This is a genomic window from Syntrophales bacterium, assembly GCA_035363115.1.
Lineage (GTDB): Bacteria > Desulfobacterota > Syntrophia > Syntrophales > PHBD01 > PHBD01.
The window spans coordinates 1-115,343 of record DAOSEM010000004.1; the positions used below are offsets into that span (position 1 = coordinate 1).

A 115,343-nucleotide genomic window follows, 5' to 3' on the forward strand; every position below is an offset into this window, starting at 1 on the left:
AAGGCGTCCGTCGCCTGAATCATTCCCTTTTTCATGATTCGCCTCCTCCCTTCTGGTTCTGATCCTCATCCGGCGACTTCGGCCCGTGGATGAGGTAGTGCAGGAACGACCCGGCGATCACGCCGCCCGCCGCCAAGAGCGACAGCGGCTTCAGGAAGTCTTTCCATACGATGATGGACGCCGGGACCGTAGGCTTCTCCGGCAGCTTGTCGTAGACGGCGGGCTTGTGCTCCAGGACGTAGATCACGTGGGTCCCGTCGACGAACTTGTCGCCGTAGACGTTGGCGTCCCCGCCCAGGACAGCGGCCCGTTTGTAGGCTGCCTTGATCATGGCGTTCTTGTCGCCGATCTGGAGCGCCCCCGTCGGGCAGGACAGGACGCAGGATGGCTTCTGGTCCGCCAGGAGGCGGGTGTAGCAGAGATCGCACTTGGTGATCCGGTCCGTCGCCGGATTCCACCGCGGAATATCGAAGGGGCAGGCGGCGATGCACTCCTTGCAGCCGATGCACTTCTCGGAATGGACCCCCACGGTCCCGTATTCCGTGCGGAACAGGGCGCCGCTGGGGCAGACCTTCATGCAGGCCGCGTCGGTGCAGTGCATGCAGCCGTCCTTCCGGAACAGCCACTGGAAGTTCCCCTTGCCGTCCTCGTACTCCTGGAACCGGATGAGGGTCCAGGTGTTCCACTGGAGATCGGGAGGATTCTGGTAGCTGCCCCGGTTTTTCGTTCGGAAGGCCGGCATTTCGTTCCACTGCTTGCAGGCCACCTGGCAGCCCCGACAGGCCGTGCATCGACTGGTATCGATCATTTTGACGACTTCAATCCCTTTCATGGCCTATCTCCTTATATCTTCGCGACGTTGACCATGAACGCCTTGTACTCGGGGCAGAAGGTGTTCGCGTCACCGACGGTGGGGGTCAGGAAGTTCGTGCTGTCTCCGCCGTCCTTGGGGAACAGCCACCCGTAGTTGAAGGGCATGCCCACCTGGTGGACCTCCTTCCCTTCCACCTGGAACGGACGGAAGCGCTTGGTCACCATGGCCACGCACTCCACCTGGCCGCGGACCGACGACACCCGGACCCGCTCCCCGTTCCGGATGCCCTTCTGCTTGGCCAGCTTGTCGCCGATCTCGACGTAGAGCTCCGGCTGCATCTCCAGGAGCCAGAGCTGCCAGCGCGTCAGGGCGCCGGAGCACCAGTGCTCCGTGCAGGAGTAGGTGGTGCAGACGTAGGGGAACTTCTCATCCGCGTTGGCGACCTTGTCCAGGTCGCTCTTGAAGATCTGGATGGCCGGGTTGATCAACTGTCCCGACAGGGGGTTCTTCGAGAGTGGTCCTTCCAGCGGCTCGTAATGCTCCGGAAAGGGCCCCTCGACCATGCCGGGTCCGAAAAGAGCGCCCAGGCCGTCCTGCTTCATGATGAAGGGGTACTTTCCCTTCTCCTTGTTGGCCATGGGCGGCCAGGGACCGTCCGGGACGTCGCCGACCCACTTCTCCCCCGTCCAGGCCAGGATCTTGCGCTTGGGATTGTAGGGGGTCCCGTTGACGTCGCAGGAGGCGCGGTTGTAGAGAATGCGCCGGTTGACGGGCCAGGCGAAGGACCAGTTCGGGTAGAGGCCGAGACCCGTCGGGTCGTCCTTGCCCCGCTTGGCCATCTTGTTCTCGCCGTCGGTAGAGAAGCTGCCGGCCATGATCCAGTTGCCGCCGGAGGTCGATCCGTCGGCCTTCAGCATCCCGAAGGTCGGGACCAGCTGGCCCTTCTTGAAGACGGTGCTGGTCTTCTTTTCCTTGTCCTCGATGACGGTGTCCTTCAGGAAATAGCCGTTGATCTGCTTCGAGATCTTCAGGGCGTCGTAACGTCCCTTCCGGTCCGTGTAGTCCCACTTGAGACCCAGGATCGGCTCGGGAAACTTGCCGCCCTCCTTCTTATAGAGGGCCCGGACGGCGTCCATCATCTTGATCCAGATCTCGCCGACGGGGATGGCGTCCTCCGGCGGCTCCGCGGCTTTGTACTTCCAGGTCACCCAGCGGCCGCTGTTGCTCTGGCTGCCTTCCTTCTCCATGGTGGCGGAGGCGGGGAGGAGGAAGCACTCCGTCTTGACCTTCTTCGGATCGACACCGGGGCCCTTCCAGAAGGAGCAGGTCTCGTTGTCGAAGATGTTGGCGCTCACCAGCCAGTCCAGCTTCTCCAGGGCCTTGCGGACCTTGGCCGTGTTGGGAGAGCTGACCGCGGGGTCCGTGCCGACGGAGAAGAGACCCTTCACCTTCCCCTCGTACATCTTGTCGAAGAGGTGCATGAGGGAGTAGGCCTGACCGTCGTCCATCTTCGGCAGCCAGGAGTAGCAGAACTCGTTTTCCTTCGTTGCCCTCTCATCATAGTAGGATTTGAGCAGGCTGACGAAGAAGTTCGGATAATTCTGGTAGTAATTGGCCGACTGGGGATCCTTGGATTCCGGCGTGCATTTATGAAGGTATTTCTCCAGGGTATCGAGTGATGCCACGGGCATCTTCAGGTAGCCCGGGAGGTTGCCGTAGAGGATGCAGTGGTCCGTGGATCCCTGGACGTTGGGCTCACCCCGGAGGGCGTTGATGCCGCCGCCGGCGATGCCCATGTTGCCCAGGAGGAGCTGGATGATGGACATGGTCCGGATGATCTGGCTCCCCGTCGTGTGGTGGGTCCAGCCCAGGGCGTAGCATTCCGTTCCGGCCTTGTCCTTCACACCGGTGGCGCTGTACTCCTCGTACACCTTGAGCAGATTCTCCTTGGTCACGCCCGTGATGCTGGAGACCTTGTCGATGGTGTAGCGGGAATAGTGCTTTTTCAGGAGCTGATAGACACAGCGGGGATTCTGGAGGGTCATGTCCCGCATCGGGACGCCCCGGCCGTCCTTGTCGAAGACCCATGTGTCCTTGCTGTATTTCCGCTTTCCCGCGTCATAGCCGGAGAACAGGCCGTCCTTGAAATTGAAATCGGCGCTGACGATGAAGGACGCGTTTGTATAGTTGGTGACGTACTCTCTGAAATCCTTGTTGTTGCTCAGGATGTAGTGGATCATTCCTCCCAGGAAGGCGATGTCCGTGCCGGACCGCAGCGGCACGTGGTAGTCGCAGCGGGCGGACGTCCTGGTGTAGCGGGGATCGACATGGATGATCCGGGCCCCGTTCTGCTCCTTGGCCCGCAGGATCCACTTGAAAGCGATGGGGTGGTGCTCGGCGGCGTTGCTCCCCATGATGAGGATGACGTCGCTGTTCTTCAGGTCGATATAGTGGTTCGTCATGGAACCACGGCCGAACGACTCTCCCAGAGCCGCAACGGATGGACTGTGTCAGACCCGGGCCTGGTGGTCGATGTACACCAGGCCTAATGCCCTTGCCGTCACGCTCATGAGCCAGCACTCCTCGTTGTCCACGTTGGAGCTTCCGAGGTGGCCGATGGTCTCACAGCGGTTGACGACTTCTCCCTTGGCGTTTTTCAGGACGAATTCCTTGTCCCGCGTGTCCTTCACCAGGCGGGCGATCCTTTCCATCGCCCAGTCCCAGTCCTTGTCTTCCCACTTGTCGCTGTACGGGGCCCGGTACTGGACCTTGCGGAGGCGGTACTTGTTCGCTTCCGTCAGGTCGAAGAATCCCGCCCCCTTGGCGCAGAGGGAACCTTCGTTGATGGGGTGTTCCGGATCTCCCTCGATGTTGAAGATCTTTCCGGTCTTCCGGTCGACGCTGCAGATGAGGCCGCAGCCGACGGAGCAGTAGCAGCAGGTCGTGATGACCTGCTTCGCCGTCCGGACGCGGTTCATCTTGTTCAGTTCGTCCGCATACGCCTTCGCCGGGGCCAGGTCGAGGCCCAGGGATGACAGGGCGATCCCTGAGCCGACGGCTCCCGAAAGGGTAAGGAACCTTCTGCGAGTAATGTTCATAATGCCTCCCGTGCCTGTGTCATGATTGGCATAAGCCAGCAGTGGCACAGGTAGGGGATTTCGCCCGCTTTGTCAATCTGTTACATAAAGCATAGGTGGGAGAGCGAAGAAGGATTCAGGAAGGTGGAAGAGGCGTTTCCCGTCCTGATCCCCGGGGGGTCATTCGATGCAGAGCCATCCCGAGGGATCGAGGGGCTGGTAGCCCTTCTGCTGCATGATCAGGTCAAGGTGGATCAGGCTCAGGGCCGTCACGTCCAGGTCGGGGTCGCCGATGTCGCTGGCGCGGTACAGTGTCACCAGGTATCGCTTGCACTCCTCGCATGTGAAGGCGGACTCGACGGTCTTCCCTTCGAGGAAGAAGTAGTTCATCTCCTGGGGGGATTCGTGTTCGCAGTAGGGGCAGCGGACCCGGTTGAAGCGCCAGTCCCACCCGCAATGGAGGCAGTGGAGCCAGCGCTGGGTGATCTTGTCGTGGACGCGGGCGATCCCGGCGAAGGATCCGCAGAAGGGGCAGTATCCCTTGTCCCATTCGGCGTCCCGGAGGACCGGGGCGGCCTCCGCCGATCGGAGTTCCAGGACGGTCCGCGCGGCGGCCGCCAGCAACAGCCGGCTCACGGCGGCGGGAATGTCCCGGACGCAGTCCCACGAGGCGGGAAGCGTTTCGTCCGGCGGTGGATAGGAATGGAAATAGTCGTGGAAGGGCACGGTACCGGAACCGACGCATGCTTCCCAGGCATCCAGGCCTTCCCGAAGCTGCGGGAAGCCCCGCCGGGCGGCATCGATCAGGGGAAGGAGGACGTTCTGCCAGGGATCTTGCTGGAAAAACAGCCGGATCTGACGGATCACGGGAACGCCGGCCTTCAGTTTGTTCCCGTCGATGCCGGATGGATCGATCCGTCTCCAGTCCAGGTTCCCGATGAGCCGCCGCTGCTCGATCATCAGGGGCCCGAACGCCTCGAGGATCCCCCGGCTGTGGGGGTTCTTCTCCTCCGCTTCCCGGAGGTTCGCGTCCAGTCTCTCGAGGGCCGCATCCCGATCGTTCATCCTCCACCTTCCTTTCAGGAAGCCCCGACAGGCTGACTCCCCTTGAAATTCGTGAGCGGCAGAGGAGTTATGCCGAAAACGACACAATGTCAAGGTCCGATTATCTCTGCGGTTTTGCGGTATGTCATAAATGACATAAGTAGTCGTAATTACTGATAAAAATATTGACACCAAAGGGGAGAAAATATATAGGGGATCGGCAATTTCAGACCCTCAGGCCATCCATGGACAGCGCTCTGTTCATCCCATTTTTCCAAGTGCGAGATTCCGTGGATGAGGGACTGCCTGCCCAGTTGCTATTGCTTTCTCGCTTCCCGGGGAGGGGACGGGACAGCCGATGGATAGAATCCGCAATCATAGAGAAAGGAGCGCTTTATGGAAGTCACCAGAAGAGGTTTCTTGAAGCTCTCCAGCGCCGTGGCGGCCGCGGGCGGACTTGGGTTGAGTCTCAAGCCCGTATCGGCCTATGCCCAACCGCTGAAGATCCAGTACGCCAAAGAAACCACCACCATTTGCCCATACTGCTCGGTGGGCTGCAGCATCATCGTCTCCGTCCGCAGGGGCGTGGTGGTCAACACGGAGGGCGATCCCGACAGTCCCATCAACCGCGGGTCCCTCTGCAGCAAGGGCGGATCCATCTACCAGATGGCCGTCAACGAGAACCGTCTCGGCAAGCCGCTCTACCGCGCTCCTTTCGCAACGGAGTGGAAAGAGGTGGACTGGGAGTGGGCCCTCGAGAAGATCGCCCACAACGTCAAGGAGAGCCGGGACAAGAGTTTCAAGACCAAGAATGACAAGGGCGAAACGGTAAACCGCACGGAAGGGATCGCTTCCGTCGGCAGTGCCGCCATGGACCTGGAAGAGTGCTTCACGTACCAAAAATTCCTGAGGGGGTTGGGTCTGGTGTACATCGAACACCAGGCCCGGATCTGACACAGCCCAACTGTACCGGCTCTGGCAGAGTCGTTCGGGCGTGGCGCAATGACGAATCACTGGGTCGATTTCAAAAACAGTGATGTCCTCCTCATCATGGGCAGCAACCCTGCCTCCAACCATCCCGTCTCCTTCAAGTGGATCCAGGCGGCGGTCGACAAGGGCGCAAAGATCATCTGCGTGGACCCGCGGTTTACGCAATCGGCGGCGAAGGCCCACCTGTATGCCCCTCTCCGCTCGGGAACGGACATCGCCTTCCTCGGCGGGATGATCAAGTACATCCTCGAGAACAACCTCTATTTAGAGGAGTACGTCAAGCATTACACCAACGCCTCCTTCCTGGTGAACCCGGCGTTCAAGCTGCCGGGCGACAACAAGGGCGTTTTCTCGGGGCTGGAAGGGGCAAAATACAACAAGGACACCTGGTCCTACCAGACAGAAGCCGGCGGGCGCATCAAGAAGGACATGAGCCTCAAGGATCCGAACTGCGTTTTCCAGCTCCTGAAGAAGCAGTACTCCCGTTACACCCCGGAGATCGTCTCCAAGATCTGCGGAACGCCGGTTGACAAGCTCCTGGAGGTCTACAAGCTGTACGCCTCGACGGGCAAGCCCGATAAGGCGGGCGTCGAGCTCTACGCCATGGGCTGGACCCAGCACACCGTCGGCGTCCAGAACATCCGGTCGATGTGCATCATCCAGTTGCTCCTGGGCAACATGGGCATCGCCGGCGGCGGTGTCGCGGCCATGCGCGGCGAGTCTAACGTCCAGGGCTCCACGGACCACGGCCTGCTGTTCCACATCTGGCCGGGCTACCTGGGAACCCCCACGGCCTCCCTGGCGACCCTGAAGGCCTTCAACGAGAAGCGGACCCCCACCACGAAAGAGCCCGACAGCCTCAACTGGTGGAAGAATTTCCCGAAATACTCCGCCAGTTTCCTGCGGTCCACATACGGGAAGAACGCATCCCTGGAAGAGGCCTACGAGCTGATGCCCAAGCTGGACGACGGGGCCAACTACTCCTGGCTCACAATCTTCGACCAGATGTACAAGGGCAAGTTCACCGGCTTCTTCGCCTGGGGCATGAATCCCGCCTGCAGCGGGGCCCACTCCAACAAGGTCCGGCAGGCCCTGGGCAAGCTGGACTGGATGGTGAATGTCAACCTCTTCGACAACGAGACGGGCTCCTTCTGGCGCGGCCCCGGCATGGATCCGGCGAAGATCAAGACGGAAGTCTTCATGCTGCCCTGCGCCTCCTCGATCGAGAAGGAGGGGAGCCTCGCCAACAGCGGCCGGCTCCAGCAGTGGCGCTACAAGGCCGTCAATCCCCCCGGCATAGCCCTGCCCGACGGGGACATCATGAGCGAGATTTACTTCAAGGTGAAGGAGCTCTACGAGAAGAACGGCGGACCGCTGAAGGAAGCGATCACGAAGCTCTCCTGGCCCTACGGCAAGTTCGTCGGCTCCCACTACCATTATGATCCCCACGCGGTGGCCAAGGAGATCAACGGCTTCTTCCTGGAGGACAAGAAGGTCGAGAACCCCACCAAGAAGGGCGAATTCAAGGAGTTCAAGAAGGGCGATCCCGTCCCGACCTTTGCCTGGCTGCAGGACGACGGCTCCACCTCTTCGGGGTGCTGGATCTACTGCGGCTCCTACCCGGGGACCAACATGGCGGCACGGCGTGGCCAGAAAGACCCCACCGGCATCGGCCTGTACCCGGAGTGGGCCTGGTCCTGGCCGGTGAACCGCCGGATCATCTACAACGGCGCGTCGGTGGATCTGAACGGAAAACCCTGGAATCCCAAGAAGCCGGTCATCACGTGGAATGGCGAAAAATGGGTGGGCGACGTGCCCGACGGCGCCGGCAACCCCGGCTCCGGACGGCCGCCGTTCATCATGAAACCCGACGGCGTGGCCAGCATCTTCGGACCCGGCCTGGCCGACGGTCCCTTCCCGGAGCACTACGAGCCTCTCGAGTGCCCCGTGGAGAAGAACCTGATGTCGCCGCAGAAGCACAATCCCGCCATCAAGCGGTTCGACAAGGCCGGCGTCGGCTCCGACATGGACGTCTACGCCAGCGTGGCCAGCTGTGACCCGAAGTTCCCTTTCATCTGCTCGACGTACCGGATCAGCGAGCACTGGCAGACGGGCGTTCTCACCCGCTGGTGCCCCTGGCTGGCGGAGATGCAGCCCGGGATGTGGTGCGAGATCGGCCTCGAGCTGGCGAAGGAAAAGGGCATTGCCAACGGAGAGAAGGTCATTGTCGAGTCCGCCCGCGGCAAGGTGGAGTGCACGGCCATTGTAACACCCCGCTTCAAGCCCTTCATCATCGACGGCAACACGATCCACGAGGTCGGCATTCCCTGGCACTTCGGCTGGATCACCACGAAGGACCGGACGTACAAGCCCGGCGACAAGAAGCCCGAGGTCTACACGGAAGGGGACGCGGCCAATCTGCTGACTCCGACCATCGGGGACGCCAACACGATGATTCCCGAAAGCAAGGCCTTCATGGTCAACGTCAGGAAAAGGGGGTGAGAGACCATGGCCGAATACATTAAACTGATTGACGTTTCGAAGTGCACGGGCTGCCGGGGCTGCCAGCTGGCCTGTAAGCAGTGGAACCAGATGCCGGCAAGGCAGACGAAGAACAACGGCTCCTACCAGAATCCCCCGGATCTGCAGTGGAATACCTGGACCCTCATCCGGTTCCAGGAAGTGTCCGACAAGGACGGCCTCAAGTGGCTGTTCCGGAAGGACGGCTGCATGCACTGCACCGACGCGGCCTGCGTGAAGGTCTGCCCCAGCGGCGCCCTGTATCACACGGAGTACGGCACGGTGGGCCTGAACCAGGAGAAGTGCATCGGCTGCAAGGAGTGCATCGCCGCCTGCCCCTTCGACATTCCGCGGTGGAACCGGGCCACGGACCGCATCTACAAGTGCGACCTGTGCCTCTCCCGGATCCAGGCGGATCTGAACCCTGCCTGCGTGAAGGCCTGCCCGACGGGAGCACTCACCTTCGGGGAGAAGAAGGCCATGATCAAGGCGGCCTACAAGCGGGCGGAGGAGCTGGGAGAAAAGGCCTCCGTCTACGGCGACAAGTTCGTCGACGGAACCCATGTGCTCTATGTGTTGCCGGAGAAGGTGGATGTGTACGAGAAGCTGCCGAAGAAGCCGAGCGTCCCGGCATCGATCATTGTCTGGAAGGACTTCCTGAAGCCGCTGTCGCTCTTGGCGGCGGGCGGCGTGGTCGCCGGGTCGTTCCTGCACTACCTCATCCACGGGCCGAAGTCGCCCGATGAGGACCAGAATCAGAAGGGAGGAGGCGAATCATGAAAAAGGGAATGATTCAGGCGACGGACGCCTTTGAGAGAATCGTCCACTGGAGCCTGGCCATTTCGTGCCTGCTCCTGTGCATTTCGGGCCTGGGGATGATGTTCCATTCCCTCAACTGGATCGGGGAGATCTTCGGAGGTCTCCGGTCGCTGAAGTACATTCACAATTTCACGGGGATCTGGTTCGGGGCGTCCCTGGCCTTCGCCATCGGGATGTGGTGGAAGGAGGCGGGGGTGTTCACGATGCCGGAGGACCTGGACTGGATGATGTGCGGCGGCGGGTACCTGTGGCATGTGGACAAGGTTCCCGAAGTCGGGAAGTACAACCCGGGGCAGAAGGCGTTCTTCCTGGCGGTGGCGGGCTGCGGGGTCCTGATGTTCGTAACGGGACTGATCATGTGGTTTCCGCTGAGCTTCCCGTCCGGACTGGTGCGGTGGATGTTCGTGCTGCACGCCCTGGGGTTCGTGACGATCTTCGCGTTTTTCTTCGTGCACCTGTACCTGGGGACGGTGGGCTCACCGGGTTCCCTGCCGGCGATGACGACGGGGTGGGTGACCCGTGCGTGGCTGAAAAAGCAGCACCCGAAGTGGCTCAAGGAGATGGAGCACGAGGGGAAACTGGTGGTCTACGGCGAGGAGAAGGCCGGCGGAAGCCACTGAGGCCCGGCATTTCCAGTCGGAGGGATGCGAATCCCGCCGGCCATCCAGTGATAATGATCGAACAAAAGGCTTGCCCTTCGGGGCGGGCCTTTTTCTTTCCCCGGGGCGCGACGGCTGTCACGGGGCATGCCGCCGTCGCGGACGTTTTTCCACGCGGGCCGTTCAAAAATACCCGTCTGCGGCGTTTCCCTCATCCTTCGCCATTCGATGTACCGAAAGGGTACGACTCATGGCTAAGGATTTCGGGGGCCTTGCATCCGGGCATTTTTGAACAGCCCGTCCCATGCTTCCGGCAGAGGCGTCCTTCTGATTGCTCCTCTGGGAACCCCCGGCCGCGCCCCCGCGGTTGGCTGGCCGTTCGGGGCGCGGGGGCTGTCACGGATATTTCTTCCGCTTTTTTTAGGACTTGGTGACAATTGCATTTGCCTTCCCCCCCGCCGCCGTGCCGTGATATAAAGGCTCACAACCCGTAAGGAGGCTGATGACGATGAGAGGAAGGATCGGTTCGCGAACAGGTGCGGTGCTGGTTTGCCTGATCATGCTGCTCGGATGGGGCGGAACGGCCCTGGCCCAGCCGCCCGTAGGAGGGACACTCCCCGAATTCACCCTCTCCGCGCCGAAGGACAGCGGCGAGAAAAGCTACCTGGGCCTTTCGTGGCTCGGCGGCTCCTTCCGGATTCCCGAGCTGAAGACCCGGGTCGTGATCATCGAGGTTTTCAGCATGTACTGCCCGTACTGCCAGGCGGAGGCACCCAAGGTCAACCGGCTCTACGGGCTGATCGAGGGCAATCCGGCCCTGAAGGGGAAAATCAAGCTGATCGGCATCGGGGCGGGAAACTCACCCTATGAGGTCGGAGTATTCAAGAAAAAGTACGGCGTGCCCTTTCCCCTCTTTCCGGATGGGGATTTCAAGATTCACAAACTCCTGGGCGAGGTGCGGACGCCCTACTTCATCGGGGTGAAGATCAATCCCGACGGTTCGCACACTGTTTTCTTCTCGAAGCTGGGGGCCTTCGAGAGCCCCGAATCCTTCCTGAACTCCATGATCCGTCTTTCGGGACTCCAGTAACAGGAGGTGGGAGCCATGTCGCGCAGGAGCACATTCCGGATCTGGATGGCCGTTGCCGTGTTGCTTTTCGCTGCCGGGGAGGCGATGGCTCTTTCGGACGCCTACAAGGGCAATATCTACAACACCGGGGTCCTGAAGCCCACGGACAGCAGCCTCAAGGTAAAGGTCGGCGAGGCCGCCCCGGATTTCACCCTGCCCTCGGTGGCGGGGGAGCGGGTGTCCCTGGGCTCCTACCGGGGAAAGAAGAACGTGGTCCTCTCCTTCGTCCCCGCCGCCTGGACGCCCGTCTGCTCCGACCAGTGGCCGGGGTACAACATCGTGAAGGATCTCTTCGAAGCCCACGATGCCGTCCTGCTGGGCATCACGGTGGACAACATCCCCACCCTGTTTTCCTGGACAATCCAGATGGGAAAGCTCTGGTTTCCCGTCCTGTCGGACTTCTGGCCCCACGGGGCCGTGGCGGACCGCTACGGCATCCTGCGTTCCGACGGAACCGCGGAGCGGGCCCTGTTCGTCATCGACAAAAAAGGGATCATCCGCTACATCGACGTCCATGACATCAACCAGCGGCCGTCCCTGGAGAGCTTGATGAAGGCGCTGGAAAACCTGCGCTGAAATCGGGACGGGACCCGACGGCCGGGAGGCCTCAGGACCGTCCGCAGGAAGGGAGGATGGAGGATCCCATGGGGGGTGAAAAGGTGACCCGCCGGCAGAAGGATGTCTCGCGGCTTCTGCGGGAAAAGAAAAAGATCCAGCGGGACAAAATCACAAAGACGAAAAAGAAATAGGGTTGTCATGGCGAAGGATTTCTGGTCGGAGGCGGACCTGCGCCAGATGGCGGAGGCCCGCCTTTCCGTGGAAAAGGCGGAAGAACAACTGGAACGGTTCCACACCGGCGTTCAGCCGCTCCGGCTGGACAGGCCCTGCACCGCCGGGGACGGGATCCTGGCCCTTCCGGCCCCGGAGAGGGAGCGGTGCGAGCGGATCTTCGAGGAGCTTGTCAAGACGGGACGCGTGATGAAGTTCGTCCCGGCCTCCGGGGCGGCCAGTCGCATGTTCCGGGACTGGCACCGGGCCTGTTCGGTGAGGGCCTTCGATTCCGCCCCGGAAGAGGAAAACTTCCTGAAATCCCTGCCGGATTACGCGTTTTATCAAGACCTTCGATCCCGCGTGTCCGCCGCCGGCTGTTCTCTGGAAGAGTGGATTTCACGGGGCAACTGTCCTGAGATCCTCGATTTCATTCTGAAACCCGAGGGACTGGACTACGGTTCCCTACCCAAGGCCCTTCTGAAGTTTCATGGTTACGCCGACGGCGGCCGCACGGCCCTGGAGGAGCACCTTGCGGAGGCGGCGCTCTATGTGCGGGATGCCGATTTCGTCTGCCGGATTCACTTCACCGTCTCGCCGGAACATCGCACCCTCGTGGAAGCGCACCTGAATGAGGCCGTTCCGGCCTGTGAGCGCCGGTTCGGCGTGCGCCTTCAGGTGGGGCTGTCGGTGCAGGATCCCTCCACGGACACCATCGCCGCGGCTCCGGATAACCGGCCGTTCCGGGGAGAGGACGGCCTCCTCGTCTTCCGGCCGGGAGGCCACGGAGCCCTCCTCAACAACCTGGACTCCCTCGACGGAGACATCGTCTTCCTGAAGAATATCGACAATGTGGTGCCCGATCGCCTCAAGGAGCCCACGATCCTCTGGAAAAAGATCCTGGGCGGGTTTCTGGCGGATCTCGAACAGGATCTGCACCGCCGCCTCCGCCGCATCGAGGAGGGGGTCCTGGGGCCGGCGGAAATCGAGGACATGATCCGCTTCTGCCGGGAGAGGCTCCAGGCGCGGATGCCCGACGACGTGGCGGCCGCTCCTCCGGAGATCATGGAGGCCTGGCTGTTCGCGAGGATGAACCGCCCGCTCCGGATCTGCGGAATGGTCAGGAATGAAGGCGAGCCGGGCGGAGGGCCGTTCTGGGTCTCCGGCGCCGGCGGCGTCTCCTCCCTGCAGATCGTCGAGGAATTCCAGGTGGATCGCACAGACCCGGGACAGCGAGGAATCTGGGAGTCCTCCACCCATTTCAACCCGGTGGACCTGGTGCTGGCCCTGCGGAACTTCCGGGGGGAACGGTTCGACCTGAACCGGTTCGTGGATCCCGCGGCCGTTTCGATCACCCGAAAGTCGGAGAAGGGAAGGGACCTGCAGGCCCTGGAGCTGCCGGGGCTCTGGAATGGTGCCATGGCCTTCTGGAACACGGTCTTCGTGGAGGTGCCCCTGGAGACCTTCAATCCCGTCAAGGTGGTGGAGGATCTCCTGCGGCCGCCGCACCGCCGGATCTGAATGTTTTTTAACTTGATCTTCATCGGGTTATTTGCCATGTTTTCGCCGGTTTCGCGGGGATGGGGCTTCCGCGCAGCATCAGGCGAAGAAGCGGGGCACCGATCCGGCGCCCGTGTCCTCCCGCCATGCGCACCATCCGTGGCGGGTTCCGATTCATGAAACGAATAAACCATAAAAATTATCGAAGTATGCCGGGTCCGGACGGCCGTTGCGGGCGGCTTCTTCGCACGGAGAGGATGGAGGCATGATGGCCGAACAGGCGGGTGGAAAGATCCGGGTGGGAATTGTCATGGGGGGTGTCTCCTCCGAGAAGGAGGTGTCCCTGGAGAGCGGCCGCAACATGTTCAGCAAGATCGACCGGAAAAAATACGACCCCACGGCCGTTTTCATGGACAGCGAGGCCCGCTTCTGGGAGATCCCGGTCAAGCTGATCATGCGCAACAGTACGAAGGACATCGAGGAGGACCTCACCGCGGAGGCCTCCCCGATTCCCTACGAGGCGCTGCGGGAGCGTTTTGACATCCTGTGCATCGGCCTCCATGGAAAGTACGGGGAGGACGGGTGCCTCCAGGGGCTCCTGGAACTGCTCCAGGTGCCTTACACAGGATCTGGCGTCCTGGCGTCCGCCCTGGGAATGGACAAGGGCGTCTGCCGGAGGGTCCTTGCAGCCGCCGGGATCGACGTTCCCCGGACCGTTTCCGTCTCGGCGGTGCGCTGGGCATCGGACTCGGACGCGATCCTGAAGGAGATCGGCGAGACCGCGGGATTTCCCTGCGTCGTCAAGCCCACCCGGGAAGGGTGCAGCACCGCCGTGAAAAAGGTGGTCTCAGCCGCGGGGATTCCCGATGCCCTCGCGGAAGCCTTCTCCTGGGACAACACGGCCCTGGTGGAGGAATTCCTTTCCGGCACCGAGGTGACCTGCGGCGTCCTGGGGTCGGAGACACCCGAGGCTCTGGTGCCGTCCGAGACGATTCCCACGACGGAAATCCTCTCCCTGGAGGATAAGTTTCTTTACGGTCAGGGAGAAAACAAGACGCCTGCCCGGGTTCCCGACGATGTCCTCCAGCGGATCCGGGAAACGGCGGTCGCGGCCTTCCGGGCTCTGGACCTGAAAGGATACGCCAGGATCGACATGTTCGTCCGTCCCGACGGCCGGGTGGCCGTTCTGGAACCCAACACCCTGCCGGGAATGACGCCCTCCACGGTCTTTTTCCACCAGGCGGCGGCGGCCGGGATCACCCAGGCCGGCGTCATCGACCGGATCATCCAGTCCGCCCTTCTGGACCACGCGGCCAAGCGAGGGCCCCTGTGAATGAACGGCCCGACAGCCACCGTTGAGCGCATCGGCCGGATCGTCCTGGAGAACGTCGAGGAGCTGGGGAGGATTCTTCTTCTCTTCCTGTCGGCCCTGTCCTGGATGGTCCGCCCTCCCCTGAAAGCGCGCCAGATTTTCAAGCAGATGGAGTTCGTGGGGGTCAAGTCGATCTTCGTGGTGGTCCTGACGGGGACCTTCACGGGGATGGTCATGGCGCTCCAGGGATATCACGGATTCCGGATGTTTGCCGCGGAGAGCCTTGTCGGGTCCACCGTTGCTCTCGGGATGACCCGAGAACTGGGGCCGGTCCTGACGTCGCTCATGGTGACCGCCCGGGCCGGCTCGGCCATGGCGGCGGAACTGGGGACCATGCGCGTCACGGAGCAGATCGACGCCCTGGCGGTCATGGCCGCGAACCCGGTGAAGCACCTGATTGTACCCCGGCTCATCGCGGGCGTCCTGATGGTTCCGCTTTTGACCGTCGTGTCCGACTTCATGGGCATTCTCGGAGGATACTTCGTCGGCGTCCACATCCTGAACATCAACTCCGGTGCCTTCATGAAAAACATCTTCAAATACGTAACCTTGAATGATATTTACAGCGGCCTGGTGAAGGCCGCCTGTTTCGGCCTCCTCATGGCCCTGATCGGCTGCTACAAGGGTTTCAACACACGGGGCGGAGCGGAGGGGGTCGGCCGGGCAACGACGGAGGCCGTGGTCCTGGCGTCCATTTCGATCCTGGTGAGCGACTATATCCTGACGGCGATGATGTTCTGAGATGATACGACTGGTCGACATTCACAAGTCCTTTGGAAAGCAGAAGGTTCTCGACGGACTCAACCTCACCGTCGAGAAAGGGAAGACGACGGTCATCATCGGCCGCAGCGGCGGCGGCAAGAGCGTCCTCCTGAAGCACATCATCGGCCTGATCCGCCCGGACAGAGGGCAGGTGATCGTGGAAGGGGAGGACATCACGGTCCTGAACGACAAGGACCTCAACGAGGTCCGCAAGAAGTTCGGCATGCTCTTCCAGGAAGCGGCCCTCTTCGATTCCATGAACGTGGCGGAAAACGTAGCGTTCCCCCTTCGGGAGCACACGAACATGTCCAGTGAGGAAATCATGGACAGTGTCCGCGACCGCCTTGCGGCGGTGGGTCTCTCGGGGGTGGAGGAGAAGATGCCCTCGGAGTTGAGCGGAGGCATGAGGAAGCGCGTCGGCCTGGCCCGGGCGCTGGCGATGCGGCCGCAAATCGTTCTGTTCGATGAGCCCACGACGGGATTGGACCCGGTCATGACGGAGGCCATCAACCAGCTCATCGTGGAGACCCAGCGGGCCTTCAACCTGACCTGCGTCGTCATCAGCCACGACATCCAGTCGGTCTTCGAGATCGGCCACCGCGTCGCCATGCTCTATGAAGGGCGCATCATTGAATACGGAACCCCGGAGGAGGTCCGGGCGTCCCGGAACCCCGTGATGGTCCAGTTCCTCACGGGCAGCACCGAAGGGCCCATTCAGATTCTGTAAGGGAGCGCCGGGGGGGACATCCGCGCGCGGGAGGTTTGCATGACATCCATCAGCACGGAAGCGAAAGTGGGGCTTTTCGTCCTCGCGGGCATCATCATCCTGGCCTTCATGTCCTTCCAGGTTTCCCAGCCGGGATTCGGCCTGAAACGGGGCTACAGGATCCAGGTGGTCTTCGAGAACGCGGCGGGTCTCGACAAGGACGCCTCCGTACAGGTTGCCGGCGTCGAGGTCGGGCGGGTCGACTCCATTGCCCTTCAGGACGGAATGGCCCTCATCACCCTGCGGATCAAGCCGGACGTTGAGCTCGCAAAGGACGTGACGGCCTCCATCCGGACCCACGGGCTCCTGGGCGACAAATACATCGAGCTCTCCCCGGGGACCAAGGGGAACGGCAATCTCGAGGAGGGAGAGCGGATCGCCAACGTGGAGCGACAGGCCGACGTGGACAAGCTGATCCATCAGATCTCCGGGATTTCCGAGGACATCCGGGGTGTTACGACGACCCTGAACAAGGTCTTGGGCGGCCAGGCCGGCCAGGAGGCCGTCGGGGACATCGTCACCAGCATCCGGCAGCTTGCCGTCAATCTCAATGCCGTCGTGAAGAACAACGAGCGGACGCTCCACGCCATGCTGGAAAACGGCCGCATGCTGAGCGAAAACCTCAACAAGGTGGTGACCCAGAACGACCAGAAGATCGCCCAGGTGGTGGATAACCTCCAGAGCGCCTCCAAGGAAATGGAGAAGACGTTTGCCTCCCTGAGCGAAGTCACCGAGGGGATCCGGAAAGGGGAGGGAACCGTCGGGAAGCTTGTCAAAGACGATGAGATGGCAGACCGGCTCAACAAGACCGTCGCGTCCCTGCAGGACGTCTCGGACAAGCTCAGCCAGGGGAAGGGAACCCTCGGCAAGCTGATCAACGAGGACGAGACGGTAAACAATCTCAACGCCGGCCTCGCGGGCATCAACCGCTACCTGGCCAAGCAGGAGCAGTACCGGACCCACCTGGGCTACCGGGGCGAGTATCTCATCGAGCACAACAACTGGAAGAGTTACGTGAATCTCCGGATCCAGCCCCGGGAGGACTATTTCTACATCCTGGGTCTCGTTGCCGATCCCCGGGGCCGAAAGTACATACGGGATTACACGGTGGGCGGCGTGACAAGCCGGGTGGAGGAGTGGGACAAGAACGGGCTCCTCTTCAACGCCCAGGTGGCCAAGCGCTACCGGGACCTCGTCCTCCGGGGCGGCATCTTCGAATCGACGGGGGGCGCAGGCCTGGATTACCTGGCCTTCAACGACCGGCTCCAGCTGACCTTCGAGGCCTTCGACTTCACGGACGACAACAGGCGGGCCCACCTGAAGGGATACGGGGAGTGGCGCCTCCTCAAGTACCTGTACCTGACCGCCGGCTGGGACGACTTCATCAACAAGGACAACCGCTCCCCCTTCGTGGGATTTTCGATCCGGTTCGAGGACGACGACCTGAAGTACCTCATGACCTCGGCGCCGATTCCGAAATAACGGACGGTGATGCGGCAGGAAGGAGGAGCTTGTCCCGGGGCGCGCAGAAGGCCGCGCATTCATCCATGCTTTCGAAGTATATAAAAAGACGGATGTTTCGGCGCGCCCGAAAGGTCCGGCAAAATGGATCAAACTGCTTGACACGAATCGAGAAAGCACTATATTTAGCCCGCTTTTGAAAACCTCATCGAGGTCCGGGGTAACGATGATGGGCCGGTTCTTCACTCCCGCACAGGTTCAGATCGCCGGTAGTGCTTTTACACAGGCGGAAAACCTGGTGGGAAGGCACTTCCGGATGACCGGGGAAGACATGAAGGCCCACCGGTACGACGTGAAAACCCTGGCTTTCCTCGAAGATCACGAGGTGCGGGACGAGGCCTTCGCCCACCTGTGCAAGTACCAGTCGGGACGGGAGAAGGCGGGGTTGGGGCAGGCTCCGGGGATGCACTTCTACAGGGTGTGCCTCCAGGACAACCGGATTCTCGACGCCGTGGAGCGGGGCACCTCTTTCATCCGGCTCAATCCGCTGCTGCTGTACATCGCCGCTCACGAACTGGTGCATATCATCCGATTCGACCGGGGGGAAATCGACTTTGATGCCCCGGAGTCGGACAAGACAAGGGAAGAGGAGAAGGTCCACGGAATCACCCGGACCATCCTCCAGGGCCTGCGGCAACCGGAAGTGGGGATCGTGGCCGAATGCTTCGACAGCCGGTATCGGCTGGGAGACTGGGTGAATTAAGATTTGGATGGAGGTTTGAGGAGATGCCGATCTACGAATACAAATGCCGGAAATGTGGAAAGGTTTTCGAGATGTTCCAGCGGATCACGGATGATCCTGCAACGTCCTGCCAGTTCTGCAAGGGGCCGGTGAATAAGCTCATGTCCCAGACGACGTTCCACCTGAAGGGGGCGGGCTGGTACGTAACCGATTACGGCGGAAAAAAGGCCCCCAAGACCGAGGCTCACGAGACGAAGGAATCTTCATCCTCTTCGGAGACGACCTCAGGCGACGCTGCAAAACCCGAATCTTCCTCCTCCGACGCATAAGAACGAAAAGATAGAGGGGCAGGTTTAAACCGACCCTCCAGAGATGGCTCAGAAAAGGGGACAGGTTTCCGAACCTTCCCCTTTTATTATTTGCTATGAGTACAAACGCAAGCATGCCTCCGTTCTCTTCTTACGCGAAATCATGAATACCCCCAAGCCTGTCGCAATGTCCACCGGCTCCCTGGAGATGATCGCGGCCACGCCCGACCATCTTGCCGCCGAGAACGAATCCCCCGAATGCCTGGCATCCCTTCTGAATGCGCGGGTGGAACCGGGGTGGCCGCCGGGTGAATACGACCGGGACGCCCGGGAGTATTTTCGGGAACGCCTGGAGGAAGGCGGCGCGGACGTTGCCGGATGGTACGTCTGGTATGCGCTTCGGAAGGGAGAATCAGGCGGGCCTTCGGTTCTGGCGGGCGCCGGTGGATACTTCGGACCCCCCGACAACGACGGCACCGTCGAGATCGGCTTTTCTGTCATGCCCGGCTGGCGGGGACTGGGATGCGCGACGGAAATGGCCGGCATGCTTGTCCGGCGTGCCTTTGCCGACGGGCGGGTGCAGAAAGTCGTCGCCCATGCCGCGCCCGCAAACCCGATGTCCCGCCGTGTACTCGAAAAATGCGGGTTTTTCTTCGTTTCCAGGGACGAGACGTCCGGCGACAATCGTTTCGAAGTTTTTATACCACCCGGATCCGGCCCGGGTTTTCCGCGGTCACCTCGCCGATGATCGCGGCGCTTTCGACGCCGGCATTCCGGATCCGGCGGAGGAGTTCTTCCGCTTCCCCGGCGTCCACGGAGACAAAGAGGCCGCCCGATGACTGGGGGTCGTAGAGGATGTCCGCCAGCCATTCCGGGCAGGAGGACTCGACCGTAACCATCCCCTTTCGGAAGGCCCGGTTCCGGTGGAGGCCTCCCGGAAGGATTCCCGTCTCGGCCAGGTCCCGGATGCCCTTGAAATAGGGGACCTCCGACGAGCGGATCAGCAGTCCCGCCTGCATTCCCTCGATCATCTCGCAGGCGTGGCCCAGGAGGCCGAAACCCGTGATGTCCGTGCAGGCGTGGATTCCGGGGGTTTTCTCGATTTCCGCGGCCGCCGCGGCATTGAGGGCGGCCATGGAGCGGACCGCCTCCTCCGCCAGTTCCGGGCCCGCCATTCCCGCCTTGATGGCCGTACCGGCGATGCCGGTCCCCAGGGGCTTCGTGAGGATCAGCCGGTCCCCCGGCCGGGCGCCGCGATTCAGGAGAACCCGGTCGGGATGGACAATCCCCAGGACGGACAGGCCGTATTTCGGCTCGTCATCCTCGACGCTGTGACCGCCTACAAGGAGAACACCCGCTTCCCGCATCTTGTCCAGCCCCCCCCGGAGGATCTCCCGGAGGATCGTCTTGTCCATCCTGGCGATGGGAAAGCACACGATGTTCAGGGCCGTCACGGGCCGACCGCCCATGGCGTAGACGTCGCTCAGGGCGTTGGCCGCGGCGATCTGCCCGAAGGCGTACGGATCGTCGACGATGGGCGTGAAGAAGTCCACCGTCTGGATGACCGCCAGGTCCTCCCGGAGTTGGTACACCCCCGCGTCCTCGCCGTGCTCCATGCCCACGATCAGGCTCGGGTGCGAGGCGAGCGGGAGGTCTTTCAGGACTTCGTGCAGGTCGCCCGGACCGATCTTGCAGGCTCAGCCGGCCCCGCGGACCGTCTCGGTCAGGCGGACATTCTCCTCGGTCATTCGTTTCTCCGGAAGCAAATATAACAACTCATGTTTTACCGCTGCTGATCTCTTCCAGCGCCTCCAGGGCCGCCGTTACGTCCGTGGCATCGTTGAAGAGGCTGAACGAGAAGCGGACGGCTCCGTCGGGGAAGGTCTTCAGGGTCCGGTGGGCAGCCGGGGCGCAGTGCAGTCCGGGGCGGGTCAGGATTCCGAAGCGCTCGTCCAGGACCAGGGACACCTCCGCGGGCGATAGGTCCCCCACGTTCAGGGAAACGACGGGGATGCGCCGCGCCGACTCCGAGGGGCCGTAGACGGTCACACCCCGGAGGGTGTGGAGTCCATCCAGGAAGGCCGCCGTCAGGATTTCCTCGTGGCGACGCACGCTCTCCACGCCCACTTCCAGGATCGTCGCCGTCCCGGCGGCCAGGCCCGCCAGGCCCACCGTGTTGGGCGTTCCCGACTCGAACATGTCGGGCAGGAAGTCCGGCTGCTCCTCGAACTCGGAACGGCTCCCCGTGCCGCCCCGGAGGAGGGGGCGGAGCCGCCGCTCCATGCCGGGACCGATGCAGAGGCCCCCGGTCCCCTGGGGCCCGAAGAGGGATTTGTGGCCCGTGAAGGCCAGCAGGTCGATCTTTGCCTGCTCCATCGACAGCGGTACGGCTCCGGCGGTCTGGGCGGCGTCGACGCCCAGGACGATCCCCCGCTCCCGGGTGATGGTCCCGATCTCCTTCACGGGCAGAATCGTTCCCGCCACGTTGGAGGCGTGGGTCATGAAAACGGCCCTGGTGTTCGGCCGGATCGCGGCGGCCACGTCCGCCGGGTCAAGGGCGCCCTCCCGCGAGCAGCGGACCGCCGTGACCTCCACGCCGTTCGATTCCAGGAAACGGAGGGGGCGCATGACGGAGTTGTGCTCGACGGAAGACGTGACTACGTGGTCCCCCGGGGAAAGGAGGCCCAGGATGGCCAGGTTCAGGGCCTCCGTGGCGTTTTTCGTGAAGACGACCCGCATGGGATCGGAGACCCCGAGCAGGCGGGCTGCGTTTTCCCGCGCCTCCAGGATGACCCGGGCCGCGGCGACGGAGAGGCGGTGGGCCGAGCGGCCCGGGCTGCCTCCAATCTCTCGGCTGAACCGGTCCATGGCCCGGTAGACCGCCTCCGGCTTGGGCCAGGAGGTGGCGGCGTTGTCGAGGTAGCGGATCGGATTGTGTTCGGAGTTCAAGGCGTCGATAACCCCTTCCCGCCCGGGAAACCCCGCTGCCTGCCGTTCGGCGGGCGTTTCCCGCGGCTCTGCTATCTTACGGAAAGGACATCGATTTGCAAGAGAATTCCATTTGACGGGACAGGCCTTTGTGGTATGGGACGCCCGGAACTGCTAGTACAGGGAGACCGGAAATACGATTTCATGAGTCTGAATTCTTCTTTCCCCTTGCGGGACGTATTCGATTTTGCGGGTTTTTTTGCTGGACGCCTCTTGCTCCGGCGGAAGACCCCCCTCCTGGCAAGCTTCAAGATCACCTGGCGGTGCAACCTGGCCTGCAAAGGATGCCCGTTCCACCGGCGGGCGAAACAGCCCGGGAGTTCCATGGAATGGGACACGGTCCGGCGCTCTCTCGATGCGCTGGCGGAGATGGGCACCCGGATCGTTGTCTTCGAGGGCGGCGAGCCCTTCCTCTGGGAGGACCGCGGGCGCACCCTGGACGACGCCGTCAGTTATGCGAAAGGCCTCTTCACCCGGGTCGCCGTGACCACGAACGGGACGTTTCCCCTCCGTGGCCCGGCGGACATCCTCTGGGCGAGCCTCGACGGCCGGAAGGATACCCACGACCGGCTCCGGAGCGGCTCCTTCGACCGGGTCATGAAGAGCCTGCGGGAAACCTGTCACGCCCGGGTGCTCGTTCACGTCACCGTCCACCGGGAGAACCGCCGGGATCTGGAGCCGCTGCTTGCGATGCTCCGGGACATTCCCTCCGTCCGAGGCGTCACGCTCCAGTTCTTCTACCCCTACGGCCAGGGGGAGGCGCCTCTGTCCATGACCCGGGCGGAGCGTCGGGAGACGGTTGAGGAGATTATCCGCCTGAAGGAGCGGGGTTTCCCCATCCTCAACGACGCAGGCCGCCTTCGTGCCATGGCGGCGGGTTTGTGGCGCTGCCATGACGACATCCTGGTCAACGTGGATCCGGACAGTACGATCACGCAGGGATGCTATGTGAAGAGCCGCGGCGAGGTCCGCTGCCGGGACTGCGGCTTCACCCCCGTGGCGGAGGCGTCGGGAGGCGTGGATCTGCTTCCCGGATCCCTCCGGGCGGGCTGGTCCGTCTTTCTCTCCCGGTCATAGGGGAGTCCCGATCCGGCGTCATCGCCGAGCCTTCCCGAACCCGGTCCACTGGGGAGAACATTTGCCCGGGAGGGAAGGGATGCCTATCTTTTCCCGTAGGCGCAGAAGATTCCTTCGGCACGCGGCCGGAGAAATCCTCGAAACCGGCGCCGCCCGGAGGAGACGATGAACGATTTCTGGATTGTCCTGCTTGTTATCGGGGTGTGGTTCTTTCTTCAGGCCTACCTGCTGCCCAGGCTGGGGGTCAGCACGTGAATGCGCCCCGCCTGCAAGGATGCAGGCAAAGAGGAAGGACCGGTTTCGGAGGAGGACTCCTCGGCCGGGTCCCGCTGAGCGTCTGAATGAACGGCGGCATGCTTCCGGCCGCCGTTCGCCTTGTTGAAGCCCACGTCCAGCAACCGTTCCGTCTCGCTCGCGCGTAGTTTCGGCGTCCGGGCTCCCAGGACCACCGCCATCATCCGGATATTGTCGCGTTTCGCCGTGGCGATGATGTTGTAGCCCGAGGCGCAGACGAACCCCGTCTTGATTCCGTCCGCTCCGGGGTAATGGGCCAGGAGCCGGTTCCGGTTGCGCAGGATCTTGTTGTGATAGGTGTATTCGCGCATGGAATGGACGGTGAGGGATTCTGGGAAGTGGTCCAGGTAGGAACGGGACAGCGTCATCATGTCCCGGGCCGTCGTAACCTGCCCCTTGGCCGGGAGACCGTGGGGATTCACGAAGCGGGTGCGGGTCATCCCCAGCTCCCGTGCCTTTCCGTTCATCCGGGCCACAAAGTTCACCGCGTTTCCTCCGCCCAGGTGCTCCGCCACGGCCTGGGCCGCGTCGTTGGCCGAGGCCACGGAGATCCCCTTGATCAGCTCGATGAGAGGCACCTTTTCCCCTTTTTCGAGAAACATCGTGGTGCCCTTCGTGGCGTATGCCTTCCCGCTGACGGCCACCAGGTCGTTCACGCGGACCCTGCCCTGCTGGAGATCTTCGAAGACCAGGTAGAGGGTCATGATCTTCGTCAGCGATGCCGGTGGAATCATCTGGTCCGGATTCTCGGCGAAGAGCATATCGCCGGTGTTGTGGTTCACGACAACGGCCGATTTGAGAATGGGCGCCGGCGGTGCCTTGCTGGCCTTGCCCCGGGCCTTCTTCGCTTTGGCCAGGGCGGCCGACGGGACAAGAAGGAACAGAAGAATGAGAACGACGGCGATGACTCTGCGATATTGCATGGGGCGATTCCCTCTGGGTTTGTAAGATTCGGGGGCCGCCGAGGTGCGGCTGCATGGAAACATACGGGATTGGGCGGCGCAACGCAAGGAAAAATCGGGTTCCGGAGGAGAGGGGAGGCGCCGGATCCCCGGAAACAAAGGGCTCACGCTTCTGTGCCGAAACGCTCCAGATAGGCTCCCATGTCAAACTTGCGCTTGAGCCCCGCGGCATTCATGTATCGGACGTTCCCGAAAATGGTCCGCTCCCCCCAGGGCCGGTCGTGCTTTCCGAGGCACCAGGCCACCCCGGCAAATCCGTTGGGGTCCCGGCCGTCCAGCTCCCAGCGGTTGTTCAGCGCGAGCATCGTCCGAAAGGCATCCGCCGGGGAAGCGCTCCATTCGAGGATCTTCTTCCCCCAGTACATCCGCATGTAGTTGTGCATCTTCCCCGTCCGGACCATCTCCCGCTGGGCCGCGTTCCAGAAGGGATCGTGGGTCCGGGCCTCCTCGAGGTCCTGGAGGCCGTACACGTACTCCCGGGGATCACGGGCATGGTCTTCCAGAGTCCTCCGGGCCCAGGCCGGGACGGCCCCTTCGTACGCGTCGTAGGATGGGTTGTAGTGGACGAAATTCACGGCCAGCTCCCGCCGGACGATCAACTCCTCCAGGAAGGCATCCTTCGCGGCGGGGTTTCCCCGCCGGGATGCCCGGACGGCCAGGGCGATCTCCAGGGGGGAGATATGGCCGAAGTGCAGGTATGGGCTCAGGTCCGATACAGCATCGGAGCCGGGGATGTTCCGCTCCGTTGCGTAACGGTCCAGGCCGTCGTCAAGAAAGCGCTCCAGGCGTTTTCCCGCCTCGCCGGGGCCGCCCCGGAAGGAATCGACGGGCGGCACGCTCCGATCCAGGGAAAGGGTACGCAGGACGGCCTCCGCGTCGTCCAGGGAGAGACCGGGCAGCCGAAGCCCCAGGGAATCGCGCTCTACCGGCGTCTCTTCCAGGGGATGCAGGAAATCCGTCAGGCGCGTCCGGATCTTCGGCCGCAGTGTGGCGGCGCTGAACTCCTCCTTCGGTGAGGCCGACTCCACGGGGACGATCACGTCCGATTCGACCTGGATGAGCGGGCAGAGGGCATCCCGGGCGGCGGCCTCCCGCCATGCCTTCTGGATCCGCAGGTAGCCGCGGTCCGTCACGGCCAGGGCGGCGTCCCGGCACAGCTCCAGGGCGCCCTTTTCCGGAGAGACGATCCGGACAACCAGGGCGACCCCCCGTTTTTCCAGGTTATTCCGAACCTCCCGCAGACCCTCCAGGAGAAACCGGTAGTGCCGCAGGTTCGCCTCGGGGAAGTCCGGCGTGAGTCCGAAGAAGGCCACGACGGGAAGAGCCGGCCCGTTGGCCTCCCGGATGGCGAACTCCAGGGCGTGGTTCCAGGACGCCCGCTGGGACGCCTGCATCCAGTAAAGGATCCAGCGGCCCCTCCGGGGGGACTTGCGGTTCAGGGGAGTGATGCGCTCTGGATGGATCATGGATGTTCGATTCTCCCGGCCTGAGATACCCGGGATTGTCACGTCCGGCCCCTGAAATGTCAACAGGAAAGGAGACTTACGCCTTGACAGGCCCCGGGGTGTTTCCTATAGTGGCAAGCCACCGCCGGAAACGGCGGATTCTGCAGCATCCCGTGCAGGGTATGCGGATCCCGGCAGGGCCATCCTGCATCGGTTCATTCCTGGATATGCGGAGGATCTCATGACAGCCAAGGACATCATCGCAGCGGAGGCGGCCCCGAAGGCTATCGGCACCTACTCCCAGGCTGTCCGGGCGGGGGCATTCGTGTTCCTTTCCGGGCAGATCGGTTTGGACCCGGCGACGATGGCGCTGGAGGAGGGGATCGAAAGGCAGATCCACCGGGTCTTCTCCAACCTGAAGGCCGTGGCGGAGGCCGCCGGGCTGGCCCTGGACGATGCGGTCAAGCTGACCATCTTCCTCACCGACTTAGGGCATTTCCCCAAGGTGAACGAGATCATGGCACAATATTTCAAGGAACCTTATCCCGCCCGGGCCACCGTGGGTGTGGCGGCCCTTCCGCGCCAGGCCCTGGTGGAGGTGGAAGCGATCCTGGCGGCGGGAAACGGAGGATGAACGTGGCTGAGCGGATCCTGTACTACAGCACCAACCGGAACCTGGACCAGGCGCCGGGGATCGTCCCCTTCAAGGGAAAGGTGTCCTTCCGGGAGGCCCTCCTCCAGGGCCAGGCCCCCGACGAGGGGCTCTTCATGCCCGACCGGATCCCGGCCCTGAAGCCCGAAGAGATCCGGGCCCTGAAGGGCAGACCCTATACGGAGGCCGCCCTGCTCGTGGGCTGGGCATTCCTGCGGGACGAGATCGGGAAGGACGAACTCCGGCGGATTGTCAAAGACGCCTATGACTACGAGGTCCCGCTGGAGCCGATAACCGACCGCAAGTACGTGATGCGCCTCGACCGGGGCCCCACCGCCTCGTTCAAGGACTTCGCCGCCCGCATGATGGCCCGCCTCATGAGCCACTTCCGGGATCCCGGCAGCCGCCTGAACATCCTGGTGGCCACCTCGGGCGACACGGGAAGCGCCGTGGGCGACGCCTACCGGGGCGTCCCGGGCATCGCCGTGACGATCCTCTATCCCCGGGGCGAGGTAAGCGGGCGCCAGAAGAAGCAGCTCGACACCATCGGGCAGAACGTCCAGGCGGTCTCAGTGGAGGGCAAGTTCGACGACTGCCAGGACCTGGTGAAGCAGGCCTTTGCCGATCCCGGGCTCATGGGGATGAACCTGACCTCGGCCAACTCCATCAACTTCGGCCGCATCCTGCCGCAGATCGTCTATTACGTATATGCCTGCGCCCAGTTGGCGGAGCCGGGCGAAGAGATCGTCTATTCCGTTCCCTCGGGCAACTTCGGAGACGCCCTGGGGTGCGAGTACGCCCGCCGGATGGGCCTGCCCGTCCGCGCCCTGGTCATGCCCACCAACGAGAACGACGAGTTCCCGCGTTTCCTTGAAACCGGCGTCTACGCGAAGATTTCGCCGTCCCGGGCCTGCCTGTCCAACGCCATGAACGTGGGGCATCCGAGCAACCTGGCGCGCTTCTTCGACCTCTACGGCGGTACCGTCGACCGGGGCGGCCGCGTATGGAAGCGGCCCGACCGGGACGAGATGCAGCGGCGAATCTTTTCCGTGTCCGTCTCCGACGACGAAACCCGCCGGACCATCCGCCGGGTCTACGACACCTTCAGGGTCGTCCTGGAGCCCCACGGAGCCGTGGGCTGGAAGGGACTGGAGACTTGGCTGGAGCGGCACGGCGACTTCCCCCTCTGCGTCTCCCTGGAGACCGCCCACCCCGCCAAGTTCCCCGAAGAGGTAAGGGCAATCCTGGGCATCGACCCGGAGCTGCCCCCGAGCATGCGGGACCTGGATTCACGGACGGGTGAGCCTCATGAAATGAGCGGGCGATATGAGGATTTCAGCGAGTACCTGAGAAAGCGCCTGCGGGGAAAGGACTGACGACGGACGCTTTCCGTCCGTCCGTCGATCCGCTCTTCCGCTGAGGCGGCGTGCGGCTGTTCCGATTCCGGCGGGGGTGTTCCGCCGAAAACGGCGGCAACGGGATCATTGGAAGGCACAGGCAGGGGAGGAAATCGGGAGGCCTATGGATCGACTCGATCAGAAACTGGTTCAGCTGGAGCGCAAGCTGTTCGACCTGTCCAGCCTCCTGCAGGCGGGCAAGGCCTTCGACAACCTGCTGGGCGCACGGGAGCTCTACAACGTATTTGTCAGCATCGTGCAGGAGCGCTTCGGTCTTTCGACCTATGCCCTGTTCATCATGAACGATGAGGGGACCCGGTTCGAAATGGTACAGGGCTTCGGCCTGGCGGCGGATCTGGCGGCGGATTTCTCGTTTCCGGCGGATGAGGGGCTGCTCTGGCAGGCGCTTCGGCAGGGGCAGCCCTTTGCCACGGTCGACAGCCTGGGGGAGCCCCGCTTCGCGGTTCCGTTCGAAAAATATCGGCTGTCGGGACTCTCGAGCCGGTATTTCGTTCCCCTGGTCCACCGCGGAAAGGTGGTGGGGCTGCTCAGCGTCGGCACGAAGAGGTATACCGGTTCCTACACGGACGACGACCTCGAGTTCCTGAACATCCTGGCCGAGCAGGCCGCGGTCAGCATCATCACCGCCAGGCTCTATGAGAAGAGCGAAGCGAGCATGGTCGAGCTGAACAAGACGGTCAAGAACCTGTCCATCCTGTACAACATCGGCCGGGCCATGAACCACATCGGCGACCTGAAGAACCTGCTGAAGTTCATCCTGCAGCAGGCCATCGAGACCACCGAGGCCCAGAAGGGATCGCTGATGCTCTTCGATCAGCAGACCCGGCGGCTGGTGATCCATGTCGTCAATGGACTCCCAGACAAGAAAACGGAGGAGGCCATCAATTCGGGCCTGATGAGCTGCCGGACCTTCGCCGTCGGCGAGGGCATCGCCGGCAAGGTCTTCGAGACGAGGGAAGCGATCATCGTCAACGCGGCGGACAAAGACGAGCGATACCTGGAAAACCGGGAATCCAACGTCGAATCGATCCTGTGCATCCCGCTGGTCGTCGCGGACGAGGCCATCGGGGTCATCAACATCACCAACAAGCGAAGCGAGGGGATCTTCACGGCGGAAGACCTGGAGCTGCTCAACGCCCTCGGCAACCAGGCGGCCGTGGCGATCAACAACACCTCCCTCTACGAGATGGCGATCACCGACGAGCTGACGGGGCTCTACATCCGGCGCTACTTCAACGTGAAGCTGGATTCGGAATTCCGGCGCGCCAGGCGGTACGGCCACCGCCTCACGCTGGCCATGTGCGACCTGGATCACTTCAAGAGCGTGAACGACACGTACGGCCACCAGATGGGCGACAAGGTTCTGCAGGCCGTGGCGGCCCTGCTCAAGGCTCACGCCCGGGAAAGCGATATCCCGGCCCGGTTCGGCGGGGAGGAGTTCGTCGTCATCCTCCCGGAGACCGGCGGGGAGGGCGGAATGGTTTTCGGGGAGCGAATCCGTACCGCCGTGGCGGGAAGCAAGGTGGAGGGGTATCCGGATCCGTTCACCATCAGCATCGGCCTGGCGACCTTCCCGGACGACGCCGACTCGATCCAGTCCCTGATCCGTGCCGCCGATTCCGCCCTGTACGAGGCCAAGGAGAGCGGGCGGAACCGGGTTCAACGCTTCGTCCCGCCTCCGGCGGCGAACTGACCGGAAGCGCTCCGGCAAAGCCGCCGCCGGGTTCCGGGCAGGCCGGCCTCAGTCCAGGGCCGCCCGGACCTTGGCGGAGAGCTGCTCGATGCGGAAAGGCTTCTGCAGGAACCCGCTGCAGCCGCGGTCCATGATATCCTGGGCCTGGCCGTTGATGCTGTATCCGCTGGAAAGGATGACCCGGACCGCCGGATTGATCTCCCGGAGGCGGTCGAAGGTCTCTCCCCCCGAGATCCCCGGCATGACCATGTCGAGGATCACCAGGTCGATCTTCTCCTTCTTTACCATGTACACGGCAATGGCGTCCTGGCCGCTTCCGGCCACGTAGACCCGGTATCCCAGGGAAACGAGAAGCTCCCGGGTGACCTCGGCCACCGTCTGCTCGTCGTCGACCAGCAGGATCGTTTCATGGCCTCCGATGATCGTTTCGCTTTCCTCCCGGCTCCGGACGACCGCTTTTTCCGTCGCCGGCAGATAGATGGTGAATGTCGATCCCCGGCCGGGCCGGCTGTCCACCTGGATGATGCCCCCATGCCCCTTCACGATGCCGTACACCATGGCCAGTCCAAGTCCCGTACCCCGCCCGATGGCCTTCGTCGTGAAGAAGGGGTCGAAGATCCGCTCGAGGATCTTCCGGTCCATTCCGATCCCCGTGTCGGAGACGCGGATCTTCACGTATCGGCCCGGTCTGGCGTCGTAGGGCGCCGTATCCTCCTCGCCCAGGACGACATTCGCCGTCTCCAGGTCGATGTCCCCGCCCGCAGGCATGGCCTGCCAGGCGTTCACGTAGAGGTTCATGAACACCTGCTCCATCTGTCCCCGGTCGACCTCCACGGCCCGGAGATCCTCGGCGAGGTTCCGGTAAATGGAGATTTCCTTTTTCGTCCTCCCGAAGAGGGAAGACGTTCCGGCGAGGATTTCGTTCATGTCGGAGGGCTTCACTTCATATTTCCCGCCCCGGGCGAGGCCGAGGAGCTGCTTCGTCAGGTCCGTCCCGCTCTTCACCTGTTCCTCGATCCGCTTGAGCCGGTCGTAATGTGGATGCGACGGCTCCAGGTCCAGCAGGGTCAGGGAAGCATATCCCTGGATGCCCATGAGCAGATTGTTGAAATCGTGGGCGATGCCGCCGGCCAGGGTCCCGATGGCCTCCATCTTCTGGGCCTGGCCGAGCTTCTTCTCCATGTCCAGCAGTTCCGTGACGTCCTTCATCATACCCACGACGCCGATGACGCGTCCATCCGCATCGCGAAGAAAGCTGCTGTTCATGTTGAAGATACGCTCCATCCCGTCCCGGGTCAGCATGGCGCCGATGTGGTTGCTGACGACCCTGTTTTTATCCCGGATCCCCCGGAACAGCTTCCGGTACGTTCGCCGGTCGTCCTCCCGTGCGAAATCCGTGAAGTATCGACCCTGCAGCTCCTGGACATCGTGTCCCAGGATTCGCTTCCAGGCGGGATTGGCGTATGTGACGGCCCCCGTCATGTCCAGGGTGTAGATGATGTCCGGGGCGTTCTCGCTCAAGTCGCGAAAGCGCGCCTCGCTTTCCCGGAGCGCCTCCTCCGCATGCTTGCGGTCGGTGATGTCGAACATGGACCCCATGATCGTCGGCCTGTCAGACAGGTCGATGGACGCGGCGGACAGCTCGATCCACTTCTCCCGCCCATCCTTCCGGATGATCTTGAATTCATACCGTTCCGACGGCTCTTTGCCCTCCAGGCGCCGGGTGCCCCGGCCCCGAACCATTTCCCGGAAATCCGGGTGGATGAATTGCCAGAAGGGGAGGCCCTCCAGTTCGGTCAACGTGTAGCCGGTGATGGCCTCGAAGGCCTGGTTGACATAGATAAAAGCGTTGCCCTGGATGAGATAGATGCCCGCGGAGGTGCTTTCCATCAGGGCCCGGTATCTTTGCTCGCTCTCCTTCAGCGCCTTTTCCGCCTGCCTGCGCTCCGTGATGTCCAGAAGCGAGGCAATGGTCTGGGTCGTGCCGGGGATCAGATCTGCTTTCAGGGCGATGTCCCGGACGCGGCCGAACGCGTCGGAGAAGCGGAATTCGTAATATTTCGATGCGTTTTCGGCATCTTCCCGGCGCAGGCGGTGCTGCTCGATCATTCTCTCCCGGTCCTCCGGCACGACGAATTCCGTCCAGTTCCTCTTCCCTTCCGTTTCGCCCTTCGGACAGCCGGACAGCTTTTCGAACTCCGTATTGGCGAGGCTGATGGTCGTGTCATCCTCCACCACGATGATCGCCGTTCCCGAGTTTTCGAACAGCATCCGGAACCGGGATTCCGACTGCCGGAGCGCTTCTTCCGCCTGCCTGCGCTCCGTGATGTCGTTAATCAGGTACAGAATTGCCGTGCGGTCCCCCCGGCGCATCAGGACGGTCGCCGAAAGGGAGACCCAGGTGAGCCGGCCGCCGGCACCGACAATCCGGAACTCGTACGAGTCGGGAACCGGCTCCCTCCTCAACCGTTTCCCGTAGTTCGTTACGATGAGCTCTCGGTCCACGGGCCAGACAAAGTCCGGAAAGGACCCGCCTTCCAGCTTCTCCGCGGGAACTCCCAGGAGACCGGCCAGCTTTTGATTGACGAAGACGAAGCGGCTGTCCTGAAGGATGAAAACCGCCTCGTTGGCCCGGTCGATGGTGCTTCTGTATTGCTGGAACAGCTCTATACGAAACTCCTGCACCGTGTTCCCGGTCGAAAGCGCCTTATCACTGACGGCCGTCTCCTGCGGGCACGGATCCTTTCTTTCGTCGATGGTCTGTCCTCCGTTTTTTTTTCCCTCACCCATAACCATCCTCAATCTGTTTGGAATCGCGATGAAAATAAAAAACCCCACCATCAGGAAGGCAGGGTTATTTGAGCATGTCGTTTCGATCCATGTGAAGATTTACCCAACCGGTTGTTTTCGGGTCGGCATGCTGGCCCAGATGAGCCGGGATGTCAAGAGGCAGAACAGGGCGGAATATTCGTCTGTTGCATGTTTGTTGTTGGGGAGTATGGATCTGTCCAGATGCGGAACTGGGTGCCGCTCTTTGAATTGACGCGGTAGCCGACGGAAATGACGGCATCGAGGTTGTAGAATGTGCTCTCGTAAGTTTTGCCGTCTCTGGCAGTATGTGCAAAAAATGCACATACTGAATCTTTCAATAATTCACGTGATATGAATATATTGCCCAGGTGCTTTGTGATAACGCTACGCTCTGTTTGAAACAGCTCGGACATCTGTCTCTGTGTGAGCCAAATTGTTTCCCGCTCCAGTTTCACGTCCACACGGACGCCCTCGGGAGATTCATAGATCATGACGACCTGCCCGTAATCCGCCGGGGGCTCGCGCAGGATGTTTCGCCCGAGGTTCTTTTGTCTCATGTCATTCCCTTCAAGATTGGTTCGCGGCACCGGTCAGCGTTCCGCCGGTTCCGATTCCTGTCCCAGGGCTCTCTTCACGGCCCGGGCGAGGTCGCCCAGGGAGACGGGCTTCATCAGGAAATCCCGGCAGCCGAGTTTCTGCGCCGCCTCCTTGTCCATCCGCTCGCTGAATCCGGTGGTCAGGATGATCGGGAGATCGGGCCGGATCTTCAGCATCTCCTCGGCCAGGCGTGCGCCGGTCATGTTGGGCATCGTCATGTCCGTGATCACCAGGTCGTAGTCCCGAGGGTTTGCACGGAACGCCTCCAGGGCGTCGATGCTGCTCAGTCGGATGGCCACGTCATAGCCGAGGGACGTGAGCATCTCCCGCCCCAGGGAGGCGATGGGCTCCTCGTCGTCGACATACAGAATGTGCCCGCTCCCCTCGGGAATCAGGGCCATCTCCGGCCCTTCCCATTCCGTCGCGGCATCGAGCAGGGGCAGGTGAATCGTAAAAGTGGTTCCTTTCCCGGGCTCGCTTTCCACGTGGATCATCCCACCGTGGTCCTTGATGATGCCGTACACGACGGACAATCCCAGCCCTGTCCCTTCGCCGGACGCCTTGGTTGTGAAGAAAGGATCGAAAATCTTGTCCCGGACAGACGGATCGATCCCTTCCCCGGTGTCGCTCACCACCATCTTCAGATAGGGACCTTCTTTCAATCCCGGATCGAAAACCGGGCTTTGCGCGGTGAGTAGCTGCCGGCCGAGTCGCACCTCCAGGACACCCTCCCTGTCCCGCATGGCGTGCACGGCATTGGTACAGAGGTTCATCAGCACCTGGTGGATCTGGGTGGGATCGGCCAGGACGGTGTCGTGGTGAGTTTCGAATGACGTGCGGATTTCGACGGTCGAGGGAATGGACGACCGAAGCAGCTGCAGGACTTCCTTGACGACAGGGGTGACGACCATCGGCTTCATCTCCTGCTCCCGCCGGCGGCTGAAGGTCAGGATCTGCTTGACCAGGTCCCGGGAGCGGTCGCAGGCCTTCAGGATCTGTTCGAGATAGGGCTGGATCTGCGGGTCCGTCGTCCTGAACCGCGCCAGTTCCGCATAGCCTATCATCGCCGAGAGGATATTGTTGAAATCATGCGCGATGCCCCCGGCCAGTGTGCCGATGGCCTCCATCTTCTGGGCCTGCCGGAGCATCGTCTCGAGTTTGACCGCCTCGGTGATATCCCGGTTGAGGGAAATGTAGCCCGTCAGTACCCCCGCGGAGGTCACCAGCGGACTGATGGTCGAATCCGCCTGGATCAGTTTCCCGTCCTTCCGCCGGTTCGTCATGCGTCCGCTCCAGATCATGCCGCCCTTGAGGGTCTTCCAGAGATTCTCGTAAAAGGAATGATCCTGGACGCCGCTCTTCAGGAGCGACGGAGTCCTGCCGATGGCCTCGCTGCGGCTGTATCCGGTGACTTTCTCGAAGGCCGGATTCACGTACTGGATGACCCCGTCCGGGTCGGTAATCAGGACGCTTTCCGCGGCCCGCTCGATGGCGAAATTCAGGCGCCGCAGGTCTTCTTCCGCTCTCTTCCGCTCCGTAATGTCCAACAGGACGCCGTGATAGAGAATCGACGGGCCTTCCTTTTTCGGTGTGGCGATTGCCTGGAACCAGAGGGGGTCCCCGTCCGGCTTGACAAACCGGCCCTCGAACCGCCAGGGGGTCCCGGAAACCACCGCCTCCCGGAGTGAGGTCAGGAATCGGTTGCGGTCCTCCTCCACGACGTGATCGGCGAACATCGGGAAGAAGGCGTCGATCTCCGTGGACAACCCGAAGGTCTCCGTCAATTTCTCACTGACGTAGTTGACGTTGCAGCCTCCTGCGTCCGTGGCAACGAACTGGTATGCGACGCCGGGTATATTGGTCGCGATGCTGTGCAGCAGGATCTCCCTCTCCTGGAGCGTCCGGTTCATCCTCATCAATCGATCCATATACGTGTGGATGAGAACATAGAGCAGAGACGCCGTGATCAGGATGAACAGGATGCCCTTTGATATCTGGACATACGTCATCACGTTTGCATCGCGGACCAGCCAGGCGAGGACGGTGTCCGAGAAATATATCCACAGCACGCCGAAGAAAATGTAGATGCCGATGATCTTCAGGATTGCGTAGCGATCGTGTCGTTGCGAGGACGAATCCATATGCGCATCCATCGAATGGCCGTAAAGAAGGGATCTCTTTGCCGGCAGGCGGGCCCTTCCCGGTCCCGGCGCCTGTTGATGCCTTATCCTGTGTACCCCATTTCCAGTCCGATCCGGTCGAATTCCTCCTCCAGCGCCAGGAAGGCGGCCACCACGACGGGGTCGAACTGGACGCCGCTGCCTTTCTCAATGAATCCGAGTGCCTGCTCCCGTGTGCAAGGTCCCTTGTAACAGCGGCAGGAGCGCAGCGCGTCGTAGACATCCGCGACGGCCATGATCCGGGCCGCCAGAGGGATCTCCTCTCCTTTGAGCCCGTCGGGATAGCCTCTCCCGTCCCAGCGTTCATGGTGGCTCCTCGCGATGGAGATCCCCATGTTGATGAATGTGTTCCTGGGGTACACGTTGCGAACCGACTCCATGGTTGCAGCACCCACGACAGGATGCTCCTTCATGATGATGAACTCTTCCTCGGTCAGCTTGCCGGATTTCAGCAGGATCCGGTCGGGGCTGGCGACCTTGCCGATGTCGTGCAGCGGGCTGGCATTGAAGATGTTATGGATGAATGCCTCGTCGATCACCCGGTTGTACGGCTCTTGCCGGCCCAGTTTTTCCGCCAGCATCCCGCAGAATGTCTGGACCCGCTCCAGGTGCCTTCCCGTCTCCCTGTCCCTGGACTCGGCCAGCTTGGAGAGGGCGAAGATCGTCGACACCTGGGAGGCGGAGATCTCCTGAACCTGTTCCGCCACAAGGTCTTCCAGGTGAGCCTGGTAGCGCCGCAGCTTGAGGTGGGTCTCCACCCGCGCCTCGACCTCTTCAAACTGGAACGGCTTGGTCACGTAATCGACGCCGCCGCTGCCGAAGGCCTTCACTTTGTCGAGCGTCTCCGTGAGGGCGCTGATGAAAATAACGGGGATGTCCCGGAACCTTACATCCTGTTTCAGCCTCCGGCAGACCTCGAAACCATCCATCTCCGGCATGGTGATGTCGAGGAGGATCAGGTCGGGTTTTTCGTGCTCCACGGCCTTGAGGGCGAGTTTTCCGCTGGGTACGGGCCGCACGCGGTGGCCTTTCTCCTTGAGCATGCCGGCAAGGAGGGTGAGGTTGGCGGGCACGTCGTCCACAACAAGGATATCGGCTTGGACGGGATCCGTTTTGCTTTCGTTCTTCATGGATTATGCTCCAGGTGAAAAAAGCTCGATCAATGCTTCATATTCATAGCGGGCGGCCATCTGCCGCACCCACCGGGTGAAATCCGGATGTTCCGCCACTCGTCCGACCAGCTCGTTCAAGAGGTCCATGTCGGCGCTCTCCACCGCGTTCCGCATCTGCGAGACCAGTTCCGGGGCGAGGGCGGAGACGGTCCGCTGCATCAGCGCGGAGTCTTCCTCGCTGTCGGGTGCCCTTTCCGGCGCCCCGGTTTCATCGTACAGGAATTCGGCTCCCGTGAGCAGGCGGATGGTTTCAAACAGATCCTCTTCCTTGAACGGCTTCGACAGGTAGCCGTCGGCCCCGGCGGCGAAGATCCGCTGCCGGTCCTCCTCGAAGGCGCTGGCCGTGACGGCGATGACGGCCGTGCCCTTCAGTTCCGGCGTTGCTTTGATGACGCGCGTGGCTTCGTAACCGTCCATGACGGGCATGGTCATGTCCATGAGGACCACCCGGGGCTTCCACTCCCGGATCATCCGCAGGGCGTCCTCCCCGTTGACGGCCTCCCGGGTGGCGAATCCGACGTTGCCGAGCAGCCGGGAAAGAAGCTGGCGGTTCGTGTCCCGGTCGTCGGCGACAAGGACACGGATCTCGCCCTGACCGGGCTTGAGACGCAGGACGCGGCGCTTTGCCTCCTTCGGTTTCGCCTGCTCCTCCGTTCCTTCCCGGATGGGGATCTCGAAGCGGAAGGTTGTTCCCCTGCCGACGGTGCTGGTCACCGTGATGGATCCTCCCATGACCTGGATAAAGCCCCGGCTCAGGGCCAGTCCGAGGCCGGTTCCGCCGCTCTTGACCCCGGTCCGGGTCTGCTCGAAGGCCTGAAAGAGGATGCCTTTTTCCTCCTCGGTCATGCCGGGCCCCGTGTCCTCCACTTCGAAGAGGAGATCCACCTTGTCTCCCTTTCCGGCCCTGGCAGCCACGCGCAGGGCGATGCCGCCCTCCTCGGTGAACTTCACGGCGTTTCCCAGGAGGTTGATGAGGATCTGGCGGAGCTTCCCTTCGTCCGTTACCGCCCAGCGGGGAACAGGCCCGACCTCCTCCAGCAGGAAGGTCAGTTTTTTTGAATCTGTCCGGATGCGGAACATCCGTTCGATGTCCCGGAGGAATGTGTGCAGGTCGAAGGTGTTCGGCGTGAAGGTAGCCCGCCCGGCCTCGATCTTCGACATCTCCAGGATGTCGTTGATGAGCGCAAGCAGGTGTTCGCCGCTGCGGTTGATAACATCCAGGTGTTCCCGGGACTGCGGCGAGAGTTCCGGGTCCCGCTCCATGAGCTGGGCGAAGCCGAGGATGGCGTTCATGGGTGTCCGGATCTCGTGGGACATGTTCGCCAGGAACGCACTCTTGGAGCGGCTTGCCGCGTCGGCTGCATCCTTGGCCTCCTGGATGATGGTGATGTCCCGGACAGTACCGCGGAAGCCGGTGATGCTTCCCTGTGCGTCCCGCATCGGATAGGCGGAGGCGGCCGAGTAGGCACTGGCCCCGTCTTTCCGGGTGAGCCGCCAGTAGAAGTCTCCGGAGGGCTTGCCGCTCACGTAGACTTCATGGAAAATCCCGTAGATATGCCGGACTTCGTCTTCGTCCATGTAGGCGCTGAACGGGAGTCCGGCGAGCACCTCCTCTTCATCGTACCCCAGGAATCTGCGCAGGGCCGGATTGCAGAAGCGCATGCTGCCTTTCAGGTCGACCTCGTAGTAACCGCTGTCCATGGTTTCGAGGATGGTCCGGTATTTCTCCTCGGCCTCCTTCAGCTCCGCCTCCATCCGCTTCCTCTCCGAGATGTCGCGGGACACACCCACAATACCGGTCAGTCGTCCTGCATCGTCACGCATGGGGCTCAACGTCACATCTACCCAGAAGGTGGAACCGTCTTTTTTGTACTGCTCCAATTCAAGATGGGACGTGGGATTGTTACCCTTTTCGATTTCGGGAAGGACCCGGAGATAGTCCTCAAAGAGCACGTTCAGGGATTCCGGTGTCATGGCATCGGCAAAGGATTGCCCCATGGCCTCCTCGGGGGTCACACCCCGCAGTTTCTGAATCGCGGGACTTATGTAAGTCATACGGAGATTCGTATCCGTTGTATAGATCACGTCACCACTGTTCTCGGTGAGGAGCCGGTACTTTTCCTCGCTCCGGCGGAGCGCCTCGGCGGCGGCCTCCCGCTCCGCCTCCGCCCTTTTTCGTTCCGAGATGTCGCGGGTCACACCGTTGAAGGCCACGGGCCTGCCCTGTTCGTCCCGTTTCAGGACGGCGCTGATCTCCATCCACAGCCGTTCGCCGTTCCTGGCGATGTGCTCCGCCTCCATCACGATCCGGTCCGAAGGCTCCTTGCCCGCGGCGACCCTCCCAAAGCAGGCCATCACAGCCTCCGTGGTCTCCGGGGTAAAGACATTATCGAGTTTCATGCCCACCGACTCCTCGGCGGTGTATCCGAGCGTGCGTTCCACCGAGTTCGAGCAGAACGTGTAGCACATGGCCTTCAGGTCGAAGATCCAGATGATGTCGTTCGTGTTTTCCACCAGGAATTTATAATTTTCCTCGCTTCGGCGCAGCGCCTCGGCGGCCTGCTGTTTTTCTGCCTCCGCCCGCTTCCGCTCGGTGATGTCGCGGGAAACGCCGAGATAGCCGATCAGGCGCCCTTCGTCATCGCGCATGGTCATCATGGAGGCCTCCACCCACACGGTGGAGCCGTCCCCGCAGTACTGCTCGATCTCGATGCGCGCCGTTGGATTCTTTCCCTGCTCGATCTCGGGAAGGAAACGGTTGTACGTGGAGAGGACCGTATTCAGCGATTCCGGAGTCATGGCCTGATCCACCGTCTCGGCCAGGGCCACCTCGACCGTGATTCCGCGCAATTTCCGGATGGAGGGACTGACGTACGTGAAACGCATTGCCGTGTCGGTGGTCCAGATCACGTCCTCGCTGTTTTCGGCCAGGAGCCGGTACTTCTCTTCGCTTCGGCGCAGCGCCTCGGCGGCCTGCTGCTTTTCCTCCTCCGCCTGCCTCCGCTCGGTGATGTCCGTTGTCAACATGACGATGCCGATCGGGGCGCCTTTTGCGTCGCGCAGGAACGTGATCGTGCTTTCTGTCGGGATGATGGAGCCGTCTTTGCGATAGGCCTCCAGTTCCAGGACTCGCACGTTATTGACGGAGAAATCCGTCGCCAGCCCCCTTGCCAGGTCCTCCTCGTAGGCTTTCATGGCAAATCCCATTGATTCCGGGGTGAGCCATTGATTCAGCGACAGTGCCACCGCCTCCTCCTGTGTAAATCCCAGCATTCGAAGGACCGCGGGACTCACATAGGTGTTCTTTAGATTCATGTCCCAGATCGACAGGACGTGAGGGATCGTTTCAACGACCCGCCGGAGTTTCTCTTCGCTCTCGCGCAGGGCTTCTTCCGCCCGCTTGCGCTCGCTGATGTCGCGGATGATGTAGACCATGCCATAGGGAGTGCCGTCTTGCTGCTCGAGGACGCTTCCGTTCACCTCGTACAGAGACTTCCTGCCCCTTTCCAGGATCAGGTGGTATTCCTTCGGCCCGAGGGGGCCCTCCATCATGAGGATCGTGTTCTGAATCGCCGCTTCGAGATCCTCGGTGGCGACGAAGGAGAGCATGTTCTGTCCGACGATCTCCTCTCTTTTGTACCCGCTTACTTCGAGGCCTTTCTCGTTGATGTAGAGAACCTCGCCCTGGATGTTCGTGCGGATCACGACGTCGGGGATGGCCGCGATGAGCCGGGTTGAGAACTCCTCGCTTTCCCGGAGTGCCTGGTTCTGCTGCCAGATCTTCTTCGATTTTTCCCAGCTGTTGAACCGCAGCCGGTCCAGGAGAAAAATGAAGAACGCCACAACCACGATCGCGACCAGGAGGTCGTTCAAGCTGTAGCGCGAGCGGACGGAGTCGAAATACATCCCCTTGGCGAAGCAGGTGCCGAAAAAAACCATGACCGATACAGCGAGGATCGACCAGGCCGCCCGCCGGGGAATCGGGATGAGGGCCAGCAGCGTGGTGACGAGAAGATAGCCGCCGAGATAGGCCGGGTCGGCCTTGGACAGGCCGGTGATCGCCGCCGTTGCGATCTCGAGATAGCCGCTGATGACGATGATGAAAAGCAGGCTGTAGGGCTGGAATCGCCTGATGCTCTGCAGGATCAGGACGGTCAGGCCCACCACCGAAAAGCCGATCCGGAGTGCAATCATGAGCGGCTTGTCCGGGTGGAGCTGCCGGTCGATGGGGATATAGGGGAGCAGGGCGAAGACGGCAATCAGGGAGACGATGAATACAATCTTGCCGCACTGATCGTTGAGCTCCTGAAAGAACGTCTCCTTGTAGTCGGACGTACCGTTCCAGGAAACAAACGGAACACGGATCCGCTCCCAGATGGATGGCTGGTCGTTCACTATTTTCCTCCCCCTGAATGACGTGCGAATCATAGAGTATGTAAATGGATCACACCGTCTATGCAATGTGAAAATGAGAAGCGGAACCGCGGCCTATGGTCTGGACCGGGAGTGCCGGAGGAGCGTTTCCACAAGCAGGTTCCTCTCCTCTTCGTCTGCCGTACCGAAGGCCAGGACTTCATCGGGCATGGCGAGGCGGGAGGTGGGGCCGTAAATGGATTCCCGGCCGGCGATGCCGTCGGCGATCTCCCGCGCGTCTTCGATGCCGGAGACGCCGCCGGACAGGATGAAGGACTTGAATCCCCTCATGGCCGCTTCCCTGTACAGCGCAGGCTTCCTGACGCGGGGGTGCCGGAAGGCGTACAGCGCCGCGTCCAGGACGGAGACGTCGCGGTCCGCCGTCCCGTTTAGAACCGCGGCCTCGACGGCCTTGTGCCCCGTCGGCAGCGCGTCCTCGATGCACTCCGCGCCGCCGGCGCCGTGGGCTCCCTCCCGCCGGGAGGTCTCCAGCGCCAGGGATATCTCCGCCGGGCACGCGGAGAGAAAGCGGGCGATCCGCTCCGCCGCCTCCGCCATGCGTCCGGGGGTGATTGTCGAGGGGCCGTCCGGGAACACGCAGTACCCGAAGGGTGTGATGATCCGGTCGCAGATGGAGAGCCTTTCGAGGAACATGCGGCGAGAGCGTTCCGGGTCGCCTCCCGAGAGTTCGAGCCACGCCGGCCTGCTGAAAAACTCCCGTTTGGCGTTGAACATGTATCCCTCGTCGTCCGGGAACAGATAGAGCGTGTAGTGCAGCGGAGAGCCCACGAAGACGATGTCCTCCATCCTGCAGAAGCCGGAGGCCAGGGCCAGGGAGGCGATGAGCACGCACTCGTCGAGGCAGGAGGTCATGCCCAGCGGATGGGTCTTCATGTCCTTCAGAAACCGGCCGTACGCCAGGATGATGTCCACGGTGGGGTAGACGAAGCGGGGGGCGGCGCCGTTGTCGATCAGTCTTTTCAGGAGATCGAAGGCCGGGTCCTGGATGGCCTCCATTCCCTTCTTCATGATGGACATGGCCCGGTCGCTGGAGAACAGCTCGTCGGGGTCCGTGATCGCCTCGCGCTCGTAAAGTCCCCAGATCCGCAAGAATTCGATCGATTTGGTGTGGTAAAAATTCCTGTTCACGAATGTGTGGAGCTTCTTCATGGACGGCCCGGCCCCGCCCGGGCCGCCCCCGCCGGAACGGATCCGGCCGGCCATCTCCCAGAGTTTCGGCGACAGGAGGTTGGCGATCAGAAGAGCGACGATCAGGTCGGGATAGCGCGCAGCGGTGAAGAGCGATGGACTGACGGCCTTGATGAGATAATCCGTCTGTTTCATTCCTGTTTCCGGCATCGGTCGTTTCTGCCTTTCTTTCGTGAATGATCCGGATTGCGCCGCGAATGATCGGCCAGACGAAGGCCCCTGTCAAGAAGGACCATGGGGAAGATCATCGGAAGGGTCATGCGAAACCGTCCGCCGGGGCTCGCAGCGCCGTATCCGGTCCGGTTGCGGCGGCGTCTTTCAGAGAGTTGCCGTCCCGGTATCACGGTTTCTCCGACGCGGCAACGGATGCCGGCGGTTTGGTTTCCCTGGGTCCCCGGTTTCGCCGGCGCGGCGACAGGTACCGCCGGGTCGTATGTTTTTTTCTCCGGGAAATGGTCACAGGCCGGTTGCAAAACCGAAATATCTCTCTATAATGCCCCCTGCGGACTCCCCGTGGAGATCCGAATTTTTGCGCGATTCCGAAAGGTTGGAAATGGCGTACAAGGACATGGACGACGGCCGGCTGGCCATGCAGATCTTCTCCGGGGAAGACCGGCTGGGGGTCGATTTCCTGAACGAGGTGAAGCAGAGGAAGGAAGTGATGCTTCCGCTCCTGTGCGAGGTTCTTTTCCACGAGGAGAACTACAACTGGGAAGACGGCCGGGGATGGGGCGTGATCCACGCCGTTCATCTCCTGGGCATCCTGGGGGACCTGCGGTCCGTCGACGCCCTCCTGGAGGCCTCCGGGTTTGCGGCGGACCGGCAGATCGACTGGATCGCCGAGGCCCTGCCCGAGTGTTATGCCCGCCTCGGTTCGGCGGTCATCGGGCGCCTGAGGGATCATATCCGGGCCAACGTGGCTCACGGCGAGCCTTACGTGGTCAACGAGATACTGGGGTTGTGGAACATCTGGCACGACCGCATCGACTTCCGGGAGGGAATCGAGGCGTTTCTCCTGGAACTCCTCATGGAAACCGCCGGGGATTATGTCATCCGGACGAACCTGATGGCCGATTTCGCCCAGGCCGGGCGGCGCGACCTGAAGACCCTGTTCCGGCACTACTACGAGCGGGGCGAGGCGGACCTGGAGACGGTCACCTGGGAAGACCTGGAGTCGTATTTCGAGGACAGGCCCAATCCGCCGGCCTCCCGCAGGAGCCTGGAGGATTTTTACGATTCCGAAGCCATCCGGGAACGGGAGCGGCACTGGGCGGTCCATGAGGCCATGTTCCGCCAGCGCGACTGGGAGGACTGGCTCCTGGAGAACATGGACCGGATCGGCCTGAAGGAACCCTGTCCCTGCGGATCCGGCGGCCTTTTCGAGCAGTGCCACCTTCCCTGGGCGGAGCGGGAGCGCGACCGGCTCCTGCAGGAGGACGACCTGGCCCAGACGCGCCGGCAGGCCCGGAGCTTCGTAAGCCAGGAGAGGGCGGAGGAGACGGCGCTGCGCCGGTTTCTTGCGGACCGGGGACAGGCGGACCTGTTTCCCCTCATCAAGCGCAAGGCCCTGGAGATCGTCCGGGCGACCACCAGCAAGTCCCGGAGCCGGAGCTTTACCGCCGCCTTCCAGACATTCTTCGGCCAGGTGGAGTTCCGATCGAAGGACGAATTCAACGAATTCATGGAACACCTGACCGCCTACTACAACGCCCTGACGGCCCAGTACGAGGAGCATCCGGGCAGCGGACGGCGCCTGCACTGACCCCGCTGAGACACGGAGGGATGTGAAGAAGATGCATGGCTCCCAAGTCGCGTCCCGCACCTTCTGTCGTCGACAACGGCAGATCGGGAATTGATGCAGGGAAAGCCGCACATCGTGAAGGCAACACTCCGGGTAAGCCGGGGATTCATATCCCACTCAGGAGAAAGGAGACTGTTATGAAGGGTTGCAAAGCGGAGCGTAGGATGTGGGGAAGTACATTCTGGACGGCAATCGCCATTGTTGTCCTCGCCGGCCTCGTACTGGCCGTGCCGGCCCAGGCGCTGCCCGGAGGAAGCTACAGCAAGACCTGCAAGGACTGCACGGACGACGGCCAGGAGCTTGTATGCCAGTGCAGCTACAAGAATAATTATTCCGGAACCTCGATCTATTACGGTATGTGCGAATCCGGCAGCGTGACCAACACCCGCAGCAAACTGACCTGTACCGCCAAGGGAAGCTTTCGCAGGTCGTGCAAGAACATCTCGTGGAACGCGTCACGACTGCAGGCTGTCTGCAAGACCAAGAAGGGCAAGTGGAACGGCACGGTTCTGAGCAGCTGGTCGTCCTGCGAGGGCGACATCGCCAATTGCAACGGCGCACTGACCTGCGGCGGATGCCCGTAAACCGGGCCGCCCGCCCGTGCCGGAGCACTGCCCGGCACGAGAACATCCATGGTGCACTTGTTTATGCCTGAATCGAAATGCAAGGCCGCCGGGACGGGGAGCGAATCCCGTCCCGGCAGCTTCATAAAGGCACTCGCTGCATCCCCCCGGGGCATCGAACCCTCCGGGCCGACGGTGCAAACGGCTTGCACCCGGGAGGCCGTATGAAACGGGACGTGCCGATTCTCGCCGCCCCGGATCCGGAGCGGGTTTCGCGGGTCCGGGAGATGTTCGGGGACATCGAGGGTCGCTACGATTTCCTGAACCGCCTGCTGAGCCTCCGCCGCGACGTGGCCTGGCGGCGCTTCACTGTCCGCCGGATGCGCTTTCCCCGGACCCGGCGATTCCTCGATGTGGCCACGGGGACGGCCGACCTGGCCGTCGAGGCGGTGCGGCACCACCGGGAGATCCAGGCAACAGGCCTGGATTTCGTCCCCGGGATGATCGAGGGCGCCCGGCACAAGGTCAGCGGGGCCGGGCGGATCCGGCTGCTCCTGGGAGACGCCCTGAACCTGCCCTTTGCCGACGGGTCTTTCGACGTCGCCGCCGTGGCCTTCGGCATCCGCAACATGCCCGACCGGCTCGGTGCCCTCCGGGAGATGGCCCGGGTGGTCGTCCCGGGCGGACAGGTCATGGTCCTGGAGATGCACCTGCCGGAGATCCCCGTCGTCCGTCCCTGCTACCGGTTCTATCTCTGCGGGATCCTGCCCCGCCTCGCCGGCGCCCTGTCGGGCAACCGGGAGGCTTACCAGTACCTGTCCGAGTCCATCGTGGCCTTTCCCCCGCCGCGCATCTTTTCCGACATGATGCGAAGCGCCGGCCTGGAGGCGGTGGAATACCACTCCCTGACCCTCGGCGTGACCTGCCTTCACGTCGGCCGAAAGCCCGGCCGTTAAGCGTTCCCCCGGGCCGTGTCCCGATTCCCCGGCATCGCCTCCGGGCCAGACCCTGCGCAGTTCCCGTCCCTGAATTCCGCCCGATCCGCACCCTCCACCATCGACTGATATCAGCCATGCTGATAGAAAGAGCACTATTATGCATATTATGAATTTGACATATAATATATCATCATATATCACGCTTCATCCGTGACCCGATGAAGCCGCAGTCCGTGATGATTCATGAAATCGAGTCCCCAAAAAACGTTTCCCCGATGAAAGCATCCCTGTTGACCGATCGGTTGAAAAACATCTTCTCGTCTCCCGTTCTGTATCACCTGCTGAGGCTGGCGATGGCGGTCCTGTTCCTGTACGCCGGCAGCGTCAAGCTCCTGGACCCCAAGGCCTTCGCCGTCACGATTTCGGCATACGACCTGGTGCCGGAGGCGCTTCTGCCGGTGGTCGCCATTGGACTGCCACTGGTCGAAGTTGTCGCGGGAATCGCACTCCTGCTGGAGATCCGGGGGAGCCTGGCGGGCATCACCGTCCTGATGATCTTCTTCATTGCCGTCCTGGGGTATGGAATCCTGGGTGACCTGGACGTGGACTGCGGTTGTTTCGGCGCCGATGAACTGGCGAGAAGGAGCAGCCTCCGGGAGGCCTTGATCCGGGACATCGTGATTACGGGGATCGTCATTCCCTACCTCTATTGGTTCCAGCGTTTCCGGACTCGACCGGGTCTCAACAGAATCCATGAAAAGAAGAAAGGAGAATAAGGAATCATGATGAAACGAAAAGCGGTTTTGGGAGTGGCGCTTTGCCTGGCCCTGGTTTTCGGCTTTGCCGGAGCGGCCCTGGCGGCCTGGGGCGCCAAGGAACTGGAGACGGAAAAGGTCGCCGTGACCTTTGCCGCCGAGGTTGCCCGCGGCGGCTACAAGGTCGTGGCCACCCAGGAGCTGAAGACCTGGATCGACCAGAAGAAACCCGTGCTGATCGTGGATACCATGCCCTTCGAGGCGAGCTACAAAAAACAGCATGTCCCCGGGGCTGTCCAGATGGAGTTCCCCATTCCGGAGATGACGAAGCTGGACGACAAGACGAAGGCCGCCCTGGAAAAACTGCTGGGACCGGACAAGAATCGCCTGATCGTCTTCTACTGCGGGTTTGTAAAATGTACCCGGAGCCACAACGGCGCCATGTGGGCCGTGAAGCTGGGATACAGGAACGTCTATCGCCACCCGGGCGGGATCAAGGCCTGGGACGAAGCGGGCTATCCCGTCGAAAAGGTGAAATAGGGGAGGCACGAATCCATTTCCAGCAAAGATGAATGGCGGCGCCGGTGAATCCCTCTCCGGCGTCGCGCATTTTGGAGGGTGACCGGTGCGCTTCAACAAGGCGGATACAAAACCACTCCTCGATGACGGGTATGCCGGGGACGGGTACTGAAACAGGCGGTAGAATTCGTACGCATGAAAGAAGTTTCTTTCCAGCCGGAATACAGACATTTGCCTCGTCCGGATGCAGGGATGTCCCGTCGGGCGTTTCTCGTCTTTCTGCTCCTGGCGACGGGAGCCGTGACCGTGGGCCCGCAGGGGAGGCTCCAGGCGGCCCAGGTACCGGGAGCAGCAGGCTGGCCGAAGGGATGGCCCACCCGGGGGAACCCTCTCGCGGTGGACCCGAAATCGCGCACCGTGGCGATGTATGCGGAGGTCAGCCTGCGGCGTCTCACCGAGACGACGACCCATTGGGGCATCGGCTGCGAAACGGGAAGGCTTGCCGACAAATTCATCCTGGTGTCGCCGGCGGAGCCCGCGGCGCTTCATGATGCCCTGGTCCGGATCGGTGCGCGACCCGGGAACAGCCTGGCGACTGACGATTACGGGAAAACCGTGGAGGGCGACGCCCTGGTCCTGACGGCGCAGTGGCCCGGGTTGTCCCGGGAGGCCGCCGTGGGTGACCTTTTTTATGACGCCTCGGGAAAAGGATTCCGGATCCGTTTCGGCGGAAACCGGAGGGCGGCGGTGGAGCAGGGGACGGGGTGCCTGACCTGCCTGGAATCCTGCCCCGTCGGGATCACCAGCAACGCCGCTTATCCGCACCTGAGCACAACCCGCAGGATGTTCCGTCCCAACTCCCGGTTCCGGGGACGGCCGGAGGTCCTGCCGGCCCGGGAGGCGTTCCCCCTGGCGGTTTTTTACCGGCTCGTCGGGAGAGGCTGACGCCGTTTCGGTTTGGCGAGGGCTGCGGCCGGCATAGCCGGGGCGGTCCTGATTTCTCTGAAAACCATGAGTGATTCCCTGAAAAACAGACCCGGGAGCGAGGCCGGGACCAACGCCCCGCAAGCGGTCCGTCCGGCCCTGCGGGAACTCCTGGCCGGCATGGCGGAGGACTGCACCGACTGCGGCCTCTGCGTGGAAGAATGCGGATTCCTGGAAACGTACGGAACACCCGGGGAGATCGCCCGGCGCTACGACCCGGCGTCGAAGGAAGGTCCGGTTCTGCCCTTCGAATGCAGCCTCTGCAGCCTCTGCGACGCGGTCTGTCCCGCGGGACTGAGTCCCCGGACCCTGTTCCTGGAGATGCGCCGCGAGTCCGTGGACCGCGGAAGCGGCTCGTTTCCCGAGCACGACGGCCTTCTGGCCTACGAGCGCCGCGGCATGTCCCGGCGGTTCACCTGGTACGGCCTTCCCGAGGGTTGCCGGACCGTGCTCTTTCCCGGCTGTGCCCTTCCGGGTACGCGTCCGGAGCGGACGCGGGAGCTTTTCGAGATCCTTCGCGAGGTCGATCCCGCGCTGGGCATCGTTCTTGACTGCTGCGGCCGGATTTCCCACGATCTTGGCCGGGAGACGCATTTTTTCGCCATGTTTTCGGAAATGCGGGACTGGCTCCTCGCACAGGGTGTCCGGGAGGTCCTCGTCGCCTGCCCCAACTGCCACGACATGTTCCGGGAGTATGGAGGCGGACTGGCTGTACGGACCGTCTACGAGGTCCTGCCGGAGGGAGGCAGGCCTGCCGGGTCGGACTGCGGCAACGTGGTCATCCATGATCCGTGCGGCATCCGCTTTCACAAGGCGGCCCAGGATGCGGTGCGTCGACTGATCGCCGGGGCGGGCGTCCGCCACACCGATATGGAGCACGCGGGAAAGAAAACCCTGTGCTGCGGCAATGGAGCGGGCGTGGACTGCCTGTCCCCGCAGCTCTCCGGCCGCTGGTCGGACCGCGCGACGGCGGAGATCGCGGAGCGGCCGGTCGTCACCTGCTGTGCCGGCTGCGCGAACCGGCTGGGCGAACGCTCCCCGGTGGTGCATGTCCTCGATGTCCTGCGGGAGCCGGAGTCGGCCCTGGCAGGGAAGATTCGCGTCGCGAAGGCGCCCTTCACCTACTGGAACCGGCTCCGCCTCAAGAACCGCTTCCGGAAAGAATCGGCGTTTGCTGTGTCACGGGAGCGGACCGTTCATGGGGCCCCGGAAAAGAAGGGGGGGTGGGCGCTTCGCCTGCTTATCCTGGCCGCCCTGGTGGGGGCCATCGCGGCCGTCCGTCTGACCGGGGCGACGCGCTACCTGGATCAGGAGACCCTCCGAGGCGTCATCGCCGGATACGGCATGCTCGCCCCCGTTCTCTACATGCTGCTCTACACGGTGGCCCCGGTGCTTCTCCTGCCGGGCCTGCCGCTCACCATCGCCGGGGGCATTCTCTTCGGCCCCTTCTGGGGGGTCGTGTACACCATCACCAGCGCCACCGCCGGCGCCTGCCTGGCCTTTCTCGTCGCGCGCTACCTGGCCCGGGACTGGGTCGAGATGAAACTGAGGAGCCCCCGGTGGCGGCGCCTCGACGAGGGAGTCGAGCGGCACGGCTGGAAGGTCGTGGCCTTCACCCGGCTCATCCCGCTGTTTCCGTTCAACCTCCTGAACTATGCCTTCGGGTTGACGAAGATCCGCTTCTGGCCTTACGCCGTGACGACCTTCCTTTGCATGCTCCCGGCCTGTATCGCCTATATCGTATTTTCGAGTTCGCTCCTGGACCTGGTCCGGGGAAAGGTTTCCGCCGGGCTGCTGATCGGCATCGGGCTCATTGTCCTGGTATCGCTGATCCCCCTGTTCTGGCGGCGGTGGCGGGCAGGCAGGGGAGGGGTGGATCCATTATGATGCCGTTCCGGTGCCGGATGCGCGGGCAAGCAGTCTTCCGGTTCCGACGGACAGGGCCGGGGAATTCCGGACGACGCTTAAAATGATAGAACCGCGGAATCCGGTTGTGATACACCGGATCGCGGTGGACAGGAAAGGAAGTGACGGTATGAACGAATTTGACCGCAGAGTTTCGGAGTATCGGACAGAGGGGCTGGTCTGTGAAGGGATCCGCACCCTCCAGGTCAACCTGGGAAGAACCTGCAACCTCACCTGCAGCCACTGCCACCTGGAATGTTCGCCCCGGCGCACCGAGCTCATGGGCCGGGACGTCATGGACAGGATCCTCGCCATCACGGCACGCCATCGATTCGAGCTCGTGGACATCACCGGAGGCTCCCCGGAGATGAATCCGGGGCTCCGCCCGTTCGTCGAGACGCTCCGGTCGCAGGGCCGGCCGGTCCAGGTCCGAACCAACCTGCTGGCGTTCCTGGAGCCCGGCGGCGAGGAGTTGCTTACCTTTTTCCGGGACCACCGGGTCTCGCTGGTCGCCTCCCTGCCCTGCTACCTGGAGGAGAATGTCGATGCCCAGCGAGGTGAAGGCGTCTATCAAAAGAGCATCGATGCCATCCGCCGCCTCAACGAAGCCGGGTATGGCCGACAGGGAGGGCCGGCGCTGAACCTGGCCTTCAATCCCGGCGGTCCCGCTCTGCCGCCGGACCAGTCGATCCTGGAAGGAGCCTTCCGGGATGAGCTGGGGCAACGGTTCGGGATATCCTTCAGCCGGCTGGTCGTACTGGCGAACATGCCGATCGGGCGTTTCCGCAGCCACCTGGAGCGGGAAGGCGCACTCGACGAATACCGCACCCTCCTCCGGGAGGCCTTCAATCCGGCAACGCTGGACGGCGTCATGTGCCGGCACCAGGTATGCGTCGACTGGGACGGGACTGTCTACGACTGCGATTTCAACCTTGCCCTGGGGATGGCCGTGAATCACGGCGCGCCCCGGAGGATCGAGAGCTTCGACCTGGACCGGCTGAGCCGGCGGCAGGTCGTGACGGCGGAACACTGCTTCGGCTGCACCGCCGGGGCCGGTTCCTCCTGTGCCGGGGCCTTGACCTGCTCGGCTTGAGGAATCGGGAAGAGGCGGCACCGTTACATGTTGGACACCGGGCCGGAACACGGTTCCGGCTGTTCGTGATCGGAGAAAGGAGACGCCATGCGTGAAATCGTAGACGCCAGGGGACTGGCGTGCCCCCAGCCGGTGATCCTGGCCGGGAAGGCCCTGGAAACGAATGAGCGGATCGCCGTGATCGTGGACAATCCCATGGCGGTGGAGAACATCCGCCGCCTCGGAGCGAAAATGGGCTGCGAGATGGTCTTGGAGGAAAAGGGCGGGGGGATCGTCCACATCCACCTGACCCGGGGTGCATCGCCGCCGGCCGCACGGGAGGACCTGGAGGCCCTGGCCGTCTGCGCGCCATCGGGTGGAGGACCATATGTCGTGTCCCTGCCGGAAAACCGGATGGGACGGGGGAACGAGGCCCTGGGGGAGATCCTGATCAAGTCCTTCATCCATACCCTGACCCAGCTCGACCCGCTGCCGGCGAAGGTCATCTGCTACAACACGGGGGTGCTGCTGGCCCTCGACGACTCCCCGGCTCTCGATGACCTGCGGCGGCTAAGGGATGCGGGCGTGGAGGTCCTCGTGTGCGGAACGTGCCTCAACTTTTTCGATGTCAAGGACCGCCTGGCCGTCGGCTCGGTGTCCAACATGTACGAGATCGCCGGATCCATGGCGGCGGCCCGGGTGGTCTCACCATGACGGAGCACGTCGAGACCTGGTGGGTGGTCCTCTTCGACTCCGTCCACCATGCCGTCCAGGCGGAGAAGATCCTGAAGGAGGAGGGGGTGCCCTACAAGCTCGTCCCGGTCCCCCGGCACATCAGTTCGGACTGCGGCGTCTGCATCCGCTTTTCCGCCGGGGACCGCTCCCGCGTCGCCGATATCCTGGACCGTCGCGGCACCTATCGTGAAATTCGCCCACTCTGACGGCGGGGAGGAAGGATCATGACCAACAGGCAGGACTTCTCGCGCAGCATCACGTTCCAGCATCTGGAAGCCCTGACGGCCCTGGCGGACACCGGGAGCTTCTCCCGTGCGGCCCGGCGGCTCCACCTCTCCCAGCCGTCCCTGACGCGGCACATCCAGAACCTGGAGGAGCTGGTCGGCACGCCGCTTCTGGTGCGGCAGCGGGAAGGGGGGATTCTCACCACGGAAGGCCGCCATCTGTGCGATTTCGCCCGGCAGATTCTCCGTCTCCGCGAGGAGGCCTGGGACCGGATCGCCGACAGCCGTGGCACGGGGAAGGGCCGCATCCAGATCGCGGCGAGCACGATTCCGGCCACGTATATCCTGCCGGGGGTGATCACCGCCTGGCATCGCCTCCATCCGGGCATCACGATCAGCGTCCGGACCCACGACAGCGACGAGACCCTGCAGGCGGTGCTTCACGACCAGGCGGAGATGGGACTGATCGGGAAGAAGACGGTCCACCGCGGCGTCGTCTCGTTTCCCCTGTGGAGCGACCGCATCGTCCTCGTGGTGCCTCCGGACCATCGCTGGGCCGGGGAAAAGGAGCTTCCCCCGGCGCGGCTGGCGGAATCGCCTTTCATCGCAAGGGAGCGGGGCTCGGCGACCCGGGCGACCCTGGAGGCCTATCTCAGGGCGGAGACCGGCCTCGACGCCTCTTCGATCCGTCTCATGTGCGAGGTGGGGAGCTCCGAGGCGGTCAAGGAGGCCGTCCTGGCGGGGGCGGGGCCGGCGTTCCTGTCCATTCATGCCGTCAGGAGGGAGGTGGAGGCGGGAAGCCTGTGCATCGTTCCGGTGGGCGGCTGGAACATCGAGCGCTCCTTTTTCCTGATTCACAAGAAGAGCTTCCGGTTCAAGCCCCACCACAGCCTGTTCATGGACTACCTGATGGCGTATCGGACGGAGGGCGGCCCGGGTCAGACGCAGAGCTCCACGACGTCGCCGTCCTGAAGGACGTAGTCCCGCTGGACCATCTGGCCGTCCCGGACGGCCCGCCCCCAGATCCGGGCATACCGGAGCTTCGCCACGAATTCCTTGTGGATCATCTCCGCCATCTCCTCGATGGTGCAGCCCTCGGGGATCACGAAGGGGGCCGTCATGTCCGGCTCCTTTCCCGGCCGCCGGGTGTAGACCCGGACCACGCCGGACATCCCGTAGAGCGTCTCCAGGAAGGCCATCAGGTTCCGTCCCGTCTTCGACGAGATCCCCATGGCGGGGATCTTCACCTCCGACAGCTCCAGGAACGTTTCATAGTCCGCCTCGTGCTCCGGACGGTCCATCTTGTTGACCGCCACGAGCATCGTCTTGACGAAGGGGATCTTCTTCAGGTCCGGCGGGAGCGGGCGGCCTTCCGGGAAGACGCGGAATCCCGTGAGGACGGCGAGGGTTTCCTCCAGCTGGGTCAGCGGGTCCGCCTGGAGGTCCAGGAGGACGACGACGATGTCGCACCGGCGGAGCAGGTCTCCCAGCTCCGGGTCGGTGTATTCGGGGGTGACCGGCGGCGTGTCGATGAGCTGGATCTGGACGTTTTCGTAGGGGGCCATGCCCGGCGTGGGCCGGTGGGTCGTGTGGGGGAAGTCGCCCACCTCCGCCGTCGCCTTGGTCAGCCGGTTGAGGAGGGAGGACTTGCCGGTGTTGGGCATCCCCACAAGGACGGCCTGGGCGATCCCTTCGCGCTCGATGCTGTAGGGGGTCTTTGCCTTCGTTCCCCCCGCTTTCTTTTGCCCCTGCTCCTTCAGCTTGGAGATCCGCTCCCGGAGCATCGCCTTGAGCTTGTCGGTGCCCTTGTGCTTGGGCATGATGGCGAGCATCTCCTCCAGGGCCTCGATCTTGGCCGTGGGGGTCCGGGCTTCCCGGAAGCGCTGCTCTGCCTCGAAATAGTGGGGCGGTAAGTTGGCCGGCATGGAATGCAACTCCTTTATGGCTCAGGAGTTCAAATCGTAAGTTCCCATCAATGTCGGCATTCCGTTATTTCAGTACCCATTTTTCTTTGATGGACTCCATCAGCTTGCTGAAGGCCGCCGCTACATCCTCAGGCGGCTTGCTTTTGCCGTCTCCCACTTCAATGCGAACGCGGAACTGAATCGGAATATCGGCTTCGGCCTTGATTTTCAGGAGTTCCGGGACAATTTCCGCTAGATCCTGAATCTGGTTCGGATCCAGATCGGCCTCGGCCGACAGAAGCTTGCCGGGCGGCGGAGGCGGCGGAGGCGGAGTTTCGGGTGTTTTCAGAATGATGGCTTTCGCGTCCGGCAGGTCGCAGGGCCAGGGCCTCGACTTGTCGTCGAGTTCAAGGAATCGCGCCTGTAGTGCGCCGCTGATGGCGTCCTTGGTGGTCTTCCAGGGGAGAGCCTTGCTCTCCTTGACGGATAGAGCTGTGGCGATAGACAGTCCCGAGGCATAGCCCTTCTTCCAGGCGCCGGGAAGATTCTCAGGCAGGAGAGCGGGCGCCGTGACAGGCGGTGGCGGAATACAAAGTGATGCCTTTGCGCTGAAAATTCCCGGGGGAATTGTTTCCCCGAGGATACTGGCCGGACCCGACCGAAGCCATATGTTGCTGTTCTCGACAGCGGCTGTGACGGCCTGTTCGATGACTTCCGCGGATGCCTTTGGAATGGCCAGGGGCTCTTTATAGCCATCCTTCTCAATCTGAACAACCGTCTTTCCGGAAAAGAAATCCGATACATCCTGGACGGTTATCTCGTCTCCGGTCCAGAGCCAAGGCAGTTGTTTCGGTGCGAGCAGCGAGGATGGAATCTCCTGCAGTTCCGCCGCCTGAGGAAGAACAAGCTCCATGGCAGGGTCATTCAGAGCAGCCTCGTCGGGTCTTGCCATCCACCAAGTTCTGCTTGACCCGTCCGGTCTCGTCAGGCGAAGGACGAAGGCACCCTTCTCGCAGCCATCGGCCAGTGTGTTCAATATGGCGCTTGCCTTGAGCATTTTCGGCAAATGGGGAAGCTGGGCGAATGCGCCCGCCAGGTCCTTGACCCTTCTGGAAGTCTCTTTTTCCCGCCAGAGGTCGTACGGGCCGTCGGGCAGCAGAGCCTCGGCGGCGATGGGTGTCTCCCGCAGGCGGGACCGGGAATCGTTCTTCACGGTGATGAAGTTCGGATCGTCCGTAATCGTAATTTTAAAGGCATGATTGTCGTTCTTTTCCGAGACGGTGACGACGATGCAGTATGCCTGCTTGATGGCATCCGGGATGCGTCCCTTGGCCCGGTCGATCTGGATCTGGAGGGTCTGTGCCCGTGCGGGATCGACGTTGCCGTCCTGTTGCTGTTTCCTGACGTGTTCCTGAACGGCATCCCACGCCATGAGATCTTTTACCCGCGACATCGCCAGTTCCACGCCGTCCTTGGACGGGGCGAGGAGGAGGACGGCATTGCGATAGACCCGCGGCTTGTCGGGGCCGGTTGTCTCATCCAGGAACCGCTTCGCTTCGGCGCAAGGCTTCCCCGAGTCGGATGCCGCCGCCGGTCCGAGAACCGCATAGTGGAACGTCCCGTCGTCCTCTATATCCCGGGGCCGGGTCGGCAGCATGTGCACCTTGACGCCCGCCGCCGAGGCGCTGGCTGTCAGGACCTTCAGCCTGCCGATCTCATCGAGCAGGCGCGCCTGCACCGCAGGGTCGCTGATATTGCGCGCCGCGTCGGCATGCATCTGGGTGAGATTCGGTTTGTTCCCAAGCCGCCACATGTCGGGCAGAGACGCTCCTCCCGCCGCGGAGGCATAGAGGTCGTCCAGCCAGTGGCTGGTCTGGGCCCAGCGGATAAGGCCTTTTTCAAGCTCAATTCGATCGGGACGCGTCGAGCCGGCCAGGACGGTGAGGTCTCTCGTCCTGGCTGTGCTTCCAATCGGCTGGGAATGAAGAAACGCGGCCACTACGGCCTGTTCGATCTCGCGGTACCTGAGCCCGGCAGAGTCATCCTGGATCTGCCTTGCCTTCTGGAATTCGCTGTCCAGGATTGGTGCCCAGGCCTGCTTCTTTCCTTCCCATTCCTCCGTGTCGGCCACGGTGACCAGCTCCTGCAGCGCCTCCGACAGGCCTTCTTTCCCCGGTGCGGCCAGGAAGACGTTCGGCCCGATGAGGGGACTCCGGTCCCATTCGCCAGCCTCCCGCAGGGCCAGGGCGAACGTCCGGAGAACGCCCCGGGTCCGCTGAAAGCGGTCGAGCTGGGTCCACTTGGAATAGAAAACGTCCGTCAGGTCCGGGTGAAAGGGGTAATTGCGGAAAAAGCGGTCCTCCGCCTCGGCGCCGTCTTTGGCCGTCTGGTCGTCCACGGCGGCAATGCCCTTGATCGCGGCGACGACATGCTGCCGGAAGGAATCCCGGTCCTTCAGCGACTCCGGCTTGAAGAATCTCCGGCGCAGGACCTCCGCCACGTCTTCCTTCACCACCGGTTCCACCGCCGCTTCCCTCTGGCGCTGAAAGATGTTGTAGAGCTGCGCCTTGATCTTCCTCCCCAGTTCATCTTCCGTTGTGGGTTCGCTGGTGAGCAGGGAGGCGACGATGCAGCAGCGGTCCACTTTCGTAGCCGCCTGCGTCAGATACTGGAAGAAGTTGACCAGGCTCTGCAGTTTCGTGGAGTCCCTGCCGATTTTCTCCCTGGCGTAGAGCAGGACTTCGTCAATCAGGATCAGGATGCCGAGCCCTTCTGCGAGTGGTTTTTCCAGCAATTCCGTCAGGAGGTTTTCCGCCGGTGCCGACTCCCGCTCCTCCGGCTTTCCCTCGGCGTGCAGAAGGCGCAGCCCTTCCTCGCCCGCTACCTGCCAGGCCAGTACGCTCCAGGGTTGCCGGAGCATCCTGGACTTTCCGTCCGGGGAGCGGACCCCCATGCCCTTTTCCACGTCGAGTTTGTCGAAGCACAGGGCGGCGACGCGGCAGCGGGGAGGCCTCTGTCCGATCGTCTCGATGAATTCATCGACGGCTGGGAGCTTCGGGAGCTTGCCGGGATCATGTACGAGATGGCGCAGCGTGATCAGCGTGTGCGTTTTTCCCCCGCCGTAGGTCAGCTCCAGTTGCCGGACGGCTTTGTCGTTCTGGCCGGCCAGCCGCAGGACCACGTCCCGGGCAAGCTGGCGCAGGTTGTATGTAGGAAAGGTGAGAGAGAAAAACTCTTCCGGCTTCTCGTAAACCGGCCGTTTCCCGCTCTGCATGACAACTTCGTACAGATCGGCCGCAAACAGGTGCAGGGGAAGCTTTCCCGCTTTCAGGTCGTCCCGAAGCTTCACCACCTCATGCCACGGCTTCCAGGATAATTTGGCCATCACTCTCCTCCAAACCAGTGTTGCAGAATGCATTTGAAGTTCAGGAATGCACGGTCCTCACAACGCTTCAGACTCACACGTTTTGCCAACTCCCCGTAAAGTGAAGCGGAATACGGTTTCCTTATCTCATAGAGGACGGCTTCCAGTGCTTCCTTGGGTCGTTCCGGTTTGGTCCGTCCCGGAGGAAGAAATCCTTTCGACTCGAGCCACGAACGAAGAGAGGGGCTTCCTGCCGGCCAGCCGATGACTTCGTCAACCCGCGGCGAATCGGACCAGACCCAGATGTCCAGTTCGGGTTCGATGATCACCACGTCCCCGCGATCCGCCCATGAGTGTCGGAGGTCTCTTCGGAGGATTGCCTCCAGATTCTCTACGGGCGTTGTTTCATCGCCGCATCCCTCCCGGTCGAACATGAGCAGGGCATGTCTGTATGAACGAACATGAGGCTCAAGAAAGGCGATGCCATGGGCTCGACAGCCGGCGTCTTTCTCCGGATGACGAAAGATTTCCCAGCGAATGGATTGAATTCCAAGGGAAGGGGGTCTTGAAAGGACGCTTTCAACGGCCTCCTCCATGCTCTTGTCGGCCACCAGAACGATTAAGTCCTTTCTGCCGTCGCTCATCCCAGAACCCCGCTGGCGAACAGAACGCTGAGATTCGGCTGTCCTTTCCAATCTTTCAGATGCGGATGCTCATTGCCCATCACGATGTCCGTCGAACCGGACTCCGTTTTCTTGAAGCAAAGCACATCCGATGCCTTCGCCTGGCTCAAGATGATGGGAGAGTGAGTGGCCAGCAGGATCTGAGCGTCATACACGGAGGAGAGCGACTGGAACACGGTCTCCACAGCCCCCGGATGAATTCCGTTTTCCGGTTCCTCGATGAGGTAAACTCCTTTGAAATCAGAGAGATATGCCGGAAGAGTCAGGGCCAGCAGGCGTAACGTTCCATCGGAGGCCATCCAAGAAGGCACTTTCAGGCCGCCTTCATAGTGAATGACAAGGTAGGCGTGCTTGTCGTCTTCTCGTACAATAATCTGCAGATCCCTGATGTCGGGAAGGGCCGTTTGAATATGGCGGATCCAGGCTCGGAACCGCGGCTCGTCTTTCTTCTTCAGATCGGAGATCACCCACGGAAGGTTCGATCCGTCGGGCTTGAAACCGCGAATCTGTCCGGGAGGGCTCGCTTTGCGAATCAAGAGGCTGTTCAGCATGAAGAGCTGGACCCCTTCCGTCAGCAGGCGTTTCAGCCAGGTGGAGATCGGGAAGCGGGTTTCATCCTCCGGCAGGTTTCCAAGGGCCGACTTCTTGGGTCCCAGCCGGATGGAGGGGAACCATCCCTTTCCGGATTCCTCGAGGACTTCGGAGTAGAAATTGTCGTTGCCTTCGAAGCTCTTGCTCAGAACAGTCCTCGCGTTCTTTCGGGGTTTCCCCTCCAGGATTGTGGAAGGAGGCGGCACCTCCATCGGGAAAAGCTCTCTCGGCCGGGGAGGCTTCGTGCGTGCGGTTTTCAGAACCGCCCTTTCCTCCAAGATGCCGACAACGCCCTGCTCGTCCATGCCGATCTGCACTTCATAACGGATGGTGTCAAAATGGCCCTTTGCGGGAAGCGCTCTCTTGGCTTCCGGGATCCGGGCCTCAATCGCCAGTTCGAAAAACCGCCCCGTTCTGGCAAACAGAATGTCTTCAAAGTTGTCGGTGTGGTAGCGGACTGCCGCATCAACTCCGTCCGACACCATGCGGCCCAGGAATCCGATCACGTCCAGGAACGTCGTCTTGCCGCTGGCGTTCGGACCCACGAGAATGTGAAACGGCCCCAGGGCCTGTGACGTATGCCGGAGGCACCGAAAATTCAGGGCTTCAATCAAACGGATCATGGCAGTCCTCGCTTTCTTTCGGTCTGGGGAACCGTCTCTTCGTTCTTGTTTCGGATCCCCGTTCTTACGGTTCCATTTCGGGAAGTCCGAGACTGGCGTCCTTTACAGCCCCCCGGGCCTGGACGTGGTTGCTGAGGGATTCCAGGAGGGATCGCTCTTCACTGCCCCGGGCGGACAGCTCGATCAGGGACTGCAGCAGCCGCTTGAAAAGCTCCTGCCGGCGCAGGCCGTTGTCGTCGAGGTAATCGTCCACCCGGTGAACGTCGCCTTCCCTCCACAGATGCATCAGGCAGTGGACGCGGTCGATCAGGGGAACGGGACTGCCGCCGGGGGCCTCATGGCCCAGGGAGCGGCTCTTCCGCTGCGCCCAGGTCCTCAGTTTTATCCTGCTGCCCGATTCTTCCGTCTCCGCCGCCCCTTCGGCATCGTCGTCCTCTGCGTCTTCTCCATCCATTTCAGTTGTTTTTCCCTTGGTGGCGCCGATCAGATTCCAGGTATCGGCCAGTTCCCGGTCGGAGATCCCGCAGGAAACGGCATAAAGGATACAGGCTCCCGCCGGGGCATCCTCCATGCCGAAGTCGTGGCGGTGGAGGAGGTAGTAGGCAGTCGGTTCGTCGAGTCGGTCCTGGACAGCCGTGTCCGCATCGTCCCCGCTCCTGGACAGGCCGTTCCCCGAGAGGACCCGGCCGACCACGAAATCGACGACCATCCGCCGGACGTGGGAAAGAAACTCGTTCACCGTCATGATCCGATCGGGCTCGTTGGCCTTCCGGACCACGGGGTGCCGGCTGTAGGCCGCCAGGGCCGGGCCGGTGGCCGCCCAGACGAAGTCGGGCCCCCGGATGCCGGCGTCCCAGAATTCCCTGAGCTTTCCGCGGATGTTGACCCGCATCTCCTCCATGACCTTTCCGTCCCAGCCCGGCTTGGCCGCTTCCGGCCGCTTGCGGCAGACGAGCCATACGGAGGAAGCGAGGGCGGCGGATATATTTGCCCGCATCCGTCCAGTTCTTTCCGTCTGTATCGGCCATGATCCATCGACAATGAACCCCGCCCTGATGATCGCTGAAACCAGTGTCTCCCATGCGTCAGGGTGTTTATGAGCAAATACAACAACCATTTTCCCGCCAGCATTCAACGAATAATGACAAGCGGAGAACGCTCTGAACATCCCATTCTCGTAGGTCTTCTTGGATTTCGCTCTGTCACCGCCGAATCGGCTCGAGTCGTCAATCAGTTCGCCATCTTCAGTCTCGTGATTCCACTTTGGTGACAAAGGGGGTTCAAAAACTTCATTAATTTCATCATTTAATCCACGAGTGCTACGGCGAAGCCAGATGTAGAAGAAATCCATCAAGTCCGAGTATGGGATGGCATCGTAGTATGGAGGATCGGTTACGATGACATCGAAACCCTTTTGCTGAATAGAAGTAGCTGAATTTGTTTCTACTTGGGTAAGGGGTGAATGAGTTGCAGCTTCCGCGACGTGGGAACAGACGAGTGAAACCCATTCAATTTCTCCGGCATAGTTGCCGCTGGCGGTGGCCAACGGGTTTGACTCGGCAAAATCCCAAAGGATAGGAAGTGCGAAGCGGGCAAATGTCTGCTCGATTTTCTCTGCGGGCATATTCCAGATACAGAGCACGCTCCCCCTGTTTTCCATCCGATCAATGGCCACAGCCAGATAAGCTATCAGTGGTTCCAGCCACTCACTTGGATACGTTGAGACCTTGAGCTTATCCGCGAGCTTGCGCGTCCATGTCACAAAGGTTCCCAGGGCCAGGAGCTGCCGGGGGGTGAACAGCTTCTGCCATTGGTCGAAGCCATAGAGGGGCACCCGAAATCCCAGGGCTTCCTTGCTGGGAAGCGGTTCATCCGGCAGACCGAAGGGGATGCCGGCGAACACATCCGCCACGGCCTGCTCCGCCTCGGCGGCCATCCGGATTTCCAGGTCCGTCGGCAGGCGGTATTCCTTTCCCTTCTGTCCCTCCATGACGACGGCGGTGTTGACTGTCCCCAGCCTCCCGGCCCGGCCTTCCAGCCGGATGTCCTCCATCGTCATGATGGTTCCGCAGCAAGGGCACTTCGCACCGGATCGCGACATGGTCCCGCCGCCGATCTGTTTGTCGTGTTCCCGGCGCTGGGCCGTGTTGACCCCTTTGACGGGCACGTCGTTCTCGATGCCGAAGGTTGTCCCGGACCGGTCGGCGTTCGGCTCCATCGTCAGCAGAACCCTTTTCTTTTCCTTCTTGCAAAGCCAGCGGGTCTTGAGGAGGGGAATGACGGCCCGGCAGTTCTTGCAGGCCGCCGTCCGCGCCCAGAGGTAGGCCACCGTCGGCTTGGCCACCCAGCGGGGATTGGTCTTCTCCCGCAGGTACTCGCCGCTGAACTCCCCGTTCAGCGGCTCCATATCCGGCGTGCCGTCGTCCTTCAGGGGTACGGCCCGCATCGGCTGCTTTTCGTAAGGTTTGGGCACCGTCTTGTCGAGGGGCTCGAAGTCCGCGTAAATCGGATAATAGCCGGCCAGTTCCCGCCTCGTGCGGTCCAGGACCCACCAGCCCCAGGCCCGGACGTGCCAGGCCAGGTCGGCTTTCGGCGCCCGACCGGTGTCTTCTTTGTCCTGCAGGAAAAGATCCTGCGAGAAGGCCTTCTTCTGTTTCCTGGTCATCTTGGTCCGGCCGACCAGGTGCGGATGGGCCTTGTAGAAGGCCTCCATGAAATCCTCGTTTTCGAGAATGAACTCCGGGAGAGGATAGGTCCGGCCGGCCAGCTTCTGCGGATATTCCAGGGTGCACTTGAGAATGAACCAGGCCACGGGATTGATGTCCACGGCGGTGGCTTCGCAGCCCAGCCGCATGGCCTCCAGGGGGATGGCGCCGCCGCCGGCGAAGGGATCGAGCACCCTCGGCGCCCGGCCGCCGTGGGCCTTGCGGATTTCCTGCCGGAACCAGTCCAGGAGTTCCCTGTTTGTCGTCTCCCGGCCCCAGTGGAGGATGCCGCCTTCGGTGACCTTCTTTTCCCGCTCCACGATCCGGCCGCCGGGCATCCGCTTCTTCTCGATCGTCTTGACCACCCGGCCGCCGATCTTTTCGCAAAGTTCACGACGCTGATTCAGAACCTCTTTGTTCCACTGGTCTTCGGACAAGCCCTCCGGCTTCGGCCGGGAACCCGGGTCCGGCAGCAGGGTGGCGATCAGGGCGGCCCGGCAGGCCGCGAGCGGCCGCCTGGCCGGCCAGATGTGGAACGTCGAGATGTGTCCGTGACGCACGTTCTTTTCGTGGACCGAGTCCAGGGATGCCTGTTCGAGAGGAAAGGCGTGCTCGATTAAGCGGCTTGTATCATTCAAGACGTCGCCCCTTTCCACAGGCGAAGAATGAAGCGTTCTCCATCTTCGACAAGGTCGGGCTCGGTTCCATTGTGGTTGCGCATCCCTTTGATGATTTTTCTCGGTACACCCATGCCCATATGCTCCATGTATCCGTAGTCCCTCAAAATGTCTTTGAGAAGCTGGTTGCGCGCCGCCCGGCAGCCCACACGCATGCGCTCGGGTGTAATGCCGTTTGGCAGCCTTCCGGGCGAAATAATCTCGATGCGATCTGTATAGACGGAAAGTTCTATGTTGGAGGCCGAGAGGAGGTAATCTCTGTGCACAACGGCATTGACCACGGCTTCGCGAACGACTTCTTCCGGATATGTCGGGCTTTCAACACGAATGCCCTCTTCAATTCCTTCGGAAATGCCCGCGTGCTCTTTTATGAATTGAACCGCCTGTTCGACGATTCCTGATTCAATCAACTGGTTCTCTGCCGTAAACAGTCCAACGATTGGTCCGCGGATCGAAAGACGCTTATACGCGGCATAGTCTTTCTCCGTTCCCGGATAGGCTACGGCATCAATCCCGGCTTGAGGGATATAACGGTTTGGATTTTTACCGAACAACAATAAACCGGCAACAGTACAGGAAATACCCCCTTCCTCATCCGTCATGATTTCAGTATTGACGAGCAGTTGTTGCCAACCAGGCATATTATCGACAGGCGGACTGTCTTGTCTTCTCACCCGCTGGAAATAGTCCAGTAATCTCCTGATATCAAAATCCCCTATTGACGAACCGGAGACAGGGCGAACTTCCAGCCTGAATGCTCCACGCTGTTGAAACAGCCTTTCAAGTTCCTCCTTGCTTGCTTCCCTGCTTTCGCTTCCCACCCTGATATAATAAGTTGAATGGTGATTATGCCATCGTGAATGAACCGTCCAGCCTCTTCTTAACGTAATAACAGCCACATCCTTTCCAGGTTCAACGTCTCGAACAATTTCGAAATACGGAATGATTTCAGGACGCAATTTGTCTCGGCAGGTTGTCATTACCCATTGTTCCAAGTTGCTGCGACTTATTCCTGTAATTGTTCCATCATCATCGACTCCCAGCAGTATGCGTCCTCCATCAGAGTTTGAAAACGCAACAATTTCTTTGGCAAGCTTGTAATCTTCTATCGTGTCACGTTTAAATTCGACACCGGAGTTCTCCAGATTACGTATCATTTCCAGAAGCTCTGTCTTCGTCATATTGCTTCTCCTTAAAATCCGTATTTCAATCGTCTTGTCTCGAAAGCGTTCTTCCCTCCTTCGAGAATTTCCTCGACCAGTTCACGGACCGGTTCATCATCTATGGAGCCCATGTGTTCCTTTCGTATTTCTGCTTTACCCATGCCTGCTTCACCGACTGCGTGGAGCCCTAAAATCAGCTCTGCATCGCCCAATACGGGAATGTTGGCATTGTGGGTTGCAAAAATAAATTGCCTGCGCCTTTTTTCTTCACGCATTTTGGGAACAATGCCTTCTGTGATAAACCTGTTATCCAGATCATCCTCCGGTTGATCGACAATCAACGGAACGTCGGATTCAAGTAAAAGCAGAAGAAGTACTGCCGTTGCTTTTTGTCCTTTTGACAGGTCTTCCAATCTCTGCCATTGTGCCGGCTGCCCCTCCGGGGAGACATTCAGTTCGGTACTGACCGTAGCAGGCAATTCAAGCTCTTCGATCTTCATGAATGCCGGTTCGCCGGCTTGGATCAGTCGTTCCGCCTGAGCGCCGGGTAGTGCGAATTTACGTATCAGTTCTTCTCTCCCTGCTCGACAGGCATCTACTAATGCAACAGTTGATAAATCGGGTTTCTGCCTCAACACCTCAAGAGCTTCAGCAAATCTGCCTTCGACCTCGTACCTTAACAGATCCAATAAAGGTTGTCTGTTTCCAGCAAAAAGAACCTGTATTCTGACACGATCAGGCAATTGCCTGTTAATCTTCTTTGCTGCCTTTTCAAGTCTTTGAAATTCGGTACGCTTCAGATTCTCCCATTCATCCAGTAGATTCCGTCGATGGCCTATGTATTCTCTTTCGTTTCGGTTCAGTAATGATTTTCTCTCCGTTAGCGGTTTTAAATCCTCGACTTGTTGCCGTAATTTGATGAATTCCTCACCATCGACTTTTGATTTCTGAAGCTCCCTTAATATTTTCTCGTAAGAGGCCTGAACGATCTTCTTTCTATCATCCCATTGTGATCTTATCTCATCAATTTTACCGCTCGCATTACTTATTGACTGCCGTAAATCTTTTACGATCTTATTCGCATCATGATCGAGTGTCATCAATGTATCATTGAGGGGATGTAATATATTGCGCCCCGTAAGATCTTGAAGGGCTTTTTCAGATATGAAAGCTCTGTCAATCGGCAGTGCATTTTCAAGATCATTGAGAGCGTTCTGAAAAGGTTTTAACCGGTCAGATGCAGTTTTTAAAATGCGCTCTTCTCGAACCAGTTGACTGCGATCTTTGAGCCGTTCTTCTAACTTTGCTTCTTGATAACGTTTTAATGTCTCCAAGAGAGCAGGCAATAATGACAGACGCTCATCAATTTGCTTAATCTCTTTCCTGACATCCATGATTCTTGTATGAGAACGTTCCAATTCGCGTTTTAGCTCTAATTTTCTTTTTTCGATATTTGGATCAAATTCGATGAATCGTTCGAGAAGAACTCTTAGTTTCTCAGGGCTTTTTGCAAGTTCTGATATTTCATGCTGTCCGAAGATTTCTACATGCTGTAAAATGTCTTGAGGAGCGATCGTTAATACATTTCCAAGATCATCTTTTACAACCGGTGGATTTGGAACCGATCTTTCTATGAGATAAGTTCTTGTGTCCGGGCGGTGCGATCGCACTGAAAGGTTTATCTTTGTTCCGTTTTTTAATACCTGATTGATGATTCCCTCACTTGATTTCCTCGCATCATCGCCAATAGATTCAAGTTGTAGAACGTATCTCAGGCTTTCAATAACGGTAGACTTCCCGGTTCCTCTGCCGCCGATCAGGACATTCAAGTTTTCGTTAAAGTGAATGCTTTCACCGTCCAGAAAACCGCCGTCCCATGCTAAAGTTATAAATTCAGTATGGTCGTCGGGCTCCGGGTCGCTCATCAGGCGGATTCGGGATTCCGGATCAAGAAATGCCTGGCGCAATCCATTTATTGATACATTGGACATTTTTATATAACAGGAAGATCCCTGTTTTTTCAGATCATTCGGATTGTTAACATCCTGACAATTGATAATTGCCATGGGTCTGTTTCTCTTATGGGCGACGTCCTTATTTTGTATGATTTGTCGCAAATCGTCCGGTGAATCCATGACGGAACCCGGTAATGAACAAGCCAGAAGATTGTCATCCCGCCATGCGGTTACCCTTGGTATACCCTTAAGAACTCTTAGCAATCCTCCATCGGAAGCAACATGTGCAGCTATACATATGGCTCCACCCCATTTGCGGCATTCGCTTAGCAACTCACTGGAATCGTATTTCCCAAGCGGTGACGATTCCTTCTCGTCATGGATTCCACAATCGGCAATCTTTGCCTGAACTACATCAAAGGGCACAGAAAGGTCTAATAAACAGAGAAAATGAACCCCTTCTTTTGTCACTGCTTCAAAGCCGGGAAAGGCGTATAAACCTTCTTTTCTTGCCGCTTCGATAAGTTTTTCCGACGACTTGATCCGATAATGGTCAGTTACGGCAATAACCTCAATACCTTCATCAATGCAGGCTTGGATAATCGCAACATTATAAGAGGCTTCATCCTTATAAAGGGTTTCTTTACTATGCCTGACAACGTATTCAAAAGGGTTGACTTGAAGAGCACATCGGAAGAATCGAGCCCCATTCGGTTTACTCAACGCATCCTTATAGTGGCTGTTTATTGTTAATGCCTTGCTCATTATCAGTCTCCTTTCACTCTTTTAGGGACATCCGTTGAGCTTATCATGAACTTAAAACATGCATTTCGAACTTTCTTTTTCCCTTGCATATAACGGGGAGTCCAAAACAGGTAGATATTTTGCTTGTCCAGGCAAATAAATATTCGATGCCGAGCCACCTGCAGGGCGTTCTCTGAACCGAATCGAAGAAGAAATGGGAGGTGATGGAGTAGAAGCAGATCCTCGTTGCCGCCTCCGCTTAAAAAAGCAAGAGCCGTCCCTTTCGAGACGACTCTGCGCCCTTTCGCCGAAGCTAACGGGGGTGCTTGTGGCAACATTATATGGCAGCCGATGCCTTTCCGTCAAACTTTTGTATGCCTGCAGGGGGTGCGGTATTTTTCGGCCGCTTCCTAATTTTGTCCAGCGGGCCGGAACCGTCATTTCAAATGGAAAGAATACGCTGGGTGACGCCAAGTTATCCCTCCTCCGCGGCCGCCTGTCCAATTTCCCTGGCGCTGATCAGAACGCTCCCCTTACGCCTGGCAAGAAGACGTCCGAACGGGTCCTGAACCCTGATCAGTCGCGGTTCCTGTGTTGCACAGTCAAAGACGGCATAGAGCCAGTAACCGTTGCGCATGTTGCAGGCCTTGGCCCATTCGTTTTCGGTTACTTCCACGTCCCCCGTCTCGGCGCGCCCCTTGACCTCGATGGCTCGCATCTCATCGCCGGGCCGCACGGACAAAAGATCAAATCCCGGATTGTCGGGCAGCCCCGCATTCCGGGCCAGTTCCGGCGTATGGATGTCGATGACCCTGGCCCCGGCGGCCTCTTCAAAGGCCTGCACAATTCTCATGGCCTCCTGCTCGACCTGGACGTCATGCTGACGGATTTCCTCGCGGTCGGAAGAGGGGACGACGAGGGCGTGGGCGATGAATTGAACGGCCTCCGGGGCGATCAGATCGGGCTCGCGATGAAGAACGGCCAGTGCCTGGTCCCTGCGCTCCGCAAGCTGCCGCTGCTGACGCTTGATGTCCTCCAGGGCTTCAACGGCCTTTCGCTTGCCGGTTCTTGCCTTCTCGGCCTGTTTGGCCCGTGCCATGGCCAGTTCGGCCTCCTGATAGTCAAAACCGCGCCGAATGAATCTCTCCCTCTCCGGAAGGGTTTCCAGCAGGCGGGTCCTCTTTCCCTGAGCCATCTCCCGGGCCGTGCGCTCCGTCAGGAATGCGCGGGCAAGCTCCTTTTCTTCCTCTGCCCGGAGGGCCATTCTCTGGGCCTTTTGGGGAATGCCCCGCCCGCCTTTCAAGAGAAGGAGGTGTTCCACGGGACAAAGGGCCATCTCCGTCCCCTCATGCTGTTTCAGACCGACAAGGCGGCAATCCAGGGTCTCATCCAGGGAAAGATCCGGGAATTCCGGATCCGCCTTGCGGGAAACGGTAAGGAGGGCGACATGGAAGAGATAAGGCCTTGTGGCTGTGGGATCGACGAACATGGCCCCCTTCGATCCTTCCCCCGCAAGCTGGTTCCTCACCAATGCTCGAAAAGACTCGAATACCGGTTCTCCGGGGTGCACCCAGACGACATCCTTCCGTTCGTCTTTCGATGGTGAAACGCAGAGGCTGCTTCTCGCTTCCGGAGGGTAAAGTTCCAAAGCGGGCAGGATGGGATCGGTTGCACCGCTGCGTGTGGGCAGCAAGGTGAAAATACCGTCCACATCTCCTTCTATCTCCATGCCGGCAAGGGGGGCGGCCCGCTGGATGTACTGGCGGACATATCCCGGCAGGAGCCGGAAATAGATCTCCTGCCGCAACGTTTTGCGCAGGCGAGGGAGCTCTCTTGCCACGTCCCCTCCGTATCCGAAAAGGACTCGCTCTTGCGCTGCCAGGGCCTCGATCTGCTCCTTCGTCAAGCGGCCCTCCAGGTCGAGAAGGGCGGCCTTTTCTTCTCCAAGGACGGCTCGCTCCATGTATTGTTTTATGGACACGCCCTGGAAAATCCGGCCGATGCAATCGAACACCTTGTCGGACTGCAGTTCGCGGCGAATCAATTCCAGTTTGTCGAGGAGCGTTTTCAGGACGCGCCCTTCCCTTGTGCCGGGAGCGACGAGGTTCATGATGACGACCGGATCGTGCTTCTGGCCGTAACGATGGATGCGGCCCATCCTCTGTTCGAGGCGGGCTGGATTCCAGGGGATGTCGTAGTTGATCATGATCCAGCAGAACTGGAGGTTGATCCCTTCGCCGGCTGCGTCCGTACAGACCAGGAAGCGCGCTCCGCCCTCGGCTACGGGCCTGCGAAAACGCTCCACCTCTTCTTCCCGTTCGGTGTAATGCATGCCACCATGAATCTGGGCGATCTGATCCGTGTACCCCAGGCCGTTCAGACGCCTGACCAGAAAATGCATTGTATCGCGGTGTTCCGTGAAGATGATGAGTTTTTCTTCGCGATAGCGTCTTTCCGAGATAAGCTCACGCAGCTTCTCGAACTTTGATTCCTGCCCCCGCTCATATACCTGCCCGGCCAGGTTGAGCAGGCGTACGACAATCTCCTTTTCTGCAACCAACTCCGCTAGAGAGGTTGCGATGACTCCTTTCAGCAGCTTGTCTTCCGCTGCCTCATTGTCTTCCCGCTCTCCACCGCCGGATTCATCGTCAGCCGCTTTCGATTCGAGAATGTCATCATCGTCCTGAATGCTCCGCTGCAGAAGCTGCAACTGGTCTATGGTGATCCTGCCCGACTGGACGTCTTCAATATATCCGTCGAGCTTTTCGATCCGTCGTTCCAGGGATCGGAGAAGGGCATACGTGGAACTCGCCAGGCGGCGCTGGAACACGCTCATGGCAAGGCGTGCCGCTTCCCTATTGAGCAGCTTCGCCCGGTTGTAGACATACAGCAGGTACTCGGTTGTCTCGTCGTAGAGTGCCTGTTCGCTGATTTCACCCTTGGACAACTCATAGCCGAACGTGTCGGAAATCCTTTTTGGATAAAGAGGACGTCCGTCCAGGTGGACCATTTCTTCTTTTGCGCGACGGATGAAGTGAACGAACCGCTGGTCGGCCGGAAAGGCGTCAAAGGCTTCCTGCGTGGTCAGAATCTCCGGTTCGAGAAGTCGCCACAGCGCATAATAAGGGTAGTCCTTCCCCATGTGCGGCGTCGCAGTCAGCAGAAGCAGATGGGTGGCATTCCAGGGAAGCGTCCAGTCGGGATCCGCCGTTCGAACTCCGGCCAGGGCCTCCGCAAGCCGATAACGCCCCGTTTTCGTGACCCTGAAATCCGGGGTCCGACTTGCAGCCAGTTTGTGTGCCTCGTCGAATATGACCAGATCGTAGGGGGCCGTTTCGGATTCCTTCAACCGGTTGAAAACGCGGTTGCTGGTCAATGTATCGAGGCTGACGATCACCCGGTCGCTGTTTTCTCCCTGAAAGGGATTCTCCTGGCGGGCATTGCTTCCACTGATGATCCGGAACGGCAGATTGAAAAGGGACATGAGTTCCCGTTGCCAGTTTCCAACGAGTCCGGCGGGCGGTATGATCAGGATTCTCCTTATTAGCCGCCGGGACAGCATCTCACGAATGTAAAGGCCGGCCATGATTGTCTTGCCGGCGCCTGCGTCGTCGGCAAGAAGGAAACGGAGCCGGGGTTGCCGAAGCATCCGTTCGTAGACGGCGATTCTCTGGTGGGGAAGGGGATCGATGCTGGAAATTTCCGTTGCGAATGATGGATTTACAAGATGACCGAAAGAAAGCCGTTCCCCTTCTGCAAGGAGTCCAACGGCATCCGGAGAACCGGTGAAATCCAGGGTGGCTGTGGCGGGTTTTACGGCCGGCTTTTCAGTCGCATCCTTATCTCCCCGAAAGCTGATCTCCAGTTCTTGAATTCGTTTCCATGACAATTGGGATGGCCTGGTTTGACCGTTTTCCCAGCGATTTACGGTGGCGAAGGAAACACCCAGATGTCCGGCCAAGGCCTGTTGAGTCAGGCCGAGTTGGGCGCGGATCTTTTTAATCTGCTCCGGGAGGTCCATGGGATCTGTCTTTCTCAAATGATATCAATGCATAAAGATTGGCACGGAATACATAAGCAATACCTTGTTCGTTGGATGCGGGCCGTTATATAACATGTGCGATATCACTTGTCAAGCGTCACGCGATGATAAATAGGTATTTAGAATTCAAGAATGGTAGTATGTCGGAGCCGCCCGGAGCGGACGATAGATGCGAGCAGCTACAAGCCGAGCAGTCCCGGGCAGCGCTTCAGCCTGAGTTCTCCATCTCTGAATGTGCCTTGATCAGCAGGCAGACGTTGGGAGATTGCTTCCGGTGGTTCAGGATGCCGCAGTAACCATGCTTGAGAAGAATCCCGGGGATCTGAGGCGACACCGGCTGATCCTGAACCTGCTTAATTGAACGGACGATGTTTCTATTTCTCCTGGCGGAAGAACAGGGTGGCAGTATCTCTGATGTCAAAGGAAAACAGAAAACGTCACCCGATTTTTCCGGTTGCAATGCAATAGCGACATGCCGCAAGGATCTACCCGTGAACATGGAAGGAACCGCATGAAAAATCGTCCCGAGATAACCGTCATCATTCCCGTTCTTGGCGAGCAGGCCGTGATCGGCGAGCGGATCCGCCGGATCCGGGAGTGCGAGACCGGCGAAGTCCCGGAGATCGTCGTCGTGGACGGCGATCCGGCAGGCGGCACCCTGGAGAGCATCGACGATCCGGACGTGGTTTGCCTGACGTCGCCCCGGGGACGTGCCGTCCAGATGAACCGGGGGGCCGAGCGGGCATCGGGGCGGATTTTTCTCTTTCTCCATGCCGACACGGACCTGCCTCCGGGGGCCTTCACCATGATCCGGCGAGCCATGGAGGACGTGTCGGCCGCGGCGGGAGCCTTCGACCTGACCATCCGTTCACCCCGGCCGGTCTTCCGGATCATCGAGCGGATCGCCTCCCGGAGATCCCGCCTCACCCGCATACCCTACGGGGACCAGGCCATCTTCATCCGAGCGTCCTGTTTCCAAGGGATCGGCGGTTACCGGGACATCCCGATCATGGAGGACGTGGAACTGATGCGGCGGATCAAGCGCCGTGGAGACCGTGTCGTCTTCCTGGATGCCCGGGTCTCCACCTCCGCCCGCCGCTGGGAAAAAGAAGGTGTTCTCCGCTGCACCCTGCGCAACTGGGTGCTGATCAGCCTCTATCTCCTGGGCGTACCCGCCGGGCGCCTTGCCCGGTATTATCCATGAAACCATGAGAATGCCGACCGCCTTCCGCACCGCGCTCCTTTCGATCCTTCTCCTGGCCGCCGTCGCCGCCGCCGCGACGGAGCGGACCGTTCTGTTCCGGGAAGACTTCAGGACGCTTGACGCCTGGCGTTCTCTTGCCTTCCCCCGGATCGAGGCCCGCTCCCGCTACTCCATCGAGCCCCTGGACGGCGGCACGGTCCTGCGGGCGGAGAGCCGCGGCTCCGCCTCGGGGCTCATTCATCGCCGCGAATTCAACGTCTACGAGTATCCCGGGCTCCGCTGGCGCTGGAAGGTATCCAATGTCTACGCCCGCGGCGACATGGGTGGAAAGGAAGGCGACGACTACCCCATCCGGATTTTTGTCATGTTCCACTCCCGGACGAAAACGCCCTCCGCCCTCAACCAGGTTTCCAGCGCGGTTGCCCGATGGTTCCATGGCGAGAACCCGCCCCACAGCACCTTGAGCTACATCTGGGCAAACCGCGAGGACGTCCCCCGCCTGTTCAGCAGCCCGTTTACGGAGAGGGCGAAAATGATGGTCCTGGAGAGGGGCAGCCGCCTCGCCGGCACCTGGAGGGAGGAGAGCGTGGACGTCCTTCGGGACTATCGGCGGGCGTTTGGAGTCGATCCGCCCGCCACGGCGACGCTGGGTATCATGAACGACTCGGACAACACCGGGGAGGCTTCCGTGTCAAACGTGGACTTCATCGAGGTGTACCGTGACGCCCTCTGAACGATGCATCCTGCTGATGGTCAAGCACCCGGGCTTCGTGCCCGTCAAAACAAGGCTGGCGGCCTCCCTTGGAGAAGCAAAGGCGCGCTCCCTCTACGAGGCCCTGGCGGCCGACGCCGTCCGGATCCTGGCAGAGGAAGATCGTCTCCTGATGGTTCTCTACGACCCTCCCGAGGCCGGAGATGCCGTGGCTCGATGGCTCGGATCCGGGCCGATCTACCGGCCCCAGCGGGGATCGGACCTCGGGGAGCGGATGGCCGCAGGCCTCCGGGAGGCTTTCGACGCGGGATTCCATACGGCAGTGCTCACCGGAAGCGACATACCGGGATTGGACTCCGATCTCGCTCGACAGGCACTGGACGGCCTCGACACGCACAACGCCGTCATCGGCCCCGCGCCGGACGGGGGCTATTACCTGATCGGCTTCCGCGGGGAATCGTTTCTGCCGGAGGCGTTCGAAGGAATCCCCTGGAGTACGGGAGAGGTCTTCTCCAGGACATTGGGGGTTCTGGAAAGAAAGGGACGGAGGGCCCTTGTCCTGCCATCCCGCCGGGATATCGACACCATAGAGGACCTGCAGTTCTTCGCCGCAGATCCGCCTTCATGCATCGGTCCGGCGTTCCGGGCCTGGTTGATGGAAAATGAACCAATATATTTCACGGGTGGGAAAAGCCCCAAAAATGTGCTATGAACCCGCCGTTCCACGAGATCGAACGGAGCGGACGACCTTGAACGAACGGGGGACAAAAGACGTCAAACGAGGGGCAGAGGGATACTCTGCCCCTTTTTTCGTCCAAAAGGAGATGAGACATGGTCAAGGTGAGTGAAATGAAGCGGGCGGTCGTGGTCGGAGCGGGGACCATGGGGCATTCCATCGCGCAGGTCTTTGCCCAGCACGGAATTGAGGTCGGGCTGGCGGACACCAGTGGTGAGTACCTGGAGCGGGCCATGCGGCTGATCCGGGCCAACCTGGAGACGCTGGCCGACTACGGAACGGTGAAACAGGGGGATATCCCGGCCATCCTGGGGAGGATCATCCCATCGACGGACCTGGCCGTTGCGGCGGAGGGCGCCGACTTTGCCATCGAGGCCGTCGTGGAGGTGCCGGACGTCAAGAAGGCCGTCTTCCAGCAGCTTGAGCGGATCTGTCCGGAGGGGGCGATCCTCGCCAGCAATACCTCCTCGCTGGACGTCTTCTCCATCGTCGGCGAGATCCACCGGCCCGAGCGGCTCCTCATCACCCACTGGTTCGCGCCGCCCCACATCATCCCGCTCGTGGAGGTCGTCCCGGGGCCAAAGACGGCGCCGGAGGCGATGGACTTCGCCGTGCGGCTCATGGAGCGCCTGGGGAAGAAGACCGTGGTGCTCAAGCAGTTCGTCCCCAGCTTTATCGTCAACCGGATCCAGCAGATGATCTTCTTCGGCGTCCTGGAACTCCTGAAGAACGACTGGGCCTCTCCGGAAGACATCGACCTGGCGGTCAAGGCCAGCCTCGGCGTGCGGCTTCCCGTGGTCGGCGCCGTCCAGACCCTCGATTTCACCGGCCTGGACCTGGTGGACGTCATGATCAAAAACGCCCTGGGCCAGTCGCCGCCCTTCATTGCCGATCCCGTGGCGAAAGGGCACCTGGGGGCGAAAACCTCGAAGGGGCTCTTCGACTACGGCGGACGCCCGGAGGAGGAGATCCTGAAGAAGAGGGACAAGCGCTACCTGGCGATGCTGGAGTCGATGGAGAAGCTGGGGGTGTTCGATCCGGTTTAAGCGTCGGGACCTGTCCTGTCATGCAGAGAAGAAGAGGGGGTCGGATTCCGTCTGCCCCCTCTTTGATATTTCCCGTTCAGTAGAGAATTCGAAAGTCCTGGAATTCACCGGAATAGGGCTCTTCCCGGACTTCCGTTTTTGTCACCGTCGCCGCGGGAGGCCCTTGTCGGCACCAGGCGGCGACGGCCTCCACCGCCGGGTCGTCCCCTTCGACCAGGGCCTCGACCCGGCCGTCCGGCAGGTTCCGGACCCATCCCGTCACGCCCCGGGCGCGGGCCGTCCGGACTGTCCAGGCCCGGAAGGCCACGCCCTGGACGATGCCCGTCACGAAAATGCGGACACGCTTCACCATTCGCTCCCCTGCCAGAAAAATCTCCTTCACCGTTGCTGGGACGGGGATCAATCCGGTACCCGTTCCGGCGGGATGAAGGCAGGGTTGCTTTATACCGCCCGCCGCTTCGGATTGCAACGGCCGCCCCCGCCCTGTATTTCCGCCCCTGTTCTTTCCGTACCGGCCGTGCTATTCTCGCCGCCGTACGGGAAAGTCCTTTCCCGCCTCCGTGTTCTTGCGATCAAACAGAGCGCACCGTTTCACCGGTCCCTCGGACCGAACGAAGAAAGGAGAATACCGATGCAGGCACTCTTCACCCTTACCCCGGCGGAATCGAAGCGGCTGATCGGCAAAGGCGTGGCCTCCCTGCCGAGCATCCAGAATGCGAAAAACAAGGGCTACCTCCTCATCGGGCGGGGATCGACCAACGCCTATATTCTCGAGGAGCTTCTGGGGAAGCCGGTCCGCAAGGAGGGGTACGTGGCCGGCCAGGTCATCCGCGGCGTCCTGTGCGTCCTGGGGGCGGAGGACCGAACGAAGCCCGTGACGTTTCACAAGGGCAAGATCCTCCCCGTCGAGCCGGGATCGGTTCTCGACAAGATGGGCCCCGGGGACATCATGATCAAGGGGGGCAATGCCCTGGACGCCAACGGGAATGTGGGCGTCATCATGGTCAACCCGATGGGCGGGACGATGGGCCAGTTCTACATGGCCCTGAAGGCCCGCGGCCTGGAGATGATCTACGCGGTGGGCCTGGAGAAGATGATTCCCTCCGTGCCGATGGCGGCCCAGTACGGCGGGACCATGACGACGGACAAGGCGATCGGCCCGCCCGTCGGCCTGGCCTGCGTCTCCGACGGCATCGTCTTCACCGAGATCGACGCCATCGAAAACCTCTTCGGCATCGATGCCGTGCATTTCGCATCCGGCGGCTGGGGGGGAGCCGAGGGCTGCGTGACCCTCGTGGTCGAGGGGCCCGATGCCAAGGTCAACCAATGCCTGAAATTCATCGAGCAGAAGATCAAGGGGGAGCCGCCTCTGCCCGCGGCCAAGAGCCCGTGCAAGACCTGCACGATTGCCTGCAGCTTCCAGAAGAAGGATGAAAAGAAGCTTCCTGTCTGGCTCCGCTGATGTATGAAGAGGGGCGGAATTCAAATCCGCTCCCCTTCTTTTATTTCTCCTTTTTATAGAGAATCCGGCGCGGATGGGAGGCGGGCGTGTGGGAGCAGGTCTTCCCTCGCGCTCAGAAGCGTTTTTTCGACCCTGCAGCGTCTCGCTCCGCTGCAAAGTCATAACTCGCACCTAGCGGTGCTCAGACAGATGACTTTGCGGGCGCTGCGCTGCGACGGCAGGGTGCCCCGAAAAAGCCGCTATTCGCGCTCCGGGAAGCCCCCTCTCCCCGACCGACGTTCGCGGGGGCGCGACCGGGGGTTCCCAGAGGAGCGATTAGAAAACGTTTCCGGATCCGAGGCTCATCGGTTTCAGAAGGCGAAGAGAGGAAACGTTTTCGCGACGACGGGAGCCCCCGTGGCAGCCCCCGTGCCTTGATGTGAAGTGAAAGAAAATGGGGAACGGATTGGATATCCGCCCCCCATTGTATTGTTCACGGTAAAAAAGCTGACCTGTTATTGGTGGGGGAGGCCGAGGAGGGCGAGGAAGGCTGCCTCGTCCAGGACGGGGACGCCCAAGGCCTCCGCCTTCGTCAGCTTGCTTCCCGGGTCGGCGCCGGCCACGACATAGTCGGTCTTCTTCGAGACGCTGCCGCTGACGCGTCCGCCACGGCTCTCGATCATCTCCTTTGCCTCGTCGCGGGTGAACCCGGCCAGGGTCCCCGTCAGGACGAAGGCCTTCCCGGAGACGGCGGACGATTCCGCTTCGCCGGCTTTGGGCTGGTCCTTTCCCTGGGCTTCGGCGGTCCAGGTGAATCCGCATGCCCGGAGCTGCCGGGTCACTTCCAGGAATCCCGGATCGTTCAGAAGCTGTCGAACTCCCACCGCCGCGCCGGGCGAGATCCCCGGGACCTCCCTAAGGTCCCGGTCTTCCGCCGCCTGCAGGGCCTCCAGCGTTCCGAAGCGGCTTTCCAGGGCCTCCGCCCGGACGCCGCCCACCTCGGGGACCGCGAAGAAGGAGATCAGCCGGGAGAGGGGCATCGTCCGCGATCCCTCCTCCATGGGCGTTTCCTCCCATCCAACACCCAGTTCCCGCAGATCCGCGATCACCTGCCGGTTGTGCTCCTCGGAGAAAAACGAGGAGATGGAGGCAGCCACCTCGACCCCGATGTTCGGGACGAAGCGCAGGGTCTCCGTCCGCGCCTCCATCAGGAGGTCCAGCGATCCGAAGAACAGGGCCAGGTCCCGGGCCGTGGTCTCCCCGACGTCGGGAATCCCCAGGGCATAGATGAAGCGGGCGAGGGTCGTCCGGCGGCTCCGGGCGACGGCCTGCACCAGGTTTTCCGAGGACAGGTCCGCCAGCCGGTCCAGGAGGACCAGGTCCTCCCGCCGGAGCCGGAAGAGATCGGCGGGCGTCTTCACCAGGTCCCGGTCCACGAGCTGGTCCACGAGCTTCTCCCCGAGTCCCTCGATGTCCAAGGCCCGGCGGCTGCCGAAGTGCAGCAGGGCGCGCTTGCGCTGGGCCGGGCAGAAGAGGCCGCCGGTGCAGCGGGTGGCCGCCTCCCCGGCGGCGCGGGCGGTGAAGGAGCCGCAGACGGGGCAATGGCCGGGCATCCGGAATTCCCGCGCGTCCGGCGGTCGCTTCTCCAGGAGGACCGACACGACCTCTGGGATGACCTCGCCGGCGCGGCGGATGACAACCGTGTCGCCGACGCGGACGTCTTTCCGGCGGATCTCGTCCTCGTTGTGGAGGGTGGCATTCGTCACGGTGGCCCCGCCGACGAAGACGGGCTTCAGCCTCGCCACCGGCGTCAAGACCCCCGTCCGGCCGACGGAGGTGTCGATGCCGACGATCTCCGTCAGGGCCTCCTGGGCGGGGAACTTGTGGGCCAGGGCCCAGCGCGGCGCCCGCGCCACGGAGCCAACGGTCTCCTGGGCCGCGCGGTTGTTCAGTTTGTAGACAACACCGTCGATGTCGTAAGGGAGGGAATCCCGCCGGGACAGGATCTCCCGGTAAAAGGCCAGGAGTCCCGGGGTTCCGGACACAACCCGGCACTCCGGGCAGACTGAAAAGCCCAGTCGGACCAGGAGGTTCATCGCCTCCGCCTGTGTGGCGGGCAGGTCGAGGCCGTCCGCCCAGTCGAGGGAATAGGCGAAGAAGGACAGGGGGCGGGAGGCGGTGACCCGCGAATCGAGCTGGCGGAGGGAGCCCGCGGCGGCGTTCCGGGGATTGGCGAACTCCTTCTCCCCGCGCTCCCGCTGGGCCCGGTTCAGCTTCGCAAAGTCCTCCCGGAGAAGGATCACCTCCCCTCGGACCTCGAGGCCCTTCGGAACGGTTTCTCCCCGGAGCCGCAAGGGGATCGTGAGGACGGTGCGGACGTTGGCGGTCACCTCCTCACCGGTGAAGCCGTCCCCCCGGGTGGACCCGTGCACCAGGACGCCGTCCTCGTACACGAGGCTGACGGCGAGGCCGTCGAATTTCGGCTCCGCCGTGTAGTCGACTGTCTCGACGCCCAGGCGCTCCCGGATCCGCCGGTCGAAGGCCTCCACCTCCGCGTCGTCGAAGGCGTTGGACAGGCTCAGCATGGGCGTGCGGTGGGTGTAGGCGGGAAACTTGTCGAGCGGCGGGGCGCCCACCCGCCGGGTCGGCGAGTCGGGCGTCGCCAGGTCGGGGAAGTGCTCCTCGATGTCCGTCAGTTCCCGGAGGAGCGCGTCGTACTCGGAATCGGGGATCTCCGGCGCGTCGAGCTGGTAGTAGAGCCGGTTGTGGCGGTCGATGACCCGCCGCAGCTCCGCGGCCCGCCTGTCCGCCGTTTCCCGATTCATTTCACCCGTCTCAGGAGGGGGCCGGCCTTGGGGGGCTTCGGCGTCGCGGGTTTCTCGTCCTTCTGCTTCATGATCTGGTCGTTGAAGATCTGGTTCTTGGCTCGGACGGCGTTGATGATGAAGAAGACGATGACGGCCCGCTCCCACTCGCGGCTCGGCTCGAAATGTTCCATCCGGGTCTTGTATTTCTCCCAGAGGGAGGCGAGGGACGCCTCGTCCAGGGAGAGGATCGTATCGGCGATTTTATCGAGGGATTTTTCCAGCATGATCCTGCCTTTTTCCGTGTTCTTCGGATGATCGGGCATTCTATCGGGGCCGCCGGGGATTGTCAAAACAAAAGCCGATGAGGATGCGAGTGCCGTTTCGGTCGGCCTCGTCCCTTCTGGCCGGCATTCTGCGGTCCCGGGCAAAAGGTCTTTACTCGGGGGGATGGCTGTGGTTTAATCGCCGCCCGAAAGGAGATCCCATGGTCAGGCTTTCCGACGGGAGCGAATTCTGTCGCGTGTGCAACCAAAAACCTTCCGTGGTCCTGTGCGACGGCTGCGAGAAGGCTCTTTGCACGGACTGCCGGAAGTTCGACCTCTGGGGCTACGGATGCGGCCACGTGGACACGAAGGTGTTCTGCGAGGCCTGCGCCCGGGATCCCCGCATCAATCCCTACGGCGGCTGCATTGACTGAGGGCGTGCGGGCGCCCGTGTCCGAAGAGGGACCCGTCAACGGCTCGCACCGCTCCCGGTCCGTCCTGCACCGTATCCAGCTGAGGCTTGCCAGCGCCTGGGACATCCTCGTGGACTCGGTGATCAACTACCAGAACAACGGGGATGTGAACCAGGCGGCGGCCATCGCCTTTTACGCCATCCTCTCCTTTCTCCCCCTGTTCATCCTCACATTCCTGACGGCGGGGTATTTCTTCAGCTCCTATCCCGAGGTGCAGCGGCAGTTCATCGAGGGGATCCAGCGCTTCCATCCCTACTTCACCGGGGACATCCTGATCCAGCTCGGGCAACTGGACGAAAAGAGCCAGCTTCTGGGCTGGGTGGGCTTCATCACCCTGATCTGGTTCTCCTCCATGATATTCGGGGCCGCGGAGACGGCCTTCAACCTGATCTACCGGGCCAAGGCGATCCGGAACTACGTGGTCTCGAAGCTGCTGTCCTTCGCCATGATCCCGGCGGCCTGGGCCGTCGGCATCCTGAGCGTGGGGATCACGACCATCGCCACCATCGTGGCCAACCAGCCGGTCCTGGCGGACAGCCTCTTCACCCACCTCCCCATTCTCAAGGGCGTCCTGTTCCGCTATGTCCTGCCGTACATCGTCACGGTGATCTTCTTCACCCTCGTCTACAAGGTCATCCCGGTGAATAAAATCTCCCTGGGGCTCGCCTTTACGGGAAGCGTCGTCTTCTCGGCCCTGATGGAGGTGGCGAAGCACTTCTTCGCCTGGTACATCGCGAACTACACCCGATACGACATCATCTTCGGCTCCCTGCAGACGGTGGTTGTCCTGATCATCTGGGTGTTCTACGTGGCCCTGATCTTCCTGTTCTGCGCCGAGCTGATGGCCTCCTACCGGCGCCGGGACCTGATCCTCATCGAGCGGGCCCTCCTGAAGCCCGGGAGGCCCGGGATGAAGGTCTGGGAGCGGCTCTTCCGCCGCTTCGGCCGCATCTATCCGCCTGGAGGCACGGTCTTCCAGGAAGGCGACGAGGGGCGGGACATGTACTTCATCCTGGCCGGGCGCATCCGGCTGGAGAAGAAGGCCAGCCGGGTCCGGAAAGTGCTGGCGGAGCTGGGGCCCGGCGAGTACTTCGGCGAGATGGCGGCCCTGCTGGAGGCCCCCCGGACCGCCACGGCAAACGCCGCCGAAGAGAGCGACGTGGCCGTCATCGACGGCGGGACGCTTCGCCGGCTCCTCCGGGAGAACGACGAGATGTCCATGTTCATGATGAAGGAGTTTGCCCAGCGGATCCGACGCACCGACGCGCTCGTGGACGAACTTTCCCAGTGGTGGCTTCGCCTGGTGGCCATTCTTTACCTGACCCGCTCCTGGCCCCTTTCTCCGGATGTGGATCCGGTGGCGGAGATCGCCGCCTCCTCCGGCAGGGACCCCGAGGAGATCCGGGACGTCCTGACGGATCTTGCCCAGGAGGGGGTTGTCGAGATCCGGGAGGGATGCGTGACGGGATTCAGCCGCGAACGGGCATGGGAGATCAGCAGCACGCACATTTATTGACGGGCCGTAAAAAACGGCGGCACAGGACGGAGGAACGGCCATGGAGATGCCGGCGGAACGGTGGCTTGATATCAATGGACTTTCGTTTCGTTATCTCGACTGGGGGGGAGAGGGGCTGCCCTTCCTGGCTTTGCTCCATGGAATCGGTGACAGCGCCCATGTCTGGGATCTCTTTGCCCGGGAGGCCCGCCGTCATTTCCGGATCGTCGCCCTGGACCAGCGGGGCCACGGCAGGAGCGGCCGGCCAAGGCCCGCGGCGTACCGTTTGGACGACTACGTGGGCGACCTGGAGGCGGTGGTCGAGCGCCTGGCACCCCCGAACCTGATCCTCATGGGGCACTCCATGGGAGCCCTTCACGCCACGGCCTTTGCCGCCCGGCATCCCGGCTTCGCGGCGGCCGTGGTCCACGTGGACATCGAGCCCTGCCCGCCCCCCTGGAACAAGAAGTACCTGACGGGCCTCTACCGCGACCTTCCCGAGTCGTACGAATCGGTTGACGCATTCGTAAGCCGGCGGATGGAGAACAGCGCCCACGCCGACCGGGCGCGCCTCCTCGCGCTGTCGCCCCACAACCTGCGGGAGGAGAACGGCCGGTATTACGCCCTCAGTGATCGCGAGGTCTACGCCCACTTCGACCCGGACTACGACCTGCGCGCCCTGCTGCCCGGCATCGCCTGCCCGGTCCTGGTCGTCCGCGGCGAGGACAGCCTGGTCCTGCCCCGGGAGCCGGCGGAGGAGATGTGCCGGAGCCTGCCGCGGGGTTTCCTGGCGGAGATCCCCCGGGCGGCCCACCCCGTTCACACGGACAACCCCGAGGCGTTCCGGGAGGCGGTGTTCCGCTTCTTGGCGGATCAGGGCCTGATGGTCCGCTGATCGCACACTCCCGGCTCGGTCCGGGGTCCATCCTTCAACCGCATTCCTCGTTTTTTCTACCAGATGTACCGCATGTCTGCCGTTATGACGTGGCTGGACTGCCTCGACTTCAGTTCTCCGGCATAGGCGAGGGAAAAGGAGAGGGCGTCGGTGAGCTTCCCCGTCATCCCCAGGGAGAAGACGCCGCTGTTCCGGCCGATCGTGTCGGAATAGACCGTTAAGGACCCGGCGTTGGCCCCGGAGAAGCGGGCGTTCAGGACCGTTTCGTCGTTTCCGAACTCGTGGACCCAGCGGGCGGAGAGCCTGGGGGTGAGGGAGAAGGACTCCCCGACCGTAAAGGTCCTGGCGAGTTGAAGGCCGACGGTGCCCTGGAGGAAGGTGGCGTCTTCGGCATCCGCCTCGATGTTCAGGGAATCGGCGCCGGTCTCTGTGAACGCGCTCCGGTGGTGCCGGAGGGCCAGGACGGAGGCGAGGGGAGTGATCTCGAAACCCCAAAGTGATGCCCTGTACCCGCCCTCGACGGAAGCGCCGAGCTCGTAGCCGCCGTACGAAGCCGTGGCGGTACGGGAGACGGTCCCGAAGGAGATGGAGCGGGTGGTGTCGTAGCCGTTCCGGGTGAAGGAGAGGCCCCCGTCGGCGTACCATCTCCCGCTTCTCCAGGTCCCGTAGAGGGCGGCCTGGAAGCTTTCTTCCTTCCCGGAGTCGCCGAAGTCCGGGAAATCCACGTCCGTCTTCGAGTACCCGAGGGCAACGCCGGTCCGGAAGCCTCCGCGGACGAGGAGGTCGACGCCGGTGACGAAGCCCCGGACGGTGTAATCGTACCGGGATGCGATGTCCTCTCCGTCGCGGTTGCCCTTGGCCCCGTAGCCCCGAATCCAGAGGCCGAAGGGGTAGGTGATCCGTCCCGCGGCATCGGCCAGGGAGAGGACGGCCTCGGAGAGGGTGGATCCGCCCATGGCGGGGATCAGGGAGGCGTCCCCGAAGAAGGCCCCGGCGGTCTTCTCCGGAGAGGGTGCGTCCTGCGGGAAAAGGCTCCGGAAAAACGCGGCGTGCTTGACGGCGTCGATGGCGGGGTAGGCGGTGTGGCTGGCGCCGCCCAGCCTGTTGAAGGCGGCCCTGGCCTCCGTGAAATCGAGGGTATGAAGGGAATCGAAGGCAGAGAGCAGGTCGCCCGAGGCGGTCTCCCAGGCGCCGTCGAGGTACGCGGAGACGGCGCGCTCGTTCCGGGTCAGGGCGGCCCGGTTGAGGGCGGACCGGCGCATGGCGCAGGCATCGAAGGCGTCGTAGTAGACCCGGGCGTCCGACAGGCCGTAGTCCATGCTGACGGAGTCGAACGTTCCCGTGAGGCCGTTTGTCGTGTCGATGATCCGGTACTTGACCCCGTGCTTCATGCCCCGGGGGTCGAGCGATAGCGTTGCGCCGGGATCGATGACCGCCGTGTCGGAGGCGATATGCGCAAAGGTGCCGTCGGCCTTGAGGGTAGGCCGATAGGTGGAGCCGGATTCGAAGGCCATCTTTCCCTTGATGTTCAGGAGGCCGTCCTCGATGCGAATCATCTTCCCGCCCTTGAAGTCTCCGTCCACGGTCCAGGTGCCGGCCCCCGTCTTGGTGAGATACTCAAAGTTGACGATGGAGCCCTTCGCGATTCCGCCCGAGCCGTCGAGGAAAATCCGGTCCGCCGTGCCGTTGACGAGCTCAGGGTCCGGATCGTCCGCGTCGTCGCCGTCCACGCTGCCGGAGATCTTCGATCCGCTCCGCAGGATGACCGTGTCGTCGCCCTCGCCCATGGTGATGGCCGGCCCCTGCTCTGCAGTGATGGTTCCGGCGTTGTCGACCAGGTCGTTGCCCTTGCCCCAGAAGCGGACGGCGGCGTAGGTATACCGGGGATCGAATTCTCCCACGCTCCGGATGACGCCGGTGGCGGCGTTGTAAAGCGCACTGCCGTTCGTCCCGATAAATGTGACAACTCCCCACCCCCCCGTACCGGAAATGAGGCCCTTGTTGATGACCGTGGAATTGTCCTGCGCAAAGACGGCGCCAATTCCTTCGGCGGTGAGTGATCCGGTTTCATTGTTGATGACAAGACTTCCGTCACCGACCTTGACAGCAACGCCTGAATCGGCTCCCCCCTGAATGATCCCGTCGTTTACGACAGTGCCGTCATCACCGGTATTTACGCCGTCCTGTCCGCCACGGATGATGCCGATATTGTGAATGTAGCCGCTTTTCATCTGGACCGCATTGTAATCAGCTGTGATTTCTCCCTCGTTTGTCACCAGGCCGTTCGTTCCGAGGCTGGCCCCCCATTCGCCATAGATCTTGCCTCCGAGGTAATTGAACAGCCTGTTTCCCTCTTCACTCAGCTGTATGGCCATGCATAGCTCACGGTTGGTGGGATCCTTGTTTACCTCGATCGAGCCGAAATTTTCGATGATAACGTTTCCCGTCCAGCCGGAGATGGGAATGCCGTTGGCCGTCGAATCCGGGCTCTGGGTGACGGAGATTCGTCCTCCGGAATGATTGATGATGCGGCCTGAAGATTGAAAAGCGATGGCTTTGTAGGAGCTGCCGATCGTTCCACGGTTGTCCAGGGTGAGATCGCCTTCCGCATAAATTCCCGTCCACTTGCTGCTGATCGTGCCTCCGGCGTTGTTGGTGACGCTTCCGCCGCGCATAATGATCGCATTTCCGGTCGAGGAGATCGTTCCGCTGTTGCTGACCGAGCCGTCCAGGGCATACATGCTTGAGGCGGTTGCGGTGGGAGTGAAGGTGATCGCCCGGCTGCTGGTGCCCGTGCTCGCAACCGTGCTTCCGGCCGCCACGTTGACGCTCCAGCCGGCGGTCTTGCCCCAAAGGGCGTAGGAGCCGCTTGAGTTTATGGATCCCGTGGACGTCACGTAGGCCTTCTTCGTCTCCGCCCCGTTTTCGGCGGCCAGGTTCACCCCCTCCGTTCGGGCTCCGTCGATCACGACGTCCGCGGAGGCGGGAGCCGCCGTCATGAGAGTGATCGCCATGAGCAGGATCAGGCCGAAGGGAACCAGAAGGCGCGGCGGGTGATGAAACGGAAGAGAGCGAATTCCTTTCATGGATGATTCCTTTTCTCAAAAGACCGGGTGCCCGGCCTGTGTTCAAATCCGGCCGGGATGTGTTTTATGGGATAAAGACCACCGACTTCAGATCGCCCGGCTTCGTCAGCATTTCCTGCCGGGCGACCTGAAGGCCTGTCAGGACGGCCTCCATGGTGTCGGCGGGCAGGGAAGAATCGCCGTTCCGGACCAGAAGGACGCCGTCGGGGGTGACCGTCGCCGTCAGCTGCGAGGTCAGGCCGTTTGCCGAGGTCAGGGAGAAGGAAACAGACATCCCCGGGGGGACATCGGCAACCCCGGGCGCCGTCCCATCCGGCGCCGATGCCGTCCGGGTCAGGGAGAGGGCGGCATTGTTTTCCCGGACCTGGAACGCTCCTGCGAAGGCGGGTGCCGCTCTTCCGTCCTGCACAAAAACCGGAAGGGTGGCCGTCTCGGCCATGGAATCGTGTATGGCCACCCCGCCGGTGAGCAGGGTCGTGGTCGGTCCCGCTGTCCGGATGGTCACCGGTGCCAGGAAGGAACCGGAGGCGAAGAATATGCGCTCTTCACGCTGCCGGAGATTGGCGGCATGCCCGATGTTTTCGCGTGCCGTCTCGATGACGGCCGCCGGCGGCCGGATCGTGCCGGGCGGAGTCACGGTGCCTGACGGGTTCACGTCGGGCGGGGTCGCGGCGACAACGGTGAGAATACCGTTGACGAACCGGAGATCGTAGTTGCTCGACGTCAGGCCGGACGGGTCGATGCTGTAGGTTCCGGCCTGGACGGCTCCCTGGCTCGATCCGCCGTAGGCGAGGAGGCCGCCCAGGACGCTGTCGTTTTCCCCGTTGACGAAACCGGCATAGGTGACGCCGTTGCCGCCGGAATAGGCCGTTCCGTCGTGCATCTTCCGGTCGTCGTTGGCCGTGACGGTCAGGGGCGCCGGAGTGATGTCCGCCGAGGCGGCGGCCGCGGAATGCCGGAGCCTGTAGTTGCCGCTGTCCGTGCCGTCCAGGGAGATGCCGGTAACGCTGATGCCTTTGCCCGTTCCGACGTTCTTGTCGATGAAATCGGACTTCTGGCTGAAACTGACGTTGTCGCCGGCGATGATGTCCGAAGACGATCCGGTGACCGTGGCCGCCGTGGTTCCGTCGTAGACCTTGTCTTTCCCTATGTAGCTGACGGTCACATCCCTGGGGGTGATCGTGATGGTGGAGGTGCCGTCGCCCTTGATGTCGTATCCCTGCTGTCCGGAGTAAAGGCCGCCGATGGTCACGGAGTATGTTCCAACGTCTTTGCCGTCGGTTGTGTAGACCGCGGATCCGTAGACCTTGCTTTCATCGAAGTCGTCCGGCACGTTCGTCCACGCGTACGATCCGTTTTTTATAGCGGTGGTTCCGTCGTACACTTTCGTCCTGCCGGCATCGGACAGGATGACCGTGGCGGGCGTCATGAAATTCCGGAGGAGGGGATAGGTGCAGCCGTCATAGATGCGCCAGACCTTTCCGGTCTGGCCGGCATCGTCGATATCCCAGCCGGCGGCGGCAAACGTGGCCAGGTTCTTCATCTCGGCGGTGGTCTTGCCGATGCCGGCGGCGGAGACCGTCCGGCCCGAGGCTTCCATGTCCCAGAAGCTGCCGGTGACCTTGCCGCTGTTCGTTCCAACGAGCCCGCCGACGTCGGACGTGCCGCTCACCTTGCCTGTGCTGTAGCTGTTCGTAACGGTTCCGCCGGCTTCGTTCGTCCCCACGAGTCCTCCCACGGACGAATTGCCGGCAACCGTTCCGGTGCTGTAGGTATTGGATACCGTACCGCTATTGAGTCCGACGAGCCCGCCGACGGACGATGTCCCGGTCACGCTCCCATTGTTGAAAGAGCCGGTCACGGTGTTCATATTCCATCCGGCAACCCCTCCGACGTCGGAGGTCCCGGTCACGGTCCCGCTGTTGTAACTGTTTTCGATCTCGCCTCCATTCAATCCCGCGAGCCCGCCGGTTCTTTTGGAACCTGTCACCGCGCCGGTGTTCCAGCTGTCTTCGATGGTGCCGCCCATGTCGTTTTTTCCTGCGAGTCCACCGGCGTCGTCCAGGTCCTTATCGGGGAGATTGCGAACCTCCCCGCTGTTGACGCTCCGGGTGATGGCCCCGGAATTCGTGCCGGCGAGCCCGCCGATACGGGCCAGTCCTTTCACCAACCCGGTGTTCTTGCTGCCTGTGATGATTCCATCGTTCTGTCCCGCGATGCCGCCGCCGTCACCCGTATTGGCGGCCACCGTTCCGGAATTGCGGCTGTTGATGATTTTCCCGTTGTTTCTTCTGCTGATTCCGGCGATCCCGCCGACAAACATATCCCCGCTGACCGTGCCGCTGTTGCTGCTGTCGCGGATCGTCCCCCGATTGTCTCCCACGATGCCGCCTACGTACCCGATACCCGTCACCTCGCCATTGCCGTGACCGCAGTCGGTGATGGTTCCTTCGTTGTATCCCACCAGTCCGCCGGTTCCGTTGTATTCGTCATTCATCGCCGCGGTGCCGGTTACCGTGGCCGTGCTGTGGCTGTTGATCACCTTCCCGAAGTTGCGCCCGACCAGCGCGCCCAGGGATCCCGATCCCGTGATGGTGCCGCCGGACAGTCGGACATTGCGGACCTCGCCGCTCGTTCCGACCGCGCCGAACAGGCCGCCGGACGAGACCTGGCGATTCTTGATGTAGATGTTCGAGATGGTATGACCCAGCCCCTCGAAGGTGCCGGTATAAGGATTCGAGACGTCTCCGATCGGTTCGAAGCCGTAAATGACGACGGGTCTCTCCATGGTCTGGTTCCAGTTCCTGGTTGCCAAGGCGTCGATGTCGGCTCCCAGGGCGTAGTTTTTCGTGAGATCTCCTTTCATGCCCTGGAGATCGGTTCCGGTGCGGCTGCCCTCGGCGCCCAGGCGGGTGATGACGGTGAAGACCTTCTCTGCGCCCTTGGAGCCGAGGCGTGTGCGAAGGTTCTCGCCCTCGGGCAGGTTGACCCTGGCATTGATGAAATAGTCCGCCGCGGTCCCGTTGATGACGCCGTCTTTCGCCCCCTGGCCGTACTCTAAAGTGAGCCTGGCCGTTCCAGAGCCGTAGAGCTCCTGGTTGATCTCGATGTTGCGGTCGGCAGAGAGGGTGAAGGTGTTGGCGGACCAGGTAATGGGATCGTTGACGAAGATGTCCCCGTTGCCCTCGGCGGCGCCGTCGGAACTCCGGATCGTGAGGCTGGTGTTGGCCAGGGCGGCGGTCGCCGCGACGCCGGTCATGTCGCCGCCGCTTTCGGCGATGGTGAAGTCCCGGGGATCGATGAGCCAGAGGCCCGTGGCGCCGCCCTCGGCCCGGGTGGTGACCCGGGCGTCGTCCCGGACGGTCACCTTGGCCGCGGAGGTCTCGATGAATCCGCCGTCGCCGCCGTCGGGGGCGGAGGCGTCGAGGGTTCCGTCGACGACCACGGTTCCCCGGTCCCTGTCGGCCAGGAGGAGGATCCGGCCGGAGCGGTTCTCCAGGGTCCTGGCCTCGATGACGCCGGAGTGGTTCACCACGGCCCGGGTAAGCTCGCCGGCGGCCATGGCCGAGAGGATCACGGTCCCGCCATTGGCCCGGATAACCCCCCCGTTCTCGATCAGTGCGTCCACGGTCCCCCGGAGGATGGTGAAGTTGATGAGGCGGTCCCCGGCAAAGTCGAGGTTCACCCTGTCTCCGGCGGCCATGGCCACCGTGCCGTTTCTGGCGTCGATCTCTCCGGTGTTGGAGATGGCCGGGGAGAGGAAGGCGATATAGCCGCCGTCGGCGGCGGTGATCTTTCCCTCGTTGACGATGCGGCCGGCGGTCCCGGAACGGGCAAAGGAATGGTTTCCGGCCAGGAAGTCCTCGTCGGTGATGTTGAGGGTGGAGGCCACGAGTCCGCCGACGTTGACCTGGGCGGTGGGGCTGAAGTAGATGCCCGCGGGATTGACGAGGAAAACCTGGCCGTTGGCGAAGAGACGGCCGTAGATCTGGCTGGGGGTCTGGTCCAGGATCCGGTTGAGGGCAATGCTGGAGGATCCGGGTTGTCGGAAGGTGACGGAGGCGTCGCGGCCGATGTTGAAGGTGTTCCAGTGGGCGATCAGGCGGTCGGTCTGCTGGGTGACGGTCATGGAGGAGCCGGTCTGGGCGATGCCACCCTGGCCGGAGACGATCTGTCCGCCCGTGGGGAGGGTGTTGGGATCGAGGGCAAAAGCCGGAGCGGATCCCGCCAGGATCATGAAAAAAACCAGCACCGGAAGGAACGATCCGGCATCGATGCCCTGTCTCCTGCAGGCCGCGGGAGCGGCCGGCTTCTTCCTGACGATTTGCTGCAGATGTCGTTTCATATCGATTCCTTTAGAAAAAGAGCATGAACTCAATGCCGAAGCGGCCGTTCGAGTCGAGATTCTCGGCATCCAGTCCGTTGGGGCTGCGTCCGTCGTTTTCGCCGATCCTGTGCGCGTAGTAGGCGCGCAGGCTGTACAGGCCGGATTTTCCAACCTGAAACCCGAGACCCGCGCCGGAGAGTCCGTATTCGTTCTTGCCCGTTGCGTTCGTGACGGCCCCCGGCCAGAGATCCTTGTAGAGCCGGATCCAGCCGGTATCGATGAACCCGATGATCTGTGCGGCGGCCCAGGGAGGCATGAACGGCAGGGCCAGGCGGGTCTCGAGTGTGAGGATGTGCCCCTCCGATCCGCAGGCCTCCAGTCCCGAGTAGGCCCGGACGCCGGAATCGCCGCCAAGATGAAACTGATGCGCGGCGTCGAGATTGTCCGAAGCGAATTGACCCCGAACCCATCCGAAAAGGGAGACAAGGCGGTTCAGATTCTGGAGGCGTGACAGCGAGTAGTTCAGCTTGAAGGCCCCGCCGCTCACTCCGGGGCCTGCGCCATCGCCGGATTCGTCATCGGTGTTTCCCGACAGGTCCGCACGGGTCCCCGACACGGAGAGCAGGGCGTCCGTCCGTCCGCCGCCCCGGAAGGCGTCGGCCAGGTTGCCCGACAGGAAAAGGCCCGCCGAGGATACACGCCTGTCGCTGATGTTGACGCCGGCGGCCTCAGATCCCAGGATCTGATGCTCCAGCTCCAGTCCTGTCCGGATGTCGGAGCGGCGGGAGCGAAGCAGGGGGTATTCGAGCTTGGCGCCGATGACGTCACCCTGGAATTTCATGTCGAGGGATGCAAATTCCTTCCCGGGCTTGCCGGCCAGGCTGATGCAGGACAGGGTTCCGTTCCATCCGGTCGATCCGAAGGGGATGCTGTAATAGACGGCGGCTCCGATCGAGCGTTCGGCGCCCATCACGAGGAGTCTGATCCTGTCGCCGATTCCCAGGGGATCGTTGGCGGCAATCATGCCGAAGCCCTGCAGCGCTCCGGTGTACCGTGAGCCGAAGCTGTTTCCGATCAGCGACCCCTGGAAGATCGGCCCTTCGGAGGCAAGGACGACGATCCGGGTTGTGCCTGGCGTCTCCGCCGGTTCCAGGGAGATCCGGGCGCTGATGCCGGGCAGATCGTTCATGAGGAGGGCCGCCCGCTCGACGTCCTCCATCCGGGCGGAGCCGTCCGCCGGCAGGGCCCGTTCGACGATCCCCTTGAGGAGGGAGGGGCGGATCCGGTGGGAGCCCTGCATGTCGATCCGGACCTGCCCGTCGAAGCGTCCGGCGAGGATGGCAATCTCGACGATCCCCTCCGTGATGTCCTGCCGGGGAAGGTAGGCCCGGGCCAGGAACAGGTCTTTCTTTTCCCGGAGGTAGTTGGTGACGAGGGCCGCCGTCCGCTGCAGGTCGGCCATCCCCATCCGTTTCCCGATGCTGTCTTTGACCAGGGCCTGCAGATCGGATTCCCGGGCAATCCCTTCGGCGCCGGTGAAACGAAACTCCCTGACCAGGACCCTGATCCCCGGATCCTTTGCGGGGCCTTCAACGATTTTCTTTTCCCGCTCCACCGCGGGCGGCGGCAGGCGGTCCGGCGCGGGTGAAACGGACTGCTTCCATTCCTGGAGCAGCGAGCCGGGATCGGGGGGTGAGACGGCGGCCGCCGCACCGCACAGCAGGGTAACGACCAGGACCAAGCAAAGAAAAAGGGATGACAGACGTTTCATAAAGGTTCTTTCTTTCCTGCAGGCAGGCCTGCATCGTGTGAAATGATTTTCGCAGGTCGCGGGCGCCGCGAATATCCGAATGTCGAATGGTGTCGGGATGGCAGGGAAAGCGGGGAAATTTCGCGAGACAGATAGGATGAAACCGGCAGGGAGGCAACGCTTGATAAACTTGTACTGAACTCTTATTCGGTTTAGGTATTAAGAAGTTACCGTTCCCTTGTAAAAGTGGATGAAATGCGGGACCTCTTTCGGTATCGTGGGAGCGTTTCCAAAACAACCGATGATGAGGAGGCCGGACCCTGCCGATGCGATCGCGGCATTTCGAGATCTCTGTTCACGACCGCCGCCTGGCCGTCCAGGCCGTCGGGACGGCCGACGCATCCCGGGAAGGTTCCGCTCCGGCGATCCTGTTTCTCCACGAAGGCCTGGGCAGCATCAGCCAGTGGCGGGACTTCCCGGAAATCCTCTGCAGCCGGGCGGAGTCAGTGGGCTTTGTATATGACCGGCTCGGGCACGGCCGCTCCGCTCCGCTTCCTGCTCCCAGAACGGTTCGCTATCTCCACGACGAGGCCCTGGACGTCCTGCCGGCAGTGCTGGATGCGCTGGCTCTGGACCGGTCGGTCCTCGTGGGTCACAGCGACGGCGGAACCATCGCCCTCCTCTTCGCGGCGGAATATCCGGATCGTGTCCGGGGGGTGATCACCGAAGCGGCCCATGTCTTCGTTGAAGAGGAGACCCTCCGGGGGATCCGGGAGGCCATCGATCTTTACAGGACCACGGACTTGCGGGAGAGGATGACCCGCCACCACGGGGACAAGGTCGATGCGGTCTTCTCCGGCTGGGCGGATACCTGGCTCTCGGCGGAGTTCCGGCACTGGAACGTCGAGTCCTTCCTGCCCCGCGTTTCCTGTCCGCTCCTGGTTATCCAGGGAGCCGACGACCGGTACGGAACGCCGGCCCAGGTGGATGCCATCGTCCGGCAGGCCGCCGGCCCGGCGGAGGCGCTTCTGCTTCCCGGCTGCGGTCATATCCCTCATCAGCAGGCCCGCGACCGGGTCCTCCCGGCCATGGCCCGGTTCATCGGATCGCTTGCCGGTACCTGACCCGGAAGCGCAGGCGGGAAATGCCTGCCCTCTCCCCGGGAAGTTGGTTGATCTTCATGAAAAATTGGTGATATAAGGAATCCTCCGATGCCCCCGGCCTCGGAACCCCGTGCCGACAAGAGGAATGTTCCATGACCGGATCATCCCGAAACCGCCGCAGGATTCTTCTGGCCTGCCTGATCCTTGCCCTGGGGGTGACGGCCTGCGCTCAGGTCAAGGTAAACACCCTCCCGCCCCCGCCGTCGACGGCCAAACTCCGGGTTTTCTTCCTTCCCGTCTCCGATGCCCTGTCCGGCACCAGACATTACTGGGCGACGTCACACAAGGAATACGCAGAGAACATGGCCAGGCCACTGGTGCGCTTCCTTGGGACTACCGGGATATACACGGTTGTTCCCCAGGAGGATGTGGACGCCGTTCTGATGGGACAGGACCCCGAGCGTATCATTTGGCAGAGCAACGGCTGGGATGCTGCCAAAAAGGTCGGCCGGGCCCTCCACGCCGATTACGTCGTCATTGCCCGCCGGGGCTTCCAGGGATTCTTTTTCTTCCAGACGCTCTGGATCAACCTGGAGACCGGCAAGACATTCGAGAGCAAGAACCATCCGGGGACATTCCTGATGGGGACGGGCAGCCACAAGGAGGAATTCCGGAAAATCATCCGCCAGACCTATTTCGAGATCTTCCGGCAGGCCAAGGGGGACCTCCTGGCCACGGCGATCCGGAAGGGCCGGACCATGGAGCGGATGGGGCCGCAGGGGATGCCGGCCGCGCCCGTGACCGAAGCGAGGCCGGAGAAAGAGCCACTTGCGGAGACTCCGGCGGCCGTGGCAGCGGCGCCCAAAAGGGTCCCAAAGGAAAGGCCGGGAACCGTTCGGAGGAAAAGGGAAAAGACGCCCTCGCCTCCCGAGCCGGTCGTGGAGGCGAAGAAGCCGTCTCCGCCTCCCTCCGGGGTTCCCGCTGTTGCAGACCGGCGACAGCCGGCCGCCGAGCCGGCCTCGCAGGCCCGCGAACGAATGCCCTTGATCCAGTCCGCCCCGGAGTCCGGAAAAACGCGCCTGGTGGTCTACGATCTGGAGACGACGCAGCCCATGCAGATCGCCGGCCTGATCCTCACGGAGGCCCTCCGGGAGGAGATTCTGAAACTCGGTTCTTTCGATCTGGTCAACCGGGAAGACCTGACACGGGCCATGGACGAGTTGAAGCTCCAGCAGTCCGGCCTGGTCCAGGAAAAGGACGCCGTGAAGATGGGCCGCTGGCTGGCGGCCCGGCAGTCCGTCACGGGCCGCCTCGGATCGCTCGGAAGCACGACGGTCCTGCAGACGAAGCGAACCGACATCGAGACGATGGGAACGATCTCCGCCGGTTCCCTCAAGGCCCCGGTCGGCCGGGAGGAGGATCTTCTCAACGAGCTTCCGGATCTGGCAAAGAAACTCACACAGAAGTAGCCTGTAAAAAACCCGTTGTCCGAAACCATTCGAGCTGCACCGGCGGCCCGGGTGCGATTCGCGCTCTTCATCCCGCTCCCGTTGCCTCCTGCGCGCCCTCACCGCTCCGGTTTGGAGCCGGCATTTCGCATCCATTCTCAGTATGGTCTCAAAACGGATTTTCGGAGAGAGATATCCGGCCGAAAATCCCGAAAAATGCAGATGGAAAGGAGGTGATCCTGAACAGGCCGCCGGAGAGCGGCCATCCGCGAAGCTCGGGTTGCCACCAGGGGAACCGGAAAAGAGGACATCTTTTTTTCCGCAAAAGGAGGGATTATGGCAGGAGTCTTCAAGGATTATGTGAAAAACAAGTTCGCCCGGCCCGGCCCGCTGAAGGGAGTCCGGGTCCTGGAGGTCTGCACGCTGCTGTTCGGGCCTTCGGGGCCGTCGTTCCTGGCCGAGATGGGCGCCGAGGTCATCAAGATCGAACTTCCACCCATGGGAGACGTGACCCGTTCCCTGAACCCCTTCGGGTGGTTCTACAAGGAACAGTCCCCCATGTTCATGCACATCAACCCAAACAAGTACTACATGGCCCTGGACCTCCATATCGACATGGGCCAGCAGATCTTCAAGGAACTGGCCGCCAGGGCCGACATCATCGAGTTCAACCTTCGTCCCGGCGTTACCCGGCGCTGGAACATCGGCTACGAACAGGTCAAGGAAGTCAACCCCGGCATCATCTACATCGAGAAGAACGGCTTCGGCCAGTGGGGTCTCTATGCCGAACAGGACCGGCCCTCCAACGACGGCGCGGCCCAGGCCCTCTCGGGATACGCCTGGATCTCCAGCTTTCCGGGTCGCCCGCCCCTCAAGCAGGCCATCTGGATCTGCGACTACTACGGCGGCCTCATGGGGGAGGTGGCGGTGCTTGCGGCCCTGCACCATCGCCGGAAAACCGGCAAGGGGCAGTTCATCGAGATGTCCCAGAGCGAGAACATTATGCGGACCATGAGCTGGGTCTGGCCCTACCAGCAACTCGCCCAGAAGGGAGTCGAGCCGGCGGGAAACCGGGACCAGTGCATCTGCCCCGCGGATACGTTCCTTTGCAGGGACGGGCTCCTGGCGGCCCTCGCCGCCCCGGCGCCCGACGAGTTCCTGGGGCTCTGCAAGGCCATGGGCAGGCCCGAACTGGCGAATGACCCCCGCTATGCGGACCACGCCGTCCGCCTCCAGGACGAAAACGCCATGGCGATCCTGAAGATCATCGCCGACTGGGCCGCCACCAAAACGGCGGAAGAGATCGAGAGCCTCGGGAAACAGAACGGATTCTCCGCTACGCGCCTTCACAACGCGGTGGACATGAATACGGATCCCCAGCGGCGCGAGCGGGGCTTTGTGAAGGAGATCGACGACCCTCTTTACGGACGCTATCCGGAGCACGATTTCCCCGTCATGATGTCCCGGACACCGCCCAGTATCAAATGGACCGTGCGCCCTGTCGGCTTCGACAACGAGTTCATCATGACGAAGATCCTCGGGCGGAGCCAGGCGCAGATCGACGAGCTCTATCTCCACGGCGTGCTCGGAAAGTGGAAAGACCAGCAGGGACGCCGGCCCCCACCCGACTGGGACGGCCAGTCCGGCGCCATCGTGAGGAGGTGATCGACCATGGCAGAACACAAGAGACCGAAATGGGCGGACTGGGCGGATCACATCCGGTCGCTGGACGATCCGGCGAAGAATTTCGAGAAGCCGGAGGCCCTCGACGACCTGGTGATCCTGGACCTGAGCTCCCGCAGCATGGCCGGACCCTACTGCACGTCTCTCCTGGCGGAGCTGGGAGCGGAGACCATCCGGATCGAGCCCCCGGGGGGCGACCTGGTGCGCAGCTATTCCCCCAACGGCTTTCTCCATAAGGGGACGGGGATGGCCTACCTGCAGGAGGGAAGGAACAAATACCACGTTACCCTGGACCTCGGGAAGGAGGAGGGGAGGGAGATTTTCAGGAACCTGGTCGGTCAGGCGGACATCCTCGTGGAGACCTACCCCGCGGGTGTCATGGACGCCTGGGGACTGGGCTACGAGGAGCTGGCAAAGCTGAACCCGCGGCTCATCCAGACCTCCATCACCGGCTATGGACAGTTCGGGCCGGAGTCCGGACGGAAGCAGTATGACTACGACAACGTGGCCCAGGCCCGCTCCGGCGTCCAGTACGCCACCGGGGAGGTTCTTCCGGAAGGGAAGACCCTGGCTGACATGCCCTACGCCACGTCCACCAAGGCGGGACCCTGGATCGCCTGGTCCGTCTCGGGCACCTTCGCCGCCCTGGGCATCCTCGCGGCGCTGCATCACCGCGAAGAAACGGGCGAGGGGCAGGCCCTCGACGTCTCCACGCCCGAGGCCTATGAGCGGCTGAACGACTACATGCTCCACTGGTACGCCGACAAGGGGGTCATCAACGAGCGCTTCGGCAATCTCGATACATGCCTGTGGCTTTACGGCTTCTATCCCACAAAGGACGGCGGCGTCTTCCTCGGCGGGCTCCGCCTGGAGATGTGGAAGGCCTTCGTGGACATCATCGGCAAGTACGACGCCTGGGAGGCAGACACCTGGACTACCCTGGCCCCCTTCATGAAGAAGGACTGGCAGCTCAAGTACCAGGCCATGATCAATCCCGAAACGGTGATGTACACGAGCGAGGAGCTGACGCAGAAATCCATCGACTACGCCAAGAGCGGGCGGCTGGCCCCCATCACGCCGGTGGTGGCGGAGATTGTCTCCCCCTGGAAGGCCATGCAGGACGAGGTCTGGCACGACCGCGGGGTCTTCACGCCTGTCCAGGATCCGGTCTACGGCTCCATCCTCTGCGCCCAGGCCCAGTGGAAATCCACGGAGACGCCGCCCAGGACCAAGTGGGTCTGCAGGCCCGTGGGGTACGATAACGGTTTCGTCTACCTGAAGTACCTCGGGTACGGTCCCGTGAAGCTCCGGGAGCTCCAGGAGCGGGGGGTCGTCTGAAACTCAACAATTTCATGGACAACCGGGAGAGGATCGGTTATCTTCTCCCGGTGTTTTTTTCAGGAGAAATCTGCAGGAAGAAAGGAGCGGGTACAATCATGAAGCGCATTGCCTGTTTTTGCCTGCTGGCCGCGCTGTTGCTGGCCGCGGGGTGTGCCGCGAAGACGGACTACTACTCGGATTTGAAGGACCAGCGCGACGCCGGAGCCCTGTCAAGCCACCGGGACGGCCTGGCGCTCATGGGAACGCAGGAGCATCGGAAGGCCATCGTGGAGATGAAAAAGGCCATCCTTGAGGATCCAAACGTTACGGATGCCTATCTGAGCCTGAGCCGCTCCCACTTCGCCATCGGCGATTACGAAATGTGCCTCTACTACCATATGAAGTACAAGGAGCAGATGTACCTCCGGGACCGGGTCCAGGATTTCCCGGTCTATTGATGGCGCGATCATGAATCACATTTTGGATTCGAATCGCCGGGCGGCCCTCGTCGGCCGCTCCCTGGTGCTTTTCTTTGTCTGCCTCCTGTTCTGGTCCTGTGCTCCGAAGGTTGTCCCGCCTACCGTTATGAAGCCCGCGCGGATCGCCGTTGTGCTCGGCGCCGGGGCATCCAAGGGCTTCGCCCACGTCGGGGTTCTCAAGGTCCTGGAGATGAACCGGGTCCCTGTGCACATGGTCGTGGGCACCAGCGTCGGCAGCTTTGTCGGCAGCCTCTACGCCTACGGCTTTGATGCCTTCACCCTGCAGAAGATGGCCCTGGTGCTGGAGCGGGACGACCTCGTGGACCTGGTCCTGCCCAATAACGGCTTCGTCGAGGGCAAAAAGCTCGAAAACTGGGTCAACCGGACCGTCCGGAACACCCCCATCGAGCAGATGCGCATTCCCTTCCACGCCGTGACAACCAACATCCAGACGGGGGAGGAGGTTGTCTTCGGGACGGGCAACGCGGGCATGGCCGTCCGGGCGAGCTGCTCCATCCCGGGGATCTTCCGGCCCGCCCGGATCGCCGGGCAGACTTACGTGGACGGCGGTACCGTGAACCCCGTGGCCGTCGACGTGGCGCGGCGTTACGGCGCCGACGTGGTCATTGCCGTGGACATCTCCGGCGGTGTGGACCGGACCGTTCCCGAAAGCACCCTGGAGACGATCCTCAAGTCCGTGGACATCATGTACTATCGAATCGCCCAGGCCCAGGTGCAAAGGGCGGACGTCCTGATCCGCCCCAACGTGGCCGGCATCGGCTCCGCCGATTTTACGAAACGCCACCAGGCCATCCTGGAAGGCGAGCGGGCCGCCCAGGCGGCCATGCCGCAGATCCAGGCCGTCCTGTCGAAACTTCAGGCGGAGGGGCGGTTGACGCTGCCGGGGGCTGCGGCTCCGGCGAAGTAGCGTTTCCGCATCATCATCTGTAAACCTTCCGGGATTCACCGGACGTTTCCATGCATGGGGAGGAGGCAATGGACAGCCAGCAACGGATCGAAGCGGCGGAGGCCATCCGGAATACCCTGCGGCTCAGGACGTTTCCGGTGGCGGTTAAATTCCTGAAAGACGCGAACGATTTTCCCGAGAAGACGCGCCGGCCCGCCGCGGGGATGGGCAAGCGGGTGGCCCTCTGCCAGGCTGTCACGATGGCCCGCCTCTACGGCTGGACCGTTGGCCTGGCAAAAGAGGACCTGGTCTGCGTTCCCGCGGCCATCGCCTTCGGATTCAGCAATGCGGAGGACTCCGCGTCCGCCCTGGCCCGGCTGTTCTGCGGCGGAAGCTATTCACGGAGCGAGGAGGTGGGCAGCGCAGAGGCCGAGACGATCGTCCGTCTCGGGAAAAGGGAGTACGATGCCATCCTGCTGGCCCCCCTGCACCGGGCGGCCTTCGATCCGGACACGGTGGCCTTTTACGGCAATCCGGCACAGCTCATGCGGCTCGTCCATGCCTGGACCTACCGGACCGGGAAGCGGGTTGCCGGCCACTTTGGGGGGAAGGTCGAGTGCACGGAATACCTGCTGGCACCTTTCCGGACGCAGGAGGCCCGCATCGCCGTTCCGGGTACGGGGGACCGCGTCTTCTCCCTGACGCAGGACGACGAGATGGTCTTTTCGATCCCGGGAGCGGCGCTTGCAGACCTGGCGGCGGACCTCCGGGAGGCCGGGAAAAAGGTGGGCGCCACGTATCCCGTCCCCGTGTTTCTGAACTTCCAGCCGGAGTTTCCGCCGCTGTTCAGGGAGTTGGGAAAGGAACTGGGGATATTCTAAGCGGCTGTTGAAAAAGAGGGATCGTTGATTAACCGGTCCCTCTTCCTGCTTTCGACGGGCTGTCGTCGGTCATTTGTAGATGACCCGGTAGGCCTTCTCCGCACCCGGGGGAACCTCGTCGATCTCCTCGAATCCCAGTTCCTTCATGTCCCCCGCATGATTGCTGACCGCCCGGGTCACCAGGATTTCCCAGGCCTTGGCGGTGTCTTCCCCGAGCTTGCTGGCGGCGTTCACCTCCGCACCGAAGACGTCAGTGTCGCCGATCCGGAGGATTCGCCCGTATCCCAGTCCGATGCAGAGGAGAATCCGCTCCTCTTCGGGGCGGTTCTCGTTGTACGTCCGGAGTGTGTGTTGCATCTCGATGGAGCATTCAAGGGCCTTCGGGACGTTTCGGAAGATCACCATGAAGCTGTCCCCCTCCACCTTCAGCAGGATGCCGTCGTGATTTTCGATGATCGGGATCAGGATGCGCTGGGACTCGAAAATCGTCTGCAGGAAATGGATGATCCCGAATTGGGCGACGTTGCGGGAGAAGCCCGACAGGTCAGTGAACATGACACACCAGGTCTCGCCGAACAGATCCCAGATGCGGTTGTCGATCTTCTCTTTGTCCGCTCCGGGGATCAGCCGCTCCTCAATGAGTCTTTCCAGCCGGTCCTCCGACGCACTGAGGTAAATGGATTTCTTGTATGACATGGCGCACCTCCCTCTCATGAACGCTGGATGCCCGGGGGACGGGGTCCTCCGGACGGCGGGACCGTCATCCGGGCGGAACCTGGACGATCCGCCATCGGATCGTTTTCATCGTCTCCGCTTCTTGCGGGGATGCCGGTTTGGTTTGGCCGGCTCGCCGGCCAGAAGCGATGGGAAGGCGGTCTTGAAGCGATCCGCCTTGCCGCGCGGAACATTGAGGCTGTGATGACCCGCGGGGAGAGAATGCCCCCGGATCTCCGGGTTCAGCTCCCGGATGACCTTGTAGGTCGTGTCGCAGGCCTTGGCCAGCAGGGTCACGGGAACCTCGCGAGGGCTGTCGAACTCCACCCGGTCGAAGACCAGGGGCGGATAGAGGAGCCCCGGGGGGATCCGGTATCCGAAGAACTGCGGATTGGTCAGGATGATCTTGGCGGCGAGGATGCGGAAGATGTACTGCTCTGTCTCGATGGGCAGGTTCAGGTCGAAATAGTTCTTCTGCCCCTGGATGTCCATGGCGCTGTGGATCCTCTGCTCGCCGGCATTGTAGGCGGCGGCGGCCAGGGTCCAGGATCCGAACTTCCGGTGCAGGATCTCGAAGTAATGCAATGCGGCTTCGGTGGAGCGCTCGAAGCTGAGCCGGTCGTCGAACCAGGTGTTGACCCGGAGTCCGTTGCGTTTGGCCGTGGATTCAATGAACTGCCAGGGACCCACGGCTTTCGCCGACGAGTAGGCGTAGGTGCGCAGCGAGCTCTCCGCCACGGCGACGTACTTCAGGTCGTCCGGGAGACCCCGCTCGTGCAGCTTCTTTTCCAGGTACGGGAAATATCGGGCGGCGCGTTTGAGCAGCAGGATGACCCGCTCGTGGTTGTAGGCGGTGACGATGAGCGATTCATCCAGAAGTTCCCGCAGGTCCTGCCGCTCCAGGGGAACGGTCTCGCCGAAGAGGACCGCCTGGGAAGGAACGTCGAAGACGGGAATGCAAGGGGCCGTTCCCTCACGGGCCGGTACCGTGGCCGGCACCACAATGATGGTGATTGCCAGGAGCAGGGTCGGGAGCAGACGGTGCCGGCAGCGTTTCATCATGAATCGCTCCTCCCCGTCAGCCGTTGATTTTCTTCAGAAGCCAGGCCATGTTCCGGCCCAGGTCCTTCATGGTCTGCACCCCCTCCTGGTCCTTGAGGACGTCGCCGGGGTCCCGGCCGACCCCGAGGCTCCAGTAGCTCGACCCGGGCATGACCGTCTGCATGTAGTGTAGAAACAGGTTCATGGAATTGAAGGCGGGGACGGCGCCGGCGCGGCGGACGGCCACCACGGAGGCGGCGACCTTGCGCTTGAGCATGTAGTCGTTGGCCCGGCCGACGAATCCGCAGCGCTCGATGAAGGCCCGCATGCCCGCCGACACGTCGGAGAAATAGGTCGGGGAGCCAAGGAGAATGCCCTCCGCGTCCAGCATCTTTCCGATCACCTCGTTGACCATGTCCTTGTCGACGGAGCATCGCCGGTCCTTGTTCTTGAAGCATTTGTAGCAGGCGAGGCAGCCCTGGGGGGCCCGGCCGGCCATCTGGATCAGTTCCGTTCCGATTCCCTCGGCCTTCAGCTCATCCAGAACCAGGTTCAGGAGGATGGCGGTGTTCCCGTCCTTGCGGGCGCTTCCATTCAGCGCGACGACCTTCATGATGATTCTCCTTTCGTGGATTCACGGCTCCTGCGGAGCAGGAGCCGGCAGCAGCCGATGATGTTCTCTTCTGGATACAGGGTCAGCTCGTCCCGATAGCTCGCAGTGTAGAGATCGCGGAGGATTTCCTCGTCCGGCCGGGAGTCGCCGAGGATCCGCTCCCGGATCTCCCGGGCGGCCCGGCGGGCCTCCGCGAAGGCCCGGGACACCTCTTCGGCGCCCGAGAAGGTTCCCTGGTGGGGGAGGCCGATGAACCGGGGCCTCAGGGCCTCGAACCGGTCGATGGTTTTCATGTAATCGGCATAGCCGGTGAAGTAGATGGGGAAGAATCCCTGACCCGGCAGCAGGTAGCCCAGGCTGTCGGAGACAAGCAGGACGCCGGTCTCCGGGACGTGGACGGCCAGGTTGCCCGGGGAGTGTCCCGGGGCGTCCAGGAAGACCAAGGTCCGCCCGCCCAGGTCGATCGATTCGCCTTCGCTCACGACCCGGCAGCCTTCCAGGGATGGAGGTTCCGCGAGGGTCGGTCGGTCGGTCCGCAGGCCCTTGCCGGCGAGGAACCGGGTGATGAAGCGGTCGTCCGCCACGAGCGAGGCGCCCGTGCGGGGATGGGCCAGGAACTCCGGAGCCCCCTCCCCGGCGATGACGGTCGCGCCGGGAAAGGCTTCCCGCAGGGCGGGAAGGCCGTTGATGTGGTCCGCATGGGGGTGGCTGACGACGAGAAAATCGGGACGGACCCCGAGGGAGGAAAGCTGGCCGATGACGAGGTCGGCCGTGGCGGATACGCCGGCCTCCACCAGGGCGGATCGGTCCGTGCCTTCGATCAGGTAATGGTGGAAATAGTCGTGTCCCAGGACAGTCAGACCTTCGGCGAGGCGAAGCGGATACTGCCGGTTTCGCTCCATGGGCAAGGCGTGTCCTCCGGATTCGTTGATGCGGCGCGGGGTTCCCGAAGACCTTGCCACAACCGCCCGTGAAAATCAACCCGCTGACCACCGCCCGTCGATGATTCGATCCCCCGCTTCGGTAACATTTTTCTGTAAGGCAACGGGCGCCTCCGATAACGGGTCGGATTTGTTTTCCATGTTGTACGACAAAGAATCCGGCTGATTTTTCAGAGCGCCTGTTGCCTCTCGCTTCCGGGAGGAGACCCTGCAACCTGGCGATTGACAAGCCGTGCCGCTGCGGATAGATAAAGGCCGTTCGCAAATCGGGGGAGGTGGAACATCATGGGAAGAAGATCGCTGCTCGTCCTGTCGGGGCTGATCCTGGTTCTCGTTACCGGCTGCGCCCCGCCGGTGATTCACAAGATCAACGCCTCGCGGGAATTTGACGCGGCTCGCATTCAGCGCATCGCCATCCTGAACTTCGACCGCGGACCGGGAATAAACCTGGCGCGGGAAGTCCTGGTCGACAAGTTTACCGCCGCCCTTGTGGATTCAAGGTTCCGGATCGTGGATCGGACGGACACGAGGAAGATCATGGAAGAGGCCAAGTTCCAGCAGGCCGGCGGGGCAATGATCGATGAAACGACCCGGGAAAAGCTGCGCCAGCTCGGCGCCGACACGATCCTGACGGGAACCCTCCACACCTACCAGGAAGAGCGGAAGGGCAACTTCGTCCTCTACTCGGAAGTCCACCTCACCGCCAAGCTCCTCAAGGTGGAGACGGGCCAGGTGCTCTGGTCCGGCGAGATCATGAAGCGGTCCAAGGCGAAGAACCTGGGAGAAAAGAAGCTCCTGAGCATGATCGACCGCGAGTCCGAGGCCGATTCGGCGGGAAAACTCCTGGACGACATCATCTCCGACATGGCCGATTCCTTCAAGGAAAAGAAGCCTTTCCTGGAAAAGATCAAGGTCTGGTGATCCATACCATGCCCCGAATCCTGATTGTCTATTCCTCCCAGACGGGCAACACGGAGCGGATGGCCCGGGCCGTGGCGGAGGGCGTGGGGCAAATCGAGGGTGCCGTTGCGGTCCTGAAGCGGGCCGGCGACGCGACCCTGGACGATCTTCTAGCCGCCGACGGCCTGGCCGTCGGGACACCCGAGAACTTCGGCTACATGGCCGGGGCCGTGAAGGACTTCTTCGACCGGACCTTCTATCCCGCCCAGGACAAGGTCTTCCGGAAACCCTACGCGGTCTTCGTCAGCGCCGGAAACGACGGAACGGGAGCCCTGGCGGCGGTCGAGCGGATCGCCCTGGGGTACAAGTTCAAGCGGGTCATCGAACCGGTCATCTCCCGGGGAGCCCTCAAAGAGGAGGTCCTGGAGCAGTGTCGGGAGCTGGGCGGGGTCCTGGCCGGCGGGTGCGAGGCGGGGATTTTCTGACGGAGCCGGCTGGTCTGTCCGCAAACCCGGTAGTCACGTAAGGCAGACCCGCGAAAGGCGCGCCACGTTCTCGTCCTCCCCCATGGCGATGAGCTTGTCCCCCCGTTCGATCACGTAGGTCGCCAGCGGGTTGAAGATCATCCTCCCCGACTCTTTCTTGACCGCCACGATGATGAGTCCGTATTTCAGGCGGATCTCCGAATCCTCCAGTGTCTTGCCGATGATGGACGAGCCCTCGCAGACGTTCATCTCCTCCATGCGCAGTTCCAGGCTGGCCCGGTTGGTCGTGATCTCGATGAAGTCCAGCATCGCGGGCCGCAGGATGGCCATGGACATCCGCATGCCCCCGAAGGTGTAGGGGGACATGACCCGGTCGGCCCCGGCCCGCAGGAGGCGGTGTTCCGAGGCCTCGTCCTCGGAACGGGAGAGGATCCAGACGTTCGGGTTGAGTTCCTTGGAGGTCAGGATCACGTACAGGTTTTCGGCGTCCGAGGGCAGCACGCAGACAACCCCCCTGGCCCGCTTCACCCCCGCCTCGATGAGGCACTTGTCCTGGGTGGCGTCGCCTTTGCAATAGATGAACCCCTCTTCGGCGATTCGCTCGATCACCTCGGCGCTGCTGTCGATCACGACGAAGGGGACCTTTTCCGCCTTCAGCTCCCTGCCGATGAGGTGCCCGATCCGCCCGCAGCCGCAGATGATGTAGTGATTGCTCATTTTTTCGATCATTTTTTCCAGCCTTCCTCTCCCGAGAATGATCCGCAGCCTTCCCTCCACCATGTTCTGAGCCAGGAGTCCCACGGTGTAGAACATCGTTCCCACGCCGAGCAGAATCAGAACGATGGTGAACAGCCGGCCCTGCAGGGTGCGGGGCATGAAGTCGCCGTAGCCGACCGTCGAGATCGTGACGACGGTGGCGTAGAATGAATCCAGGATCTCCCAGCCCTCGGTGGCGTGGTACCCGAGCGTACCCATCAGAATGAGGATGACGAGACCCGTGGCGGCAATCCTGAGCTGGTGGCTGAACATGATTCGAATCGTTCCCCGATGAAACGGCCTGCGTTGCGGGCATCGGGTCCTCCGGCTCATGGGATCCGGAGTGCCCGAACGGTCAGGGCAGAAACCGGTGCAGCTTCGGGATGCCCCCTACTGCAACGGGAAGACGTAGGGCAGGAGCTCCGAGACCGTCACCGTCCGGTATCCGCCGCTCCCATCCTCGATCAGCACCAGGGTCTCCCCGCCGAACTCATAGAGAAGCTGTCGCTCTTCCGCCGTCGGGGCGGCCAGCTTGTCGCCCGGCTGGAGGTTCACCGCCGCCCGGAACCGGGTCTCCCCGGCGGCTACAGCGTTGTGGACCGCGACGGACAGGGCCGTCTCCGTGTAGGGGAAGATGCCGTTTTCGATGTTGCACCCGGTGTAGATGTTGCCCGAGGCCATCAGGACGGCCGCTCCCACGGGGAAGTTCGAGTAGGGCGCGTAGGCGAAGCGGGAAGCCTGCCGGGCGCTGTCCCGGAGCCTCTGCATCTCGGCCGCGGAGAGCTCCTCCACGAACCAGCGGCGGTAGATCTTCTCGTACGTTCCATCCGTGCGGATCCGGAAGAGACCCTCGTTAAGCCAGGAGAGCAGCTCACGGTCGGTCTTCCGGACGGCGTAGTAGAGGGAGGAGACCATTACGGGCGTGCTCAGGGGGTGAATGTTTTTGAGGCCGTGCTTCTTCATGTTGTAGAAGGCGGTTTTTTCCGAGCCGATGAAGGCCTCCGCCTCTCCCTTCGAGAGGGCCAGGAGGGCGCTGGTCTCCGTGTCGAACAGGACCGTTTTGATTCCCTTTTCCTCCGCCAGGCCGACATAGAGAGACCCCTTCTGGGTTGCGGCCTTGTGGTTCTTGAGATCGGCGGGAATCCGCCAGGGCTTTCCCGCCGTCGTGAAGAGGCTGACCTTGAATTCCGTCAGGGGCAGGTTCGGGAACAGGTAGCGATCCTTCCGCTCTCCGGTCTTCTTCATTCCCGAGGTCACATGGACCTTCCCGGTGTCGAGGTCCTTCTGCGCCTTCTCCCACTGCATGGGCTTGAGGACCAGCTTCACGTCCCGCCCCTGGAGGACGGCCTCCAGGACGTCGATGTCGAAGCCCCTCGGCCGTCCTTCTTCGAGATACGTGTACGGGGGATAGTCCTCGTCGAACGCATAGACGACCTCCCGGGGGGCCGCCGTGGCGGACGTCCCGGAGAGGAGGACCCAGAGGGCCACAAGGAGGGCCGTCAGCATCGGGAAAGCGGAAAACGGAGGCGTCTGTTCAGGGAAGAGGGGCCGTGTTCTGGATGCGTGAATCATCGTGTTCCTCCTTTATCAGCGGTCCTTCCGGACGGGATTGCCGTCCGCCGGTTCAGGGAACCTGGTTTCCCGCCGGCCTATTGGTGAAGGGGTTTGTTTTTTCTGTCAAGAACAAAGGCGTGTCAGGGCGGTTTTCCCGGATGACGAACCGGCCCGGCCGGGGGGCGAGCCACCGACCGGACTCCGGGGCTCACCGGCCGCGATTTTCCTCTGAAAAAAAGTTGACGGACGGGGAAAAACTCCATATGCTTCCCCACGTTTCGTCCTTTCCCTCGGCGGGGACGCGGCGGGTCCGACGGAGCTGACCGGAACGGGTTGGTTCCTGTTCCGGTGAGCCCGTCGAACCGGGCGCACCGTGCCTCTGGTTTTTTTCGACGCCGTCTGGAAGATTGCACACTTGGCTTTTCATGAAACGTCGTGGATAAGGGAGTGCCGGAACGGGCTGCTGTTTCCCGTTGCGGCGGCTATTGGATATGGAAACGGGAACGCAACGGAAAACCTTCTTCATCCGGACCTTCGGGTGCCAGATGAACGTCCATGACGCAGAGCAGATGGCGGACCTTCTGTGCAAGGCCGGATGGGAAGAAGCGGCCGGCGAACGCCAGGCCCGCCTGATTCTCATCAATACCTGCAGCATCCGGGAAAAGGCCGCCCAGAAGGTGTACAGCCTCCTGGGGCGCCTCCAGGAGGCGAAACGGCGCCGGCCGGACCTGATGATCGGCGTGACCGGGTGCCTCGCCCAGCAGCTGGGCCCGCAACTGGTCAGGAAGATCCCCGCCGTGGACCTCGTCGTCGGAACGCATCAGGCCCACCGCCTGCCGGAATTCGTCCGGACCGTGGAGGAAGGGGGCCGGGTGGTCGAGACGGCCTTCAACGATTCAGTCCCTTGCCTGCATCGGATCGTCCTGCCGCCGGCGGGGACCGTCAGCGCCTTCGTGACGATCATGCAGGGCTGCAACAACTATTGCGCCTTCTGCGTCGTTCCGTACCTCCGGGGCAGGGAGGAGAGCAGGCCCTGCCGGGAGATCCTGGAGGAGATCCGGCTCCTTGGCGGACGGGGCGTTCGGGAGGTGGTCCTCCTGGGGCAGAATGTCAATTCCTACGGGCGGAATCTCGTGGAAGGGATCGATTTTGCAGACCTGCTCCGGGAGATTGCCGGGGTGGAGGGGATCGAGCGGATCCGCTTCACCACGTCCCACCCGAAGGACCTGTCGGACGGGCTGATCCGGGCTTTCCGGGATATCGAGCCCCTCTGCGAGCACATCCATCTGCCCGTCCAGTCGGGCTCGGACCGGGTGCTGGCCCGGATGAACCGCCGCTATACCCGGGAGGACTACCTCGGGAAGGTGGCGCGCCTGCGGGAGGCCTGTCCGGACGTGGCCGTCTCGTCGGACATGATCGTGGGCTTCCCGGGCGAGACGGAAGTGGATTTCGAGGATACGCTGGCCCTGATGGAGGACGTTCGCTTTGACAGCCTCTTCTCCTTCAAGTATTCCGAGCGGGAAGGAACGGCGGCGCTCCTTCTGGACGGCAGGGTGGACGAGCGGGTCAAGAGCCGCCGGCTCCGGATCCTCCAGGATCTCCAGGACCGTCACACGCTCTTGAAGCATCAGCGCGACGTGGGGCGAACCCTGGAGGTACTGGTGGAAGGGACCAGCCGGAACAGCGATGAGGACCTGACGGGAAGGACCCGGACGAACCGGATTGTCAATTTCCCGGGCGACAGGGCCTGGATCGGCCGGACCGTGATGGTGGCGATCCGGGAAGCCTTCCTCCATTCCCTCAGAGGTGAAGCGGTTCTGCCGGGGCTGCGGGTCCCGGCGCGGCCGATGAACCCGAAGGCGGCATGAACGGAGGAAAACCGGGGAGGGGTGGCAAGCGATGATGGTCGAGATGAAAGTGGCGGGCCTGACGATCGATCCGGTGACGAATACGCCCATCGTGATCCTGAAGGACCAGGAAGAAAAGAGAATTCTGCCGATCTGGATTGGGCTCTTCGAGGCCAGCGCCATTGCCACGGAGCTGGAGGGGATCAACTTCTCCAGGCCCATGACGCACGATCTGATCCGGGACATCCTGGCAAACCTCGGGGTCGAGGTGCTGAAGGTCGAAGTCCATGACCTCCGGAACAACACCTTCTTCGCGAACATCCACCTCCTCCGGGAGGGAAAGACGCAGGTCATCGATGCCCGCCCCAGCGATGCCCTGGCCCTGGCGCTCCGGGCGGGTGCTCCCATCTATGTGGAGGAGCGGGTCATCGAGAAATCCCGGAGCATCGACGTGGGGACGAAGATCACCGACCTGGAGAAGGAAAAGGAAGATAAACTGAAGGATTTTCTGGAAAACCTGGATCCCGACGACTTTGGAAAATACAAGATGTAGCATTGGCGGTTCCGGATTTCCGAGGGAATTTACCGGTCCGGGATCCCGGCGGTAGAACCTTCCTGCCGCGAAGACCGGGCGCCTGCGGGCGGCCGGCGTTCTTAAACACGGTATTTCTCGGGGCACTGGATGACGGAGGAAGCCCTCGCCGCCTTCGAGCGGCACCTGCGGGTGGAGCGGAATCTCTCCCCCCAGACGATCCGGGCATACATGGCGGACCTTGGGCAGTTCCGAGGATTCCTGGCCCAGGGACCCGCGGGCCGGCAGGGAGGCGGGGATCTCCTGGAGCGGGCCGATTCCCTGGCCCTTCGGAGCTACCTGGCGGACCTGTACCGGAGGAAGCTCCGGAAGACGTCCATCGGCCGGAAGCTGGCGGCCCTGAAGACGTTCTACGCGTTCCTCCTGCGCGAGGGAAGGATCCGGACCAGCCCGGCGGAGTTGATCCAGGCGCCGAAGGCGGAGAAATACGTCCCGAAAGTGCTGTCGGTGGACGACATGTTCGCCCTCCTGGGGGACCTCTTCGATGCCGGGCCCCTCGGACGGCGTGACCGGGCGATCCTGGAGCTTTTCTACGGGTCCGGGATCCGCCTGAGCGAGCTGGCTGGACTGAACGTTCAGGATGTGGATCTGGCCGGGAGCCTGGTGAAGGTGCGGGGCAAGGGCGCCCGGGAGCGCCTCGTGCCGCTGGGACCGCCCTGCCGCGAGGCCCTGGAGCGCTGGATCCGGGAGAGGCACGTCCTCGCCCGGCAAGAAGGGACGGGAAGCGAGACCCCCCTGTTTCTCAACCACTCGGGGGGGCGGCTGTCGGGGCGTTCCGTGGCCCGCCTTCTGGACGGCTACGTGCGGAAGAGCGGGATCGGGCGGAAGATCAGCCCCCATGCGCTCAGGCACAGCTTCGCGACGCACCTTCTGGACGCCGGGGCGGATCTCCGGTCCATCCAGGAAATGCTGGGACACAAGAGCCTGTCGACGACGCAGAAATACACCGCCGTCAGCATCGGCCGACTGCTGGACGTATATGACCGGGCCCATCCGAAGGCCCGGGAAGGAGAAGAGGAACCATGAAGATTCGCGGGACCACCATCGTGGCCGTCCGGCACAGGGGAAAAGTCGTCGTGGCCGGCGACGGCCAGGTGACCGTGGACATGACCGTCATGAAGCACGGAGCCCGGAAGGTGCGGCGGCTCTACCACGACGATGTCGTCGTCGGTTTCGCCGGGGCCACGGCCGATGCCTTTACCCTTTTCGAGCGTTTCGACCAGAAGCTCGAGCAGTTCAACGGCAACCTCCTCCGGGCCGCGGTGGAGCTGACCAAGGACTGGCGGACCGACCGAGTGCTCCGGCACCTGGAGGCCCTGATGATCGCCGTGAGCCGCGACGCGTTCCTGATGATCTCGGGAAGCGGGGACGTCATCGAGTCGGACGACGAGGTGATGGCCATCGGCTCCGGGGGACCCTATGCCCTGGCAGCCGCCCGGGCGATGGTCCGCCACGCCCCCGATCTCGAAGCAGCCGAAATTGCCCGGGAGTCGGTCCGTATCGCCTCGGAGATCTGCATCTACACGAACGACCAGGTCATCGTGGAAGAGCTGGACATGTCGGAGGAGCCCGACGCGGGGACCCGCGTTCATCGGGCCCGCAGGAAGGAGTAACCGTTTTCCCATGTCGGACAGACCGTTGACGCCCCGCATGATCGTGGAGAGGCTGGACCGCTACATCATCGGGCAAAAGGACGCCAAGCGCGCCGTGGCCATCGCCCTCCGGAACCGCTGGCGGCGGCAGAACGTATCGGGAGAGCTCCGGGACGAGATCTCCCCGAAGAACATCATCATGATCGGTCCTACCGGGGTGGGGAAGACGGAGATCGCCCGACGCCTCGCCAAGATCGACAACGCGCCGTTCCTGAAAGTGGAGGCCTCCAAGTTCACCGAGGTGGGCTATGTGGGGCGGGACGTGGAGTCCATGATCCGCGACCTCGTGGAGCTGGCGGTCAACATGGTGAGGACCGAGGAACAGGAAAAGGTCCGGGTGAAGGCCGCCGAGCTGGCGGAGGAGCGGCTTCTGGACATTCTCCTGCCGCTCAGGCCCGTGGAGAAGCGGCCGGAGGAGATCCTTGCGGACCACTCCGCCCGGGGCGACGAGGATGTCCCTCAGCAGAGAAGCGGCGCGACCCGGGAGCGTTTCCGGCGGCTCCTCCGGGAAGGGCACCTGAACGACCGGATGGTGGAGGTGGAGATCCAGGAGACCCGGGCCGCCCCGATGGTGGAGATCTTTTCCAGCGCCGGTATGGAGGACGTGGGGATGAACCTGAAGGACGCCTTCGGGAGCCTCTTTCCCCAGAAAAAGACGATGAAGAAGGTGACCGTCCCGGAGGCCCTCGAAATTCTCTCCCAGGAGGAGGCGGCCCGTCTGGTTGACATGGACAAGGTCACCCGGACGGCCTTGGAGCGGGTGGAGCAATCGGGGATCGTGTTCCTCGACGAGATCGACAAGATCGTCGGCAGCGAGGCCCCTCACGGTCCCGACGTCTCCCGGGAAGGGGTCCAGCGGGATCTTCTGCCCATCGTGGAGGGGTCCAATGTGAACACCCGTTACGGCATGATCCGGACGGACCACATCCTGTTCATTGCCGCGGGCGCCTTCAGCATGGTAAAGCCCTCCGACCTGATCCCGGAAATGCAGGGGCGCTTTCCCATCCGGGTGGAGCTGGATTCGCTGGGTCGCGAGGAGTTCATCCGGATCCTGACGGAGCCGCACAACGCCCTGATCCGGCAGTACGTGGAGATGATGGCCACGGAGGGGGTGGAACTCCGGTTCAGCGAGGACGCCATCGCGGAAATCGCCGAGACGGCGGCCCTGGTGAACGAGCGGACTGAAAACATCGGCGCCCGGCGCCTGTATACGATCATGGAGACCCTCCTGGACGAGATCTCCTTCGACGCGCCGGAGATGGAAGTGAAAGCGGTGGACATCACTGCCGAATACGTGCGGGAAAAGCTGGAAGACATCGTCGAGGACGAGGACCTGAGCCGGTATATCCTCTAAGGGGACGCGCCCCTGCGAACTCGGGCCGATCAGGGCAAAAGACCGTGAGGGGACGGATATGAAACCATCCTCCCGATCGGCACAGGCAGGAGACAAAAGCGATGAACATGCTGGAAAAATCGGTGGAGCGGGCGGAGATCCTCATGGAGGCCCTGCCCTACATCCGAAGGTTCTACAACAAGACCGTCGTCATCAAGTACGGCGGCCACGCGATGCTGGACGAAGAGCTCAAGGAGGGCTTCGCCAAGGACGTGCTCCTGATGAAGTACATCGGCATCAACCCTGTTGTGGTTCACGGCGGAGGACCCCAGATCGGGACGCTCCTGAAGAAGCTCGGGAAGGACTCGAAGTTCGTCCGGGGCCATCGGGTCACCGACGCGGAAACCATGAGCATCGTCGAGATGGTCCTGGTGGGGACGGTGAACAAGGAGATCGTGGGCCTCATCAACCGCCACGGCGGCAGGGCGGTGGGCCTGAGCGGCAAGGACGGCGGCCTGATCCTTGCCGAGAAATACAGCCTCAGCGAGGAGAAGTCCAAGGACACCCCATCGGAGATCATCGACCTGGGCCTCGTGGGAAAGGTGAAATCGATCAACGCGGAGCTCGTCCTGTCCCTGACGCGCGACGGGTTCATTCCGGTCATCGCCCCCACCGGGGCCGGCGAAGCCGGGGAGACCTACAACATCAACGCAGACATCGTCGCCGGCGAGATGGCGGCGGCGCTGAAGGCGGAGAAGCTGGTCCTCCTCACCGACGTGTCGGGGGTTCTCGACGAGCAGAAGGAGCTCATCAACACGATGACGAACCGCCAGGCCCTCGACATGATCGATGCCGGCGTGGTGGACGGGGGCATGTTTCCCAAGGTCAAGTGCTGCCTGAAGGCCCTCAAGGGAGGAGCCGCAAAGGCCCACATCATCGACGGACGGCTGAAGCACGCCATCCTCCTCGAGATGTTCACGGACTCGGGGATCGGCACGGAAATCGTCCAGTAGGAAAGGAAAACGGAAAAGAATGAACTCCCAGGAATGGATGCAGCGGTTCGACCGGTCCGTCATGGGGACCTACAAGCGGTACCCCATGATCCTGAGCCGGGGCGAGGGATGCCGGGTCTGGGACCTGGAGGGGAAGGAATACCTCGACTGCGTCGCCGGGATCGCCGTCTGCAGCCTCGGCCACAGCCATCCGAAGGTCGTCGAGGCCATCCGGAAGCAGGCGGGCATCCTCACGCACGTTTCGAACCTGTACTATACAGAGGCCCAGGGCCTCCTGGCGGAGCGCCTCGTCCAGGCGTCCTTCGCCGGGAAGGTCTTCTTCTGCAACAGCGGCGCCGAGGCGAACGAGGCGGCCATCAAGCTGGCCAGGAAGTACGGGAACGAGGTCCTCGGCGGGAAGAACGAGATCATCACGATGGAGGGCTCCTTCCACGGCCGGACGCTGGCCACGATCACGGCGACGGGCCAGGCAAAGTTCCAGGCCGGCTTCGAGCCCCTGCCGGCGGGATTCCGCTATGTGCCCTACAACGACCTTTCCGCCCTGGAGGCGGCCGTCGACGGGAAGACCTGTGCGGTTCTCGTCGAGCCCGTTCAGGCGGAGGGAGGCGTCCGGGTCCCCGATCCGGGATACCTCAAGGGCGTGCGGGAGATCTGCGACCGGAAGGGAATCCTCCTGATCCTCGACGAGGTTCAGACGGGCATGGGCCGGACGGGAACGTTCCTGGCCCACGAGGCGGAGGGCATCACCCCGGACATCGCGACCCTGGCAAAGGCCCTGGGGAACGGCTTTCCCGTCGGGGCGATGCTGGCCACGGACAGGGCGGCCGCCGCCTTCGCGCCGGGAAACCACGCCTCCACCTTCGGCGGCAACCTTCTGGCCATGGCGGCAGGCCTGGCGGTCGTATCGGTCCTTCTGGATGAAGGCCTCCTGGTGCGCGCCGCGGAGGCCGGGCGTTATTTTATCGAGAAGCTGCGGGCGCTCAAGGAAAAGCACGCTTCGATCCGGGACGTCCGGGGAAAGGGACTTCTCCTGGGCGTGGAGATGGACCGGGAAGTCGCCGGAATCCTGACCCGCTGCTCGGAGAAGGGTCTCCTGGTCGCTACGGCGGGGACTCATGTCGTGCGGTTCGTACCGCCTCTCGTCATCACCGCCGCCGAAATCGACCGGGCGGTGGAGATCCTGGACGGCGTTCTGGAGGAGCCATGAAGCGGGACCTGCTGACGGAATTCGACCTGACCATCGAGGAATTCGACCGGATCTTCGCCCGGAGCGGCGAGATGAAGGCGGATCTCAGGCAGGGGCGCCCCCACCGCTCCCTTGCCGGGCAGGTGCTGGGGATGATCTTCGAGAAGTCTTCGACCCGCACGCGGCTATCCTTCGAAGTGGCCATGATCCAGCTTGGCGGGACGGCCATTTTTCTCTCCAGCCGTGACATCCAGATCGGACGGGGGGAAACGGTGGCCGACACCGCCCGGATCCTCTCCCGGTATGTCGACGGAGTCATGATCCGGACCTTCGGCCAGGAGGTCGTGGAGGAATTCGCCCGGTACGCGACGATCCCCGTCATCAACGGCCTGACGGATCTCCTGCATCCCTGCCAGATCCTGAGCGACCTCTTCACCGTCATCGAGAAGCGGGGAGGCTACGAGGACCTCAAGATCGCCTATGTGGGGGACGGGAACAACATCGCCAATTCCTGGCTGAACACCGCCGCCCGGCTTCCGTTTCACCTGGCGCTGGCCTGCCCGGAGGGGTACGAGCCGGACCGGGGGATCCTGGACCGGGCCGTCCGGGAAGCCCCCCGCTCGGCCGTCCTTTTCCGGGATCCCCGGGATGCCGTCCGGGATGCCGACGTCGTCTACACGGACGTCTGGGCAAGCATGGGGCAGGAGGGCGAAAAGGCCGTCCGGGCAAAGGCATTCCAGGGTTATTGCATCGACGAGGCGCTCCTCGAACGGGCAAAGCCGGATGTCGTTGTCATGCACTGCCTGCCGGCCCATCGCGGGGAGGAAATCTCCGCCGCCGTCATGGACGGGCCGCGTTCCATCGTTTTCGACCAGGCGGAGAACCGCCTGCATGTACAGAAAGCAATCCTGGAGATGCTCATGGGCCGTTAGAGACGGCCCGGACGAGACCGGAGGACACTCTCGCTTTCAGGCTCCAGGGAGTTCAAGAACACAGGAGGATTCAATCATGGTGCAACCGGTGAAAAAAGTGGTTCTTGCCTATTCGGGCGGGCTCGACACATCCGTCATCGTCCAATGGCTCATCGAGACGTACGGCTGCGAGGTCATTGCCTTCGCCGCCGACGTGGGACAGAAGGAGGAACTGGACGGGCTCAGGGAAAAGGCGATCAGTACAGGGGCCAGCCGATGCTACATCGACGATCTCCGGGACGAGTTCGCCCGGGACTTCATCTTTCCGGCGCTGAAGGCCAACGCCATCTACGAGGGGGTCTACCTCCTGGGAACATCCCTGGCGAGGCCGCTGATCGCCAAGCGGCAGCTCGAGATCGCAACCCTCGAGGGCGCCGACGCCGTCTGCCATGGCGCCACCGGCAAGGGAAACGACCAGGTGCGCTTTGAGCTGACCTACATGGCGCTCAATCCGAACATCCGGATCATCTCCGCCTGGAAGGATCCGAACTGGATCTTCGATTCCCGGGACTCGATGTTCGACTACGCGGAGAAACACGGTATTCCGCTGCCGCTGACGAAGGACAAGCCCTATTCGAGCGACCGGAATTCGCTGCACATCTCCCACGAGGGGGCGATCCTGGAGGATCCCTGGGCGGAGCCGCCGGAGGACATCTTCGTCCTCACCGTCTCGCCGGAAGCCGCTCCGGACAAGCCGACCTACGTGGAAATCGACTTCGTCAAGGGGGTTCCCGTGGCGGTCGACGGCGTCCGCATGCTGCCGGCGGAGTTGATGGACCACCTGAACACGATCGCCGGAGCCAACGGCGTCGGCCGGGTGGACATGGTGGAGAACCGGTTCGTGGGCATGAAGTCCAGGGGCGTGTACGAGACCCCCGGCGGCACCGTGCTGTGGGCGGCCCACCGGGCCCTCGAGTCGATCACGATGGACCGGGAGGTCATGTTCATGCGGGATTCACTGATTCCCAAGTACTCCCAGCTCGTCTACAACGGCTTCTGGTATGCCCCGGAAATGCAGGCCCTGCAGTGCTTCATCGACCAGACCCAGGAGAACGTCACCGGAACGGCCCGGATCAAGCTCTACAAGGGAAACTGCATCGTCGTCGGCAGGAAGTCCCCCCTGACCCTCTATCGCGAGGACTTCGCGACGTTCGAGAAGGACCAGGTCTACAACCAGATGGACGCCACGGGATTCATCCGGCTGAACGCCCTCCGGCTCCGGATCAAGGCCATGGTTGAGCAGGAAAGGATCCGCCAGGATGGGGAGCGGCGTGGTGTCGAGCGCCGTCTCAGCGAGCGGAGGAACGGCGACCGGCGGGGAGCGAAGGTACCCATCCAGAAGGATGCGCGGGCTTCGGAGCGCCGCAGGGTGGGCCGTCGCACGAAGGAACGCCGGCAGAAATAGGAAGAAAAACGATGGCGCGAAAGGAAAAGCCCTGGGGAGGGCGCTTCAAGGGAGGGACGGACCGGGAGGTGGAGGCATTCACGGCCTCCATCGCCTTCGACCGCCGCCTTTACCGCCACGACATCGAGGGCAGCATTGCCCATGCCCGCATGCTGGCCCGGCAGGGCATCCTGACCGCCCGGGAGGAGAAGGCCGTCGTCGCGGGCCTGAAGGGAATCCGGAAGGACTTCGATCGGGGGGCTCTGACCTTCGCCGACGCCGACGAAGACGTCCACATGGCCGTGGAGAAGGAACTGATCCGGCGCATCGGGGACGCCGGGGCGAAGCTCCACACAGGGCGGAGCCGCAACGACCAGGTGGCCCTGGATCTCCGCCTCTACCTGAGGGAGGAGATCGGCCACATCCTGGAGGGCATCGGGGGACTCAAGGAAGCCCTGGCGGACCTGGCCGGGAGGGAGATCGACACGGTCCTGCCGGGTTACACCCATCTGCAGCGGGCCCAGCCGATCCTGCTGTCGCATTACCTCCTGGCCTACCGGGAGATGCTGGACCGGGACGAGAGCCGATTCCGGGAGTGCCGGGTCCGGGTCAACGTGATGCCCCTCGGGGCGGGCGCCCTGGCCGGGACGGGGATCCCCATCGACCGGCGCGTCACGGCGGAGCTCCTGGGATTCCCGGAGATGACCCGCAACAGCCTGGACGCCGTTTCGGACCGGGACTTCGCGGCGGAGTTTCTCTTTGACTGTGCCCTGCTC

At 62.1% G+C, this 115,343-nt stretch carries 88 protein-coding genes (1 of these 88 running past the window's edge); 55 read left to right on the forward strand and 33 right to left on the reverse strand.

Annotated elements, in window-relative coordinates:
• Positions 1 to 31 precede the first annotated feature (31 nt).
• From PLO63_09820 to PLO63_09830, 3 genes are all read right to left on the reverse strand, one after another.
• Positions 32 to 832 carry a 4Fe-4S dicluster domain-containing protein gene (locus PLO63_09820; protein HOI74431.1) on the reverse strand — a complete coding sequence of 267 codons (801 nt, stop codon included), beginning with the start codon at positions 830 to 832 and terminating at the stop codon, positions 32 to 34.
• 11 nt (positions 833 to 843) lie between these two features.
• The gene (gene fdnG, locus PLO63_09825) at positions 844 to 3,912 is read right to left on the reverse strand and encodes a formate dehydrogenase-N subunit alpha (protein HOI74432.1); all 3,069 of its coding nucleotides are present in this window, start codon (positions 3,910 to 3,912) and stop codon (positions 844 to 846) included.
• A gap of 159 nt (positions 3,913 to 4,071) precedes the next feature.
• A complete protein-coding gene (locus tag PLO63_09830; protein ID HOI74433.1) occupies positions 4,072 to 4,956 on the reverse strand; it encodes a formate dehydrogenase accessory protein FdhE in 885 nt (294 codons plus the stop codon).
• Positions 4,957 to 5,331: 375 nt separating this feature from the next.
• Here PLO63_09830 and fdnG (PLO63_09835) point away from each other — a divergent pair, with 375 nt between their 5' ends.
• The 13 genes from fdnG (PLO63_09835) to PLO63_09895 all read left to right on the forward strand — a co-directional run bounded on the left by fdnG (PLO63_09835) (position 5,332) and on the right by PLO63_09895 (position 19,419).
• On the forward strand, positions 5,332 to 8,427 hold the full coding sequence (gene fdnG, locus PLO63_09835) for a formate dehydrogenase-N subunit alpha (protein ID HOI74434.1): 3,096 nt from the start codon (positions 5,332 to 5,334) through the stop codon (positions 8,425 to 8,427).
• Between the two features lie 6 nt (positions 8,428 to 8,433).
• Positions 8,434 to 9,225: a 4Fe-4S dicluster domain-containing protein gene (locus tag PLO63_09840; protein ID HOI74435.1), complete on the forward strand. Its 792-nt coding sequence runs from the start codon at positions 8,434 to 8,436 to the stop codon at positions 9,223 to 9,225.
• On the forward strand, positions 9,222 to 9,884 hold the full coding sequence (locus tag PLO63_09845) for a formate dehydrogenase subunit gamma (GenBank protein ID HOI74436.1): 663 nt from the start codon (positions 9,222 to 9,224) through the stop codon (positions 9,882 to 9,884). Before PLO63_09840 ends, PLO63_09845 begins: the two co-directional genes overlap by 4 nt.
• Before the next feature lie 487 nt (positions 9,885 to 10,371).
• Positions 10,372 to 10,953, forward strand: coding sequence for a TlpA disulfide reductase family protein (locus PLO63_09850; GenBank protein HOI74437.1), 582 nt, complete (start codon positions 10,372 to 10,374; stop codon positions 10,951 to 10,953).
• A gap of 15 nt (positions 10,954 to 10,968) precedes the next feature.
• Entirely contained in the window at positions 10,969 to 11,568 is a 600-nt protein-coding gene (locus tag PLO63_09855) for a peroxiredoxin (protein ID HOI74438.1), read from the forward strand.
• Between the two features lie 180 nt (positions 11,569 to 11,748).
• On the forward strand, positions 11,749 to 13,281 hold the full coding sequence (locus PLO63_09860) for a DUF4301 family protein (GenBank protein ID HOI74439.1): 1,533 nt from the start codon (positions 11,749 to 11,751) through the stop codon (positions 13,279 to 13,281).
• A gap of 244 nt (positions 13,282 to 13,525) precedes the next feature.
• Positions 13,526 to 14,593, forward strand: coding sequence for a D-alanine--D-alanine ligase family protein (locus PLO63_09865; protein ID HOI74440.1), 1,068 nt, complete (start codon positions 13,526 to 13,528; stop codon positions 14,591 to 14,593).
• The gene (locus PLO63_09870; GenBank protein HOI74441.1) at positions 14,594 to 15,373 is read left to right on the forward strand and encodes an ABC transporter permease; all 780 of its coding nucleotides are present in this window, start codon (positions 14,594 to 14,596) and stop codon (positions 15,371 to 15,373) included. It begins immediately after the preceding gene.
• A gap of 1 nt (position 15,374) precedes the next feature.
• The gene (locus PLO63_09875; protein HOI74442.1) at positions 15,375 to 16,121 is read left to right on the forward strand and encodes an ABC transporter ATP-binding protein; all 747 of its coding nucleotides are present in this window, start codon (positions 15,375 to 15,377) and stop codon (positions 16,119 to 16,121) included.
• 39 nt (positions 16,122 to 16,160) lie between these two features.
• Positions 16,161 to 17,642, forward strand: a complete 1,482-nt coding sequence (locus tag PLO63_09880) for an MlaD family protein (GenBank protein ID HOI74443.1) — start codon at positions 16,161 to 16,163, stop codon at positions 17,640 to 17,642.
• 295 nt (positions 17,643 to 17,937) lie between these two features.
• Entirely contained in the window at positions 17,938 to 18,384 is a 447-nt protein-coding gene (locus PLO63_09885; protein HOI74444.1) for a hypothetical protein, read from the forward strand.
• A gap of 23 nt (positions 18,385 to 18,407) precedes the next feature.
• Positions 18,408 to 18,692 carry a zinc ribbon domain-containing protein gene (locus PLO63_09890; protein HOI74445.1) on the forward strand — a complete coding sequence of 95 codons (285 nt, stop codon included), beginning with the start codon at positions 18,408 to 18,410 and terminating at the stop codon, positions 18,690 to 18,692.
• A gap of 142 nt (positions 18,693 to 18,834) precedes the next feature.
• Entirely contained in the window at positions 18,835 to 19,419 is a 585-nt protein-coding gene (locus PLO63_09895) for a GNAT family N-acetyltransferase (GenBank protein ID HOI74446.1), read from the forward strand.
• On the opposite strand, the gene selD is transcribed toward PLO63_09895, so the two are convergent.
• Positions 19,370 to 20,419, reverse strand: coding sequence for a selenide, water dikinase SelD (gene selD / locus PLO63_09900; GenBank protein ID HOI74447.1), 1,050 nt, complete (start codon positions 20,417 to 20,419; stop codon positions 19,370 to 19,372). The two genes, PLO63_09895 and selD, sit on opposite strands and share 50 nt — an antisense overlap.
• 28 nt (positions 20,420 to 20,447) lie before the next feature.
• The gene (locus tag PLO63_09905; GenBank protein HOI74448.1) at positions 20,448 to 21,620 is read right to left on the reverse strand and encodes an aminotransferase class V-fold PLP-dependent enzyme; all 1,173 of its coding nucleotides are present in this window, start codon (positions 21,618 to 21,620) and stop codon (positions 20,448 to 20,450) included.
• Positions 21,621 to 21,872: 252 nt separating this feature from the next.
• Between PLO63_09905 and PLO63_09910 the strand changes: the two genes are divergently transcribed.
• Positions 21,873 to 22,736 (forward strand): radical SAM protein, encoded by an 864-nt coding sequence (locus PLO63_09910; GenBank protein ID HOI74449.1) that lies wholly within the window; start codon positions 21,873 to 21,875, stop codon positions 22,734 to 22,736.
• A gap of 221 nt (positions 22,737 to 22,957) precedes the next feature.
• Here the strand turns inward: PLO63_09910 and PLO63_09915 are convergent, their stop codons facing one another.
• Together PLO63_09915 and PLO63_09920 are read right to left on the reverse strand one after the other, a co-directional pair.
• Positions 22,958 to 23,953, reverse strand: a complete 996-nt coding sequence (locus tag PLO63_09915) for a D-alanyl-D-alanine carboxypeptidase family protein (protein ID HOI74450.1) — start codon at positions 23,951 to 23,953, stop codon at positions 22,958 to 22,960.
• Between the two features lie 143 nt (positions 23,954 to 24,096).
• The gene (locus PLO63_09920; protein HOI74451.1) at positions 24,097 to 25,458 is read right to left on the reverse strand and encodes a deoxyribodipyrimidine photo-lyase; all 1,362 of its coding nucleotides are present in this window, start codon (positions 25,456 to 25,458) and stop codon (positions 24,097 to 24,099) included.
• A 220-nt stretch (positions 25,459 to 25,678) separates the two neighbouring features.
• Between PLO63_09920 and PLO63_09925 the strand changes: the two genes are divergently transcribed.
• The 3 genes from PLO63_09925 (at position 25,679) to PLO63_09935 (ending at position 29,200) form a co-directional block, all read left to right on the forward strand.
• Positions 25,679 to 26,071, forward strand: coding sequence for a RidA family protein (locus PLO63_09925; GenBank protein ID HOI74452.1), 393 nt, complete (start codon positions 25,679 to 25,681; stop codon positions 26,069 to 26,071).
• A gap of 2 nt (positions 26,072 to 26,073) precedes the next feature.
• Positions 26,074 to 27,465 carry a threonine synthase gene (gene thrC / locus PLO63_09930; GenBank protein HOI74453.1) on the forward strand — a complete coding sequence of 464 codons (1,392 nt, stop codon included), beginning with the start codon at positions 26,074 to 26,076 and terminating at the stop codon, positions 27,463 to 27,465.
• 145 nt (positions 27,466 to 27,610) lie between these two features.
• Positions 27,611 to 29,200, forward strand: a complete 1,590-nt coding sequence (locus PLO63_09935) for a diguanylate cyclase (protein HOI74454.1) — start codon at positions 27,611 to 27,613, stop codon at positions 29,198 to 29,200.
• A 48-nt stretch (positions 29,201 to 29,248) separates the two neighbouring features.
• Here the strand turns inward: PLO63_09935 and PLO63_09940 are convergent, their stop codons facing one another.
• From PLO63_09940 to PLO63_09965, 6 genes are all read right to left on the reverse strand, one after another.
• Positions 29,249 to 31,990 (reverse strand): PAS domain S-box protein, encoded by a 2,742-nt coding sequence (locus PLO63_09940; GenBank protein HOI74455.1) that lies wholly within the window; start codon positions 31,988 to 31,990, stop codon positions 29,249 to 29,251.
• Between the two features lie 152 nt (positions 31,991 to 32,142).
• Positions 32,143 to 32,568, reverse strand: a complete 426-nt coding sequence (gene rhuM, locus PLO63_09945) for a RhuM family protein (GenBank protein ID HOI74456.1) — start codon at positions 32,566 to 32,568, stop codon at positions 32,143 to 32,145.
• Between the two features lie 33 nt (positions 32,569 to 32,601).
• Positions 32,602 to 34,749 (reverse strand): PAS domain S-box protein, encoded by a 2,148-nt coding sequence (locus PLO63_09950; protein ID HOI74457.1) that lies wholly within the window; start codon positions 34,747 to 34,749, stop codon positions 32,602 to 32,604.
• Between the two features lie 83 nt (positions 34,750 to 34,832).
• Positions 34,833 to 35,918, reverse strand: coding sequence for a response regulator (locus PLO63_09955; protein HOI74458.1), 1,086 nt, complete (start codon positions 35,916 to 35,918; stop codon positions 34,833 to 34,835).
• A gap of 3 nt (positions 35,919 to 35,921) precedes the next feature.
• A complete protein-coding gene (locus PLO63_09960; GenBank protein HOI74459.1) occupies positions 35,922 to 40,355 on the reverse strand; it encodes a PAS domain S-box protein in 4,434 nt (1,477 codons plus the stop codon).
• A 93-nt stretch (positions 40,356 to 40,448) separates the two neighbouring features.
• A complete protein-coding gene (locus PLO63_09965; protein HOI74460.1) occupies positions 40,449 to 41,717 on the reverse strand; it encodes a hypothetical protein in 1,269 nt (422 codons plus the stop codon).
• 418 nt (positions 41,718 to 42,135) lie between these two features.
• On the opposite strand from PLO63_09965, the gene PLO63_09970 reads away from it, so the two are divergent.
• The 11 genes from PLO63_09970 to PLO63_10020 all read left to right on the forward strand — a co-directional run bounded on the left by PLO63_09970 (position 42,136) and on the right by PLO63_10020 (position 52,050).
• Positions 42,136 to 43,344, forward strand: a complete 1,209-nt coding sequence (locus tag PLO63_09970; protein HOI74461.1) for an SEC-C domain-containing protein — start codon at positions 42,136 to 42,138, stop codon at positions 43,342 to 43,344.
• A gap of 203 nt (positions 43,345 to 43,547) precedes the next feature.
• Entirely contained in the window at positions 43,548 to 43,967 is a 420-nt protein-coding gene (locus PLO63_09975) for a hypothetical protein (protein ID HOI74462.1), read from the forward strand.
• Between the two features lie 203 nt (positions 43,968 to 44,170).
• Positions 44,171 to 44,902, forward strand: a complete 732-nt coding sequence (locus tag PLO63_09980; GenBank protein HOI74463.1) for a ubiquinone/menaquinone biosynthesis methyltransferase — start codon at positions 44,171 to 44,173, stop codon at positions 44,900 to 44,902.
• A 272-nt stretch (positions 44,903 to 45,174) separates the two neighbouring features.
• Complete coding sequence (locus PLO63_09985; protein HOI74464.1) at positions 45,175 to 45,660, forward strand: MauE/DoxX family redox-associated membrane protein; 486 nt, start codon at positions 45,175 to 45,177, stop codon at positions 45,658 to 45,660.
• Between the two features lie 6 nt (positions 45,661 to 45,666).
• On the forward strand, positions 45,667 to 46,179 hold the full coding sequence (locus tag PLO63_09990) for a rhodanese-like domain-containing protein (protein ID HOI74465.1): 513 nt from the start codon (positions 45,667 to 45,669) through the stop codon (positions 46,177 to 46,179).
• 231 nt (positions 46,180 to 46,410) lie between these two features.
• A complete protein-coding gene (locus PLO63_09995) occupies positions 46,411 to 47,103 on the forward strand; it encodes a YdjY domain-containing protein (protein ID HOI74466.1) in 693 nt (230 codons plus the stop codon).
• Between the two features lie 66 nt (positions 47,104 to 47,169).
• Positions 47,170 to 49,029: a VTT domain-containing protein gene (locus PLO63_10000; protein ID HOI74467.1), complete on the forward strand. Its 1,860-nt coding sequence runs from the start codon at positions 47,170 to 47,172 to the stop codon at positions 49,027 to 49,029.
• A 148-nt stretch (positions 49,030 to 49,177) separates the two neighbouring features.
• Positions 49,178 to 50,140: an arsenosugar biosynthesis radical SAM protein ArsS gene (arsS, locus tag PLO63_10005; GenBank protein HOI74468.1), complete on the forward strand. Its 963-nt coding sequence runs from the start codon at positions 49,178 to 49,180 to the stop codon at positions 50,138 to 50,140.
• An 87-nt stretch (positions 50,141 to 50,227) separates the two neighbouring features.
• Positions 50,228 to 50,833 carry a sulfurtransferase-like selenium metabolism protein YedF gene (yedF, locus tag PLO63_10010; GenBank protein HOI74469.1) on the forward strand — a complete coding sequence of 202 codons (606 nt, stop codon included), beginning with the start codon at positions 50,228 to 50,230 and terminating at the stop codon, positions 50,831 to 50,833.
• Positions 50,830 to 51,060, forward strand: a complete 231-nt coding sequence (locus tag PLO63_10015; GenBank protein ID HOI74470.1) for a DUF3343 domain-containing protein — start codon at positions 50,830 to 50,832, stop codon at positions 51,058 to 51,060. Before yedF ends, PLO63_10015 begins: the two co-directional genes overlap by 4 nt.
• An 18-nt stretch (positions 51,061 to 51,078) precedes the next feature.
• Entirely contained in the window at positions 51,079 to 52,050 is a 972-nt protein-coding gene (locus tag PLO63_10020) for a selenium metabolism-associated LysR family transcriptional regulator (protein HOI74471.1), read from the forward strand.
• On the opposite strand, the gene PLO63_10025 is transcribed toward PLO63_10020, so the two are convergent.
• The 8 genes from PLO63_10025 to PLO63_10060 all read right to left on the reverse strand — a co-directional run bounded on the left by PLO63_10025 (position 52,017) and on the right by PLO63_10060 (position 69,508).
• On the reverse strand, positions 52,017 to 53,003 hold the full coding sequence (locus PLO63_10025; GenBank protein ID HOI74472.1) for a 50S ribosome-binding GTPase: 987 nt from the start codon (positions 53,001 to 53,003) through the stop codon (positions 52,017 to 52,019). The two genes, PLO63_10020 and PLO63_10025, sit on opposite strands and share 34 nt — an antisense overlap.
• A 64-nt stretch (positions 53,004 to 53,067) precedes the next feature.
• Positions 53,068 to 56,367 carry a DUF499 domain-containing protein gene (locus PLO63_10030; GenBank protein ID HOI74473.1) on the reverse strand — a complete coding sequence of 1,100 codons (3,300 nt, stop codon included), beginning with the start codon at positions 56,365 to 56,367 and terminating at the stop codon, positions 53,068 to 53,070.
• Positions 56,367 to 56,990: a hypothetical protein gene (locus PLO63_10035; GenBank protein HOI74474.1), complete on the reverse strand. Its 624-nt coding sequence runs from the start codon at positions 56,988 to 56,990 to the stop codon at positions 56,367 to 56,369. The genes PLO63_10030 and PLO63_10035 overlap by 1 nt, the downstream gene beginning before the upstream one ends.
• A complete protein-coding gene (locus PLO63_10040; GenBank protein HOI74475.1) occupies positions 56,987 to 58,243 on the reverse strand; it encodes an ATP-binding protein in 1,257 nt (418 codons plus the stop codon). Before PLO63_10040 ends, PLO63_10035 begins: the two co-directional genes overlap by 4 nt.
• A 64-nt stretch (positions 58,244 to 58,307) precedes the next feature.
• Complete coding sequence (locus tag PLO63_10045; GenBank protein HOI74476.1) at positions 58,308 to 61,586, reverse strand: DUF1156 domain-containing protein; 3,279 nt, start codon at positions 61,584 to 61,586, stop codon at positions 58,308 to 58,310.
• Positions 61,583 to 62,806 carry an ATP-binding protein gene (locus tag PLO63_10050; protein HOI74477.1) on the reverse strand — a complete coding sequence of 408 codons (1,224 nt, stop codon included), beginning with the start codon at positions 62,804 to 62,806 and terminating at the stop codon, positions 61,583 to 61,585. Before PLO63_10050 ends, PLO63_10045 begins: the two co-directional genes overlap by 4 nt.
• 11 nt (positions 62,807 to 62,817) lie before the next feature.
• Complete coding sequence (locus tag PLO63_10055) at positions 62,818 to 65,508, reverse strand: hypothetical protein (protein HOI74478.1); 2,691 nt, start codon at positions 65,506 to 65,508, stop codon at positions 62,818 to 62,820.
• Positions 65,509 to 65,962: 454 nt separating this feature from the next.
• On the reverse strand, positions 65,963 to 69,508 hold the full coding sequence (locus tag PLO63_10060; GenBank protein HOI74479.1) for a helicase-related protein: 3,546 nt from the start codon (positions 69,506 to 69,508) through the stop codon (positions 65,963 to 65,965).
• A 532-nt stretch (positions 69,509 to 70,040) separates the two neighbouring features.
• On the opposite strand from PLO63_10060, the gene PLO63_10065 reads away from it, so the two are divergent.
• The 4 genes from PLO63_10065 (at position 70,041) to PLO63_10080 (ending at position 73,227) form a co-directional block, all read left to right on the forward strand.
• Positions 70,041 to 70,733 (forward strand): TIGR04283 family arsenosugar biosynthesis glycosyltransferase, encoded by a 693-nt coding sequence (locus tag PLO63_10065; protein ID HOI74480.1) that lies wholly within the window; start codon positions 70,041 to 70,043, stop codon positions 70,731 to 70,733.
• A gap of 4 nt (positions 70,734 to 70,737) precedes the next feature.
• Positions 70,738 to 71,466, forward strand: coding sequence for a DUF3047 domain-containing protein (locus PLO63_10070; protein ID HOI74481.1), 729 nt, complete (start codon positions 70,738 to 70,740; stop codon positions 71,464 to 71,466).
• The gene (locus tag PLO63_10075; GenBank protein ID HOI74482.1) at positions 71,453 to 72,157 is read left to right on the forward strand and encodes a TIGR04282 family arsenosugar biosynthesis glycosyltransferase; all 705 of its coding nucleotides are present in this window, start codon (positions 71,453 to 71,455) and stop codon (positions 72,155 to 72,157) included. The genes PLO63_10070 and PLO63_10075 overlap by 14 nt, the downstream gene beginning before the upstream one ends.
• A gap of 119 nt (positions 72,158 to 72,276) precedes the next feature.
• Entirely contained in the window at positions 72,277 to 73,227 is a 951-nt protein-coding gene (locus tag PLO63_10080) for a 3-hydroxyacyl-CoA dehydrogenase family protein (GenBank protein HOI74483.1), read from the forward strand.
• Positions 73,228 to 73,303: 76 nt separating this feature from the next.
• Here the strand turns inward: PLO63_10080 and PLO63_10085 are convergent, their stop codons facing one another.
• Positions 73,304 to 73,579 carry an acylphosphatase gene (locus tag PLO63_10085; GenBank protein HOI74484.1) on the reverse strand — a complete coding sequence of 92 codons (276 nt, stop codon included), beginning with the start codon at positions 73,577 to 73,579 and terminating at the stop codon, positions 73,304 to 73,306.
• A gap of 279 nt (positions 73,580 to 73,858) precedes the next feature.
• On the opposite strand from PLO63_10085, the gene PLO63_10090 reads away from it, so the two are divergent.
• On the forward strand, positions 73,859 to 74,689 hold the full coding sequence (locus PLO63_10090) for a hypothetical protein (protein ID HOI74485.1): 831 nt from the start codon (positions 73,859 to 73,861) through the stop codon (positions 74,687 to 74,689).
• 494 nt (positions 74,690 to 75,183) lie between these two features.
• Here the strand turns inward: PLO63_10090 and ligA are convergent, their stop codons facing one another.
• The gene (ligA, locus tag PLO63_10095; GenBank protein HOI74486.1) at positions 75,184 to 77,493 is read right to left on the reverse strand and encodes an NAD-dependent DNA ligase LigA; all 2,310 of its coding nucleotides are present in this window, start codon (positions 77,491 to 77,493) and stop codon (positions 75,184 to 75,186) included.
• Positions 77,490 to 77,759, reverse strand: a complete 270-nt coding sequence (locus PLO63_10100; protein HOI74487.1) for a hypothetical protein — start codon at positions 77,757 to 77,759, stop codon at positions 77,490 to 77,492. The genes ligA and PLO63_10100 overlap by 4 nt, the downstream gene beginning before the upstream one ends.
• Positions 77,760 to 77,959: 200 nt before the next feature.
• On the opposite strand from PLO63_10100, the gene PLO63_10105 reads away from it, so the two are divergent.
• From PLO63_10105 to PLO63_10115, 3 genes are read left to right on the forward strand one after another with little or no spacing between them, the layout of a single operon-like run.
• Positions 77,960 to 78,172, forward strand: coding sequence for a hypothetical protein (locus PLO63_10105; GenBank protein ID HOI74488.1), 213 nt, complete (start codon positions 77,960 to 77,962; stop codon positions 78,170 to 78,172).
• Complete coding sequence (locus tag PLO63_10110; GenBank protein ID HOI74489.1) at positions 78,165 to 79,727, forward strand: YhjD/YihY/BrkB family envelope integrity protein; 1,563 nt, start codon at positions 78,165 to 78,167, stop codon at positions 79,725 to 79,727. The genes PLO63_10105 and PLO63_10110 overlap by 8 nt, the downstream gene beginning before the upstream one ends.
• 40 nt (positions 79,728 to 79,767) lie before the next feature.
• On the forward strand, positions 79,768 to 80,601 hold the full coding sequence (locus PLO63_10115) for an alpha/beta hydrolase (GenBank protein HOI74490.1): 834 nt from the start codon (positions 79,768 to 79,770) through the stop codon (positions 80,599 to 80,601).
• A 56-nt stretch (positions 80,602 to 80,657) separates the two neighbouring features.
• Here PLO63_10115 and PLO63_10120 read toward each other — a convergent pair whose 3' ends face one another.
• The 3 genes from PLO63_10120 to PLO63_10130 form a co-directional block, all read right to left on the reverse strand.
• Positions 80,658 to 83,687, reverse strand: coding sequence for an autotransporter outer membrane beta-barrel domain-containing protein (locus PLO63_10120; GenBank protein ID HOI74491.1), 3,030 nt, complete (start codon positions 83,685 to 83,687; stop codon positions 80,658 to 80,660).
• A gap of 64 nt (positions 83,688 to 83,751) precedes the next feature.
• Complete coding sequence (locus tag PLO63_10125) at positions 83,752 to 88,032, reverse strand: filamentous hemagglutinin N-terminal domain-containing protein (protein HOI74492.1); 4,281 nt, start codon at positions 88,030 to 88,032, stop codon at positions 83,752 to 83,754.
• Positions 88,033 to 88,042: 10 nt separating this feature from the next.
• Entirely contained in the window at positions 88,043 to 89,785 is a 1,743-nt protein-coding gene (locus PLO63_10130; protein ID HOI74493.1) for a ShlB/FhaC/HecB family hemolysin secretion/activation protein, read from the reverse strand.
• Positions 89,786 to 90,090: 305 nt separating this feature from the next.
• Between PLO63_10130 and PLO63_10135 the strand changes: the two genes are divergently transcribed.
• From PLO63_10135 to PLO63_10165, 7 genes are all read left to right on the forward strand, one after another.
• Complete coding sequence (locus PLO63_10135; protein ID HOI74494.1) at positions 90,091 to 90,888, forward strand: alpha/beta hydrolase; 798 nt, start codon at positions 90,091 to 90,093, stop codon at positions 90,886 to 90,888.
• 131 nt (positions 90,889 to 91,019) lie between these two features.
• Positions 91,020 to 92,336 (forward strand): hypothetical protein, encoded by a 1,317-nt coding sequence (locus tag PLO63_10140; GenBank protein ID HOI74495.1) that lies wholly within the window; start codon positions 91,020 to 91,022, stop codon positions 92,334 to 92,336.
• A gap of 315 nt (positions 92,337 to 92,651) precedes the next feature.
• Entirely contained in the window at positions 92,652 to 93,980 is a 1,329-nt protein-coding gene (locus tag PLO63_10145; protein HOI74496.1) for a CoA transferase, read from the forward strand.
• A 6-nt stretch (positions 93,981 to 93,986) separates the two neighbouring features.
• Positions 93,987 to 95,336, forward strand: coding sequence for a CoA transferase (locus PLO63_10150; protein HOI74497.1), 1,350 nt, complete (start codon positions 93,987 to 93,989; stop codon positions 95,334 to 95,336).
• Between the two features lie 98 nt (positions 95,337 to 95,434).
• On the forward strand, positions 95,435 to 95,776 hold the full coding sequence (locus PLO63_10155; GenBank protein ID HOI74498.1) for a hypothetical protein: 342 nt from the start codon (positions 95,435 to 95,437) through the stop codon (positions 95,774 to 95,776).
• Positions 95,777 to 95,786: 10 nt separating this feature from the next.
• Entirely contained in the window at positions 95,787 to 96,725 is a 939-nt protein-coding gene (locus PLO63_10160; protein ID HOI74499.1) for a patatin-like phospholipase family protein, read from the forward strand.
• A 68-nt stretch (positions 96,726 to 96,793) separates the two neighbouring features.
• Positions 96,794 to 97,585 carry a DUF169 domain-containing protein gene (locus PLO63_10165; GenBank protein HOI74500.1) on the forward strand — a complete coding sequence of 264 codons (792 nt, stop codon included), beginning with the start codon at positions 96,794 to 96,796 and terminating at the stop codon, positions 97,583 to 97,585.
• Positions 97,586 to 97,654: 69 nt separating this feature from the next.
• Here PLO63_10165 and PLO63_10170 read toward each other — a convergent pair whose 3' ends face one another.
• The 4 genes from PLO63_10170 to PLO63_10185 form a co-directional block, all read right to left on the reverse strand.
• Positions 97,655 to 98,281 (reverse strand): adenylate/guanylate cyclase domain-containing protein, encoded by a 627-nt coding sequence (locus tag PLO63_10170; protein ID HOI74501.1) that lies wholly within the window; start codon positions 98,279 to 98,281, stop codon positions 97,655 to 97,657.
• Between the two features lie 105 nt (positions 98,282 to 98,386).
• Complete coding sequence (locus PLO63_10175) at positions 98,387 to 99,361, reverse strand: lytic transglycosylase domain-containing protein (GenBank protein HOI74502.1); 975 nt, start codon at positions 99,359 to 99,361, stop codon at positions 98,387 to 98,389.
• Positions 99,362 to 99,377: 16 nt separating this feature from the next.
• Positions 99,378 to 99,953 (reverse strand): flavodoxin family protein, encoded by a 576-nt coding sequence (locus PLO63_10180; protein HOI74503.1) that lies wholly within the window; start codon positions 99,951 to 99,953, stop codon positions 99,378 to 99,380.
• Complete coding sequence (locus tag PLO63_10185; GenBank protein ID HOI74504.1) at positions 99,950 to 100,855, reverse strand: MBL fold metallo-hydrolase; 906 nt, start codon at positions 100,853 to 100,855, stop codon at positions 99,950 to 99,952. Before PLO63_10185 ends, PLO63_10180 begins: the two co-directional genes overlap by 4 nt.
• Positions 100,856 to 101,179: 324 nt before the next feature.
• On the opposite strand from PLO63_10185, the gene PLO63_10190 reads away from it, so the two are divergent.
• Positions 101,180 to 101,815, forward strand: coding sequence for a DUF799 family lipoprotein (locus tag PLO63_10190; GenBank protein ID HOI74505.1), 636 nt, complete (start codon positions 101,180 to 101,182; stop codon positions 101,813 to 101,815).
• 8 nt (positions 101,816 to 101,823) lie between these two features.
• Positions 101,824 to 102,279 (forward strand): NAD(P)H-dependent oxidoreductase, encoded by a 456-nt coding sequence (locus PLO63_10195; protein HOI74506.1) that lies wholly within the window; start codon positions 101,824 to 101,826, stop codon positions 102,277 to 102,279.
• 33 nt (positions 102,280 to 102,312) lie between these two features.
• On the opposite strand, the gene PLO63_10200 is transcribed toward PLO63_10195, so the two are convergent.
• Positions 102,313 to 103,308 (reverse strand): potassium channel protein, encoded by a 996-nt coding sequence (locus PLO63_10200; protein HOI74507.1) that lies wholly within the window; start codon positions 103,306 to 103,308, stop codon positions 102,313 to 102,315.
• 117 nt (positions 103,309 to 103,425) lie between these two features.
• Positions 103,426 to 104,607, reverse strand: coding sequence for a cytidine deaminase (locus PLO63_10205; GenBank protein HOI74508.1), 1,182 nt, complete (start codon positions 104,605 to 104,607; stop codon positions 103,426 to 103,428).
• A gap of 473 nt (positions 104,608 to 105,080) precedes the next feature.
• Between PLO63_10205 and miaB the strand changes: the two genes are divergently transcribed.
• From miaB to argH, 10 genes are all read left to right on the forward strand, one after another.
• Positions 105,081 to 106,457 (forward strand): tRNA (N6-isopentenyl adenosine(37)-C2)-methylthiotransferase MiaB, encoded by a 1,377-nt coding sequence (miaB, locus tag PLO63_10210; protein ID HOI74509.1) that lies wholly within the window; start codon positions 105,081 to 105,083, stop codon positions 106,455 to 106,457.
• Between the two features lie 31 nt (positions 106,458 to 106,488).
• Positions 106,489 to 106,989 carry a bifunctional nuclease family protein gene (locus PLO63_10215; GenBank protein ID HOI74510.1) on the forward strand — a complete coding sequence of 167 codons (501 nt, stop codon included), beginning with the start codon at positions 106,489 to 106,491 and terminating at the stop codon, positions 106,987 to 106,989.
• Positions 106,990 to 107,118: 129 nt separating this feature from the next.
• A complete protein-coding gene (locus PLO63_10220) occupies positions 107,119 to 108,054 on the forward strand; it encodes a tyrosine recombinase XerC (GenBank protein ID HOI74511.1) in 936 nt (311 codons plus the stop codon).
• The gene (hslV, locus tag PLO63_10225; protein ID HOI74512.1) at positions 108,051 to 108,641 is read left to right on the forward strand and encodes an ATP-dependent protease subunit HslV; all 591 of its coding nucleotides are present in this window, start codon (positions 108,051 to 108,053) and stop codon (positions 108,639 to 108,641) included. The genes PLO63_10220 and hslV overlap by 4 nt, the downstream gene beginning before the upstream one ends.
• Before the next feature lie 10 nt (positions 108,642 to 108,651).
• Complete coding sequence (gene hslU / locus PLO63_10230) at positions 108,652 to 110,034, forward strand: ATP-dependent protease ATPase subunit HslU (GenBank protein HOI74513.1); 1,383 nt, start codon at positions 108,652 to 108,654, stop codon at positions 110,032 to 110,034.
• A 101-nt stretch (positions 110,035 to 110,135) separates the two neighbouring features.
• Complete coding sequence (argB, locus tag PLO63_10235) at positions 110,136 to 111,026, forward strand: acetylglutamate kinase (protein HOI74514.1); 891 nt, start codon at positions 110,136 to 110,138, stop codon at positions 111,024 to 111,026.
• A 19-nt stretch (positions 111,027 to 111,045) separates the two neighbouring features.
• Positions 111,046 to 112,233, forward strand: coding sequence for an acetylornithine transaminase (locus tag PLO63_10240; protein ID HOI74515.1), 1,188 nt, complete (start codon positions 111,046 to 111,048; stop codon positions 112,231 to 112,233).
• Entirely contained in the window at positions 112,230 to 113,144 is a 915-nt protein-coding gene (gene argF, locus PLO63_10245; GenBank protein ID HOI74516.1) for an ornithine carbamoyltransferase, read from the forward strand. Before PLO63_10240 ends, argF begins: the two co-directional genes overlap by 4 nt.
• Before the next feature lie 76 nt (positions 113,145 to 113,220).
• The gene (locus PLO63_10250) at positions 113,221 to 114,588 is read left to right on the forward strand and encodes an argininosuccinate synthase (protein ID HOI74517.1); all 1,368 of its coding nucleotides are present in this window, start codon (positions 113,221 to 113,223) and stop codon (positions 114,586 to 114,588) included.
• Between the two features lie 11 nt (positions 114,589 to 114,599).
• Positions 114,600 to 115,343, forward strand: partial view of an argininosuccinate lyase gene (argH, locus tag PLO63_10255; protein HOI74518.1) — the 5' portion only. Its footprint extends 651 nt past the window's final position; 744 of the gene's 1,395 nt are visible here — the first part of the coding sequence; its start codon is at positions 114,600 to 114,602; the stop codon falls past the right edge of the window.

Coding starts and splice junctions, on each gene's coding strand:
- PLO63_10100 (HOI74487.1), bottom strand. CDS start 77,759: ATGCTGGAAAAATCCCTCGATAAAATCGCCGATACGATCCTCTCCCTG.
- ligA (HOI74486.1), bottom strand. CDS start 77,493: ATGAATCGGGAAACGGCGGACAGGCGGGCCGCGGAGCTGCGGCGGGTC.
- PLO63_09840 (HOI74435.1), top strand. CDS start 8,434: ATGGCCGAATACATTAAACTGATTGACGTTTCGAAGTGCACGGGCTGC.
- PLO63_10115 (HOI74490.1), top strand. CDS start 79,768: ATGGAGATGCCGGCGGAACGGTGGCTTGATATCAATGGACTTTCGTTT.
- PLO63_10055 (HOI74478.1), bottom strand. CDS start 65,508: ATGAGCAAGGCATTAACAATAAACAGCCACTATAAGGATGCGTTGAGT.
- rhuM (HOI74456.1), bottom strand. CDS start 32,568: ATGAGACAAAAGAACCTCGGGCGAAACATCCTGCGCGAGCCCCCGGCG.
- PLO63_10020 (HOI74471.1), top strand. CDS start 51,079: ATGACCAACAGGCAGGACTTCTCGCGCAGCATCACGTTCCAGCATCTG.
- PLO63_10205 (HOI74508.1), bottom strand. CDS start 104,607: ATGATTCACGCATCCAGAACACGGCCCCTCTTCCCTGAACAGACGCCT.
- PLO63_09885 (HOI74444.1), top strand. CDS start 17,938: ATGACCGGGGAAGACATGAAGGCCCACCGGTACGACGTGAAAACCCTG.
- PLO63_10120 (HOI74491.1), bottom strand. CDS start 83,687: ATGAAAGGAATTCGCTCTCTTCCGTTTCATCACCCGCCGCGCCTTCTG.
- PLO63_10160 (HOI74499.1), top strand. CDS start 95,787: ATGAATCACATTTTGGATTCGAATCGCCGGGCGGCCCTCGTCGGCCGC.
- PLO63_10085 (HOI74484.1), bottom strand. CDS start 73,579: ATGGTGAAGCGTGTCCGCATTTTCGTGACGGGCATCGTCCAGGGCGTG.
- PLO63_09890 (HOI74445.1), top strand. CDS start 18,408: ATGCCGATCTACGAATACAAATGCCGGAAATGTGGAAAGGTTTTCGAG.
- PLO63_09845 (HOI74436.1), top strand. CDS start 9,222: ATGAAAAAGGGAATGATTCAGGCGACGGACGCCTTTGAGAGAATCGTC.
- PLO63_10050 (HOI74477.1), bottom strand. CDS start 62,806: ATGACGAAGACAGAGCTTCTGGAAATGATACGTAATCTGGAGAACTCC.
- PLO63_09875 (HOI74442.1), top strand. CDS start 15,375: ATGATACGACTGGTCGACATTCACAAGTCCTTTGGAAAGCAGAAGGTT.
- PLO63_10150 (HOI74497.1), top strand. CDS start 93,987: ATGGCAGAACACAAGAGACCGAAATGGGCGGACTGGGCGGATCACATC.
- PLO63_10165 (HOI74500.1), top strand. CDS start 96,794: ATGGACAGCCAGCAACGGATCGAAGCGGCGGAGGCCATCCGGAATACC.
- PLO63_10125 (HOI74492.1), bottom strand. CDS start 88,032: ATGAAACGACATCTGCAGCAAATCGTCAGGAAGAAGCCGGCCGCTCCC.
- PLO63_10240 (HOI74515.1), top strand. CDS start 111,046: ATGAACTCCCAGGAATGGATGCAGCGGTTCGACCGGTCCGTCATGGGG.
- argB (HOI74514.1), top strand. CDS start 110,136: ATGAACATGCTGGAAAAATCGGTGGAGCGGGCGGAGATCCTCATGGAG.
- PLO63_09880 (HOI74443.1), top strand. CDS start 16,161: ATGACATCCATCAGCACGGAAGCGAAAGTGGGGCTTTTCGTCCTCGCG.
- PLO63_10130 (HOI74493.1), bottom strand. CDS start 89,785: ATGAAACGTCTGTCATCCCTTTTTCTTTGCTTGGTCCTGGTCGTTACC.
- PLO63_10215 (HOI74510.1), top strand. CDS start 106,489: ATGATGGTCGAGATGAAAGTGGCGGGCCTGACGATCGATCCGGTGACG.
- PLO63_10140 (HOI74495.1), top strand. CDS start 91,020: ATGACCGGATCATCCCGAAACCGCCGCAGGATTCTTCTGGCCTGCCTG.
- PLO63_10030 (HOI74473.1), bottom strand. CDS start 56,367: ATGGCCAAATTATCCTGGAAGCCGTGGCATGAGGTGGTGAAGCTTCGG.
- hslV (HOI74512.1), top strand. CDS start 108,051: ATGAAGATTCGCGGGACCACCATCGTGGCCGTCCGGCACAGGGGAAAA.
- PLO63_10025 (HOI74472.1), bottom strand. CDS start 53,003: ATGCCGGCCAACTTACCGCCCCACTATTTCGAGGCAGAGCAGCGCTTC.
- PLO63_09895 (HOI74446.1), top strand. CDS start 18,835: ATGAATACCCCCAAGCCTGTCGCAATGTCCACCGGCTCCCTGGAGATG.
- PLO63_09865 (HOI74440.1), top strand. CDS start 13,526: ATGATGGCCGAACAGGCGGGTGGAAAGATCCGGGTGGGAATTGTCATG.
- PLO63_09980 (HOI74463.1), top strand. CDS start 44,171: ATGAAACGGGACGTGCCGATTCTCGCCGCCCCGGATCCGGAGCGGGTT.
- hslU (HOI74513.1), top strand. CDS start 108,652: ATGTCGGACAGACCGTTGACGCCCCGCATGATCGTGGAGAGGCTGGAC.
- PLO63_10200 (HOI74507.1), bottom strand. CDS start 103,308: ATGTTCAGCCACCAGCTCAGGATTGCCGCCACGGGTCTCGTCATCCTC.
- PLO63_09915 (HOI74450.1), bottom strand. CDS start 23,953: ATGCAATATCGCAGAGTCATCGCCGTCGTTCTCATTCTTCTGTTCCTT.
- PLO63_09975 (HOI74462.1), top strand. CDS start 43,548: ATGTGGGGAAGTACATTCTGGACGGCAATCGCCATTGTTGTCCTCGCC.
- PLO63_09965 (HOI74460.1), bottom strand. CDS start 41,717: ATGAAACAGACGGATTATCTCATCAAGGCCGTCAGTCCATCGCTCTTC.
- PLO63_09940 (HOI74455.1), bottom strand. CDS start 31,990: ATGGGTGAGGGAAAAAAAAACGGAGGACAGACCATCGACGAAAGAAAG.
- PLO63_09990 (HOI74465.1), top strand. CDS start 45,667: ATGATGAAACGAAAAGCGGTTTTGGGAGTGGCGCTTTGCCTGGCCCTG.
- PLO63_10185 (HOI74504.1), bottom strand. CDS start 100,855: ATGGAGCGAAACCGGCAGTATCCGCTTCGCCTCGCCGAAGGTCTGACT.
- PLO63_09820 (HOI74431.1), bottom strand. CDS start 832: ATGAAAGGGATTGAAGTCGTCAAAATGATCGATACCAGTCGATGCACG.
- argF (HOI74516.1), top strand. CDS start 112,230: ATGAAGCGGGACCTGCTGACGGAATTCGACCTGACCATCGAGGAATTC.
- PLO63_10040 (HOI74475.1), bottom strand. CDS start 58,243: ATGATCCGTTTGATTGAAGCCCTGAATTTTCGGTGCCTCCGGCATACG.
- PLO63_09920 (HOI74451.1), bottom strand. CDS start 25,458: ATGATCCATCCAGAGCGCATCACTCCCCTGAACCGCAAGTCCCCCCGG.
- PLO63_10250 (HOI74517.1), top strand. CDS start 113,221: ATGGTGCAACCGGTGAAAAAAGTGGTTCTTGCCTATTCGGGCGGGCTC.
- PLO63_09870 (HOI74441.1), top strand. CDS start 14,594: ATGAACGGCCCGACAGCCACCGTTGAGCGCATCGGCCGGATCGTCCTG.
- PLO63_10080 (HOI74483.1), top strand. CDS start 72,277: ATGGTCAAGGTGAGTGAAATGAAGCGGGCGGTCGTGGTCGGAGCGGGG.
- PLO63_10065 (HOI74480.1), top strand. CDS start 70,041: ATGAAAAATCGTCCCGAGATAACCGTCATCATTCCCGTTCTTGGCGAG.
- PLO63_10175 (HOI74502.1), bottom strand. CDS start 99,361: ATGATGAAACGCTGCCGGCACCGTCTGCTCCCGACCCTGCTCCTGGCA.
- PLO63_10015 (HOI74470.1), top strand. CDS start 50,830: ATGACGGAGCACGTCGAGACCTGGTGGGTGGTCCTCTTCGACTCCGTC.
- PLO63_09860 (HOI74439.1), top strand. CDS start 11,749: ATGGCGAAGGATTTCTGGTCGGAGGCGGACCTGCGCCAGATGGCGGAG.
- PLO63_10155 (HOI74498.1), top strand. CDS start 95,435: ATGAAGCGCATTGCCTGTTTTTGCCTGCTGGCCGCGCTGTTGCTGGCC.
- PLO63_10190 (HOI74505.1), top strand. CDS start 101,180: ATGGGAAGAAGATCGCTGCTCGTCCTGTCGGGGCTGATCCTGGTTCTC.
- PLO63_10035 (HOI74474.1), bottom strand. CDS start 56,990: ATGAGCGACGGCAGAAAGGACTTAATCGTTCTGGTGGCCGACAAGAGC.
- PLO63_10060 (HOI74479.1), bottom strand. CDS start 69,508: ATGGACCTCCCGGAGCAGATTAAAAAGATCCGCGCCCAACTCGGCCTG.
- PLO63_10170 (HOI74501.1), bottom strand. CDS start 98,281: ATGTCATACAAGAAATCCATTTACCTCAGTGCGTCGGAGGACCGGCTG.
- PLO63_10180 (HOI74503.1), bottom strand. CDS start 99,953: ATGAAGGTCGTCGCGCTGAATGGAAGCGCCCGCAAGGACGGGAACACC.
- PLO63_10000 (HOI74467.1), top strand. CDS start 47,170: ATGAGTGATTCCCTGAAAAACAGACCCGGGAGCGAGGCCGGGACCAAC.
- PLO63_09850 (HOI74437.1), top strand. CDS start 10,372: ATGAGAGGAAGGATCGGTTCGCGAACAGGTGCGGTGCTGGTTTGCCTG.
- PLO63_09925 (HOI74452.1), top strand. CDS start 25,679: ATGACAGCCAAGGACATCATCGCAGCGGAGGCGGCCCCGAAGGCTATC.
- PLO63_10070 (HOI74481.1), top strand. CDS start 70,738: ATGAGAATGCCGACCGCCTTCCGCACCGCGCTCCTTTCGATCCTTCTC.
- PLO63_10135 (HOI74494.1), top strand. CDS start 90,091: ATGCGATCGCGGCATTTCGAGATCTCTGTTCACGACCGCCGCCTGGCC.
- PLO63_10220 (HOI74511.1), top strand. CDS start 107,119: ATGACGGAGGAAGCCCTCGCCGCCTTCGAGCGGCACCTGCGGGTGGAG.
- PLO63_09955 (HOI74458.1), bottom strand. CDS start 35,918: ATGAAGAACGAAAGCAAAACGGATCCCGTCCAAGCCGATATCCTTGTT.
- PLO63_09855 (HOI74438.1), top strand. CDS start 10,969: ATGTCGCGCAGGAGCACATTCCGGATCTGGATGGCCGTTGCCGTGTTG.
- miaB (HOI74509.1), top strand. CDS start 105,081: ATGGAAACGGGAACGCAACGGAAAACCTTCTTCATCCGGACCTTCGGG.
- PLO63_10145 (HOI74496.1), top strand. CDS start 92,652: ATGGCAGGAGTCTTCAAGGATTATGTGAAAAACAAGTTCGCCCGGCCC.
- PLO63_10105 (HOI74488.1), top strand. CDS start 77,960: ATGGTCAGGCTTTCCGACGGGAGCGAATTCTGTCGCGTGTGCAACCAA.
- PLO63_09935 (HOI74454.1), top strand. CDS start 27,611: ATGGATCGACTCGATCAGAAACTGGTTCAGCTGGAGCGCAAGCTGTTC.
- yedF (HOI74469.1), top strand. CDS start 50,228: ATGCGTGAAATCGTAGACGCCAGGGGACTGGCGTGCCCCCAGCCGGTG.
- PLO63_09830 (HOI74433.1), bottom strand. CDS start 4,956: ATGAACGATCGGGATGCGGCCCTCGAGAGACTGGACGCGAACCTCCGG.
- PLO63_09970 (HOI74461.1), top strand. CDS start 42,136: ATGGCGTACAAGGACATGGACGACGGCCGGCTGGCCATGCAGATCTTC.
- PLO63_10195 (HOI74506.1), top strand. CDS start 101,824: ATGCCCCGAATCCTGATTGTCTATTCCTCCCAGACGGGCAACACGGAG.
- PLO63_09995 (HOI74466.1), top strand. CDS start 46,411: ATGTCCCGTCGGGCGTTTCTCGTCTTTCTGCTCCTGGCGACGGGAGCC.
- arsS (HOI74468.1), top strand. CDS start 49,178: ATGAACGAATTTGACCGCAGAGTTTCGGAGTATCGGACAGAGGGGCTG.
- PLO63_10090 (HOI74485.1), top strand. CDS start 73,859: ATGCAGGCACTCTTCACCCTTACCCCGGCGGAATCGAAGCGGCTGATC.
- PLO63_09950 (HOI74457.1), bottom strand. CDS start 34,749: ATGGATTCGTCCTCGCAACGACACGATCGCTACGCAATCCTGAAGATC.